The sequence below is a fragment of the Sphingomonas sp. genome (genome assembly GCF_030145815.1).
Taxonomy (GTDB): Bacteria; Pseudomonadota; Alphaproteobacteria; order Sphingomonadales; family Sphingomonadaceae; genus Sphingomonas.
Map to the genome: position 1 here is coordinate 111,507 of NZ_JAIXHL010000003.1, position 112,894 is coordinate 224,400.

Sequence of the window (112,894 nt, forward strand, 5' to 3'; positions counted from 1 at the left end):
GATCGATCCGCCGAGCAGTCGCGTCAGCTCCCGCGAGATCGACAGTCCCAGGCCGGTTCCGCCGAACCTGCGGTTGATCGCCCCGTCCGCCTGGCGGAACGCATCGAAGATCGCCTGATGCTGTTCGGGCGAAATGCCGATGCCGGTGTCGGTGACGGTCAGCGCCAGCCGATCCTCCCCCACCGGCGCGATCGCGAGCGATACGCCGCCCGCCTCGGTAAATTTGAACGCGTTGGAGAGCAGGTTCTTGAGAACCTGTTCCAGCCGCTGGCGGTCGGTACCGATCGCGCTCGGTGCATCGCTCGCGACGTCGATGTCGAACGACAGCCCGCGGTCACGCGCGATCGGATCGAAGGTCTGGCGCAGATCGGCGGTCAGGCGCGCCAGCGTCACCGCCTGCGCATCGATCTCGACATGCCCCGCCTCGATTTTCGACAGGTCCAGAATATCGTTGATCAGGTTGAGAAGGTCGTTGCCCGATGCCTGGATCGTCCGGGCATATTGGGTCTGCTCGTCGGTTAGGTTCCCATTCGGATTGTCGCCGAGCAGCTTCGACAGGATCAGCAAGGAGTTGAGCGGCGTGCGCAGCTCATGGCTCATATTGGCGAGGAAATCGGACTTGTACTGACTTGCCTGTTCCAGCTCGCGCGCTTTGAGCTCGACCGCAGCACTGGTCCGCGCAAGGTCGTCGCGCTGTGCTTCGAGCAGCTGCGCCTGTTCCTCCAGTTGCGTGTTGGCTTGTTCGAGTTCGACCTGCTGCTGCTCCAGCCGCACTGCCGATTCCCTGAGCGCGCGCCCCTGCTCCTCAAGCTCCTCGTTCGAAACCCTGAGCTCCTCGCTTTGAACCTGCAGCTCTTCCGACTGGCGCTGCGTCTCGTCGAGCAGTGCTTGCAACTCGCTGCGATACTTGGCGGACCGCAGCGCGACACCGGCGGGCTGGGCGATACGCTCCAGAAACTCGAGCACGCCGGGAGCGACAGGATGCAGAAAGCCAAGCTCGATCACGGCGTTTACAGCGCCATCGGCGTTGAGCGGCGCAATGACGAGGTGTCGTGGCGTATCGCGCCCCAGCGCGGAGCCAAGCGTCAGATACCCCTCGGGCACATCGTCGAGCACCACGGAGGCGCCGTCAGCCGCGGCCCGACCGAGCATCCCTTCACGCAAGCGAAAGCGATCGGTCACAATGGCATCGCCAGGCACCCCCAGCGTCGCCACCCGCTCGAACGCGCCGTGTTCACCCTTGAACAACACGCTCGCCTGCGCGCCGAGATAGGGGGTAAGGAAGTCGAGGATACTGTCGCTGAGCTGGTGCACCGTTTTGTCGCCCAGCATCGCCTGGCCAAGTCCGACCTCACCCGCCTGCAGCCAGTCTTGGCGCTGGCGTGCAACGGTGCTGCGGTGGACCAGGAAGCCGACCGCGAGCGTCAGGCCGATTCCCAGAATCGCAGCGAGGATGCCGCTGAGCATCGCGGTCGAATACGCGCTGTCCATCTGCTGCAGTCGGCCCATCCGCAGGCGACGCTCCTCGGCCCGCATTGCATCGATCTGCGCGCGCAACGCGTCCATCTGGACCTTGCCACGATCGGTGGTGACGACATCCAGTGCGGCCGAAACGCCCCGCGTGCGGCGCAGTTCGATTGTCTCGCGCAGTTCAGCGAAGCGCGCAGCCAGCTGGGGCTTGAGTCGGCGCAGAGCCAGTTGTTGTACCGGATTGTCGCTGGTCAGCGACTGGATCGCGACAACGCTCGCGTCAGCCCGCGCAATCGCGTCCTGATAGGGCTCGAGATAGCGTTTATCACCTGTGAGCAGGAAGCCGCGCTGGCCGGTTTCGGCATCCTGCGTCGCCGAAAGCAGGTTGCCAAGTTCGGTGATCACGTCGTGCGTGTGAACAACCTTGGCGGTATCGGCGCGTAGCGCCAGCATATTCGAATAGGTGACGGCCCCGGTAATCAGGAAAAACAGAAGCGCGCCGGCGACCCCCAAAGCGGTACCCAACCCGATCCGGGTACGCGAATATGGCGCTGCGTGAGTCGAGGCCTTGGTCATCTAGCTGAAATTCCTGGAACGAGATCATCCTTCCGCTTCCACGGCAAGCCCGCCAGTGCAAGTCGGAACTGCGCGTGAGGTGACTCGCGTCAAACGCACAGCGGTTCGAGCGAGGAGTAAAGCCAAGTATTGATTTTCGGTCGCCCATCGAGCCCTGTGGCTCAGCCCCCTTGGTCAACGTCGATGAACGCGAATGGGTTCAAGCCGTTCGCACGCCGGCTGCTGTAACTCGGCGGGCGCGGTTTCGTTCCGAAGTCCCGCTGCATGGCTACAAGTACCCGGCTTGCATGGTTGGGTCGTTCTGGACGGGCGACCCCAAGCTTATTCAGGGGCACCCCCCACCGCCTGAAACAGCCCAACCATTGCCGTCAGTTTGTCCGCACGCGCCTGGACGAGGGATAACTCTACCCCGAGTAGTGCGCGCTGTGCATCGATCTGTTCGAGATACGGTGTGTAGCCGGCGCGGTACCGGTTCTGCGCGTGGCGCAGTGCGTCCGCGACCGCTTTTTGCTGCGCCACCAGCGCCACTTCCTGCTCGCGCAGATTTGCCAGCACCGCCATCCGGTCCTCAACTTCGCGAAAGGCGTTGAGCACGACCGAACGATAATTCCACGCGGCCTGGTCGCGCTGTGCGGTCACCCCGTCGAGCTGTGCCTGGAGCCTTCCGCCCTGAAAGATCGGGGCAAGCACGCTTCCGCCGAGCGACCAGACGCTGATCGGGTTGGCGAGCAGGTCGGAGAGGACGACGCCTGCGCTCGCCCCCAGATTAATCGACGGCATGAACTCGGCGCGCGCCACGCGCATGCGGGCGTCAGCGGCGGCAATCGCATATTCCGCAGCCGCGATGTCGGGGCGTCGTCGCAGCAGCTGTGACGGCAGCGTCGCCGGCGGCGCGGGCTGGCGCAGTTGTTCCAGCGTCCCGCCGCGCGTGATCGCGCCCGGCAACGCGCCGGTCAGCACGGACAGTGCATTTTCCTGTCGCGCAATCTGGGCCTTGAGCTGCGGGAGCAGTTGCACCGTCGCCTGATACTCAGCCTCCGCCTGCCGCAGTTCGAGCTGGGACGTGTAACCGACCTCCGCCCGGTCGCGCGCGAATTTGAGCGCCTTCGCCCGCGCGTCACGCGTCGCCTCCAGCACCTCGAGCCGCTTGTCGAGCGCGAGCAGCGTGATGTAGCCCGTCGCCGTGGCCGCGCTCACCGAAAGCTTGGCGGCTTCCGCGCTCGCTGCACTCGCTGCAACCCCGGCCTTGGCCGCCCCGACCCGCGCCGCATTCTTGCCGAACAGGTCCAGCTCGTACGATGCGCGAAAGGTCGGCTGTGCAGCGACCGATTCCTGCGCGCGCCCGAACGGTGAAACCTCCCGCCGCACGCCGCCTTCGACCCCGGCCCCTACCGACGGTAGCAGATAGCCGCGCGATCCACGCTCAGTGGCGCGCGCCTCCTCGACCCGTGCGGCGGCGACCTGCACATCGGCATTGTTCGCCCGCGCCTGCTCGACCAGCCGGGCAAGCTGGGGATCGCCAAAGCCGTTCCACCAATCCGCCTCAACTGGCGCGGTCACGCCCAGCGGGGTGCGCCATTCGGTCGGCGCCGTGATCGCGCTGCCCAGCGGAACCTGCTGCAACGCGGGGGCGCAGGCGGACAGGGTGAGGGCGGACACCGCCGCCAGGATCAGGGACTTGCGCATGATCTTCATCCCTTGGTGTGAACGGTGGCCACCACCGACATGCCCGGACCAAGTCGGCGCGCCGCCGCCTGCCCCTTGTCGAGGACGATGCGCACCGCGATCCGCTGCGGCACCTTTACGAAATTGCCCGCGCCGGTGTCGGGCTTGACCAGGCTGAACTCGCTGCTCGCGGCCGGCGCGATGCTCTGGACGCGTCCGGTCAGGCGGACACCGCCCAGCGCGTCGATTTCGAGCGTTGCGCGCTGCCCGACCGCCATCTTTGCGGTCTGGGTTTCCTTGAAATTGGCAACCACCCACAGATCGTCGGGCACGATGTACATGAGCTGCGTTCCCGGCGTGACCAATTGTCCGACGCGTGCGGTGACTTCGCTCAGCCGGCCCGCGCGCGCGGCGCGGATTTCGGTGCGCGACAGCTCGAAATCCGCCAGGCCCTTGGTCGCTTCGGCCCCGGCCACCTGCGCTTCCAATGCGCCGCGTCCGACCGTGACCGATCGCACATTCTGCGCCGCGATCGCGCGCTGTGCCTGCGCCTGCCGCACCCCGGCCTGCGCCTGTTGCAGCGCCGCGCGCGCCTGATCGCGCTCGCGCAGCGAAACCGATCCCTCATCCACCAGCTCGGCGATCCGGTTCATGTCCGCCTGCGCCTTTTGCAGGCCCGCACGCGCCGCCGCGACCGCGGCATCCTGCAGGTCGAGCTGAGCCTGAGCCGAACGCAGGCTCTGCGCGCTGTTGGCGAGTGTCGCGCGCTGCGCGGCGGTATTGGCCTCGCCCTGCTGCACCTTTTCGCGGAACGGCTTGTCGTCGATCCGGGCGAGCAGATCGCCCTTCTCCACGCGCTGAAAATCCGCCACCGGCACGTCGACCAGATAGCCGCCGACCTGCGGGCTGACGATCGTCGTGCGCCCCCGGACATAGGCGTTGTTCGTCGTTTGGTTCGCGCCGTCGAACGGCGGCAGACCCCAGGCATAGAGCGCCACCAGCGCCCCGATCACGATCGCAACGACCGCTATTACGATGTTGCGGCGCGATCGTGCCGGCGCCCAGCCGGTCGGTTGCTCCACTGCCGGCGCTTCGTCTTCGCGGGCCACTGCTTCGGGTCCGGGTTCAGCTTCTTTGGTCATTGCGTCGTTCCTGTGCGCATGGCCTCCATGAAGGCCAGTTCCTTGGCGAGCGGATTGCGCCCGCGAATCTTGTTGATGAGCCACGGCACCAGCAGCGCGACAAAGGTCAGCGCGGACAGTGTGCCGATCACGAAAAACACGTCGTTGAACGCGAGCACGGCGGCCTCCCGGCCGACCTCGGCCGAGATGCTCGCCGATGCCGCCTGCTGGCGCAGTGCCGGGTCGAGCTGCACGGGTGCCACCCGCTGCGCCGCGTTGCTCAACGCCTGTGCCAGCGGTGCATTGCCCAGCGTCAGCGTGTTGCCAGCATCGATCAAATGCGTCTTGAGCCGGACTGTATGATAGGCGGACAGCAGTGAAATCCCTGCAAGGCCGCCCAGCGACTGCGAGAGCGAGAAGATCGCGATGAAGCTGACCACGTAATTCTGTCCCGCCGCCAGCGCGCGCAGCATCCCTTCCATCAGCAGCGGGCCCATCGCGAACACCGCGGCGAAGGCGATGGCGGCTTGGGTCAGGTAGAGGTCCTGCGGCCGGCTCATCACGCCGGTGCGGGTATCGGCGAAGGCGGCGATGCAGATCAGCGCCACCGCCACCAGCACCGGCCGGGTCAGGTCGCGCGGATCGAGCCGCGCAACCGATACCATCATCCCGCCAAAGGTGGCACCGGTCAGCACCCAGAAATAACCGACCAGCTGATCATTGCCGAACCCCAGCGCGGCGAACATACCGCTCGCGCCAAAGCCCTGCTCCGCCACCAGAATGCGGACCGTCGCGCCGATCAGCGCCAGGCCCAGGATCGCCCGGCTCGACAACCAGCTGAGGTCCAGCATCGGGCTCTTGCGATTGGCTTCGATCAACAGGCAGCCGCCGATGCCCAGGATCGCCAGCGCGAGGGCATAGCCAAGCCACGGCGTATCCCACCACTCGATCCGCCCCTGGATCAGGAACGCGCACAACGCCGAAACCCCGATCACGAACAGCGCGATGCTGGGGATGTCGAGCAGCTCGAACGTCTTCTTGCGGATGCCCGGCGGCAGCCGCAGCAGCGTGACCAGTCCCAGCCCAAGCAGCGACAATGCGAACTGGAACTGGAATACCCGGCCCATATCGCCATCGACCAGCAAGGCGGGGGATAGCGCACGGGTCAGCGGGAACGCGACCTGCGTCAGTCCGAGCGAGATGACCAGCCCGCCGACCCGTACCGCGGCGGGCAGCCCCTGCATCAGATAGTAGATGGCGAGCGCCGACAGGCCGCTGGCGGTAATCCCGGCAACCGCGCGCGCGGCAAGCTCGGGATAATAGCCCGGCTGGATCATCTGCACGAAATTGGCGGCGACCAACCCGACCATTGCCCAGCGCACGAACATCTGGATGCCAAATTCCTGCCGGACGCGGAACAGCATCATGCTCATGGTAGCATAGGTCGAGTAGAAGGCCACGGTCAGCCATCCGGCCTCGACCGGGGTCAGCGCCAGCTGCGCCTGGAGCGCACCCGCATTGGCCAGCAGAAACCCGTTCTGCGCGCCGCCGAGCAGACCCATGAAAATGCCGATGCCCAGATAGGCGATACGCCGCCGGCGCGGGTGATCCGGGTTGGCGGGCGATCCGGGCAGGATCGGCAGCTCGTGCGGCTTGAACCGGTATCCCGCCGCATGGTCGATCAGGACGGGCCGCTCACTCACAACGCAGCGCCCCCTCCACGAGAGTTGCGTCCAGCGCCGCCGCGAACGCAGCATCGTCGGTAATTTCGTCGACCAGCCGCGTCAGCCGCTCGCGCCGCGCCACCGCGCTTGCTGCGGCGTAGATGAAGTTCGCCACCCGAAACTGCAGATGATCTGGCGCTGGTCTGTCGCAATCGCTGGCCGCCGCGACGGCAAGTTCATAGAAATGGGAATGCAGCGGCGAGGACAGTTCATCCAGCAGCCACCGGGACCGCTCACTGTCGATCGCGATATCGCGCAGCAACAGGCGCGGCACTTCGGGCCGCTCGAGCAGATAGGCGATGAAGCTCCGCATGGCGTGCCGCAACCGTTCGACCGGGGCACGGTCCGCCTCGGCCGCCTGCAGCGCCGCGTGCAGATCGCGCGCCGCTTGCGACACGATCGCCTTCCACAGCCCTTCCTTGCCGCCGAAGCGATAGGCGACCAGCGCGACATCGACCCCAGCATCGCCCGCAATTTCGCGCAGGCTCGTCCCGTCATAGCCCTGCGCGGCAAAGCGCAGCAGCGCCGACCGCGCGATCAACGCGCTGGTATCCGTCTCGGTCTCTTTGGGCCGCCCACGGCCGCGTCTCTCGCTCATGAACTGCTCCTTGCGCGACCAGATCGGTATCCTGCGGCATTAATTCAATACCTGTTGAATAACTTCGCTAGCGCGCGCCCAAGGCGGCGGCAAGGCGCAAGCGCGCCTCGCACGCGCGCTGTTCGCGCACGCTCCCGAACCATCCAGAAAAAACGTTCCGGACGCGAAACTCATTTCGCGCAGACGGGTTCCCACGCTCTGACACGCTCGCGCACTCGTGCCCGGCCCCAACCCGTAAAGGACCCCCACTCATGAAGATCCTGATGATCCTGACCAGCCATGACCAGCTTGGCGACACCGGCAAGAAAACCGGTTTCTGGCTCGAAGAACTCGCCGCCCCCTATTATGTGCTCAAGGACGCGGGACACGACATCACGCTCGCCAGCCCTGCCGGCGGCCAGCCGCCGCTCGATCCAAAATCCGACGAACCGGATGCACAGACCGCGGCGACGGAACGGTTCAAGCAGGACCCCGAGGCTCAGGCACAGCTGGCCTCAACCCTGAAGCTCGCCGATATGGACGTCGCCAGCTTCGATGGCGTCTTCTATCCCGGTGGTCACGGCCCGCTCTGGGACCTCGCGGAAAGCGCGACATCCAAGGCGCTGATCGAAACCGCACTCGTATCAGGCAAGCCGGTCGCGCTGGTTTGCCATGCGCCCGCCGTCCTCAAGTCGGTCACCACGCCAGATGGAGCGCCGATCGTGAAGGGGCGCAAGGTTACCGGCTTTACCAACGCGGAAGAAGAAGCGGTCGGCCTGACCGACATCGTGCCCTTCCTCCTCGAGGACAAGTTGCGCGCACAGGGCGCCGAATTCTCCAGCGGCAGTCCGTTTCAACCCCATATCGTGTCCGATGGGTTGCTGATTACCGGTCAGAACCCGGCATCGAGTGAGGGCGCCGCGCACGCCCTGCTTGCCGCGCTGACGGGCTGATCGGCGAACGATGGCTGGAACGCGGCATCCCCCCATTCCTCGCTAACGGACGGGCAGGGGTCGGCTGGGGGCTCAATCAGGTCTCGCCTAGCTCGAGCGGGTCGCGTCGGTAACCGGATCGAGTTCGCGCGCATCGGGCGTGCGCGTTGCGGGGAGCGATCCGGTCTGGCGTTCGATCCGGCGATGCACCATCGGTGCCGCACCGTCGATCTGGAGTGCGCGCAACGCGTTGCTGTTGAGGTCGTCGGCGCGGGTGCGCCGCTGATTGTGCCGAACATAATCGACCCAAGTCGCGACGTGATAGCGCTCGATCCACAGCTCGGGCTCTTCGAGATCACGCAGCAAGGTCCAGTGGTGTGCGCCGTCGCGTCGCCGGATCCTTCGGCGTTCGCTCATTACCGTGAGAAAGCGGGCGATGTCGTGCTCTGCGATCCGATGCTCGATCGTGATCACGATTGGCCCGCTGCGCGGTTCGACCGGGATACTTGTCTGTGGCTCACGCCAGCTGTCGCGCGGATCGAGGTCGAGCTGTTCGATGGTTGGTACCGCGAATCGAAGACCTGCAACGAGGCTCAGCAACTGCACGCCAGCTGCAATGAGGAGTGCGGTGGCAAGGCCATGGTCGCCGGCAATTGCGCCGAAAACCCAGCTTCCCGCAGCCATGCCGCCAAACGCTGCCATCTGATAGATGGCGAGCGCGCGGGCGACGACCCAGCGCGGGGAGGCCATCTGGACGCTCACATTGAAGGTGGAAAGCGCGCTAACCCAGCCTGCGCCGGCCAGTATCAGCGCGGCAAGGGTGGCAGCCAAGCCAAGTTTCAACGCGACGAGTGCCGCACCTGCCGCCAAAGCGAGCGCGGCGAGCCGGATCAGGAACTCGGTGGGCAGCATCTGGCGCAGTCGCCGCGAGGCAAAGGCACCGAGCACGGCGCCCGCGCCAAACCCGCCGAGCAGCAGGCCATAGGTGAGCGGTCCCCCCATAACGAGGTCGCGCGCGATCAGCGGCATCAAGGCTGGCAGTGCGCTTGCGGGGAACCCGAACAGCGCCGCACGGGCGAGGACGACCCGAATGCTCGGTGAAAGCCGAACGTAACGGACTCCGGCTGCCATCGCGACGCCGAGACGTTCGCGCGGCAGCCGCCGCTCAGGCAGGTCGGGCGTCCAGCGCAGCAGCACCACAATCAGGCCGACATAACTTACCGCATTGGCTAGGAACGCGGCTGCAGCGCCCGCGAATGCCACCAGTGCACCGCCGAGCGCCGGACCGGTGCTGCGTGCAATGTTGAACCCCATGCTGTTGTACGCGACCGCATCCGGCAACATCGTGCGCGGCACCATGTCGCCCACCGATGCCTGCCACGCTGGCCCGTTGAGTGCGGTGCCGCACCCGATCAGAAAGGTGAAGATCAGCAGCGACCATGGCGTGATCCAGCCGAGCCAGCTGCCCAGCGCTAGCGTAGCTGACACGAGGAGCACGAAGCATTGCGCGATCAGCATCACGCGGCGCCGGTCGAGATTGTCGGCAACCGCGCCGGCCCATAACGAGAGCAGCATGATCGGCAGGCTGGTCGAAGCCTGCACCAGCGCGATCATCTGCGGCGAGGCGCCGAGGTCGGTCATCATCCACGAAGCGCCCACCGACTGGATCAAGCCGCCGAAGTTGGAGAACAGGCTCGCCACCCATACGGCGCGGAACAGCGGAACCTTGAAGGGGCTGGCGGGTGCTTGTGTCATGTTGCGCGTCAATGCCGCAGATCGCGATCCGATCCAATTGGTCGCGCCGTCATGTCCCATCCGGAGCAGCAGCACGCTGGTGGTTCCGGCGTGGTCGGCGGTCCCGATCGGAAGACCTCGCGCAAGAAGCAAAAGCGGCGCCTTGCCGCCGCACTGGCACCTCGGTGGATTGGGCACCCGGAAACCCGGGGGAAATCTCACATGTGGTGCATCGCTGCGCGTGGTCGTTGACCTTGCCTCGCGTTTGGCTGGAGGGTGTTGGCCTGTGATCGGGCGGGGCAGACGGCCAGAGCCCGTCGCGATCGAAGGTCCAGCAGGCGCAGGAGTTGGAAGATGAAGCCCATGACGCGGGTCGATCGGCGCAGCTTCATATCATTGGCTTGCGCGACATTTGCGATGTCGGGCGTGTCCAGTCGGGCGGCAGCGGTCGATGCCGCGGTTCGCGACGATCTTGAGATTGTACGCCGGGCGTTGGAGTTGCACCCGGGTCTGAATCGCTACGTTGGTCGCACGGCCATTGCGGATGGGCTGGCGAGGCTCGCGGCTATCTGGGAAGCAAGCCCCTTGCTTGCAGATCGGTATCTGTCCCTGTCACGGTTCCTTGCCTCGATCCGCTGTGGTCACACCTATTGCAACTTCTTCAATCAGTCCGGTGCTGTCGCGGCCGATCTGTTCGATCGGCCAACGCGCCTGCCGTTCCATTTCATCTGGATCGGGGATGCGATGGTCGTCACCACTGGCTTTGACACCGGGCTGCCGCGCGGTTCGGTCATTACGAGCCTCAATGGCGAACCGCCGATCCGCCTTCGCGACCGGCTGCTCGAATATGTCCGTGCCGATGGTCATAACGATGCCAAGCGCATGTCACTGCTCGAGGTACGCGGTGACGACCGCATTGAGACGTTCGATGTCTTTCAAGGCCTGCTCCACCCGCCACGTGATGGGGTGCATCGTCTCGCGGCGCGTCTCCCCGATGGCGGCTCACGGACACTCGACGTTCCTGCAATTGCTTTGGCGGACCGTCGCGCGCAGATGCCGGTCGCGCGCATCGCGCCCGACGCGCCAAGCTGGCAATGGCGGATGGATCCGAACGGTGTCGCTGTGCTTACGATGCCGGGATGGGCGATGTGGGATGCGAAATGGGACTGGAAGGCATGGCTCGCCGATCGCCTCGACTCGCTGGATGGCGCGCGCGGGCTCATCGTTGATCTGCGCGACAACGAGGGTGGAGAGGATTGCGGCGACGTCATCCTGTCGCGTCTGATCACCAGAGATTTCATGCCGCCGCGGCTGCAGCAGCGGCTTAGGTTCCGCCGCACGCCGACGGACCTCGACCCCTATCTCGATACCTGGGACGACAGCTTCCGCAAACTTGGCGAGGGTGCCAGCCCACTTCCGGGCGGCTTTTTGCTGCGGCCTTCAAGCGATGATGCCCTGCGGATCGTTCCCGCAGCCAAGCGCGTCCATTGTCCGGTGCGCGTTCTCACATCGCCCGTTAACAGCTCGGCGACCTTTCAATTCGCCAGCAACATGCGACGGATCGGTGGGGGCAAGCTGGTTGGGCGCGAGACCGGCGGGAACCGACGCGGGATCAACGGCGGCTGCTTCTTCTTCGTTCGCCTTCCGCATTCGAAGATCGAATTCGATCTGCCGCTTGTCGGCTACTTTCCGGTCGACACACAGCCCGATGCCGGATTGGCCCCCGATATCCCGGTTTCCGACACTGCGGCCAGCATCGCTCGGCAACGAGACGTTGTGCTCAGCACGGCGATGGCGTCATTGTGACCGCGCGGCCGTCCAGCGCGGCGAGCGTCCGACCCACGCCAAGGCTGATGCAGCGCGAGTCTGCACGCCCGGTCCGACGAGCCGGGCGGCGGTCCTTATGTGGAAGGGGTGCGCACGCCTCAAAGATGCTCAACCAGATACTCGACAAAGGCTCGTACCCGCGCGGGTGTATTGGTGCCGCCGACGAACACCGCGTGCAGCGGCTCGACATCGCCTGGATTGTAATCCTCGAGGATCGCGACGAGCCGCCCATCGGCGAGTTCGTCGGTCACGCTGAAACGGCCTACGCGCGCGATCCCGACGCCGAGCGCTGCAAGCTGCCCGAGCGTCTCTCCGTTGTTTGCCTCGATCGCCCCGCTGGTCGTCAGGCTGAAGGCCGTGCCGTCGCGCACGAATGGCCAGACCGGTTCGGCGCGGCGGAAATTGAAGTTGAGACAATTGTGCACGAGAAGGTCCTCGGGCGTAGCGGGTGTACCATGGTGCGCGAGATAGGCGGGTGAGGCGACGATGACGCGGCGATTCTCGCCGATCTTGCGTGCCGTCAGGCGGCTGTCGGCGAGCGGGCCGAACCGGATCGCGACATCGGCCTGTCCGGCGGCGATATCGACGACCGTGTCGGTGAGCGCGATGTCGACCAGGATCTGCGGATAGCGCTTCACGAACCCCGCGAGCAGGGGAACGATGCACAGGCGTCCATGCGCCAGCGCCGCGCTGACTCGAAGCCGCCCGCGCGGCGCCCCCTGATCGGCGATCTGCTGTTCGGCGTCGTTGAGATCGGCGAGGATGCGGCGTGCTGCCTGAAGATAGGCCTGGCCCTCGGCGGTCAGCGTCAGCACCCGGGTCGAACGCAACAACAGGCGCACGCCAAGTCGGGCCTCGATCCGGTCGATTGTGCGGCTGACCGCCGAAGGGGTCAGGCCGAGGCGTCGGCCGGCTGCCGAGAAACTGCCCAGTTCGATCGTGGCGGCGAAGATTTCGAGGGATCGCGCGCGATCGGCGCCATTGTCCATCTTTGCGTTCAAATCAAAAATCATTTGCGCTTTTGGCCTCTAATCCGGGGGCGGACCGTCAGCCATCTATGCGCGCATAGCAAATAGAGAAAGTTCTTGCGATGAAGCTCAATCCCGGACTGCTGGCGCTCGCGGTCGGTGCCTTTGGCATCGGTGTTACCGAATTCGCGCCGATGGGCCTTCTGCCGGTAATCGCCGACGATCTGGGGGTCTCGATCCCGGTCGCAGGGCTGTTGATCAGTGCCTATGCGATCGGTGTGATGCTGGGTGCGCCGCTGATGACGCTGACCACGGGGCGCGTACCGCGCCGCACGCTGCTGATTGCGCTCGCCGCCATCTTCACGCTCGGCAACGTCGTCGCCGCGCTGTCCGACAGCTATGGGATGCTACTCGCCGCGCGGATCGTCACCTCGCTCAACCATGGCGCGTTTTTCGGGGTCGGGTCGATCGTCGCGGCGAGCCTGGTTCCACCCCGCCAGCAGGCTGGCGCAGTTGCGGCAATGTTCATGGGCCTGACGATCGCCAATGTGGTCGGCGTTCCCCTCGCGACGTGGGCGGGCGACGTTCTGGGCTGGCGTGCGGTATTCTGGGGAATTGCGGCGCTAGGGGGTGCCACCATGGCTGCGCTGCGCCTGACCCTGCCGACGTTGCCCGCGCCGGCCCGCGGCAATGCCATGGCCGAGCTGCGCGTCCTTGGACGCGCCCCGGTGCTCGGCGCGCTCGCGCTTACCGTTGTGGGGTCGAGCGCGATGTTCACCGTCTTCACCTATATCTCGCCGATCCTGCGCGAGGTTACGCAGGCATCGCTGGGCTTCGTCACCGCGATGCTGGTGACCTATGGGGTCGGATTGACGCTCGGTAACTGGCTTGGCGGCAGATTTGCCGACCGTTCGGTCGACCGCACGCTGATCGTGACGCTCGCTGTGCTGACGCTCGTGCTGATCGCCTATGCGACGCTCATGCCATCGGCGATCGCCAGCGCTGTCCTGATCTTCCTGTGGGGCGTTGCGAGCTTCGCACTGGTCCCGCCGCTGCAGGTTCGGGTGATGAGCGCGGCCGCCGATGCACCCAGTCTCGCTTCGGCAATGAACATCGGCGCCTTCAATCTCGGCAACGCGCTCGGTGCAGCGCTGGGGGGCGGAGTGATCGCGCTCGGCCTTGGCTATCCGGCGGTCGCGCTGGCGGGAGCCGGCACCTCCGCGATTGGCCTCGCCGCGCTGCTGCTGTTGCGCGCGTCGGCGCGCGCGCAGACGTGCGCGGCGTGATGCCGGGCGGGGGGGGGGTAGAGCTACCGCCTGAAAAGCAGGAGCTGAGCCAAATGGTCTCGAGGCATTGGCGAGCGGCGCTCGAGCAAGCCCTGTGACGTCAGAACGCGAAAAGCAGATCGCCTGTCAAACCGTCGACTTGTGAGAATAAAGGATGGTGGACGCACTAGGGCTCGAACCTAGGACCCGCTGATTAAGAGTCAGCTGCTCTACCAACTGAGCTATGCGTCCATTCCGGGCGGAGGGAAGGGCTGAACAGCCGCTTGCCGCGTTCGGGAGTGGCGCGGATAGCGGGGGCATCTGCGGAATGCAACAGGCTTTTTGCGAAAAATGCAGTTACCAGCGCGCGGCCCTTGCGCTGTTGCGACTTTGGCGGTCGATGGCGAAGAGGATGCCGATCGCGAACATCACCGTCATCATCGACGACCCCCCATGGCTGACCAAGGGCAACGGGATTCCGGTCACTGGCGCCATGCCCATGACCATGAGCAGATTGATCGCGACGTAGAAGAAGATGGTGGCAGAGATCGCGGCAGCGGTCAGCCGTTCGAACTTGCTGCTGGCGCGCGTGGCGACGCCGATCGCCCACAGGCACAGCGCGACGAACGCAGCGATCAACGCGACGCCACCGACCAGCCCCAGTTCCTCAGCGATCAGCGCGAACACGAAATCGGTATGCCCTTCGGGCAGGTAGTTGAGGTGCACCTGAGTTCCATTGAGGAACCCCTTGCCGAACAGGCCACCCGATCCGATCGCGATCTTTGACTGGGTGATGTGATAGCCGGCGCCCAGCGGATCCTGTTCGGGGTTGAGGAAGATCAGCACGCGTTTCTGCTGATATTCCTGCATCCCATAGTTGATCATCAGCGGGATCGCGACGGCCGCGGCCATGCCCCCTGCGATGAACAGCCGCAGCGGCACGCCGGCGAGGAACATCATCGCGCCGCCGCCAGCAATGATCATCATCGCGGTGCCCAGGTCGGGCTGGATCAGCACCAGCGCGGCCGGAACCATGGTGATGACCACAGCCGGCCAGATCGCGCCAAACTTGCGCGTTTCGCCAGCGGGCAGCATTTCGTAGAAGCGCGCCAACGCCAGCACCAACGCCAACTTGGTCAGCTCCGATGGTTGAAGCCGCATGAAGCCGAGGTCGAGCCAGCTCTGCGCGCCTCCCGCGACATGGCCGATCAATTCGGTCAGGATGATCAGGACAATGCAGATGCCGTAGATCGGAAAGGCAAGCTGGCGGTACCAGTCGACCGGCACGCGCGACATGGCCAGCGCGATCGCAAGGAAGACGGAAAAGCGCATGCCGTGGCTCAGCGCCCATGGGGTCAGGCTGCCGCCAGCCGCCGAATAGAGCATCGCCGTGCCGAACAGGCCGATCGCGGTGACCAGCAGCAGCGCGCCCCAGGGAAGGCGCAGCACGGGGGCTGGAACGAAGCCGGGGCCGATCGTGGTCATTGCGGGGTCTCGGCTGCTGGGGTCGCGCTCGCGGCCGGAGCGGGGGGCGGCGTGGCGGAGGGGGCAGGGGCCGGAGCGCCGGTCGCGGCGGGTGCCGCCGGAGTTGGGGACGCGACCGGATTGGGCACCGGCACGGGCGCGCGTTCGGCCCGCGGGGGCAGTCCCTGCGCGGTGCGGAACGCCGCTTCCTTCGCGGCCATGCGGGTGCGGATGTCGCCACCCCATCCGGCTTCGAGCACTGCGAGCGTGTCCATCGCCTTTTGCCGGTCGAACAGCCAGGTCAGCACGTCTTTGGCCACCGGAGCGGCGGCGCGCGCTCCGCCCATGCCATGCTCGATGACGACTGATGCGGCGTAACGCGGATTGTCGACCGGCGCGAAGCAGATGAACAGGCCGTGGTCGCGATATTTCCACTCGCCGCCCTGGCCGCGATTGCTGTCCATGATCCGGCGGACCTGCGCCGTTCCGGTCTTGCCGCCCATGCGGATTCCGTCGAGCTGCAACCGCGATGCACCCGCCGTGCCCGCGCCGTTCACCACTTCGTCCATCCCAGCGCGGACAATGGCGAGATGCTCTTCGGGAAACTCCAGCCGCAGCGGTGGCTTGGGCTTGTCGATAATGAGCGAGGGGAGCAGCGCCCGGCTCGACGCGATCCGCGCGGTGGCGACCGCGAGCTGGAACGGGCTGACCAGCACATAGCCCTGGCCGATCGACGCGTTGAGCGTGTCGGCCTGGGTCCATTCCTGCTTGAACCGGCGCATCTTCCACGCCGTGTCGGGGACGGTGCCATAACGCTGTGAAGGCAGGGGCAGGTCGAACTCGGCGCCGAAGCCGAGCTTGCGCGCGGCGGCGGCGATCGGATCGATCCCGATCTCACGCCCGAGCGTGTAGAAATAGGTGTTGCAGCTGCGGGCGATCGCCGTGTGCATCGTCATCGGGCCATGGCGGCCGAGGCAGCCGAAGCGGCGATTGCCGAGCGTGTAGCCGCCATTGCAGTACACGACGCGCTTGGGATCGATACCGGCGCCCAGGATCGCCAGCGCGGTCGCGGGCTTGAACGTCGATCCCGGTGGATACAGGCCCTGAAGCGTCTTGTTCATCAGCGGGAGATGATCGTCATCCGAGAGCATCTTCCATTCGGTGCGGCTGATCCCGTCCGAAAAGGCGTTGGGATCGTAGCATGGCATCGATACCATCGCGAGGATGTCGCCATTGGTGAGGTCGAACACCGTGACCGACCCGGATTCATTGCCCAGCCGGCGCGCGGTATACTCTTGCAGCCCGGCGTCGATCGTCAGCCGCGCAGTCTTGCCCGGCGTGTCCGGCCGGGTTTCGAGCTCACGGACCAGCTTGCCGCGCGCGGTCACCTCCGACCGCTTGGCGCCGGGGGTGCCGCGCAAGCTGCCCTCCAGCATCTTTTCCAGCCCGTCCTTGCCGAGCTTGAACCCGGGGGTCAGCAGCAAGGGGTCCTTGGTCTCCTTGAACTGTTCGGCCGAGGCCGTGCCGACATAGCCGATCAGATGGCCGACCGCGGCACCAGCGGGATAGTTACGCGCAAAGCCGCGCGTGGGCGCGACGCCCGGCAGTTCGGGCAGGCGCACGCTGACCGCAGCATAGCGCTCCCAGTCGAGATTCTCGGCGACCTGAACCGGCTGGAACCCCGCCGCGCCCTTCAGGTCATCCTCGATCCGCGCTATGTCTTCGGCCGTGAGGCGCAGGATTTGCTTGAGCGCGGTCAGCACCTGGCCCTTGTTCTCGAGCCGGTCGGGGATGATGTCGACGCGAAAATCGGTGCGGTTGTTGGCGATCGGCACCCCGCGCCGGTCGACGATCCACCCGCGCCGCGGCGGCGTCAGCGTCAGGTTGACGCGGTTGCTCTCCGATAACAGCTTGTATTTGTCGTTTTCATAGACCGAGAGCCAGGTCATCCGCCCGGCCAGCACCAGCCCAAGGCTGGCCTGTATACCGCCGAGCAGCATCGCGCGGCGCGAAAAGCTGTAATTCTGCTGCCCTTCGCTGATCATACGCACTGGGCCGTTCATTGCCACTTCCTGCGCTGATCGAGGCGGGAGACGAGGCGCGACAGCACCGGAAACAGCGCAATCGAGATTAGGATCTGAATCAGCAGCACAGTATCGACATGGGCATTCAGCGGGGTCGCGACCAGGCGTCCGCCGATCAGGCAGAACCCGATCGCACCGGCCGCGAGCAACCAGTCCTGCAAAAAGTCGCGCCACACAATCCGCGTGTCGAGCACATCGATCGCGATGAACGCGACGGTCCAGAAAAACATCGCATTGCCGAGCGGCTGGCCGCTGACCATGTCATCGACGAAGCCGAGCAGCAGCGGTGCCCACGGCTTGAGCAGATCGGGCCGGTGCAATCGCCACGCCAGCAGCATCATCAGACCAAAGGGCGGCAGCAGCGGCACCGATGCCTTGAACGGGATCAACGTGATCAGCGACGCCAGTATGATCGACAGCGGGGCAAGCCAGCGCGCGCGCTGTGACACATTGGGCTGGCCCAGGCCCGCAAAGCGCGTGCCGGTCACCGCGGTGCCTTGTCCGGAGCTGAAACTTCCGCGGCTTCAGGAAAGAACGCCCGCTGAACCAGCGCATAGTCGAGCATGTCTGGGCTTGCGGTTGGTCGCGCCTTGGCGGTGTCGCGGGCGCGCTCCTGCGTCACTGCGACGGCGATGTTAGGCGGGAACAACCCGCCCGTGCCGGACGTGACGAACGTATCGCCCGGCTCGAACAGGATCTGCGCGACACTGGCCGAGCGGATTTCAAGCAGGCCATCGCCGCGCCCGGCCGCGATGGCGGGGAGGCCGTCGCGGACGCGGCGCACCGGGACAACGCTTTCGGGATCGAGCACGAGCAGAATGCGCGCCGTGTTGGGGCTGACTTCCACGACCCGACCGATCAGGCCGTCCGGACCGCGCACCGGCTGGCCGGTGCGCACGCCCTGCCAACTGCCGGCATTGAGCGTGGCGAAGCGCCGCGTGCTCGATCCGCTGGCATAGACGATACGGGCCGCAACCACCGGGTCGGCCACGCGGTCGCGCAGTTTGAGCAGCGCGCGCAACCGGCGATTGTCGCGCGTGACCACGCGGGCATGCTCGACCAGCGTCTTGTTCGCTTCCAGCTCTGCCTTCAGCCGGGCATTTTCCTCGCGCACGCCCCAGAAACTGCCGATCCAGGCCGGCGCGCCGGAAACCCCGCGCCGCGTCCAGTCCGCGCCGGATGCAATCGGGGTGACCAGCTCGGCAAACGCTCCGCGCACCACGGCATAGGCGGGCGGGTTCAGGGTCGAGAGCAACAGCAGAGCAACCGCGATCAGCGCACCGCCGACCGCGACAACATAACCCAAGAACAGTCCATACTGCGCCCGTCGCGAAAAGCCGGAGCGCCGGTTATGTGGCGGCGCCATAGCCCCCGCTTCCTCAGACCTGAATCAGAACACCACGAAACACCGGATCTTCTAGCGCACGTCCAGTGCCCAGCGCCACACAGGTTAGCGGATCTTCAGCGACAGTAACGGGCAAACCCGTCTCATCGCGAAGCACTTCGTCGATCCCTTCGAGCAGCGCGCCGCCGCCGGTGAGGACGATGCCCTGATCGACGATATCGGCGGCCAGTTCGGGCGCGGTGTTTTCAAGCGCGATGCGCACGCCCTCGACGATCGTGCCGACCGGTTCGCTCAGCGCTTCGGCGATCTGGCCCTGGTTGATCTGGATTTCCTTGGGAACGCCGTTGACCAGGTCGCGACCCTTGATGTGGATCGTCAGGCCAATGCCGTCGGCAGGCGGCTTGGCGACGCCGACTTCCTGCTTGATCCGCTCGGCCGTGGCCTCGCCGATCAGCAGATTGTGGTTGCGGCGGACATAGGAGACGATCGCTTCGTCCATCTTGTCGCCGCCGACGCGCACGCTGTTCGAATACGCAAGGCCGCGCAGCGACAGGACCGCGACCTCGGTGGTGCCGCCGCCGATATCGACGACCATCGATCCGATCGGCTCGGTCACCGGCATGTCGGCACCGATTGCGGCGGCCATCGGCTCCTCGATCAGCCACACCTGCGACGCACCGGCATTCTGCGCGGCGTCGCGGATCGCGCGGCGCTCGACGCTGGTGGAGCCAGAGGGGACGCAGATCACGATCTGGGGCCAGCGCATGAACTTGCGCTGCCCGGTGACCTTGCGAATGAAGTGGCTGATCATCTGCTCGGCCACGTCGATGTCGGCGATCACGCCGTCGCGGAGCGGGCGAATCGCCTCGATCGAACCGGGCGTCTTGCCCATCATCAGCTTGGCGTCGTCGCCAACTGCCTTCACCCGCTTGATGCCGTTCAGCGTTTCAACCGCCACCACCGAAGGTTCGTTCAGGACGACTCCGCGCCCGCGCAGATACACAACCGTATTCGCGGTCCCGAGATCGATCGCGAGATCATGGGACATAAACTTGAAAAGGCGGGAGAAAATCATTCTGATCGCACCGTTCTGTCACGGCCGCCCGGGGCCGCAGGTTCGCACTGAAAAACCATACCTTGACCCGTTTCGGTCGGATCGACTCCGGGCGGGAGAAAATCTGGGGCCGAAGGAAATCTGGCGGATACGGGTCGCGGGATGGCGCCGCTTGGGCTACACCGGCTTGCATGTCAATACGACGCTTGCCGGAGCATCTTGTCAACCGGATAGCCGCGGGTGAGGTGGTGGAACGCCCCGCCAGCGCGCTCAAGGAACTCGTGGAAAACGCTGTCGATTCGGGGGCGACCCGGATCACCGTCCGGCTGGGCGGCGGCGGGATCGACCTGATCGAGGTCACCGACGACGGATGCGGCATGACTCCCGCCGAAATGGCGCTCGCGCTGGAGCGGCATGCGACGTCGAAATTGCCCGATGACGCGATTGATGCCGTCACGACACTGGGTTTTCGGGGCGAGGCGTTGCCGTCGATTGCCAGCGTGTCGCGCTTTACGGTCGAGAGCCGCCCGCGCGGGGCCGATGGCTGGTCGCGGACAGTGGACAATGGCTCCCTGGCGGCGGAGGGACCGGCGGCGTTGCCTCCGGGAACGCGGGTGCGGGTCGAAGGGCTGTTCGAGAAGGTGCCGGCGCGGCGCAAATTCCTGCGCTCGACCCGGTCGGAATATGCTGCGTGCCTCGACGTGGTGAAGCGCCTCGCCATGGCGCGGCCCGAGATCGGCTTTTCGGTCGAGCATGACGGGCGGCGCGTGCTGAGCGTGCAGGAGGGGATGGACCGGATCGCGCGCGTCGCTGCGCTGACCGACCGCGACCTTGCCGCCAACAGCGTCGGCATCGATTTCGAGCGCGAGGGAATATTGCTGGGCGGCGTTGCCGGATTGCCGACCTTCAACCGGGGCGTGGCGGATCACCAATATCTGTTCGTCAACGGGCGCCCGGTCAAGGATCGCCTGCTGACCGGCGCGGTGCGCGGCGCCTATGCCGAAATGCTGGCGCGCGACCGGCATCCGGTGGTGGCGCTGTTCCTCGACGTGCCACCCGATCAGGTCGATGTGAACGTCCATCCGGCGAAGACCGAGGTGCGCTTCCGCGATCCGCAACTGGCGCGCGGGCTGATCGTCAGCGGGCTGCGGCGGGCGCTGGACGGGGCAGGGCATCGCAGCGTGCAGCGGCCCGATGCGGCGGTGATGGGGTTGTGGACGTCGGAGCCGACATCGTCCGATCAGAGCCCTTCACGTCAACCCAGCGAAAGCTGGGGTCTCCCCTGGGGAAGCGATGCCAGCAGTCTTGGGAAGACCCCAGCTTTCGCTGGGGTGACGGCTTTGAATGACCGGCGCCCGACCTTCATCGCCCCACCACCCCAAGCCCGGGCCGAACCCGCCGCCGAGCCGGTCCCTGCCGCGATCAGCTACCCGCTGGGCGTCGCGCGGGGCCAGGTGGCGCGCACCTATATCGTCGCTGAGGCGGAGGATGGGCTGGTGCTGGTCGACCAGCATGCTGCGCACGAGCGTCTCGTCCTCGAACGCATGCGCCGCGCGGTAAGCAGTGGCGGGGTGGCAAGCCAGGCCTTGCTGCTGCCCGAAGTGGTCGAGCTGGACGAACCGGCGTGCGACCGGCTGGAAGCCCGCGCGGGCGAGCTGGCCGAGTTCGGGCTGGAGCTGGAACGCTTCGGCCCGCGTGCGATGCTCGTCCGCGCCACCCCGGCGCTGCTGGGCAAAGGGGATGTGATTGCGCTCGTCACCGACATCGCGGACGAACTGGCCGCATTCGACCAGGCGCTGAGCCTCAAGGAAAAGCTCGACCATGTCGCCGCGACGATGGCGTGCCACGGATCGGTCCGCGCGGGCCGCGTCCTCTCGGTCGCCGAGATGAACGCGCTGCTCCGCGAGATGGAGGTCACGCCGCACTCGGGCCAGTGCAACCACGGCCGCCCGACTTGGGTGAAATTGGCGCACGGCGACATCGAGAAGCTGTTCGGGCGGAAGTGATGCGCGACCTGTATCTGAAAGTCCGGAACCTTGTTGACGGCGATATTAAGGCCAATAGCCGACCCGCGTCGCCGTTCTTGGGCCTTCTGGTCGTCACGCCGCCTTTGGTCGGCGGGCTGCCATTTTCAGGATTTTTCGCGATCTCCCTCTGGATAGCTTTGATCGCCATTGCAGTGGTTTGGACGGGTTTTGCTTGGTGGCGCGGGGTGAGAATCCTGCGAGCGTCGGTGCTTCGTGGAGATCGGGACTATGACCGGCGCATCAAGTACGGACTTCCGCCGGAATATGTTGCAACCGAAAGCGCTACAGCCAGTCAGCGTCGCCGGACGCGCGCGCGTCGAAAATGACAACGCGGTCAGGTTCCAACCCATGCAACCTTCCCCGTCACTACGCATTGTTAACCCTGAACGACGCTTCAGGTAGAACACACATGGGTAAGTTGATGTCGGTGGCCTTGGCCGCCATTCCGCTGGTTGCGGTGCTGGGTGCGATGGTGGTCGCGCCGTAACCCACAGGTTTCGCTCCCAAGCGAAAAAAAGAGGCCGCCCGGACTTCGTGTCCGGGCGGCCTTCTCTTTGTTTGGGCCGGAAGCGGCGAGGGGGTTAGCCCTCGGCCTGCTCCTCGGTCGCCTCGACGGCAATCTCGCCGGGTTCGGCGTTGGGGTCGTAGTCCTCGGTGAAGCCGGCTTCGTCCTTTTCGAACATCGCCTCCATCACGTTGACGCCCTGTGCCTGCATCTCGGCCTCTTCCGGCGAGCGGGCGACGTTGACCTTGACGGTCACGACAACCTCGGCGTGCAGCGCGACGCGCACTTCGTACAGGCCGATCGCCTTGATCGGCTTGTCGAGCACGACCTGCGCCTTGGTGACCTTGTGGCCATCGGCGTTGAGCGATTCGACGATGTCGCGCACCGCAACCGAGCCATAGAGCTGGCCAGTGTTCGACGCCTGACGGATCAGGGTGACCGAAACGCCCTCAAGGCCCTTCGATTCCTTCTCGGCTTCGGTGCGCTTGGCGGCGTTCTCGGCGACGATGCGCTCGCGGTTCGCCTCGAACACCTTGCGGTTGGCTTCGTTGGCGCGCAGCGCCTTCTTGTTCGGGAGCAGGTAGTTACGGGCAAAGCCGTCCTTTACCTTCACCACGTCGCCGATATGGCCGAGCTTCTCGACGCGCTCGAGCAGAATGATTTCCATGAGCTGCGCTCCTTACTTCACGATGAAGGGCAGAAGGCCCAGGTGGCGCGCACGCTTGATGGCGATCGCCAGCTCACGCTGCTTCTTCGCGCTCACCGAGGTGATGCGCGAGGGGACGATCTTGCCACGCTCCGAAACGAAGCCCTGCAGCAGGCGGACGTCCTTATAGTCGATCCGGGGCGCGTCCTTCGCGGAGAAGGGGCAGCTCTTGCGGCGGCGGAAAAAGGGTCGTGCCATGTCTTATTCTCCCCGGCCTTCGTCACCATCGCGGTCGCGACGGCCGCGGCGCTCGCGGTCACCCTTACGCATCATCACGGTCGGACCTTCTTCAAGCGCGTCCACGCGGACGGTCATGTAGCGGATCACGTCTTCGTTGATCTGCGTCTGGCGCTCGAGCTCGGCGACGACACCGGCGGGGGCGTCGATTTCGAGCATCACGTAATGCGCCTTGCGGTTCTTCGCGATCTTGTAGGCGAGGCTGCGAAGACCCCAGGTCTCGGTCTTGACGACCTTGCCCTGATTATCCTCGACGATCTTGGTGGCGGTTTCCGCCAGTGCGTCCACCTGCGCCTGTGCCAGATCCTGGCGCGCAAGGAACACATGCTCGTACAGAGCCATGCGTCTGTTCTCACTTGTTGGCCGATCGCTGACGCCGCCCCATGCGGTCGCCCCTCCGGCTGTCGTTCCAAAATACGAAAAGCGGCAAGCCGAAGCTGCCGCTCAACGATGCGCCCTTACGCGCGCTATTGGGAAAAGGCAAGCGGCGAGGTGATGCACACCTCGCCGCCCGGAGGAAGCCTTTTTAGCGGATCATATTGCCAAAGATGGCGCCGATGATGCCGCTCGCGATGCTGACCATCACGATGTCATTGCCCGACTGGACGTAGCGATAGCCGCGCGGCGGTGCCTTCAGGCCGCGATAGTGACGATAATCGACCTGGCGATAGTTGCGTGCCTGACGATAGTCGAACCGTTCGCCGCGCTTCCAGTTGGTGCGGTAACGCTGCGGCGCCTTCTTCACCGTCTTCTTGACCACGACCTTGCCGTTCGGCTTGTGCTTGACGACCGTGCGGGTCTGCTGCGCCGGGGCGGCAGCGGCGGGCGCTGCGGCGAGGATCGGGCTGACCGCGACCGATGCGGCGACGGCGGCGAGAACAAACTTCTTCATTTCCAGTCTCCTTGCGTTCAAGCCCGGTATCGGGCGACGAGATCAATCTGGGGGTCGCCTGTCGCAGGGGTTTCGCGGGAGTCCCGCAAAATGGTCGCCGTGTGTCGCAACCCGTTCAGCTTCGTTCATCTTGCGGGATCGGGCCGACGCGCATAGGGCGCGGGGCCTGATTTCTAGGAGCCAGAACAATGCGAGCCTTCATCTTTCCGGGGCAGGGAAGCCAATCCGTCGGCATGGGGCTGGCGCTGAGCCAGGCCAGCGCCGCGGCGCGCGAGGTGTTTCAGGAAGTGGACGATGCGCTCGGCCAGAAGCTGTTCAAGCTGATGACCGAGGGGCCTGAGGGCGACCTGTTGCTCACCGAGAATGCCCAGCCGGCGATCATGGCGCACGCCATCGCGGTGCTGCGCGTGCTGGAGAAGGAAGGCGGCGTGCGGCTGGCGGACAAGGCCGATTTCGTCGCGGGCCATTCACTCGGCGAATATACCGCGCTGTGTGCGGCGGGCGCGCTGGACCTGTCGACGACCGCAAAGCTGCTCAAGCTGCGCGGACGGGCGATGCAGGCGGCGGTGCCGGTGGGCGAGGGCGCGATGGCGGCGCTGCTGGGTGCCGATCTGGTCAAGGCGCAGGCGATTGCCGATGCGGCGGCCGAGGGTGAGGTTTGCACCGTCGCCAATGATAACGACCCGTCACAGGTGGTGATCTCGGGCGCCAAGGGCGCGATCGACCGTGCCGTGGCCATCGCCAAGGATCATGGCGCGAAGCGCGCGGTGCTGTTGCCCGTCTCGGCGCCGTTCCACTGCCCGATGATGCAGCCCGCTGCGGATGCGATGGCAAAGGCCCTGGCCGATGTCGCGATCCGCGCGCCGCTGGTGCCGGTCTACGCCAATGTCACCGCTGCGCCAGTAAGCGACCCCGACACGATCCGGGGGCTGCTGGTCGATCAGGTGACCGGCATGGTGCGGTGGCGCGAGTCGGTGTCGGCGATGTTCGACGCCGGCGTGCATGATTATGTCGAGCTGGGCGGCAAGGTGCTGGGCCCAATGGTCAAGCGGATCGCGCCGGATGCGACGGTGACCTGCGTGGTGACGATGGATGATATCGAGGCACTGGAGAAGGTGCTTTGATCGGGTAGAAGATGGTTTGTTCGCGCAGAGGCGCGGAGAACGCAGAGGGCGCAGTGAAAGATATCGACACGGTTTCCGGTGATGTTCTGGATGTTGCGTTGCGCGTGCATCGAGAACTTGGACCCGGGTTACTGGAGTCGGTGTATGAAGGGGTACTCGCCGGTAAACTTTCAGCTCTGGGTTATCCGGTAGCTCGACAGTTGCCAGTATCAGTGGAGTTTGAAGGCGAGCACTATGATTGCGCGTTTCGCGTCGATCTTCTTGTCGACCACCGGCTGGTGGTTGAAATCAAGTCCATCGAGCGACTGGCGCCCGTCCACGCAAAGCAATTGCTGACGTATCTGAGATTATTGAAGCAGCCCGTGGGGCTGCTGGTAAATTTTGGTGGCGAAACACTTAAGGGCCATGTCCGACGGCTGGTGAACAATCATACGTCCACCGCGACCTCTGCGTCCTCCGCGCCTCTGCGCGAATATAAAACAGGAGAATGAAATTGTTCGACCTTACAGGCATGACCGCGCTGGTGACTGGCGCATCAGGTGGGATCGGTTCGGCGATCGCCAAGGCGCTGGCGGCGCAGGGGGCGCGGTTGGCGGTTTCGGGGTCCAATGCCGAGAAGCTGGAGGCATTTCGTGCCGAGCTGGGTGGGGACCATGTCGCGCTGGCGTGCAATCTGAGCGACGCCGCAGCGGTGGACGCGCTGGTGCCGTCGGCGGTCGAGGCGCTGGGGAAGCTCGACATCCTCGTCAACAATGCCGGCGTCACGCGCGACAACCTCGCCATGCGGATGAAGGACGAGGAATGGGATCAGGTGATCCGCGTCAACCTGGAGGCCGCGTTCCGCCTGATGCGCGCTGCGGCCAAGCCGATGATGAAGGCGCGATTCGGCCGGATGATCTCGATCACCTCGGTCGTCGGCGCGACCGGCAATCCGGGGCAGGCCAATTATGCCGCGTCCAAGGCCGGGCTGGTCGGCATGTCCAAGGCGCTGGCGCAGGAACTGGCGAGCCGCAACATCACCGTGAACTGCGTCGCGCCGGGCTTCATCCGCTCGGCAATGACAGACGTGCTGCCCGAAGCGCAGAAGACCGCGTTGCTCACCAAGATCCCCGCAGGCGATCTGGGCAGCGGCGAAGACATCGGTGCGGCAGTCGTCTATCTGGCGTCGAAGGAAGCGGGCTATGTCACTGGCCAGACGCTGCACGTGAATGGCGGGATGGCGATGCTGTAAGCACCGGAATAACCGGGGAAGGGGAATAATCATGTCGCTTTTGTTGATCAGCGCAGCCCTGTTTGCGGGCAGCGTGCAGGAAGAGGAAGCACGTCGACCGCGCGACCAGACGCCGATCGCGTGCCCGTATCGCACGCTGCCGCGCACGATTGATCGCGATGCGCTGGCGAGCCTTGCCCGGTCGGGGTTCGAGCCGAAGACTGCCGCAGAGAAGCGCGCGTCGCAAATGGTGGGGGAGCGACTCGCCGCGTGTCAGGTCAGCAATGGCTGGGGCGAGCGCAGCCGTCAGGCGGCCTATCGCTATCTCACCGGACGGGTGCTGCTGTCGAATGCGCGCTACCAGTTGCGAAGCCATGAAGTGACCACCGCGCAGATCGAGGCTGCACATGCCGCGCTGACGCCCGAGGCGCAGCAGGCTGTTGCGCGTGGATCGATTGCGGGTGCGGACATGACCGTCGCGTGGAACGCACTGGTCGCGGGCGGGGCCAAGCTCGACGCGGTGCCCGCCGACCAGCGCGGCGCAATCGCCGGGCTGATCCTGCAGGGATTGGCCGGCGTGTCGATTATGGCCGAAGCCGAAGCGGCGTATCGCACACGCTGAACCGCGTTCACTCCGCCCGGCCCCCCTTGCGCGGGCGCGGGCGGCGTTCTACGTGCGTTCAGGATTCGATTTTCAACGACCTCATCAAGAAGGAACAGGGTACATGAGCGAGACCGCCGATCGCGTGAAAAAGATCGTCGTCGAGCATCTCGGCGTCGAAGCCGAGAAGGTCACCGAAGACGCGAGCTTCATCGACGACCTGGGCGCGGACAGCCTCGACATCGTCGAGCTCGTCATGGCGTTCGAAGAAGAATTCGGCGTCGAGATCCCCGATGATGCCGCCGAGAAGATCACGACCGTCAAGGACGCGATCACCTATATCGACGAGAATCAGGGCTAATTCGGGTTTCCCGGATGGCCGCCCACTTGGGCAGGATTTGACGAACGGCTCCCGGTCCCGGAAAGGGGTGGGGAGCCGTTTTGTTTTGTAGCGATCAACACCGGAGAGTAACTATGCGCCGCGTCGTCGTCACCGGCCTCGGCCTTGTCACCCCGCTGGGCGGGGATGTCGAAACCAGCTGGAAAAACATCCTCGCCGCCAAGTCCGGCGCGGGGACGATCACGCGGTTCGACGCGACCGACTTCCAGAGCAACTATGCCTGTGAGGTAAAGCCGGCCGACCATGAATATGGGTTCGACCCGGCCAAGCGCGTCGATCACAAGATCCAGCGCCAGGTCGATCCGTTCATCGTTTACGGCATCGATGCCGCCGGTCAGGCGATCGAGGATGCCGGCCTGCTCGATATGAGCGAGGAAGAGCGGTTCCGCGCGGGCTGTTCGATCGGGTCGGGCATCGGCGGCCTGCCGGGTATCGAGAGCGAATCGCTGGTGCTGGCGGAGAAGGGGCCGAAGCGGGTTTCGCCGCACTTCGTGCATGGCCGCCTGATCAACCTGATCTCGGGCCAGGTGTCGATCAAATACGGCCTGATGGGGCCGAACCATGCGGTGGTCACGGCGTGCTCGACTGGCGCGCATTCGATTGGCGACGCCGCACGGATGATCGCGATGGATGATGCCGATGTCATGCTGGCGGGCGGTGCGGAGAGCACGATCTGTCCGATCGGCATCGCCGGTTTTGGTCAGGCGCGCGCGCTGTCGACGGGCTTTCGCGACGAACCGTGGCGGGCGAGCCGCCCGTGGGATCAGGGCCGCGACGGCTTTGTCATGGGCGAGGGTGCGGGCGTCGTGGTGCTCGAGGAATATGAGCGGGCCAAGGCGCGCGGCGCGAAAATCTATGCCGAAGTGATCGGCTATGGCCTGTCGGGCGACGCCTATCATGTCACCGCGCCGCACCCCGAAGGGTCGGGCGCGTTCCGCTCGATGCAGATGGCGATGAAGAAGTCGGGCCTGGCGCTGTCGGATATCGACTATATCAACGCGCACGGCACCTCGACCCCACTGGGCGACGAGCTCGAGCTTGGCGGCGTGCGGCGGCTGTTCGGCGACGCGATCGGCGACCTGTCGATGAGCTCGACCAAGTCGGCGATCGGCCATCTGCTGGGCGGCGCGGGTGCGGTGGAGAGCATCTTCTGCATCCTCGCGATGCGCGACGGCATCGTGCCGCCGACGCTGAACCTGGATAACCCCAGCGAGAATTGCGCGGGCGTCGATCTGGTCCCGCACCAGGCCAAGGAGCGCAAGGTGCGCGCGGTGCTGAACAACTCGTTCGGCTTTGGCGGTACCAATGCGTCGCTGGTGATGAAGGCGGTCTGATCCACGGGTTCGGGAGGCGTTGGTGCGCAAGTTCGGCTGTTTCGGCGTCCTCCTGATCCTCGCGCTGGTCGCTGCTGCCTTCTGGGCGGCGCAGCTGTGGGGCGGGGCCGGACCGGGGACGCGCAACACGACGCTGACCGTGGCGCAGGGATCGACCCTGACCACCGCCGCGCGCGAGCTGGAGAAGCAGGGCGCGATCCGCGATGCGGACCTGTTCCTGTGGATGGCGCGGGTGTTCGGCGACGACACGCCGATTCAGGCGGGCGAATATCGCGTGCCGGCCAAGATCAGCCAGTCCGACCTGCTCAAGATGCTGCAGGGCGGGCGCACGCTCCAGCGCTTCGTGATGATCCCGGAGGGGATGCCGTCGATCATGGTCCATGAGCGGCTGATGGCGGCCGAGCAGTTGCAGGGCGAGGTCGAAGTGCCGGCGGAGGGGAGCATCCTGCCCGACAGCTATGCCTATAATCGCGGCGATACGCGGCAGCAGGTGCTGGATCGCATGCAGAGCGCGATGGACAAATATCTCGCCGAGGCATGGGCGCGCCGCAAGCCGAACATCGCGGTCAGCACGCCGCAGGAGGCGCTGACCCTCGCCGCGATCGTCGAGAAGGAAACGAGCAAGCCCGAAGAGCGGCGGATGGTCGCGGGCGTCTATTCCAACCGGCTCAAGCGCGGAATGCCGCTGCAGGCCGATCCGACGATCATCTACCCGGTGACCAAGGGCAAGCCGCTCGGTCGGCGCATCCTGCGCTCGGAGCGTGACGCGAAGAATGACTATAACACCTATACGATGCGGGGCCTGCCGATTGGACCGATCGCCAATCCGGGCCGCGCGAGCATCGACGCGGTGCTGAACCCGGAGACGACCAACGCGCTGTACTTCGTCGCGGATGGCACCGGCGGGCACATCTTCGCCGACACGCTGGAGCAGCACAACGCGAACGTGCAGAAATGGTATGCCCTGCGGCGAGCTCGGGGGGAGATGTGAAGCTCGGTCACATCTTGCCTCCAGCCATAGTGGTCGCAGGAATCTTGACCGCGTCTTGGACCCACTACGCACCGCAACCGCCTCGTTCATTGCGATTTATTGAGACGCCCGGTCAATTGCCGGGTTGGACATTCCGCCGACTGGAATCAGAGCAGCGACTGACACTAAGTTACAAGTCTCCGGGCGGCGACGTCGAATTTATCGGAATGTGTCACGGAAATCCGATATTTCTATTTCTGAAGTATCCAGACCATTCAGGCGCACTTTCCAGCACTATCGACGGTGCCCGATTTGGCCTTTTGCGCCTTGAGGAAGGAGGTCTGTTATACGAAGACCTTCGCATCGAGGAAAAATTGGTCGAGGCACGGGATAGTATTAGCCTCACGATCGGGGATTGGCAGCGCAGCTTCTCGGCAACACCGGATATAGGCATATTCGTTACCGAATGCCGCAAGATCGGCGCGGCGGGCACGTTGTAAGCCGCGGTTATCGCGTCGATGCCGACGTCATTGCAAAGTGCGACGCTTATGTTGGCCGGGCGCGTTTTCGCCGCCCGGCCGTGATCAGCCCCGCATCCCCGCAGCTTCGCGCGCGAGTGCCTCAACCTCAGCCATGCTCGCGCCCTTGGGCGTGACCCAGCTGCCGCCGACGCACAGGACGGGGTCGAAGCCGAGCCAGTCGGGGGCGGTGGCGGGGGTGATGCCGCCGGTGGGGCAGAACTTCGCTTCGTAGAAGGGGGCGGCGAGGGCCTTGAGCGCCTTCAGTCCGCCGCTGGTCTCGGCCGGGAAGAATTTGAAGTGGCGCAGGCCCAGGTCGTAGCCGCGCATGATGTCGCCGGCATTGGCGATACCGGGGAGGAAGGGGACGCCGCTTTCCACGATCGCCTGGCCCAGCCGGTCGGTCAGACCGGGCGAGACGATGAACTCGCCACCCGCATCCATCACCTGTGCGAACTGATCGGTGTTGACCACGGTGCCCGCGCCGACGATCGCGCCCGGGACCTTCTTCATCTCACGGATCGCGTCGAGCGCGGCGGGGGTGCGCAGCGTGACTTCGAGCACCTTCAGGCCACCTGCGACCAGCGCCTCGGCAAGGGGCTTGGCGGTTGCCGCGTCGTCGATGACGAGGACGGGGATGACCGCGCTGGTCCGCATGATGGTTTCGATGCTCATTGCGTATGCTCCTGCGCATAGGCCGCCGCCGCGCCGTAGAGGCCGGGCTGGGGGTGGGTGATCAGCTTGACGGGGATCGAGGACATCAATCCCTGGAAGCGCCCCTTTGCGACGAAACGCTGTGCGAATCCAGAGCCGAGCAGGTGATCTTTGAGCCGGAAGCCAAGGCCGCCCGCGATCACCACGCCGCTCGGGCCGTGTGCGAGGGCGAGGTCGCCCGCGACCGCACCGAGGCTGAGGCAGAAACGGTCGAGTGCGGCGACGGCGAGGCTGTCCTTGCCCTCCAGCGCCAGCGTCCAGATTTCCTTGTCGGACAGACTGTGCACCGCCTTGCCCTCAATCTGCGCCAGCGTTTCGTAGATCGGGACGATGCCGGGGCCGGACACGATTCGCTCCGCCGAGACGCGGGTGTAGGTCGAGCGCAGGCGACGCACGAACGCGTCCTCGATCCCGTCGAGCGGGGCGAAATCCATATGCCCGCCCTCGGTCGCGATGACGTGATAGCCGCCATTGGGGGGACGGAAGACCTGTGCGACGCCAAGGCCGGTGCCGGGGCCGCACACGGTGATCGATCCCTTTTCCGGCAACGCTGTCATCGGGCCGCACAGATGCACGAAATCGCTGTCGGGCAGCTGGGCGACGGCATGGCCGATCGCGCCGAAATCGTTGATGAGGCTGTAGCTGTCGACCTCAAGCCGTTCGCGGATCAGCGGCGGGCGGATGATCCAGGGGTTGTTGGTGAGCTTGATCAGCTCGTCATTGATCGGCGAGGCGATGGCGATCGCCGCAGCGCGCGGCATCGGACGGCCGAATTCGCGCGCCGATGCCTGCCAGGCGAGCTGGAAGCTGGCGTGATCGGCGGTCTTTTGCGTGACCGGATCGCCCAGCGAAACGACGCGGCCATTTTCGACCTCGGCAATGGCGAAGCGGGCATGGGTCCCGCCGATATCGACCGCTACGACTTCCACTCAGTTTCCCCTCAATATCGATCGTCATTCCCGCGAAGGCGGGAATCCATTTGCCTTTACGCTGAGGTGCTTTCGCAACGGCAGCCAGAATGGATCCCCGCCTTCGCGGGGATGACGGTGGTAGTATTTATGACGAACGCGCGGGTCACAACCCAGCCGCAGCCAGCATTGCCGATCCGCCGGCCTCGGCCTCGCTGGCGCCGTGGCGCATCATTGCGAACAGCTCGCGGCCCGTGCCCAGATCGGGCGGCGGGGCGGCGGCGAGCTCGCGGGCGTCCCACTCCGCTGCATCGACCAGCGCGGTGAGGTCGCCGGTTTCGGCACAGAGGCGGACGATGTCGCCGTCGCGCAGCTTGCCGATCGGGCCGCCACCAAGTGCTTCGGGCGAGAGGTGGATCGCCGCCGGGACCTTGCCGCTCGCACCCGACATGCGCCCGTCGGTGACGAGTGCGACGCGGAAACCGCGGTTCTGCAGGACGCCGAGCGGCGGGGTGAGCTTGTGCAGTTCGGGCATGCCGTTGGCGCGCGGCCCCTGGAAGCGCACAACGACGACGACGTCGCGGTCGAGTTCGCCGGCCTTGAACGCGTCCTGCACCGCCTGCTGCGTTTCGAATACGCGGCACGGCGCTTCGATCGTCCAGCGGTCGCGCTCCACCGCGCTCACCTTGATGCAGGCGCGGCCGAGATTGCCGGCGAGGATGCGGAAGCCGCCTTCCTCGGAGAAGGGCGCGTCGATGGTGCGCACGATGCTGTCATCGCCGCTGGCCTCGCCATGATCGGCCCAGGCGAGCGCGTCATTCTCCAGCACCGGCTTCTTGCCATAGGCGTCGAGGCCGTCGCCGAAGGTGGTCAGCGTGTCGCCATGGAGGATGCCGCCCTTGAGCAGCTCACGGATCACGAAGGTCGGGCCGCCCGCATCCTCGAACCCGTTCACGTCCGCCGAGCCGTTGGGATAAACGCGGGCGAGCAGCGGCACGCTGCGCGACAGGCGGTCGAAATCCTCCCAGTCGATCAGGATGCCCGCCGCACGCGCAATAGCGGGCAGGTGGATGAGGTGGTTGGTCGATCCGCCGGTGGCGAGCAGCACGATCGCCGCGTTGACGATGGCGCGTTCGTCGACAACCTCACCGATCGGGCGGTAATCGTCGCCGTCCCAGCCGATCTGGGGCAGCCGCTGAACCGCCGCCTTGGTCAGTTCCTGACGCAGCTTCGTGCCGGGATTGATGAAGGATGCGCCGGGCACGTGGAGGCCCATCGCCTCCATCATCATCTGGTTGGAATTGGCGGTGCCGTAGAAGGTGCAGGTGCCCTTGCCATGATAGGCGGCGATTTCGGATTCGAGCAGCTCCTCGCGGCTCGCCTTGCCCTCGGCATAGAGTTCGCGGACGCGCGCCTTTTCCTTGTTGGCGATGCCGGTGCGCATGGGGCCGGCCGGGATCATGATCATTGGCAGATGGCCGAAGCGCAGCGCGCCCATCAGCAGGCCGGGAACGATCTTGTCGCAAATGCCGAGCAGGGCGGCACCCTCGAACGTGTTGTGGCTGAGCGCCACCGCCGTGGAGAGCGCGATGGTGTCGCGGCTGAACAGCGACAACTCCATGCCCGAATAGCCCTGCGTCACGCCGTCGCACATGGCGGGGACGCCGCCTGCGACCTGTGCAGTCGCGCCCGCTTCCAGCGCCCAGACCTTCATCTGTTCGGGGTAACGGTAATAGGGCGCGTGCGCCGACAGCATGTCGTTATAGGCGGTCACGATCCCGATATTCATCCGGTTCGCGGGCTTCATCGCGTCGCGCTGCTCGTCGGTGCCGGCATAGGCGTGGGCGAGGTTGGCGCAGCCGAGGCCACGGCGGCTGACACCGCCTTCGCGCTGCTGCGTCATCAGATCGCGATAGGCGGTGCGGCGTTCTTTCGAGCGCTCGATGACGCGGTCGGTGACGGCGGCGATTTCGGGGTGGAGCGTCGGCACGGTGATTACTCCAGCCAGTGGACGTCGACGGGCAGTTCTGTCTCGGCGAGCACGCGGCCGATCGGGTAGCTGCTCGATGCGCCCTGTTTGATCGCTGCCTCCAGCACCTTGCGCTTTTCGGCGCCGGTGATCGCGATCATCAGCGACTTGGCGTTGGCGATGGCGGCGGACGACAGGGTTACGCGGGCGACCGGGGCTTCGGGCGGCAGCGGGTCGGGCATGACGCCGAGCGCGCGACGTTCCTTGGGGCCGTTCAACGCTTCGTCGAAATCGGGGCCGGGGAAGATCGAGGCGGTGTGGCCATCCGCGCCCATGCCGAGCAGGACGAGGTCGAGCGGGAAGTGATGGTCGGCGAGGCGTGCGTCTGCCGCGCGACCCGCGGCCTTATAATCGTCGGCCTTTTCGCTCACCAGCGGGACGACGCGTGCGCCCTTGGGGATGAACACCTTGCCAAGGCCAGTGACGTTGGACAGCGGGTCGCCGAGCGGCACCATCCGATCGTCGGTCGGGATGATCGTTACGCGCTTCCAGTCGAGCTTCGCCGCGGCGAGCTTTTCATAGACCGGGGCAGGGGTCTTGCCGCCCGCCAGCGCGATCACCGCGCCGCCGCGCGCATCGATCGCGCTTTCGATGATGAAGGCGATGTCGCCGGCGAGGGCGTCGGTCCACTCACCCGCTTCCTCATATTCCCACCATTCGATTTCTTCGGCCATTTCAACAACTCCAGTGGGATCATTCAGTTCGGTTCGAGGGTCATTCGTTCCAGGTCACGCCGTCGCGTTCGGTGAGCGCGATGGCGGCGGACGGACCCCAGGTGCCGGAGGCATAGGGCTTTGGCTTGACATCCGCCATGTCCCATCCGGCGCGGATCGCGTCGATCCAGGTCCATTGCGCCTCAACCTCGTCGCGGCGCACGAACAAGGTGGGGTCGCCCTCGATCAGGTCAAGCAACAGCCGTTCATAGGCGATGCGGCGGCGGGTGCCGGCAAATTCGGTGTCGAGGCTAAGGTTCAGCGGCACTTCGCGCAGGCGGATGCCCTCGCGGTCGAGGCCGGGTTCCTTGGCCATGACCAGCAGGCGGACATATTCCTCCGGCTGGATGCGGATGATCAGCGTGTTCGACTGGAGCACGCCGCCGCGCTCGGCGAAGATCGAATGCGGGACCGGCTTGAACTGGACAACGATCTCGCTGCGCCGTTCGGTCATCCGCTTGCCGGTGCGCAGGTAGAAGGGGACGCCCTGCCAGCGCCAATTGTCGACATGCGCCTTGATTGCGACGAAAGTCTCGATTTTCGAGGGCTTTTCCAGCTCCTCGGCATAGCCCGCGACGATCTTTCCGGTCGATGCGCCGCCGGTATACTGGCCGGTGACGGTGAGGTTCGCTGCATCCTGTCCGGCGATCGGGCGGAGCGAGCGCAGTACCTTGACCTTCTCGTCGCGGATCGCGGTGCCGTCGAAGCGGGCAGGGGGCTCCATCGCGATCAGCGCGAGCAGCTGGAGGATATGGTTCTGGACCATGTCGCGCAGCGCGCCGACATCGTCATAATAGCCTGCGCGTCCCTCCAGCCCGACGGTCTCGCTGACGGTGATCTGGACATGGTCGATGCCGGCGGCGTTCCACACCGGTTCGAACAGCGAGTTGCCGAAGCGCAGCGCGAGGATGTTCTGGACGGTTTCCTTGCCCAGATAATGGTCGATGCGGAAGGTGCGGTCCTCCGGGAAGACCGATGCGACCGCGTCGTTGATCTCGCGGCTCGACGGCAGGTCGGTGCCGAGCGGCTTTTCGAGGCCGATGCGGACATTGTCGCCGGCGAGCCCGGCGGAGGCGAGCCCCTTGATGGTCGGTTCGAAAAATTTGGGGGCCGTCGAAAGGAAGATGGCGAGACCACCGGAGATGTCGCCGAGCTTCTTCGCGAGATCGTCATAGCCTTCGATCGTCGAGGCATCGAGTGGCTGATACTGAATGCGGGCAAGAAACGCCGCGATCGCTGCGGCATCCTTGCGGTCTTCGGGCAGGTATGTTTGCAGCGCCTTGGCGCAAAAGTCGCGATACTCGGCATCTGACAGCGTTGACCGCGCGGTCCCCGTGATCGTCAGCCCGTCGGGCAGCAGATGATCCGCATGGAGGCCGTAAAGCGAGGGAATCAGCATGCGCTGGGCCAGGTCGCCCGTGGCTCCGAACAGCAGCAGCTTGCCGAATGGCTGTCGCATCGATCCTCCCAACTCAATTTCGCGGCTGCCCTAGCAGCCGATGCGCGGATTGCGAACCCGCGCATACCTATTCGGTGCTAAAGTTGGGCCGGTTGCGACGCCGGCCCACTTGCAATCAGAGTACCAGTCCTGCGGTCGGGTCGAACCCGGCCATGATGTTGAGGTTCTGCACCGCCGCACCGCCTGCACCCTTGCCCAGATTGTCGAGCGTCGCGATCAGGCGAGCCTGGCCGCGATCGGCATTGGCGAAGACGCGGATGGTCAGGCGGTCGGTCCCGGCGTCATCCTCAAGCCGCACCAGCGTCGTCTCAGAATCGTCGATCACGCGGACGATCGGCGAGTCGCGATAGGCGTCGGCGAGCGTGTGCAGGATCTGCGTCGGCGAAGGCTTGCGGGGCAGTGCGGCGAGTGCCAGCGGCACTTCGACCAGCATTCCACGATAGGCATGGGCGACCGCCGGCATGAAGATCGGGGCGTGCTCCATCCGGGCATGCTTCTGCATTTCGGGCAGATGCTTGTGGTCCAGGTTGAGGCCATAGGCGCGGAAGCCCGTGGGTTCGGAGCCGTCTTCGAACTCGGCGATCATCGCCTTGCCCCCACCGGAATAGCCCGATGCGCCGCCCGTGCTGAGCTGCCAGTCGGCGGGGATCAGTCCGGCGCGAACCAGCGGGCGCACCAGCGCGAGATAGCCGGTCGGCCAACAGCCGGGGTTGGAAACGCGCGGCGCATCGGCGATCGCTTGGGCCTGGGACGGCTCCAGCTCGGCAAAGCCATAAGTCCAGCCATCGGCGACGCGGTGCGCGGTCGATGCGTCGATCACGCGGGTGCGGGGATTGTCGATCAGCGCCACCGCTTCCCGCGCGGCATCGTCGGGCAGGCACAGGATCACGACGTCTGCGTCGTTCAGCGCGGCAGCGCGCTTACTTGCGTCCTTGCGGTCGGCATCGGCGAGCGCGATCACGTCGATCTCGGTGCGGTTCGACAGCCGTTCGCGGATTTCAAGCCCGGTGGTCCCGGCTGCACCATCGATAAAGACGGTGACAGTCATGCCGGCAATCCCAGATCGGCGGCGGCGACATAGCCCACCAACTGCTGCGCCGGGGCGCTGCCCCAGGCGAGGCCGCCGGACAGTTCCAGCACCTCGAATACTTCGCCGGGATTCAGCACCGCCAGCTGTTCGGAGTCGACATCGCGCGCGAAGCGCAACGCGGTGGGCCTTGTGGTGACCCGCTGTAGCGGCGCGGCATAATGCGGCGCGAACACACGGTCGGCGAGGCGCACATCGGCAAGATCGCGGCGCGCGGCTTCGCGCCGGGGATCAATCGCAATCGAGCGGCCGCTGAGCGCGAATCGGTTACGCCGGGGCGGATTGTCTACTGGTGCTGCTGACGCCGTCGCCGGTGACGAATTGTCCGAATTCTGCAAGAAACTCCGCCCCTTCAGGTGTCCGCGCGACGAAGATGTTTCGCTTGTCGGTTTCATCGCGCTGGCGGCGCAGATAGCTTAGAGCGCCCAGCCTGTTCAAGGCGCGTGTGACTACAGGCTTCGACACGTTGAGCGCGCGCGCCAGCCCGCGCACCGTATGCGGGCCCGGATCGAGATAGACCAACAGCATCAGCGCCATCTGGCGGTTGGTCAGATCGGGCTCGCCCGACCGGACATAATCGATCAGGGTCGACTTCCACTGATCCAGCGACTGGTCGGTCATGGCATTCATCGCACTACTCGTCATTATCGTTACAGGCCCGCAAAGAAACCGGTCATTCCGGGTAATTAACGCTCCGATGGCCAACGGGTTTCAGCACGATGACGAAATGTTCCGTTTCGGTGACAATCCCGGCGCGACCCCGGATGGCGATCGACGGTTGATCCGCGCCCGCGGGTTGCCTATGTGGCCGCTTTCCCGAGAAAGACCGCCATGCTGTTCACCTTCCTCCTCGTCGTTCATGCCGTCATTGCGTTTCTGCTGGTGACGGTAATCCTGATGCAGAAATCGGAAGGCGGCGGCCTGACCACGGGCGGCAGCCCATCGGGCTTGATGTCGGCGCGCGGCGCGGCCAATTTCCTCACCCGCGCGACGGCGATACTGGCAGGCGCGTTCGTGGTGATGAGCATCACGCTGGCGGTGCTGGCGGCGACCCGCGGCGACACCGCGATCGACACCAGCCGCGCGACGGCTCCAACCACGCAGACCGCGCCGGCCACCCAGCCGGTTCCCGCTGCGCCGGCGGACAACAGCGCGGTTCCGCTCGCCAACTAAGCGGCATTCGCAAACTTTATTTGGCGGCGCCCGGAGTCGGGCGCTTGCCCCAACTCGTGCTTGAAGGATAAGCGGTGACTCCCATGACGCGGTATATTTTCATCACCGGCGGCGTGGTCTCCTCGCTTGGCAAGGGCCTCATGGCCGCCAGCCTCGCCGCGCTGCTTCAGGCGCGCGGCTATAAGGTCCGCATCCGCAAGTTCGACCCCTATCTGAACGTTGATCCCGGTACCATGTCGCCGTACCAGCATGGCGAAGTCTATGTGACCGACGACGGGGCCGAGACGGACCTCGATCTTGGCCATTATGAGCGGTTTACGGGGGTCGCGAGCCGGCAGTCGGACAACATCACCTCGGGTCGGATCTACAAGACGATCATCGAGCGCGAACGCCGCGGCGACTATCTTGGCGCGACCGTTCAGGTGATCCCGCACGTCACCGACGCGATCAAGGATTTCGCCCAGGCGGAAACCGAGGATCTGGACTTCGTGCTGTGCGAGATTGGCGGCACCGTTGGCGACATCGAATCGTTGCCGTTCATCGAAGCGATCCGTCAGCTCAAGAACGAGCTGGGCCGGGGCCAGTCGATCAGCATTCACGTGACGCTGGTGCCCTATATCGCGGCGGCGGGCGAGCTGAAGACCAAGCCAACCCAGCATAGCGTGCGCGAGCTGGCGTCGCTGGGGGTGCAGCCCGACGTGCTGGTGTGCCGCGCCGAAAAGCCGCTGCCGGCCAGCGACCGCGCCAAGATCGCGCAATTCTGCAACGTGCCGGCCAGCGCGGTCATTCCCGCGCTCGACGCGCCGAGCATCTATGCTGTGCCGCTGCAATATCATGCCGAGGGGCTGGATAGCGAAGTGCTGCGCGCATTCGGGATCGAGCCGGGTGCGGCGCCGGACCTGTCGCGCTGGACCGAGATTACCGACCGGCTGTTCAACCCGGAAGGTGAAGTGACGGTCGGCGTGGTCGGTAAATATGTCGGCCTGCCGGACGCATACAAGTCGCTCAACGAAGCGCTGGTCCATGGCGGCATCGCCAACAAGGTGAAGGTCAATATCCGCTGGATCGACGCGGAGCTGTTCGAGAAGGGCGACGATGCCGAGGTCGCGGCCAATCTGGAGCCGTGCCACGCCATTCTGGTGCCGGGCGCGTTCGGGTCGCGCGGCGCGGAGGGCAAGATCGCCAGCGTCCGCTTCGCGCGCGAGCGCAAGGTGCCCTATTTCGGCATCTGCTTCGGCATGCAGATGGCGTGCGTCGAAGGCGCGCGGAACATGGCCGGGATCGCCAATGCGTCGTCGACCGAGTTCGGCCCAACCGACGAGCCAGTGGTCGGCATCATCACCGAATGGATGAGCAAGGACGGGATCGAGAAGCGCGAGGAGGGCGGCGACCTGGGCGGCACCATGCGGCTTGGCGCCTATCCGGCGAAGCTCGACGGCAATTCGGTGGTCGCGTCGATCTATGGTGACGAGGCGATCAGCGAGCGTCACCGCCACCGCTATGAGGTGAACACCGGCTATCGCGAGCAGCTTGAAGCGGGCGGGCTGGTCTTCTCCGGCATGTCGCCGGACGGGATGTTGCCCGAAATCGTCGAGCGCCCCGACCATCCGTGGTTCGTCGGCGTGCAGTTCCACCCGGAGCTCAAGTCCAAGCCGTTCGACCCGCACCCGCTGTTCGCCAGCTTTATCGAGGCAGCGGTGCGGCAGTCGCGATTGGTGTGATTGAGACCGCCTGAAACGGGCAAGAAAAAGGGCGTCCGAACCGTGGTTCGGACGCCCTCTTTTGTGGCACTGCGCAAGGGGTCAGCGCAGCGCTCGGGGGTGTCACATCAGGCGACGTCGCGATGTTCGATCGCGGTCTTTTCGGTACCGCCGCCAATCGCGATCTTCTTGGGCTTCATCGCCTCGGGCACCTCACGCACCACCTCGATCACGAGCAGGCCGTCGGTGAGGTCCGCGCTCTCGACGCGGACGAAGTCGGCCAGCTCGAAGCGGCGCTCGAACCCGCGATTGGCGATGCCGAGGTGCAGCATCTGCGCAGGGTTGTTGTCCTGGGTTTCGCCCTTCTTGCCGGTCACCTGCAGCAGGTTTTGCTGCGCAACGATCTCGATCTCATCCGCCTTGAAGCCGGCGACGGCGATCGTGATGCGGTAGCGGTCGTCAGACACACGTTCGAGGTTGAAGGGCGGATAATTCTCGCTGCTGGACTGGCGCGCGGTCGCTTCGAGCATGTCGAAGAGCCGGTCGAAGCCGATCGTCGAGCGGCGGAAGGGGGTCAAATCAATCTGACGCATAGCGTAATCCTCCAATGAGCAATTTCAACGTCTTGCGGCATCCGGATCATCCGCGATGCCAAGTCTGCTCGGCCCCGAAAGCACCGAACGAATGAGATTTGGGAACTGTGATCCGGCTTTCAAGAGCGACGAAGCGAGAGAATATCGCGGCATAAAGCCCATCAATGCGATAGGAATAGAAATCCTGCCTGGTTAAACCCTAGTGGATCAGTGGAGTTTAAGTCGCGCGATCCACAAGGGGAGTTTCCAATGAGCCTGACCACGCTATCGCTGTTGCTGCTGTCATCCGCCGCGCCTTTCGTTGGACAGGAAGCGGCCGACGTGACGGTTCAGGATACTGCGCCACCAACCGTTCCGGGCGAGCAGCGGCGCAACGAAGAGGATGTCCAGCGCAGCACCGCCGCATCGGAAATCGTCGTCACCGCGCGCCGCAGGAGCGAGCAGGCGCAGGACGTTCCGATTCCGATCTCCGTTGTCGGGGTGAAGGAACTGGACAATACCGGCAGCTTCAACGTCGCGCGGCTCGCCCAGCTTCAGCCGACGCTGCAATTCTACTCGACCAATCCGCGCAACTCCTCGGTCAATATCCGTGGGCTTGGTGCGCCGCTGGGGCTGACCAATGACGGGATCGATCAGGGCGTCGGCGTCTATATCGACCAGGTCTATTTCAGCCGGGTGGCGGTCGCGACGCTCGATTTCCTCGATGTGCAGCAAGTTGAAACGCTGCGCGGGCCGCAGGGCACGCTGTATGGCAAGAACACTGTGGCCGGTGCGATCAGCATCACGTCCAAGGCGCCGAGCTTCAATTTCGAGGGCCGGGCCGAGGTGAGCCTGGGCAGCCTGGGCTTCAGGCAAGCAAAGGCGTCGATCTCAGGGCCGCTCGGCGAAACCGTTGCGGCGCGATTTGGTGTCGCGGCGACCGGACGACGCGGCACGGTGTATAACGTCGCCACCGGCAATTATGTGAATGAGCAGGATAATATCGGCCTGCGCGGCGCGATCCTGTGGCGGGCGAGCGACGCGCTCGATCTGACGCTGAGCGCGGACTATAACCGGCAGGATCCCGAATGCTGCGCGCAAATCTATGTGCGCTATGGCCCGACCCAGCGCGCGGCAGCGCGGCAATATCCGGCGCTGACGGCTGCGTTCGGCTATGCCGTGCCGAGCACCAATCCGTTCGATCGGCTGACCGACGTCGATGCCGATTTGAATGCGACCAACACATTGGGTGGCGTGTCGCTGCGTGGGGAGCTTGATCTGGGCAGCGGCACATTGACGTCGGTCACCGCGTGGCGCTTCTGGGACTGGCTCCCCGCGAACGACCGCGACTTTACCGGTCTGCCAATCACCACCCTATCGCAGAATCCGACGCGGCAGGACCAGTTCACGCAGGAATTCCGCTATGCAGGCGATGGCAACGGGTTTGACTATGTATTGGGTGCCTTCGCCTTCTATCAGGACATCCACACCACTGGCACCCAGCGTCAGGGGCCGGCGGCGAGCCGGTGGCTGATCAACCCGAGCAACGCGCTGTCGAACGATCCGACGGTGCTCGACGGGTTGACCGCATCGAACGATATCCGCCTCAAGAATTTTAGCGGCGCTCTGTTCGGCAAGCTCAACTGGCAGCTGACGGACCAGCTGACCCTCTCGCCGGGCGTGCGGTTGAACTATGACGACAAGGTCGGCAGCTATGTGTCGATCGTTCGGGACGGGCAGGGCAATCTGGTGCCCGCGACCGGTGGCACGGCGCGTCAGGTCGAACAGCGCGCGGCGCTGACCCCACAGGCGTTTCGCGATGAAGCCTATCGCGCATGGAACGTGTCCTATGACCTGACCGCATCATATGCGCCGAGCAGGGACGTGCTGGTCTATGCGACCTATGCTCACACGTTCAAATCGGGTGGGCTCAACCTGAACGGCGTGCCGGTGTTCAATGGCGTTGCGCAGACCCAGTTCGCGCAGGTCAAGCCGGAGCAGGTCGATCATTTCGAACTGGGCGCGAAGACCCAGTTCTGGGATCGCAAGGTGACGCTCAACGCCACCGGTTTCTGGACGGTGATCAAGGACTATCAGGCGCTGGTCAATGACGGCGCCAACGCGACCCTGCGCGGCTATCTCGCCAATGCTGGCGAAGTGCGGGTGCGCGGGGTCGAGGTCGATTTCTCGATCCGGCCGAGCGAGCGGGTCAGCCTGTACGCCAATGGCGCCTACACCGATCACGAATATGTCGAGTTTACCAACGCGCCATGCCCGCCCGAACTGGCGGGCGGAGGCAGCGGCGCGGTGATCGGTGCGCCCGGGACGCCGGGGACCAACAGCCCGATTGCGTGCGACATTTCAGGCCAGTGGCTGCCGGGCATTTCCAACTGGGCCTTCTCGTTCGGCGGGGAGGCAAATCAGCCAGCGTCGATCCTGGGCAAGGCGGGGGACGTCTATCTCGGCGTCGACGCCAGTACGCGGTCCAAATTTTCGTCCAACGCCTCGCGCTCGATCTACACCGATATCGAGGGTTATGCGCTGACCAATCTGCGGCTCGGGTTCCGCAGCGATGACGGGATCAACGTCTTCGCTTGGGTCCGCAATGCGTTCGATGTCGAATATTTCGATGTGCTGGCGACCACGCCCGGCAACACCGGGCTGATCGCGGGCAATGTCGGCGATCCGCGCACCTGGGGCGGGACGGTGAGCTTCAGCTTCTGACGAGATGCCGGTGACGCTGGTCCTGAACGCGGGACCGAACGTCAACGGACAGGGGAGGGAGTCGGGATGGCTCCTAGGGCTTCCTCCCCGACTCGCTTGTCGGGCTTTCCCGGGGCGAGTGCAGTTATGAGAAATGCCAAAGGCCCGGGCCGTTTCCGACCCGGGCCCCTGCGTGACGATGCCTCGTCAGCCCCCTTAAGTGGCCACTTCTGCCCGCGCGCCCTTTTCAAGGCGGGGCTGAAGAGCCTCCCCGAACCACGGCCGTTGCCATTGCTTCGTGGGAGTGTGCTAGGATGGCGACAGGCCGTTGTCACGGGGCGTTGACGTCACGACGGCGGATTGCCGCGGCCCTGTGTTTATTTGGCAACAGCGCGATTGCGCGCGCCCGCGCCACCCCCTAACACCGCGCCATGTTCCTTTCCCGATATGAACGCATGATCGCGCGCCGGTACCTGCTACCGGGCCGGGGCGAGGCCTTTATAGCGCTGGTCGCGTCGATCAGCCTGGTCGCGGTGATGCTGGGCGTCGCCGCGCTGGTCATTGTGATGAGCGTGATGAACGGCTTTCGCGCCGAGCTGTTCGACAAGATCACCGGGCTCAACGGCCATGCGGTGGTGCAGGGTTATGGCGGGCAGCTGCGCGACTGGCGCGCGGTGGTGGCCGAGGCGCGCAAGACGCCGGGCGTGACGACCGCGACCCCGCTGATCGAGCAGCCGTTGATGGCGAGCTTTCAGGGCCGGGTCGAAGGCGTGCTGATTCGCGGGATGACTGTCGCTGACCTGCGCGCCAATCCGACGCTCAATCGCAATGTCGTGGCGGGGCGGATGGCGGAGCTGACCCCGGACTGCGAATGCGTAGCGGTCGGATCGCGCCTCGCCATGACGCTCGGCGCTTCGGTGGGCAGCAGCGTGCAGCTGATCAGCCCGCAGGGGCCGTCGACGCCGTTCGGCACGGTGCCGCGCATCGTGTCGTACCGAGTCGCCGCGATCTTTGAAGTCGGCGTCTACGACTATGACAAGGCGTTCGTGGTGATGCCGATGGAGACCGCCCAGACGCTGCTGCTGATGGGCGATTCGGTCAGCATGATCGAGATCGATACCGTCGATCCCGACCGGGTCGGCGAAATTCTCGCCCCGCTGGCGCAGAAGGTCGTGCAGACCGCGCAGCTCAGCGACTGGCGCACGCTCAACGCGACGCTGTTCGAGGCGCTGGCGGTGGATCGGCTGGTGACGTTCACGGTGCTGTCGATCCTGATCCTGGTCGCGGTGTTCAACATCCTGTCGTCTCTGATCATGCTGGTGCGCGCGAAGACGCGCGACATTGCAATCCTGCGCACGATGGGGGCGACGCGGAGTGGCCTGATCAAGATTTTCGTGACGGTGGGCACCGCGATCGGCGGGCTGGGGATTGTCGCAGGACTGATCCTTGGCTTTGTGTTGCTCTATTTCCGGCAGGGGGTGCTGAGCTTCCTTGGCTTCATCACCGGACAGGAAATCTGGGATCCTTCGATGCGGTATCTGACCGAACTGCCCGCCAAGACCGATCCGGTGGAGGTCGCCAGCATCGCGCTGATGGCGCTGGGCTTCAGCTTCCTTGCGACGCTCTACCCGGCGTTCAAGGCGGCGAGCACCGATCCGGTACAGGTGTTGCGTTATGAGTGAAGCCGTGCTCCAGACCGCTGGCCTGCGCCGTGCCTTTACCCAGGGCGATGCGACGATCGAGGTGCTGCGCGGCATCGACCTGTCGGTCGCGCCGGGCGAGATCGTCGCGCTGCTCGGTCCGTCCGGTTCGGGGAAGTCGACGCTGTTGCAGGCGGTCGGCCTGCTCGAGGGCGGGTTCGAGGGGTCGATCCGCATCGCGGGCATTGAGGTGGCGAAGCTGGAGAGCCATGCGCGCACGCTGACGCGGCGCGACAAGCTCGGCTTCGTCTATCAGTTCCACCATCTGCTTCCCGATTTCGACGCGACCGAGAATGTCGTTCTGCCGCAGCTGATCCAGAACGCGACCCATGCCGATGCGCGCGCGCGGGCAGAGGCGCTGCTGACCGCGCTGGGCCTTGGCCACCGGCTGACGCACCGACCGAGCCAGCTGTCCGGCGGCGAGCAGCAGCGTGTCGCTGTCGCCCGTGCGCTCGCCAACCGGCCGGCACTGGTGCTGGCGGACGAGCCGACCGGCAATCTGGACGAGAAGACCGCCGATGTGGTGCTCGCCGAATTCCTGCGGCTGGTGCGTGGCGAGGGCGCGGCGGCGCTGATCGCGACGCATAACGAACGGCTGGCGGCGAAGATGGACCGCGTGGTGCGGTTGCATGAGGGATTGCTGGAGTGAAGCTCGGCACAGGGTTGCTGCTGGCGTTCGGGGCCGGGATGCTCGGCCTGGCGGGCTACGGTGCGGTGACGCTGATCCAGCATGGCGGACTGCCGTTCCAAAGGTTGCGCGTCGCGTCGGAAAGCATGGCACCGACGCTGCGACCCAAAATGACGATCATGGCGCGCAAGACACCGGCCGAGGCGCTTCGCCGGGGTGACATTGCGGTGTTCGCGGTCGAGGACAATAAATGGGTGATGCGCGTGGTTGGCCTTCCGGGCGATCGCATTGCCATGCGTGATGGGCGGCTGGTCCTGAACGGAAAGGTCGTGCCGCAAGTGAATGCGGGCGCAATGACGATCGAAGGCGTCCAAGCGCGGATCCTGAACGAGCAGCTTTCGGGGTCGCGCGCCGCCTATCGCGTGCTGGATTTCGGCATGACACGGGGTGACGAGATGGCCGAGATCACGGTGCCGCCCGGACGCTTTTTCGTGCTGGGCGACAACCGCGACAATGCTGCCGACAGCAGGTTCCCGGCCGGGCCGACGGGCGGTAGCGGGATGGTTGCGTTTGCCGATATCTATGGGATCGTCCGCCCGGAAGATTTGAATAGCGATTAGGAGGCGAATGTGACTGCGATCACCGAAATCCCTGTTACCACCGCGAGCGGCGAGCTGGCTGACCTGTCCGAGTTCGCCGGCAAGGTGCTGCTGATCGTTAATGTCGCGTCGAAATGCGGGTTCACCCCGCAATATACTGGCCTTGAGGAGCTTCATCGCCGCTATGGAGAGCGCGGGTTCGAGGTGCTGGGGTTCCCGTGCAACCAGTTCGGCGCGCAGGAGCCGGGCGACGCGGCGGAGATCGCGAATTTCTGTTCGCTGACCTATGACGTGACCTTCCCCGTGTTCGGGAAGATCGACGTCAATGGCGCAGATGCGGCGCCGCTCTACCGCTGGCTCAAGAAACAGGCGCCGGGGCTGTTCGGGACCGAGGGGATCAAGTGGAACTTCACCAAGTTCTTGATCGACCGTGACGGGAATGTGGTCGAGCGTTACGCCCCGCAGACCAAGCCCGAGGATATCGCGGCAGATATCGAGAAGCTGCTTTAGGCGCACTTTACCGTCATCCCCGCGAACGCGGGGGCTCATCTCCCGGACCATCCGCGATCGCACCCGTGCGGCGTTCCGTAGGCGCACGAGATGGGCCCCCGCTTTCGCGGGGTTACAATTGGGTTTCGCCGCGATTAGCTGTGGAAAACGCGACCGGTCGCTTTGCCCTGTCGCGTTCGGAGCCATATAACCGCCCCATGCCCCATTCCGGTTTCGTGCCCCTTCGCGTCTTTTCCGCCTACACGATGCTGGAGGGCGCGATCGAGCCGAAGGCGATTGCTTCGCGGGCGCGGGAGTTGGGGTTTCCTGCCGCCGGGCTGTGCGATCGTAACGGGCTGTATGCCGCCATGTCGTACTCGGATGCGGCGAAGAAGGCGGGGGTGCAGCCGATCGTCGGATCGCTGTTGTGCGTCGAGCGGCCGGATGTGCCGGATGGCGTGACGCCGCCGCTCGACTGGCTGGCGCTGTTTGCCCAGGACGCGACGGGGTATGAAAATCTCTGCCACCTGGTGTCGATGGCGCATCTCGACCGGCCGATCGAGAAGGACGCGCATGTCCCGTTCGCCGCGCTGGAAGGGCGGACCGACGGGCTGATCGCGCTGACCGCCGGGCGTGAGGGCGCGCTGGCGCGGTTGTTTGCCGAGGAGCAGGAGGATGCGGCGCTGGCCTATGCCGACCGGCTGCAAGGGCTGTTCGGCGATCGTCTGTACATCGAGATCATCCGGCGGCTGGACGAGGTTGAGGCACGCGCGGAACCCAAGCTGCTCGACCTGGCCTATGACCGTGGCCTGCCGATCGTCGCGACCAATCCGGCTTGTTACGCGGTACCCGATTTCCATCAGGCACATGACGCCATGCTGTGCATTGCCGGGTCCGCCTATGTCGCAAGCGATGATCGCCAGCGCTCCTCGCCCGATGCGTGGATGAAGCCTGCGACCGAGATGAAGCGGCTGTTTGACGACCTGCCCGAGGCGATCGACAACACGCTGGTGGTGGCGCAGCGCTGTGCCTTTGCTGCACCCAAGCGCAAGCCGATCCTGCCCAGCCTAGCCGGCGATATCGAGGGCGAAGCCGCGCAGCTGCGCGCGGACGCGCGGGCGGGGCTGGAGGCGCGGCTGGAGACGGCGGGCGTCACCGATCCGGCCAAGCGGCAGGAATATTTCGACCGGCTGGCGTTCGAGACCGACATCATCGTGCAGATGGGGTTCCCGGGTTACTTCCTGATCGTCGCGGACTTCATCAAATGGGCGAAGGCGAACGGGATTCCGGTGGGGCCGGGGCGCGGTTCGGGCGCGGGCAGCGTGGTCGCATGGGCGCTGACGATTACCGACCTCGACCCGCTCGCGCTGGGGTTGCTGTTCGAGCGATTCCTGAACCCGGAACGCGTGTCGATGCCCGACTTCGACATCGACTTCTGCGAAACCCGGCGTGGCGAGGTGATCCGCTACGTTCAGCAGAAATATGGGCGCAACCAAGTCGCGCAGATTATCACCTTCGGAACGATGAAGGCGCGCGCGGTGCTCAAGGATACCGGGCGCGTGCTGCAGATGAGCTATGGTCAGGTCGACCGGCTTGCCAAGCTTGTGCCGAACCACCCGACCGATCCGTGGACGTTGTCGCGATCGCTCAACGGGGTGAGCGAGTTTAAGGCCGAGTATGACGGCGCGAGCGATGTCCGCCATCTGATCGACCTTGCCATGCGGCTGGAGGGGCTGCCGCGCCACTCGTCCACCCACGCGGCGGGCGTGGTCATCGGCGACCGCCCGCTGGCCGAGCTGGTCCCGCTCTACCGCGACCCGCGTTCGGACATGCCGGTGACGCAGTTCGACATGAAATATGTCGAGGGTGCGGGGCTGGTGAAGTTCGACTTCCTTGGTCTCAAGACGCTGTCGGTGCTGCAAAAGGCGGTCGACCTGCTCGCCGCGCGCAACATCAGCATCGATCTGGCGGCGCTCGGCTGGGACGATCCGGCGGTGTACGAACTGCTCCAGCGCGGTGAGACGGTGGGCGTGTTCCAGCTCGAATCCGAAGGCATGCGGCGCACGCTGACGGCGGTGCGGCCGACCAATTTCGGCGACATTATCGCGCTCGTCTCGCTCTATCGCCCGGGACCGATGGACAATATTCCGATGTTCGGGCGGCGTAAGCAGGGCCTGGAGCCGATCGAGTATCCGCACCCGTTGCTGGAGGAGATCCTCAAGGAAACCTACGGCATCTTCGTCTATCAGGAACAGGTGATGCAGGCCGCGCAGATCCTGGCCGGCTATTCGCTCGGCGGCGCCGACCTGCTGCGCCGCGCGATGGGCAAGAAGATCAAGGCGGAGATGGACGCGCAGCGCGCGTTGTTCGTCGAGGGCTGTGCCAAGGTCAACAACATCTCTGAAGCCAAGGCCAATGAGCTGTTCGACTTGATCGACAAGTTCGCAGGCTATGGCTTCAACAAGTCGCACGCGGCGGCCTATGCGCTGCTCGCCTATCACACGGCGTGGCTGAAGGCGCATTATCCGCACGAATTCTACGCCGCGTCGATGTGCTTCGAACTCGGCCAGACCGAGAAATTGGCGGTGTTCGTCGAGGATATGAAGCGGCTCGGCACGCCGTGCCTGCCGCCCGACATCAATGCGAGCGAGGCGGAGTTCTCCGTTGCCGAACATGGCGACGGGTTCGCCGTCCGCTACGCGCTTGCCGGGCTGAAGGGCGTCGGCGAGCGGGCGATGGAGCTGCTGGTCGAGGAGCGGCAGGCGAAGGGCCGGTTCCAAAGCCTGGACGATTTTGCGCGGCGGGTGGACCCGCGCCTGCTCAACAAGCGCCAGGTCGAGGCGCTGGCCGGGGCGGGGGCGTTCGACAGCGTCGCGCCGGATCGCGCCAAGGTCCATGCCGCCGCCGAGACGATCATGGCGGTGGCGCAGCGCACGCATGAGAACCGCACCAGCGGGCAGGGCGGCCTGTTCGGCGAGGCGGAGCCAGTGGGATCGGCGATCCAGCTGCCCAAGAGCGCGCACTGGACGCTGGGCCAGCGGATCGAGGCGGAGAAGGAGGCATTCGGCTTCTTCTTCTCGGCGCATCCGCTCGACCGCTACCAGCATCTCGCCAAGCTGCATTCGGCGCGGAGCATTGCTAGCCTCAACGAGATCGAGATCGCCGAGGGCGGACGTGCCGGGGCGACGATCGCCGCGCTGATCGAGGATGCGCGCTGGCGCACCTCGGCGCGCGGCAAGCGTTACATGATGGCGACGCTCTCCGATGCGAGCGGGTCGGTGCCGTGCACCTGTTTCGAGGAGTTCACCGCCAAGGAGATGGAGGATGCGGCGCGCATCGGCGGATGCGGCATCCTGACCGTCGAGCTCGACCGGCGGCCGGGCGAGGACAGCGCACGCGTAACGGTGCGCAAGGTGCAGCCGTTCGAGGGGATGGCGAAGGACGTTCGCCTGACTTTGCGCATGGCGGTGCGTGAGGCTGGTGCGCTGGCGGCGGTGGCCAAATTGCTGGAGGACGCGCGCGGCGGGCGGTGCGAGGTGGTGATCGACGCGCCGCTGCCCGATGGCGGGGAGGCGGAACTGGTGCTGGGGCGCAACTTCCGGCTCGACGGCGAGCTGGCGACGCGGATCGAGGGATTGCCGGGGATCGAGCGCGCCGAACTCAAGCCGACCGAGCAGCCGAGGCTTGCGCTGGCGAGCTAATCAGCCGCCACGGACGGGCGGGGGGACGTTTCCGCACTGGTTTTTCGCAATGGGATCCCAGACGAAAATCCGGAAATCGCGCATGCCGAATTTTTCAGCGCGCGACGTGATACCGGCGAAATTCGGGAGCGATTGCCGCGGCTTCAGGTGAAAGATCGCGCCGCTGCCCCAACTTGAATCCAGGCCGAACGCGGTGAAGCTGACCATGATGCACTTGGGCTGGCGATTGGTGTTCTGAGCCCAGACGGAGATGTTGTCAGTCTGCCAGCGCCGTTCATATTTGCTGATGAAATCGCCCTGATAGCGATTGACCATGACGCCATCGACCAGCTGCGTGCTCGCGGTCTGGCCCTGATTGTAGCGTAGGTTCAAATGGGGATAGAAGCCAAGCTTCGCATTTGCCGGGGTCGCCAAGAGGCTCATGGCGATCATCAGCGTTGCTGCGGTCCTGTTCATTCCGTGCCCCCAAACATCAATCATACCCTTGGCGTGCCTAGCTTCCGGCGGGCATGCATTACAACTGGCAAGTCCGAACAGCCAAGGCTGGCGCTGGCGAGCTGATACCGACCCCTTGCATCGCTGCGCTCGAACGGACAGGATGGCCTTACGAATACGGAAAGCCGTACGAACAAGGAGAGAATGATGCTGGGCGCGATGCAGGATTTCGAGCTTCGGGTACCTCGGGTGATCGAGCATGCCGAGCGCGAATATGGATCGCGTGAGATCATCAGCCGCTGGGCCGATGGCAGCGAGACCGTGACCAACTGGGCGGGCATCGCGCGGGATAGCCGCAAGCTGGGCCAAGCGCTGGAACGGCGCGGCATCCGCAAGGGCGATCGGGTCGCGACGCTGGCGATGAACCATAGCCGCCACCTAGTCGCGTGGCACGGCACGATCGGCATGGGTGGCATCATCCACACGATCAATCCGCGTCTGTTCGAGGATCAGCTCGCCTATATCGGCAACCATGCCGAGGATCGGGTGCTGATCTATGATCGCATGTTCCAGCCGATCGTCGACAAGCTGAAGCCGCAGTGGAAAACGATCGAGCATTACATCGTCTTTGATGGCGACGGCCCGGACAGCTTTGAGGCGGTGATCGGTGCCGAAGATGGCAATTACGTGTGGGTAGAGGGCAGTGAGCGCGAGCCGTGCATGCTCTGTTATACCAGCGGCACGACCGGTAATCCCAAAGGCGTGCTCTATACCCACCGTTCGTCGATGATCCATGCGATGGCGGAACTGCAGCCGGCGGTGTTCGACCTGTCGACGCAGGCGGTGGTGCTCCCGGTGGTGCCGATGTTCCATGCGGTCGGCTGGGGTCTGCCGTTTGCCGCGCCGATGGCGGGGGTGAAGCTGGTCATGTCGGCGGTCAATGACGGCAAGACGCTGTGCGACTTGATGAACCGCGAGCGGGTGACGCACACCGCTGGCGTGCCGACCGTCTGGTTCGCGATGTTCCAGCACATCGACGCGACCGGTGAGGCGCCGCGGCATCTTAAGGTCGTGACGATCGGCGGTTCGGCGGCGCCGCGCGCGATGATCGAGCGGATCATGAAGATGGGCGCGCGGGTCAACCACGCCTGGGGCATGACCGAAACCTCGCCGATCGGGACGATGGGCGCGCCGACGCATGACTGGGACGAACTGAGCTTTGAGGAAAAGGTCGAAAAGACCGTGTTTCAGGGGCGCGCGCCGTTCGGCGTCGAGCTGCGCATCGTGGATGAAGACGGCAATCTTCTGCCGCGCGACGGGGTCAGCTCGGGTCGGCTGCAGATCAAGGGGCCGTGGATCATCAAGCAATATTTCCAGGACACGAACGGGCCGTGCCTGACCGTGGATGGCTGGTTCGACACCGGCGACGTCGCGGTGCTGCATCCCGACGGGATCATGCAGATTACCGACCGCGCCAAGGATGTGATCAAGTCCGGCGGCGAGTGGATCAGCTCGGTCGAACTGGAAAATGCCGCGGTCGGCTGCCCGGGCGTGGCCGAAGCGGCGGCGATCGGCATTTATCATCCCAAATGGGACGAGCGCCCGCTGCTGCTGGTGGTGCGCAAGCCGGGGAGCGATGTGACGGCGATGCAGGTGCAACATCATCTGGCGACGCAGGTCGCGAAATGGTGGCTGCCCGACGAGATCCATTTCGTCGCCGAACTGCCGCACACTGCGACCGGCAAGCTGCTCAAGACGGCGCTGCGCGAACAATATCGCGACTTCCGCTTCGCGGCGGCGGGGTGACCCGCCGCCGGTAGCGCTCAGGCCCGGCGTTTCTGAAATGGGCGGGGCAGGGTTCCGAGCGTGGCGGCCGCGACCAGTGCGACGAGCAAACCGATCGGTAGAATTTCGGTCAGGGTGATCAGCACGCGAAACAGCGGGTTGGCGTAGAGTTCCTGCATCTGCGCCATCTGCGCCTGTATTGAAGCCAGTTCGCTGGCCGTGGCGCCCGCTGCGCGCCGTTCTTCGAGCATGCGCGCGCTCATGTCCGCGATGAAATCTCCGCCATTGATCGCCAGCACTGCCTCCCACGCGACGACGTAGAACAGGCTGGCGATCAGCGCGATTGCCGCGCCCATGCCAAGGGCAGGGAGAAAGCGGATCACCCCGCCGCACTGATCGTCGCGATAACGCTTCACCGCGACGAAGATGGCAGTGAAGGCGATCAGCATGATGAGATAGCCGATCGCCATGCCGACCGCGCCGCTCGGCGGATTGTCGGCCATCAGCGTGCCCATCAGGAACAGCGGAATGGCGACAGCGAAACCGGCGATGACGCCATAGGTCAGAATGATACGCTGCATGGTGCTCCCTCCTTTTGCTTCAGGTCGAACTGGGCATTGGCGACCAAGCCGGGCAATCGCCCAAAGGGGTGATTTGCCCCCGATCACCCGAATTTCGCTCAGGGCAGCAAACCGATCTCACGCGCCCGCGCAATCGCGTCGGTGCGTCGCCGCGCGCCGAGCTTCTCGAACAACCGCGCGACATGCGTCTTCACCGTATTCGGTGATACGTCGAGCCGGCGGGCAATCTCCTTGTTCGAATAGCCAGCTGCCAGTTCGACCAGCACCGCCATCTCGCGCTCGCTGACCCCCAGCGATTTGCGCGCATCCGGGTTGCCGGGCTCGCGCACCGGCGCCGGGCGGCCAAGCACCCGCGCGCCGACATAGAGACCCAGCGCAAGAAAGCCGATCGCGACGAGCAGGAGATAGAATTCGAACGACAGCGTCCGTGCGATCCATCGATAATCCAGCCACTGCAGCAGCGCCGCTGCCAGCGCCAGCAGCACGCCGTAAAGCGCGGCGTGTCGCCACCAATGCAGATTGGGCCAGCGTGACTTAGCCATGCTGCGAACATTGCCCGGCACCCGGCGCAATGCAACTGCTTCACTTGGGGCGTCGATCCCGCGTCTTGCAAGCTGCGATCATTCAAGCTAATGGCCTGCCCGCACACGGGGCGTCCGTGTGTCTGATTGGAGACGATCATTGCTGGATCAATACCGAATAATGGGCTTTGTCCCGGGTATCACCAGCACCCTTCCGTAACGCCTGCCCAGGCGCCGCGGGGGTGATGGATCCCCTGCGCAAATCCCGAAATCGAGGACTTTGAACCGGGTCCATGGCGCGTGCCGTGCGCCCGGCTGGGATGGGCTATGTTGCATGAACATGATGTGGTCCGCGCCATGCTGGTGCGGGCCGGGCGGGACGTTCCCGCCACGTCGCCGCTCGCAAAGGCGGTGCTGGGCTGGGCGAAGGCGCATGTGCGCTGGCTGTTCGGTGCGCCGGTGCCGAAGCTGGGCTGGCGCGACTTGAAGCGGATGACGGTGGAGGCTGGTACTCCGGCGACGGAATGCGCGCGTCCGGTCGAGATGGCTGCCCGGCTCGGCATCGCTCTGGGATTGAGCGATGCCGATATCCGCGCGCTGCTCGCCATCGTGGCGATCGAACGCTGTAGCCATGCGCGGACGCTGTCGCGGCTGCTGCTCGATCAGGAAATGGACCTGGGAGAAATTGTTGCCGGCATCGCTGGCGTCGATCCGCTGGCGGTGCGGCGGCTTGCGCCGGTGCGGCTGGGACTGGTCAGCCTGCATGACCGGCGCGGCGGCGGGGTCGATGTCGAGTGCTGCTGGACGCTGGAGCGCGTGTTGGAGCGTGGCCCCGGCACCGACGACGAATTGCTCGAAGCGGTGATCGGGCCGCGTCAGCATGCGCGGCTGGCGTTGGGGGACTTTGCGCGGGTCGCGGGCGAGGTCGATTTCCTCGTTCGGCTACTCGCCGGGGCGATCGCGGCGCGTGCGCCGGGGATCAATGTGCTGATCCACGGGCCGCCCGGCACGGGCAAGACCGAACTCGCCCGCACGCTGGCGGCGTCGGCGGGGGCGAGCCTGTTCAGCGTCGGGGAGAGCGACGAATATGGCGAGGAACCGACGCGCAGCGAGCGGGTGTCGGCGTTGCGGCTGGCGCAGCGCATGCTCGCGGCGCGCGGCGGGTCGGCACTGCTGTTCGACGAGATGGAAGATCTGATCGGCGACGCCGATCCGGGCGATGGCGACTGGATGCGCGGTCGGCGCGGGTCGAAGCTGTGGGTAAACCGTCAGATCGAGACCAACGCCGTGCCGGTGATCTGGACCACCAATGCGGTGGGCAATATCGATCCGGCGATCCTGCGGCGGATGAGCTTCGTGCTGCGGCTCGACCCGCCGGTCGGCAAGGGTGCGACCGCGATGATCGAGCGGATCGCGCAGGACGAGCAGCTGGCACTTCCGCCGGGATTCGGCGCACTTGCCGACGCTGCGCCGGAGACGGCGAGCATCACCCGGGTCGCGGCGCGAGCGGGCCAGCTGGCGGGCAAGGCCGATGATGCCGTGCGCGCGGCACGGTCGCTGGTCGGGGCGCTGCGCAACGGGCGGATGGTGCATGCGGCGGAGGGAGCGATCGACCTCGACCTGTACGAGGGGGATCGCGACATCGCGGAACTTGTCGGTGCGATTGCCGCGCAGGATGCTCCGGCGGATGTGTCGCTGCTGCTCACCGGGCCGCCAGGCACAGGAAAGACCGAGCTTGCCGCGCATCTGGCGCGCGCGATGGAGCGGCCGCTGATCGTCAAGCGCGCATCGGACCTTTTGTCCAAATGGGTCGGCGGGACCGAGGCGAACATTGCCGAGGCGTTTGAGGAGGCAGAGCGGCGCGAGGGGCTGTTGCTGTTCGACGAGGCGGATTCGATCCTGTTCGACCGGACCACTGCCAAGGCAAGCTGGGAGGTGACGCAGGTCAACGAACTGCTGACTTGGCTGGACCGTCATCCGCTGCCGGTGGTCGCGGCGACCAACCATGTCGGCCGGCTTGATCCGGCGGCGCTGCGCCGGTTCGTGTTCAAGCTCGACCTGGCGCCGCTGGGGCGTGCGAAGGCGGCGCGGGCGTTCGAGCGGTTCTTCGGGCTTGCTGCGCCGGTGGCGTTGGCGGAGGTTGCGGGGCTGACGCCGGGCGACTTTGCGGTGGTGCGGCGGCAGCTGCGCTTCGGCAAGGCCGATCCGGAGCGGCTGATCGACCTGTTGCAGGCGGAGGTTGCGGCGAAGCCGGGCGGGCAGGGACGGATGGGGTTCTAAAACAGCTCCCCCTGATCCCCGGCGGGCGGGCGGAACAGGTCGCGGCGGAGCGGGGGGAAGGGCTGGTCGAGCCCGAAGCGCTTCGCTGCGATCCGGAAGCGGGTGCGCAGCAGTTCGGCCCATGGGCCCTGGCCGCGCATGCGGGTGTGGAAATTGGGGTCGTTGTCGCGGCCGCCGCGCAGGGACTGGATGGTCGCCATTACCTTGGCCGCGCGGTCGGGGAAATGTGCGTCGAGCCAGGCGCGAAACAGCGGAGCGACTTCGTGCGGCAGCCGCACGGGCAGGTAGAAGCAACCGAGCGCACCGGCCTCTGCTGCGCGCTCCATGATGTGTTCGATCTCATGATCGGTGATCGCCGGGATAACCGGGGAGAGCGAGACGAAGGTCGGGATGCCTGCAGCGCGCAGCTTTGCCACGGCGGCGAGGCGGCGTTCGGGGTGCGGGGCGCGGGGTTCGACGGTGCGCGCGACCTTGGGGTCGAGCGAGGTGATCGACAGCATGACCGCCGCCAGTCCCCTTGCCGCCATCGGCGCGAGCAGGTCGATGTCGCGCGTCACCCGATCGGACTTGGTGGTGATGGTGATCGGGTGGTTGCACTCGGCCAGCACCTCGATACAGCCCCGCGTGATCCGCCAAGTCGCCTCGATCGGCTGATAGGGGTCGGTATTGGTGCCGAACGCGATCGGCTCACACACATAGCCGCGCTTCGCCAACGCGGCGCGGAGCAGGGTTGGCGCGTCGGGCTTGGCGAACAACTTCGTCTCGAAGTCGAGCCCCGGTGACAGGTCGTGCCAGGCATGGGTGGGGCGCGCGAAGCAGTAGATGCAGCCATGCTCGCAGCCGCGATACGGGTTTACCGACCGATCGAACGGAATGTCCGGCGACTGGTTGCGCGACAGGATGGTGCGCGGATGCTCGACCGTGACGGTGGTGCGCAGCGGCGGTGCCGCGCCGTCGATATCGGTGCGCGCGTCCAGCCAGTCGCCATCGGCCTCACGTGACGGCAGGGCGAAGCGCGTGCTTTCGCGATTATGCGTCGCGCCGCGAACGGGGCGGGGGCTGGCCATGGCGCTTCTTACCCCTCACGATGAAACAAAACAAGAACGACGTGACGCAAAGCATTTCTTTGACGCGATCAATCCCACTGGCCGAACCGTCAGCCGCGGCCTAGTTGGACCCCCAGGACGCCGTGGAGGGCCGGATGAAGCGTACAGGCTGGGTGATCTTCAGCGCGGCGGCGATCGTGACGATCGCCATGGGCGTGCGGCAGGCGTTCGGGCTGTTCCTGCCCGACATGAGCACGGATCTGAGCATCGGGCGTTCGAGCTTTGGCCTGTCGCTGGCGTTGCAGAATTTGCTGTTCGGGCTCGCCCAGCCCTTTGTCGGCGCGCTGGCGGATCGGCATGGCGCGGGGCGCGTCGTCGCTGGCGGGACGTTGCTATACGCCGCTGGGCTGATCGCCGCGTCGCTGGCGGGGAGTGCCATCGGACTGCATCTGTCGTTCGGGCTGATGGTCGGCATGGCGTTGTCGGCGACCACCTTTGTCGTGGTGCTGGGTGCGGTCGGTCGCGTGGTGACGCCGGAGCGCCGGAGCATGGCGTTCGGCATCGTGACCGCCGGAGGATCGCTCGGGCAATTTCTGGTGGTGCCGGCGGGGCAGCTGCTGATCGGCGAGCTCGGCTGGCGCATGGCGCTGGTCGCGCTGGCGGGGCTGATCGCGGTGATGCTCGCGCTCGCGGTCGGTGTTTCGGGCAAGCCGCAGGCGGCGGGACCGCAGGCTGGTGGCGCGGGGCAGACGTTGCGTCAGGCGCTGGGCGAGGCGGCGGGGCATCGCGGCTTCTGGTTGCTCAACGCGGGCTTCTTTGTCTGTGGATTCCATGTCGCGTTTATCGCGACGCACTTCCCCGCCTATCTGACCGACAAGGGGCTGGGGCTGGCGATCGGCGCCAATGCACTGGCGCTGGTCGGGCTGTTCAACATCTTCGGGTCCTATCTCTTCGGTGTCTGGGGTGGCCGATGGAGCAAGAAGGGGCTGCTTGCGGCACTCTATGCCGCGCGGGGCGTGGTGATGATTGCGTTTCTTGTGACGCCGTTGACCCCGGCAAGTGCGCTGCTGTTTGCGGCTGCGATGGGGTTCCTGTGGCTCGGCACGGTGCCGCTGACCAGCGGGTTGGTCGGGCAGATTTTTGGGATGCGCTATCTGTCGACACTCTACGGCATCGTGTTCCTGGGGCATCAACTGGGCAGCTTTTGCGGTGCGTGGATTGCGGGGCTGATGTTCGACTGGACCGGAAGCTATGACAGTATCTGGGTCGCGTCGGTCGCGCTCGGCTTCATCGCTGCGCTGCTACACCTGCCGATCCCCGACCGGCCGGTCGCGCGAGTGCAGGAGGCCGCTGCATGAAGGCATTGGCGCTGATCGGGGTTGCGGCGTTGATCGCGGGCGGGTGGTGGTTGTGGCAGCGGGTCGGTGTCGATGTGGCGCTCGGCGCCGTCATCGCCTGGTGTGGCTGAGGGCTACTCCTCGCGCAGGCGGGGCATCAGCTCGACGAAATTGCAGGGGCGGTGGCGGATGTCGAGCTGGGTGGCAAGGATGTCGTCCCAGCCATCCTTGACCGCGCCGGTCGATCCGGGGAGCGCGAAGATATAGGTGCCGCGCGCGACGCAGGCGGTGGCGCGCGACTGGATCGTCGATGTGCCGATCTTGGCGTAGCTGAGGAAGCGGAACAGCTCGCCAAAGCCGGGGATCATCTTATCGGCGACGCGCTCGAGCGCTTCGGGCGTGACGTCGCGGCCGGTGACGCCGGTGCCGCCGGTGGTGATGATGCAATCGACCTGCTCGTCATCGATCCATGCATGGAGCTTACCGACGATCAGGTCCGGGTCGTCGCGCACGATTGCGCGGTCAGCGAGTTCGTGGCCCGCGCCGGTCAGCCGATCGACCAGCGTATCGCCCGAGCGGTCGTCTTCATGGGTACGCGTATCGGAAACGGTGAGGACCGCGATCCGCACCGGGCGAAACGTGATGCCGCCGTCAATTGGCACCGGTCACGCGGTCGTCCTGAGGGACCGACGCGGTCATCCGCACCGCGGCCGCCCCGTTGCTGCCCGGCACCTTTGGCCACAGCCCTTGGCTCATCGCGGCGCGGCTGCTACTCTCGCGCCCGGCATTCTTCTCGTACATCCAATAGTTGCGCAGCACGGTCATCACATAGCCGCGCGTCTCCCAATAGGGGATGCTCTCGATGTAGAGCAGCGGATCGCCCTTGTCGCGGATCTGGACGTTCCAGTTGGTCACCGGGGTTGGCCCGGCATTGTACGCGGCGATCACCTTGGGCAGCAGGCCGCCGGTAAAGGGCTGATCGCGCAGTTGTTCGATATAGGACTGGCCGACCTCCATATTGGTCGACGGGCGGGAAAGATCGGCACGACCGATGGTGACGCCGCGCTTGCGGCCGATATCGGTCGCCGCGGCGGGCATGATCTGCATCAGGCCGTAGGCACCGGCCGGACTTTGCACCTTGGCGTCGAAGCGCGATTCCTGGAGCGTGTGGGCAAAGACCAGCGCCTTATCGACGCGCCAGCCGCCGTCGGGGGTCCAGTCGGGGGAGGGGTAACGTGCCTCTTCGACTGGGCGTGCGCCGACCGGGCAGTTGTGGGTCAGCCACAGCTGGGTCGCGGGCAGGCCGAGGCGGCCGGCGAGGCGGGTAAGCGACGCATGTTCGCGCGCATCGCCGATCTTCGACTGATGCTTGATCACCTCGCTCGCCAGCGAATCCTCGCCGATTTCGGCGAGCGCGGCGGCGACGCGGACATTGGGGCGGCGGTCGAGCGCCTTCCAGTCGGCGGCGACGAACTTCTCGGCGCGGACCGGCGCTTCCTTCATGCCCAGCGCCTGACGCGCGAGCATGCCGTAAAAGGTCTCGTCATGCTGCGCCGCGCTCTTGAGGCGCGCGCTGACGAGATCGGGGCGACCGCACGCCATGTCCGCGCGCGAGGCCCAATAAAGCCCGGCGGTGCGCTTTTCGGTGTCGGCAGCGCGCTGAGCGACGGCGGTGAACGCGACCTGCGCGCCGGCGCAGTCATTCTGGCGCCAAGCGGAGAGGCCCTGAACCCAATCGGCCAGCGGGGCGAATTCGCCACTGCCGGTCTGGGCGAGCGCGGCGACGCGGCGGGCATCGGCGTCGCGGCCGATGGTGTAGTACATCCACGCAATCCGCTGCCGCCATTCGGTCAGCACTTCGGGATCGAGATCGGCGGCGCGGGTGTCGAGCAGCGCTTCGGCCCCGGGTGCATCGTCGAGTTTGATGAGCGGGGTCATTGCGCTGGCGACCTGCGCCGCTGCAGCATCCGATTTGGCGGAGCGGTAGCGTTTGCGGATCGGCGCGCCGGCGTGCCAGATCATCCGCTGAGCGACGGGAAGCGACGGGAGCATGGTCGCGCCGCGCAGCTTGGCAAGGCGGGCGAGCTGCTCGGCCTGCGGCAGCTCCGGGCCCTCGCCGAGCACCGCCATCAGTTGCGGCAGCTCGACCTTGGGCGAGCCTTTGGCGAGATAGAGTTCGGCGCGCGCGGTCGCGTGGAGCAGGCCGGGGCGCATCGCATCGAGCTTGATCTGCGCATCGGCCCAGCGGGCTTCGCGGATCGCGGCGAAGATGGCGCGGTAGGCGTCGCGCTCCTCACGCGATAACTGGGTGGGGACGCCGTCGCTCGCCTCACGCCGTTCGACGCTCGACGGGATTCGTTCGTCCGAGGCGTGCGCCACGATGGGCGCAATCATGGCGCAAGCGGCTAGCAGGATACGCGCAGTCACAGGCTCTGCCCCCCGATCAGCAATTGCAGGTCTTTCCAGGCGTCGGCCTTGGCCGCCGGCTTGTTCAACAGAAAGCGCGGATGGCGGATGGCGACGACGTCACATGTACCGCCGGAATAGTTAAATGGCGTTAAACCCTCATGATTTCGGGCGGCATCAGTCCCGAGAACGGCACGGCTCGTCGCCTGGCCGAGCAGCAGCAGCCGCGCAGGGCCGGCCAGCGCGATGTGATGCCGCAGGATTTCGCCAAGCTTGTCCTCCAGATCGCGCGGTACCTGCCCGGTGATCGGACGCGCGGCGCAGAGCGGGACCAGATAGATCGCCTCGCGCGACTGACCGATCGCGGCGAGGATGCGGTCGAACAGCTTGCCTGCCGGGCCGTCGAGCAGTGCGGGGGTGCTGCCGTCGAATTCGGGCAGATCGGTTGCGATCATCAGCGGGGCGTCGGCATTGCCCTCCGCGGCGACGATCGGCTCACCCATCGCTGCTTCGGGAGAAGCTGCGCCATAGCGCCAGTCGAGAAACGCCTCGATCGTTGCAGGCAGCGGCGCTTCGGGTTCGGGGCCGGCGGGCGCGACGCGAACCGGGGCATCGGGCTGTGCCGTAACGGCAGGGCGCGCGGTCCAGTCGCGCGGCTCATCCTCGACCAGCACGTCGACGCCCGCGTCGCGCCACCAGTTCAGTGCGCTTGCGGCTTCGGCGCGCCAGTCGGTTGCCCCCTCAATACCCATCGGTTCACAGAGTCATGCCTTGACGCCAGCGTCAATCTGCCTTCATCGGGGGAGGGACGGAACGCGCCGGACACACGACGAGATGTTACGCCGGTGTTCCGAGAGGAGACAGGAAGTGAGCGAACGCGAGTCGATGCCCTATGACGTGGTGATCGTGGGCGCGGGGCCGGCGGGCCTTGCGGCGGCGATCCGGTTGAAACAGCTGGCCAATGAAGCCGGCAGCGAGATTGCGGTCTGCGTACTCGAAAAAGGATCCGAGGTCGGCGCGCATATCCTGTCGGGCGCGGTGATCGATCCCAAGGCGCTGGACGAACTGTTGCCCGACTGGCGCGACTCCGGCTGCCCGCTGGCGGAGGTGCCGGTGACCGATAACCAGCACTGGCTGTTGTCGAAAAAGGGCAAGTGGGCGATCCCGCACTTCATCACGCCCAAGTTCATGCACAATGAGGGCACGTACACCGGGAGCCTGGGCAATCTGTGCCGCTGGCTGGCCGAGCAGGCCGAGGGGCTGGGCGTCGAGATTTTCCCGGGGTTCGCCGCTGCCGAGATCCTTTACAATGACGATGGGTCGGTGAAGGGCGTAGCGACCGGCGACATGGGCGTGGCGCGCGACGGCACGCACAAGCATGACTATCAGCCGGGCCTTGAGCTCCACGCCCGCTACACCTTCTTCGGCGAAGGCGTGCGCGGGCATCTGTCGAAGCAGATCCAGCGCCAGTTCAACCTCTGCGAGGGTGTCGAGCCGCAAATCTATGGCCTGGGTATCAAGGAATTGTGGGACATCGACCCCGCGCTGCACGAGCCGGGCCGGGTGATCCATACGCAAGGCTGGCCGCTCAACGAGACCGCGGGATCGAATGGTGGCGGGTTCCTGTATCATCAGGCGAACGGGCAGGTGGCGCTGGGGTTCGTGACCTGGCTCAACTATTCCAACCCCTATCTCTCGCCGTTCCAGGAAATGCAGCGCTGGAAGACCCATCCCGCGATTGCGGAGATCCTGAAGGGCGGCAAGCGCGTCAGCTATGGTGCGCGCGCGATCAGCGATGGCGGGCTGCAGTCGATCCCGAAGCTGGTCTTCCCCGGCGGCGCGCTGATCGGCGACAGCGCGGGCTTCCTCAACGTGCCGCGGATCAAGGGCACGCATGGCGCGATGAAGAGCGGTATGATGGCGGCCGAAGCGGCGTTCGCGGCGGTCGCCGCCGACCGTTCGGGCGACGAGCTGACCGCCTATCCCGAAGCGTTCGCGGCGAGCTGGCTCTACAAGGAACTGAGCGTCGTTCGTAACGTGGTGCCGCTGGTCAAGAAGTTCGGCGATCTCGTCGGATCGGGCCTCGCCAATGTCACCATGTTCCTGGAGAGCTGGGGCATCAAGATGCCCTTCACGCTCGGCCACACCCCCGATCATGAAAGCCTGTGGCGCAAGGATCTGGTGCAGCCGATCGACTATCCCAAGCCCGATGGCGTTCTGACCTTCGACCGGCTGTCTTCGGTGTTCATGTCGAACACCAACCATGAGGAGGATCAGCCGGTTCACCTGACGCTGAAGGATCCGGACATCCCGGTCACCTATGACCTGCCGATGTATGACGAGCCGGCGCAGCGTTATTGCCCGGCAGGCGTCTACGAGATCGTCGGCGAGGAAACTGGCGACCCGAAGTTCGTGATCAACGCGCAGAATTGCGTCCACTGCAAGACCTGTGACATCAAGGACCCGACGCAGAATATCAATTGGGTCGTCCCGGAGGGCGGCGGAGGTCCGAACTATCCCAATATGTAAGCATCTCGCTCTGCCGCTCGTGGCTTTGGCGGCTCTGGTGCCGGGAGCGGCGCAGGCCGATCTTGGTGCTTATGTGAAGGCGCGCGCGGCGGCGGCCGATGGTGCGGTCGATGCGGCGGCGGCGGGCTATGCCGCGGCACTGACGGCGGCACCGGGCGATGAGGTGGTAGCGATCCGCGCCTATCGCAACGCGCTGGCGGCCGGCGATCTGGCGCTGGCGCGGCGCGCGGCGGCGGTGTTGGTGCGGTCGGACGTTGCGCCGCCGGACACTGCGCTCCTCGCCTTTGCCGATGCGGTGCGGACGAAGAACAAGGTGGCCGCCGACGATGCGCTGGGACGCATTGGGGCAGGGCCGCTCGACTTCCTGACGCCTGTGTTGCGCGCATGGGTGGCGTTCGATCGCGGCGGCGATCCGTTTCCGATCCTCGATGCCGCCACCGAAAGCGGGTTGAGCCGCCGCTACATCGCCGAGCATCGTGCGCTGCTGTTGCTCGCGTCGAACCGTCGGGATGAAGGGGTTGCCGCCCTGCGTGCAGCGTTGGGCGCCGATCCGGGCAGCATCGATCTGCGCTGGAACGCGGCAAGCCTGCTGGCGGGGATCGGCGACCGGCGTGCGGCGCGTGACATCCTTGCCGGGGAGGACGCCACGATGACCGGGCTGCGTGACGGGCTGGTCGCGGCGCGACCCGGCGCGGCGTTCGGGACCAGCCGGCTGCTGACGCGCCTTGCCGCCGATCTGCAGGGGCAGGAGACGCAGACACTCGCCATCCTGCTAACGCGATCGGCGCTGTCGCTCGATCCCGGCGACGACCGCGCGCGGCTGTTGCTCGCCGCAGCGCTGGGCGAAGAGGGCGCTCTAGACCGGGCGCAGCTGGTGCTGGGCACAATCCGTCCGGACAGCCCGTTTTACAGTGCAGCGGTGGCCGAGCGGATCGAGCTGCGCCGCAAACAGGGTGACCCGGCACAGGCGCTGGCGCTGGCGCAGGCGCTCGCCACGGCCAAAGGGGCGAGCGTGCGGGACATCCGCCGCTATGCCGACCTGCTGTCCGATCAGGGGCGCGATGGCGAGGCCGCGCGACTCTATGCCGAGGCGCTGGCGCGGGCGGGCGCCGAGGCCAACTGGATCCACCACCTTCAGCTTGGCGGCGCGCTGGAGCGATCGGGGGACTGGGCGGGTGCGCTGCCCCATCTGCGCAAAGCGGTGGAGTTGGCACCGGACGAGCCGGTGGCGCTCAACTATCTGGGCTATGCGCAGGTCGAGCGTGGCGAGAATCTGACGGCGGCGGTCGCGCTGCTTGAACGGGCGAACCGGCTGCGTCCGGACGATCCCGCCATCACCGATTCGCTTGGCTGGGGCTATTATCGCATCGGTGATATCGCGCGTGCGCTCCCGTTGCTGGAGCAGGCGGCGCAGGGTCAGCCGGGCAGCGCGACGATCAATGAGCATCTGGGCGACGCCTATTGGCGCGCGGGGCGCCGGTTCGAGGCGCGCTATGCTTGGCGCGCGGCGTCGATCAATGCCGATGCGGCGCAGAAGAAGCGGCTGGCGGAGAAGCTGGCCGATGGCGTCGTGCAGAGGATGGCGGCAAACTGATCCTGATCGAGCCCGCTCCGGCCAAGCTCAACCTGGCGCTGCATGTGCGGCGGCGGCGGGATGATGGCTATCACGAACTGGAGACGCTGTTCGCGTTCGTGCGCGATGGCGATGTCGTGCGGCTTGATCCCGATGGTCAGGGCTTTGCGGTCGAAGGGCCGTTCGGGGCGGTGCTGGCGGGCGAGGGCGACAATCTGGTGACGCGCGCGCGGGATGCGTTCGGTGCGGCGTTCGGCGTAGCGACGCCGGGGCAGATCACACTCGACAAGCGGTTGCCGGTTGCATCCGGGCTGGGCGGCGGATCGGCAGACGCGGCGGCGACGTTGCGGCTGCTGGCCCGACGGGCGGGCGTGGCAATCGAGGACCAGCGGATGTTCGCGGTCGCCGATGCGCTGGGGTCGGATGTTCCCGCGTGCCTCTATGGCCGGACCGCCGTCGGGACCGGGCGGGGTGAGCAATTGGAGTGGATCGACGGGGCGCCCGGCGTTCCGGTGCTGTTGGTCAACCCAGGGGTCGCGGTGTCGACTGGGCCGGTGTTCGCGGCATGGGACCGGGTCGATCGCGGACCGATTCCGGCGGAGGGCGACCTGATTATGCGGGCCAAAGCGGGGCGCAACGATCTCTACCCGCCGGCACTGACCGTCGCGCCGGAGATTGCCGAGGCGGTGGCTTGGCTGGAATGCCAGCCGGGTGCCGATCTGTGCCGGATGTCGGGATCAGGCGCGACCTGCTTTGCGACCTTTGCGGATGGCGCAAGCGGCGCGGCAGCGGCCGAACGTTTGCACCACGAACACCCGGATTGGTGGTGTCTCGAAACGGTGCTGTCGTGACAGGTTGCTGCCCCATATCGGGACGCGGTGGTGCCGCGCGGGCGCTGACTGGGAGAGCGCTGGCGGTTGGCCCCGTTCTTGCTGATAGTCCGTTGCGGGTCATGCGCCGGGAGCGAGACGCCCGTGGGTGGCCCCCGCTTTCGGGCGGGCGCCATCCTCGCCCTCTGGGCCGCCGATGATCCGGCTTCACTTCGATCAAACCATCGCGCTGCTGACGCTCGACCGGGGCGGAGCGCGCAATGCTTTGCCGATCGCCGCATGGAACGCGATTGCCGATGCAGCGGCGTCGGTCGTGGCAAGCGACGCGCATGTTTTGGTCGTCGAGTCCGCGATGCTGGGGGTCTTCTCGGCGGGAGCGGACCTGTCCGAATTCCCGGCATTGATCGCTGACCCGGCGCTGCGCACCCGCTTCCGCACCGCGATGGCGGCGGGGATCGAGGCATTGGCGGCACTGCCGATCCCGGTGATCGCTGCAGTGGACGGCGGATGCTTCGGCGCAGCTGTTGCCCTGACGCTGGCATGCGATATCGTCGTCGCGGGGGACGCGGCGCTGTTTGCGACGACCCCGGCAAAGCTCGGCATCGGCTATCCCGCCAGCGATGTCGCGCGACTGCACGCGCGGGTCGGGGCGGGGCAGGCGGCGCGGATGCTCTTCACTGGCGACCGCATCGACACCGACGAGGCCTTGCGGATTGGACTCGCCCATTGCCGCGCAAGCGATGCTGCCGGGCCGGCACGGGCCATGGCGGCGACCATTTGCGCAAATGATCCCGATGCCGTGCGCCTGCTCAAGTTGATCATGCGCGACCCGGCCAATCTGGCGCATGATCAGGCGTTCGAGAACGCGTTCGGCTCGCCTGGCTTTGCCCAGCGGCTCGACGCATTTCTGGGAGGCAAGCGATGAGCGTGGTCGAGCGGATCGCGGGCGACGCCGACGTGCTGATCCTGTGCGACCACGCCAGCAACCATGTGCCGGGCGATATCGATCTCGGCATTGATCCGGCTTTGCTCGACAAGCATATCGCGATCGATATCGGTGCGGCGGCGGTGAGCCGGGGGCTGTCCGAGCGTCTCGGCGCGCCCGCATTGCTCGCCACCGTGTCGCGGCTGGTGATCGACCTCAACCGCGAGGTCGATGCGCCCGGCCTCATCCCGCATGTCAGCGACGGGCACGCGATCCCGGGAAATGAGCGTGTAGATCGCGCCGAACGGATCGCGCGCTTCCACACGGCCTATCATCGCGCGATCGCGGCGCAGGTGCGTGCGCAGCGCCCGGCGCTGATCGTCTCGGTCCACAGCTTCACGCCTGCGCTCGAAAGCGGCATCGCCGTACCGCGGCCATGGGAGGCGGGAATCCTCTACAATCGCGATGCGCGCGCGGCGCGCCTGGCGGTGGACTGGCTAGCGGGGCAGGGCATCGTGACGGGCGATAACGAGCCCTACTCGGGGCGCCTGCTCAACGCGACGATGAACCGGCACGCCGAAGAGACCGGAACGCCGTATCTCGGCATCGAAATCCGCAACGATTGCATTTCCGACCCGACCGGGGTGGCGCGTTGGTGCGAAATTCTCGCGAATCTGGTAACATTCGTGCGCGATCATCTTGCGCAGGAGCGGGCAGCAGCGACATAGGCGCTGCCATGACCAACCGTTTCGACAAATCCCGCCTGCCTTCGCGCCACGTCTCCGTCGGGCCCGAGCGCGCTCCCCACCGCAGCTATTATTACGCCATGGGGCTGAGCGAAGAAGAGATTGCGCGCCCGTTCGTCGCGCTTGCCAGCGCCGGCAATGACAGCGCGCCGTGCAACACCACACTGGATGCCCAAGCCGATGCCGCGCGCAAGGGTGTCGAGAGCAATGGCGGCATGCCGCGGCGCTTCAACACAATCACCGTGACCGACGGCATCGCGATGGGCCATCAGGGGATGAAATCCTCGCTGGTCAGCCGCGAGGTCATCGCCGACTCGGTCGAGCTCAGTGTCCGCGGCCATTGCTATGACGCGCTGGTCGGCTTTGCCGGGTGCGACAAGTCGCTGCCGGGGATGATGATGGCGATGCTGCGCCTCAATATCCCGTCGATCTTCGTCTATGGCGGATCGATCCTGCCGGGCCGCTACCAAGACCGCGACGTCACCGTGGTCGATGTGTTCGAGGTCGTCGGCAAGTTCGCCGCCGGCACTTGCCCGATCAGCGAGGTCCATGCCCTCGAAAAGGTCGCATGCCCAGGTCATGGCGCGTGCGGCGGCCAGTATACGGCCAACACCATGGCGTGCGTGGGTGAGGCGATCGGCCTGTCGCTTCCCAACAGCAACATGGTGCCCGCGCCCTATACCAGCCGCGAGCAAATTGCGGTCGCTGCCGGGTATCAGGTGATGGAGTTGCTGGAGCGCAATATTCGCCCGCGCGACATTTGCACGCGCGAGGCGTTCGTGAATGCGGCGCGCATCGTTGCGGCGACTGGGGGGTCGACCAATGGCGCGCTGCATCTGCCCGCCATGGCGCATGAGGCGGGGATCGAGTTCGACCTGTTCGACGTCGCCGAGGTCTTTAAAACAACGCCTTACGCCGCTGACCTCAAACCCGGTGGCAAGTACGTCGCCAAGGACATGTATGAGGCGGGTGGCGTCTACATGCTGATGAAGTCGATGCTGGCGAATAACCTGCTGCATGGCGAGTGCATGACCGTGACCGGCAAGACGCTGGGCGAGAATATCGATCAGGTCACCTGGAACCCCGACCAGAAGGTCATCTATGACGTCAAGACGCCGATCAGCCCGACCGGCGGTGTCGTCGGCCTGCGCGGCAGCCTCGCCCCCAACGGCGCGATCGTGAAGGTCGCCGGGATGGCGCGGCTGCAGTTCGAGGGGCCGGCGCGCTGCTTCGATTGTGAGGAAGACGCCTTTGCCGCGGTCGAAGCGCGGTCGATCGCCGAGGGTGAGGTCGTAGTGATCCGCTACGAGGGGCCGAAGGGCGGACCGGGGATGCGCGAGATGCTGTCGACCACCGCCGCGCTCTATGGCCTGGGTATGGGGGAGAAGGTTGCGCTGATCACCGACGGGCGCTTCTCGGGCGCCACCCGAGGCTTCTGCATCGGCCATGTCGGCCCGGAAGCGGCCGAGGGCGGGCCGATCGCGCTGGTCGAGGATGGTGACACGATCCGCATCGATGCGGAGGCGGGGACGATCGACCTGCTCGTCGCGGAAGACGTGCTGGCCGAGCGCCGGGCCGCATGGCAACCGCGCACCAACGACTATCAGTCGGGCGCACTGTGGCGCTATGCGCAGAATGTCGGACCTGCCTATAAGGGCGCGGTAACGCATCCAGGGGCGAAGTCCGAAACGCATGTCTTTGCGGATATCTAGAATAATTGGGGCGGTGGCGCTGATCGCGCTCGCCGCCTGCGATCCCGGTCCGGTCAAGACCAAGGCGGATCATGCTGAAGACGCGCGCGCGCAGGCGGCGCGGGACGAGGCCGAGGGGCGGATCCCCTGCGCCCTGGGCGGGGGCGATGATTTTTCCACGCGCTGCACGATTGACCGCGCGCAGACGCAGGACGGACTCATGCTGACGGTCCGTCACCCCGATGGCGGGTTTCACCGGCTGCGGGTCACGCGCGACGGGCGCGGCGTGGTCGCTGCCGATGGCGCGCAGGCGGCGACCGTGACGATCATCGACAAGGATGCGATCGAGGTGGCGATCGACGACGCCCGCTATCGCCTACCCGCGACGGTCAAGGGCGCGGACAGAAGGTGAGCGTCGCGCGGCGATGGGGCTGGGCGTGGTTCTGGCTGATCGTCGCCGTTGCCGCCGCTTGGTTCCTGACCGACTCGTTTGCCTTCATCGCGTCACGCGAGGTACCGATGGGGGAGACGCTATGGGGGCGTCGCGTCTGGTATGTTGCGCATGTAGCACTGGCGATCCCCGTGCTGCTGATTGCGCCGATTCAGTTTGCAGCATCGGTGCGCGCGCGCTGGCCATGGCTGCACCGCGCGCTGGGCCGTGCCTATCTCGGCGCGTCCATGCTGGCTGGCCTGTTCGCGCTGCATCTGGGCAGCACGATTGCGGCGCAGGAGACGCAGGTGCCGCTGACGTTGTTCGCAGCGGTGTGGCTCGGCTTTGTCCTGCTCGCGTGGCAGGCGGCGCGCCGGCGGCGGTTCGATGTGCACCGCGCGTTCGTGATCCGCGCGACCGCGATCGCGCTGTCGTTTGTCTGGGTGCGGATGATGGCGGCTGGGGGCGGCGTGCTGCTGGGCTTTATCGAGAATGCCGAACTGCGCGCGGCGACGCGCGGGTGGCTGAGCTTCGTCCTGCCGCTGCTGGTCGTGGAGGCGTGGCTGTCGTGGTGGCCCTCCGCAAAACCGCTATTTGCACCGCGTCGCGATTAAGCCTATCGCCGCCTACGCCAGAGGGCCGGGCGGCCGCGTTGCATGAAAGTGCACCGAGGAAAGTCCGGGCTCCACGGAAACACGGTGCCGGGTAACGCCCGGCGGTCCCGGTTCGCCGGGGTCAGGGAAAGTGCCACAGAGAGCAGACCGTCCACTGCCCTTCGGGGTAAGGACAAGGGTGAAAGGGTGCGGCAAGAGCGCACCGCGCGACCGGCAACGGAAGCGGCACGGCAAACCCCACCGGGAGCAAGATCGAATAGGGACCGCGCATGGGGAGTTCCGCCCCGCGGTCCGGGTTGATTGCTTGAGCCCCCATGCAAATGCGGGCCTAGAGGAATGGTCGCCTATCGCGCGCACCTCTCCGCAAGGGGAAAGGGCCGCGTGGACAGAACCCGGCTTACAGGCCCTCTGGCACTTTCCCCTAGGAGTGGCTTACGCCGCTTTGCGCCGCTCGCTCATTTCCTCGTTCAGCATTTCGGCGAGCAGGAAGGCGAGTTCCAGGCTCTGGCCCGCGTTGAGGCGCGGGTCGCAATGGGTGTGGTAGCGATCGGCGAGGTCGTGTTCGCTGACGTCGATCATGCCGCCGGTGCATTCAGTGACATTCTGCCCGGTCATTTCGGCATGGATGCCGCCGGCATAGGTGCCCTCCGCACGGTGGACGGCGAAGAAGCCGCGCACTTCGGCGAGGATGCGATCGAACGGGCGGGTCTTGTAGCCGTTCGCGGCCTTGATCACGTTGCCGTGCATCGGGTCGCAGCTCCACACCACCGGATGTCCTTCGCGCTTCACCGCGCGGATCAGCTTGGGCAGGCCCTCCTCGATCTTGTCATGGCCATAGCGGGTGATCAGCGTCATTCGGCCCGGGGTGCGGGTCGGGTTCAGCGTGTCGAGCATGCGCAGCAGCGCGTCGGGCTCAAGGCTCGGGCCGCACTTCATCCCGATCGGGTTGCCGATGCCGCGCAGGAATTCGACATGCGCCGACCCGTCGAAGCGGGTGCGGTCGCCGATCCACAGGAAGTGCGCGCTGGTATCGTACCAGTCGCCGGTGAGGCTGTCCTGCCGGGTCAGTGCCTGCTCATAGGGCAGGAGCAGCGCCTCATGGCTGGTATAGAAATCGGTGCGCTTGAGCTGCGGCACGGTTTCGGGGTTGATCCCGCACGCTTCCATGAAGTCGAGCGCCTCGCCGATCCGGTCGGCGACATCGGCGAACTTGTCGGCCCACGGGCTGCGGCCCATGAAATCGAGCGTCCACTTATGCACCTGATGCAGATTGGCATAGCCACCGCTGGCAAAGGCGCGCAGCAGGTTCAGCGTGGCCGCCGACTGGGTATAGCCGCGGATCATCCGCTGCGGATCGGGGATGCGCGCTTCGGGGGTGAAGGCGATGTCGTTGACATTGTCGCCGCGATAGCTGGGTAGCTCGACGCCATTGATTGTCTCGGTATCCGCAGAACGCGGCTTGGCGAATTGGCCCGCCATCCGGCCGACTTTCACGGTCGGCAGTTTCGACGCGAAGGTTAGCACGACCGCCATCTGCAGGATCACACGGAAGGTGTCGCGGATGTTGTTCGGGTGGAACTCCGCAAAGCTCTCGGCGCAATCCCCGCCCTGCAGCAGGAACGCCTCACCGCGCGACACACGGGCCAGCTCCTGCGTCAGCGCGCGCGCCTCGCCCGCGAACACGAGCGGGGGGAAATTCGACAGCGTATCGGTCGCGGCAGTCAGCGCGGCGCTGTCGGGGTAAATCGGAAGCTGCCGTGCCTCGGCCCGGGTCCAGCTGTCAGGGGTCCAGTCCATCGCCTGCTCCAAATTGCGGACATGGACATACCAGTCCTGATGATGTGCGATCCCGTTCGCCGCGATCTGGTTGAGAACGGCGGGAGAGGCCCGCTTGCCGTCCTCTTCCCAGCCTTGAACGGTCGACCCAGGCGTGTCGAACCACGCGCCAAAGGCAGCGCGGGACATGGAGCGTTCCTCGCGGAAACGGCGGATTTTGGAACCGGCTAACGTCGTCATGGGGTGGCCTTACCCGCGCTGGGTAATTCAATGCAAGCTGTAAATTCACCCGTTTGGGGTAAATGCGGCTTCGCGTGGACATAGCGGTTCAGCCCAGCTTAATCGGGCGATGTGCGATAGCACGATTATCGTCTTAGGAGGCCAGTATGATCCGTCTCGTCCTCATCGCGTCGCTGGCCAGCTCCCCCGTGATGGCGCAGGAACAGGGCGGCGCCGATAGCAGTGCGCCGCCTCAACGCGTGCGCAGCGTGCTGCTTTACGGCGAGGAATCCTGCCCCAAGCCGGAGAGCGCGGACGAAGTGGTGATCTGTGCCCGCCCCGGCGACTCCCCGTTCCGCATTCCAAAAGCGCTGCGCAAGACCGAGCCGGGGCCCGAGGGCACGAGCTGGGTGCGCCGCGCCGAACTGGTCGATGAGGTCAATCGCGTTACCCTGCCGGGCAGCTGCAGCCCGATCGGCAGTTATGGCCAGAGCGGCTGCACGATCCGGATGCTGCAGCAGTGGAAGGCGGAGATGAAGGCGAAGAAGGACGAGGAAGCGGCAATGCCGCGCGGTGCCGAACTCGACGACTAGTTATTGGCCAAAACCGGGCTCCGCCGCTCGGCTCACGGCTTCGCGCGCGGCGGCGAACAGCGCGCCCGCCTTCGCCTCGCATTCGCGCTGCTCATAGGCAGGGTCGCTGTCGGCAACGATGCCGGCGCCAGCGGTGACGTGCATCGTGCCGTCTTTCACGATCGCGGTGCGCAGGACGATGCAGCTGTCCATCGACCCGTCGGGGGAGAAATAGCCGACGCCGCCGGCATAGGGACCGCGCTGGTCGCGTTCGAGTTCGGCGATGATCTCGCACGCGCGCACCTTTGGCGCGCCGCTGACGGTGCCGGCGGGGAAGCCGGCAAACAGCGCGTCGAGCGCATCGGCATCGGGGCGCAATCTGCCCACCACGTTCGACACGATGTGCATGACATGGCTGTAGAATTCGACGGTGTAGCTGTCGGTAACCTTTACCGACCCCGCCTCTGCCACCCGGCCAACATCGTTGCGGCCAAGGTCGAGCAGCATGAGATGCTCGGCGCGCTCCTTCGCATCGGCGAGCAGGCTGTCGCGGTTCGCCACATCTTCCGCGGCATCCTTGCCACGCGGGCGGGTACCGGCGATTGGGCGGATCGTCACTTCGTCGTCGCGGACGCGGACGAGGATTTCGGGGCTCGATCCGGTCAGCGCAAAGCCGGGCAGGTCGAGGAAATAGAGGAAGGGCGAGGGGTTCACCCGGCGCAGCGCGCGATACAGCTCGATCGGCGGCAGCGTGAAGGGCGCGGTGAAGCGCTGGGCGAGAACGACCTGGAAGATGTCGCCGGCGGTGATGTAGTCCCGCGCCCGGTCGACCATGGCGGCATAGTCGCTGGCCGGCACGACCGGTTGCGGCACCACGTCCGCCGGATCCGCCGTGAAGCGAGGCGGGAGCGGGGCGGCGGCGAGGCGGGCGGCGGTTGCCTCGATCCGATCGGCAGCGGTGTCGATCTGCTGCTGGGGATCGCGCGCTGCGTCGGGCCAGATCGGTGATACGAGGAACAGCGAGTCCGCCAGCCGGTCAAAGATCAGAATGACGGTCGGACGCACGAAGATCATGTCGGGCAATTCGAGCGCGTCGTTGGCGGCGCGGGGCAGGGTTTCGACGAGACCGATCGTCTCATAGCCGAAATAGCCGACCAGGCAGGCCAGCGCCCGGGGCAATTCGGCCGGAACGTCGATGCGGCACGACTGGACAAGCGCCCGGAACGCGTCGAGCGTCGGTGCATCCGCCGGGACGAACGCGTCGCGGTCGGTCAGCCAGTTCGAATTGACCTCCGCCGCTTGTCCCTGGGCACGGAAGACGAGATCGGGGGCGAGGCCGATCATGCTGTGGCGGCCGCGCACCGTGCCGCCCTCCACCGATTCCAGCAGAAAGTCGCCGCGGCCCGGCTCGATCAGCTTGAGCGCGGCGGCGACCGGGGTGTCGGTGTCGGCCAGCTGGCGCCGCCAGATCAGCGCCGGACGCCCGGCGGCGAGCTCCGCGCGGGCGGTGTCGAGCCCCTCAATCCCCCCGCGCATCGCGATCAATTGCCGCCCGTCGCCTGACCGCTCAACTGCGCCTTCAGCGCGGCGATGGCGGCTTCGTTGCGCTTGACCTTTACCGCCTTGCGCGCGGCGGCGGCGAACTGTTCGACATATTCGTTGCCGATCAGCTGGCCCAGCTGGCCGCGGGTCTGGCCGATCAGCGCGGCGTTACCCTTGGCATTGCCCTCTTCGATGTCGTCGAGCTGGACGATCCAGTAGCCGCCGCGCTCCGGCGCGGGGATCGCCTTGGCCTTCTTCTCGGCCATGCTGAACATCAGGCGCACCGGCGGGGGCAACTGGTCGCCCATCTGGGCAAGCTGACCGCGCGAGGCATCAAGCGGCTGAATCGCGGGCAGGGTGAGGCCGCTTTCCTTCATCGCCTGGGCGATTGGCATGCCCTTGCTCAGTTTGGCGACGATCGCATTGGCGGCCTTGCGCGCGCCGTCGAGTTGACGGCTGCGGACGAGGTCGTCGGCGACCGTCGGGCGGATTTCGGCGAGGGGGCGCGGGGCGGCGGCGACGACGCGGTCGGTCTTGACCAGCGCAAAGGCGCCTTCGCTGCCCAGTGCGACCAGCTGCGGATCGTCGGTCGGCTCCATCGAAAAACCGGCTTGGGCGATCTGGGCGAGCGTGGGGTCCGGCGCCGTTTCACCGCCGGTCGTGGCGCGACCATCGGGGAAGAGCGGGGCGCTGGTTTCGGCCTTCAGCTTCGATCCGGCGACCAGTTCGTCGAAGGTTGCGTTGCCGGCGATCTCGCTGTCGATCTTGGCGCGCACATCGGCCAGCGCCGTGGCGAGCTTGGTCTTGGCGATGGTTTCGGCGAGTTCGCCGCGGACCTGATCGAGCGACTTGCCGGCGACCTGTTCGATCCCCTCGACCTTGACGATGTGCCAGCCGAGTTGCGAGCGCAGCGGGCCGACTACCGTGCCCTGTGCTCCGGCAAAGGCAGCGTTGGCGATTGCGGGGCTGCTCGCGCGGGCAAAGGCTTCCTTCTCGGCGTTGGGCACGGTCGAGGCCTGCAGACCGGCGGCCTTTGCAGCATCGGCCATCGACGTGCCGGCCTTGACCTTCGCCGCAATCGCCTTCGCCGCGTTTTCATCGGCGACGATGATCTGCGCCAGATTGCGGCGGGTGGTGGCGGCATATTGCGCCGCGTTCTTCTTATACTCGGCGGCGATCTCCGCCTCGGTCGCCTTGGCGCCGGCCTCGAACTGGGTGGGCGTCACCACGGCGTAACGGACCACGCGGCGCTCGGGCAGCGTGTAACGACCGACATTCTTCTTGTAATAGGCCTGAAGCTCCGCCTCGGTCGGCGGGTTGCCGGGAGCAATTGCGCCGATCGGCACATAGCCGACCGAGCCCTTGCGCCGTTCCAGCATCAGCGAAGCATAAGGCAGCGCGAGTTCCGCCGGGACCGGGCCCGGGTTGGCGATCGGCGCCATCAACCACTGGACCAAGGTTTCGCGGCGGATGTCGCTGCGCACCTGCTCCGCGGTGATCCGCTGTTCGGACAGGAACTGGTCGAAGCGCTGCTGGCTGAACTTGCCGTCGAAGCCCTGGAACGCCGGGATCGACGCGATCTGTCCGTCGATCGCGGCGGGGGAGACGACCATGCCGTGCTCGGCGGCATATTCCTCCAGCGCCATGCCGTCGATCACCTGGTTCAGCACCTGATCGAACCCGCCGGTGCGGACAAACTGTGCCATGTCGAGCATCGGCTGTTGCTGACGGACGCGCTCCAGCGCGTTGTTCAACCGGTCCTGCATTTCCTGCTGGGTCAGCTTCTTGTCGCCGACCTGGACCAGCGCGCCGTTCGCCGAGGGACCGCCGACGCCCAGATTCTGCACGTCCATCATCGCAAAGCCGACGCCCAGTGCCACCAGCAGCAGCAGGGCAACGATCTTGCCGGGGGTCGAGAAGATGATGCGGCGGAAATTGGTGAGCATGGATACCCGCTGAAATGGGAAGAATTGGGCCCGCTTTAGGGGGCGGGGGCACGGGCATCAAGCGACAACGGTAACGCGGGCGGGCAAGGCGCTTGTGCGGTTTGGTCGCGCGGCCTATCGGCTTGTCCAATAGTGGACAAAGGGGAAGCGGGATGCGGCGCAAGCTGGTGGCGGGCAATTGGAAGATGAACGGCGTCACCGATTCGCTGGGCGAGGTGGCGGCGATCGCCAAGGCGGCGGCGGACCATCCCGGCGTCGATGTCGCGCTGTGCCCCCCGGCGACGCTGATCGCTCCGGCGGTGGCGGTCGCGGGCGGGATGCCGATCGGCGGGCAGGATTGCCATGAGAATGACAGCGGCGCGCATACCGGGTGCATCTCGGCCCCGATGCTGAAGGACGCGGGCGCCACGCTGACCATCGTCGGGCATAGCGAACGCCGGGCCGACCAGAATGAGACCAGCCACGACGCCTGGGCCAAGGCGGCGGCGGCGCATCGCCATGGCCTGAACGTCATCCTGTGCGTCGGCGAGACCGAGGCGGAGCGCAATGCCGGCCGCGCCGAGCGGGTGGTGCAGGCGCAGATCGAGAAGTCGGTGCCCGAGGATGCGGACGGCAGCTGGTTCACGTTGGCCTATGAGCCGCGCTGGGCGATCGGCACCGGGCGCACCCCGACGCTGGAGGAAATCGAGCTGATCCACGCCATCGCCCGCGCCAAGCTGGGCATGATGGTCGGGGCGGAGAAGGCCGAGGGGATTCGGATCCTGTATGGCGGGTCGGTCACGGGCGCGAATGCCGCGACCATCCTGGCGGTCGACAATGTCGACGGCGCGCTGGTCGGCGGGGCGAGCCTGACCGCCGAGAAGTTCGTGCCGATCATCGAAGCCGCCGCGAAGCTGTAGGCGATGGACGAGGCGCGCCCCGATGTGCCGGAGACGCGGGCGCGGCGGATCGGGCGGTGGGCGCTGGCGATCTTTTATGCAGCGGCCGGCCTGGCGCATTTCCTGTACACCGACGCGATGGTGCGGATCGTGCCTTCATGGGTGCCGTGGGACGCGCGCGAGGTGGTGCTGACCACCGGCGCGGCCGAGCTGATCTGTGTTGCGGCACTGATGACCCGCAAATGGCGGCTGACCGCGGGCTGGGCGCTGGCGCTCTATGCGCTGTGCGTGTGGCCGGCCAATGTGAAGCACGCGATGATCGACCTGGCGTGGCTGGGCGGGAGCGGCGGCGGGCTGTCGGCGTGGTATCATGTGCCGCGCTTGCTGGCGCAGCCGTTGTTGATCGCATGGGCGCTGTGGGCGGTTGGCGCGGTGCGGGTCGAGCGCGGAAGTTTACACTAGCTTTACACTGTCGCGGTGGTTTCGAGCTGGCGGTGGGTGCGCGGTTCATCGCCATGCTGGACATGCGGTCGTGGCCCATCATCAACGCCGCATCCCATGCCCGGGCGAAGTCCGCTGCCTCGGGCCGCTCGCACAATTTGTAGGCGGTCTGGCGGCTCATCCCCACGGCTTTGCAGGCGCGGGTGACAGTGCCCATGACGGCGAGGGCGTGGATGAAGTCCGTTTGTCGGCGCGCAGCCCAGCCATCGGCGCGGCCACAGGTGGGGGCGGGCGTGAAGGTGAGGATGGCTTCATCCTCGTCGGACAAGCCGGTGGAGGATGGGGCGGGCGGGGTGGGTGAGTCGTTCATCCACCAGCTTATGTGCTGGGATGGGGCTTGTAGGAAAGGGGTTGTTTTTGGTTTGTTCTAACGCGGAGCCTTGTCGTCGAGCCTCAAAGTTCGAATCCATTCAAAGTTGGGCGTAGCTGACAGATTGCTACGTTGGCTTTGGTGGGAACTTGGCTTGAACGGTATCCGGTAACTCGCTTGAGTTTGAAGCTGGTGAAGTTTCGCCGGTCAGGCGCTTCAAGGCCGCTTTTCGCTCTAGATCGCGTACGCTCCGTTCTTCCAACAGAGCATTAGGAAGATAGACCCTTCCGAAATCATCCTGACGCAAGCTGGAAGATAGCCCGAGGTCAGACGCCATCTCCCGTAACAATTTGCGTAAGCGCTCGTCGATAATATGGTCAACGTAAGGGGATGCATTTAACCCTAGAAGTAACTCTGCCCACGCCTCTCGCACGGGTATGCTGTTTGCGAAAGCAACATCGATCAAATTAAATGCTTTCACGGCGTCTTCGTGCCAAATCTCCCTGCGATTCTGCATGATGGATACAAACACCGATCGCCGCAAGCTTCTTGATTCATGTTCATCTTGATTTTGCCTGCGAAGTTCTTCCGCCATTCTCGCGGCTGCGATTGGTCCACGCCAAGTAGCAACTGCGGCAGCGACCGCTGCGATTGCGCTCAAGAAGGCGGCGACGACTGCGGGTTCGAACCAACCAGTAGGCATCAGTTCAAATTCCTCAGTTTCTGCAGACGCACGTTAACCGCTCCTAGCGGTGTTTCGACTGGGAAAAACGCCGCCTCCAAATCAGCCTTCGCCAGCGTTATTGGAGTGGCGTAGGTCATCTCGGAACTGCCAGTAGAGACACCTTGAATCACCGTGCCGTTTGCGGGAACGGTGACGGTGATGCTGCCTGAGATGGTGCCCTCGCCATCTTCGTCGTAACGCCCATCAAACAAAACTCCCATCGGGTCCGAACCTACAATTCGACCACCGATAAAAGTGAATAGAGCAAATCCTTGGCCTTCCGAGCCAGTCATATATGCGGCGTATATCCCATCCCATTCGCTCGACATTTGATCGTCCCGCTTGAAAGGCCAGAAATTACTCGTGTTCTGAGAACTGTAAAAAACTCGAATCCTATGAAATTCTCATAGGTAACCTGGCGCTTTTTTCCTTCGATCTGAGCAAAAGCGCAATAGGCTTCTCTTTGGAAGCTCCTCGCTTGAACCGCCCCAATTTCCATCATATCCTCCCATCATAGCGCCAGAGGTCATCCGATGGAATCCACCCGTCGCCTTGATATCGAACTGCCCGAAGATCTGGCCGATGCCGTTGAGGCGCGGGTCAGAGCGGGGGAGTATGCGAGTGTGAGTGAGGTCGTGGAGGAGGGCCTTCGCGCGCTGGCGACGCGGGACGACGATCCGGTGCGGGTGGCGTGGGAACAGGACGAACTGACCGCCGCTTATGATGCGTGGAAGGCTGATCCCGCTGCGGTGATGACGGTCGATGAGGTGCGGCGGAAGCTTGCGGACGCGCGGCGCGCGCACGGATGAAGCCATACCGCATTGTGTTCGCGCCGCGTGTTTGGCGGCAGTTGGATGCGTTGCGGACCTATGTGACGCAGGAGGCTTCGGCGGAGGTCGCCGATGACCTCACAAGCGATCTGATCGAGCGGTGCCTGACGCTGGCGGAGTTCGCACATCGCGGGACGCCGCGTGACGATCTTCGGCTCGGATTGCGGACCATTCCGTTTCGGCGGCGCGCGACGATTGGTTATGTGGTGTCGGGTGATGATGTGGTGATCCTGACCATCGCCTATGCCGGGCAGGATTTGGCGGGAATGTTGCGGGGGGATTAGGCGGTTGGCTCTGCCGAGTGTCCTCCACCCCAACCCCTCTTCTGAAGAGGAGGGGCTTTTCTAGGCGTCGTTGCTGACGAAGCTATCCATCACCCGCTTCCGCCCGGCGGTCTCGAATTCGATTTCCAGCTTGTTGCCTTCGATCTCGACGATTTCGCCGTAACCGAACTTCTGGTGGAAGACGCGCATGCCGAGCGAAAGGTCGTCGCGGCCCTTGTTGCCCAGACTCACCGCGCTGCCGCGGTTCTCCGCCACGCGCTTGGGGGCGGTGGTGAAGGTTGAGCTGGGGGCGGCGGCGCGTTGCCAGCCGGGGCCGCGGCCGGTGCCGCGGCCGACATGGGCGAAGGGGTCGGTGTGTTCGCTCCAGTTGGCACGCCAGAGTGAGGCGCCGCCGGAGAGGGTGCTTTCCTCGTCGATATGTTCCTTGGGCAGTTCGCCGACGAAGCGGCTGGGGATGCTGCTGGTCCATTGGCCGTAGATGCGGCGGTTGGCGGCGTGGAGGATCGTCGCCTGGCGGCGCGCGCGGGTGATCGCGACATAGGCGAGGCGGCGTTCCTCCTCGAGGCTGGCGAGGCCGCCTTCGTCGAGCGAGCGCTGGCTGGGGAACAGGCCTTCTTCCCACCCGGCGAGGAAGACGGTGTCGAATTCCAGCCCCTTGGCCGCGTGGATGGTCATGATCGTGACCTTGGGCTCGTCGGCGTTATTCTCGTTATCCATGACGAGCGAGACGTGTTCGAGGAACGCGCCGAGCGTTTCATACTCCTCCATCGCGCGGACGAGTTCGGAGAGGTTTTCGAGGCGGCCGGCGGCTTCGGCGGTGCGGTCCGCCTGCCACATCGCGGTGTAGCCGCTTTCGTCGAGGATGATCTGGGCGAGTTCGGTGTGGGGGAGGGACCCGATCCGCCCGGACTCGAACGTGGTTGCTTGCCGCGCGCCCCCTCCACCATCGCTTTGCGATGGTCCCCCTCCCCGTTCCGGGGAGGATAGCATCTGGCTCCACCGGGCGACGTCGCCGACGAAGCTGCCGAGCGCGCGGCGGGCTTGCGGCGTCAGCTCGTCGGTGTCGAGAATGCGCGCGGCGGCGGTGAGCAGGGGGATGCCCTCGCTGCGTGCGAGCATGTGGATCTTGGCGATCGCCTTGTCGCCCAGGCCGCGCTTGGGGACGTTGACGATGCGTTCGAAGGCGAGGTCGTCGGCGGGCTGTTGCACCAGGCGGAGATAGGCGAGCGCGTCGCGGATTTCGGCGCGTTCGTAGAAGCGGAAGCCGCCGACGATGCGGTACGGCAGGCCGATGGCGATGAAGCGGTCTTCGAACTCGCGCGTCTGGTGCTGGGCGCGGACCAGGATGGCGAAATCGTCGAGCGATTTTCCGGTGCGGATGCGCGCGCTCTCGATGTCTTCGCCGACGCGGCGGGCTTCCTCCGGGCCGTCCCACACGCCGATGACGCGGACCTTTTCGCCCACGTCGATCTCGGTCCACAATTCCTTGCCGAGGCGGCCGCTGTTGTTGGCGATGACGGCGCCGGCGGCGGCGAGGATGTGCGGGGTGGAGCGGTAATTCTGTTCGAGGCGGATGACCTTCGCGCCGGGAAAGTCCTTTTCGAACTTCAGGATGTTTTCGACCTGCGCACCGCGCCAGCTGTAGATCGACTGATCGTCGTCGCCGACGCAGCAGATGTTCTTGCGCTCCTGCGCCAGCAGGCGGAGCCAGAGATACTGGACGCTGTTGGTGTCCTGATACTCATCCACCATGATGTAGCGGAAGCGCTGCTGATACTGCGCCAGCACGTCGCGGTGGGTGCGCAGGATGGTGAGCATGTGCAGCAGCAGGTCGCCGAAGTCGCACGCGTTGAGCGCGCGCAGCCGGTCCTGATATTGCTGGTAGAGCGCCTGGCCGCGACCGTTGGCGAAATGCTCGGCCTCGCCGGCATCGAGCATGTCGGGGGTCAGGCCTTTGTTCTTCCACCCGTCGATCAACCCGCCGAGCTGGCGCGCGGGCCAGCGTTTTTCGTCGAGGTCGTTGGCGACAATCAGCTGCTTGAGCAGGCGCAGCTGGTCGTCGGTGTCGAGGATGGTGAAGTTACTCTGAAGCCCGACCAGCTCGGCATGGCGGCGCAGCATCTTGGCGCCGATCGCGTGGAAGGTGCCGAGCCACGGCATCCCCTCAATCGCGTCGCCGACCAGGCCGCGGACGCGCTCCCGCATCTCGCGCGCGGCCTTGTTGGTGAAGGTGACGCTGAGGATCTCCGACGGATAGGCGCGGCAGGTCCACAGCAGATGCGCGAGGCGGGCGGTGAGCGCGGCGGTCTTGCCGGTGCCGGCGCCAGCGAGGACGAGGACGGGGCCGTCGAGCGTGAGCACGGCTTCGCGCTGTGGCGCATTGAGGCCGCGCAGATAGGGGGGATCGTCGGGCGAAGGCTGAGGTACGGACATTGCGAACAGGTAGGGAACGCGGCGAGTCGGGGCAAGCGCGATTGCTGTCTTGCTATCGTCATCAAGCTGCGGGACAGTTTATCCAGTAGCTTCAAGGAGATCGGCAATGAACATCGCACGACGGCCGCTGATGTTCGGGGCGGCAGCGGCGATGCTGGGCGGCGCGGCGCGGGCCCAGACAGCCACGCCGGTCACGGTGCCGATCCGGCTGACCGACGACCGCGTTCTGGTCGAAGCCATGTTCGGCGGCGGGCGCGCCTTTCTGCTGGCGCTCGATACTGGCGGGCAGATGGGGCTGATCAACAACGGCATTGCCGAGACGCTGAACCTTAATCGGATCGGCAGTCGGCGGCTCAATCTTGCCTGGGGGCGGACCGACTATCCCATTTTTCAGGCGAAGAATGTGATGCTGGGCGGGCGGCTGCGGCTGGAGACGCTGGAGCTGGGCGGGGTGGACCGCGACCTGGGCGATGGGGCGATCGGGTCGCTGCCGGCATGGGTGCTGACGCTGGCCGATGGCGAGGTGGATTTCGACGCGGGCGTGTGGCGCGCGCATGGCGCCGGGCTGCCCGCGCTCCCCGGTGCGACGCGGTTCGAAAAGGGGATCGCGCAAAAGGGGGCGACGGCGGACCGGAAGTTCCTGTTCGCCGATGCGGCGTTGAACGGGCGGAGCTTTCGCTTTGGGCTGGATACCGGGATGCCGAGCGTGATGCGCATCTATCGCAAAACCGCCGAGGCGGCGGGGCTGTGGAATGCGCCGCGCTGGAGCCCGGCTGCGCCGCAGGGCAAGACGCGGATGGTACGGGTCGACCGGCTGGAGCTGGCGGGCGCGACGGTCGAGGGCGCGGTGATCCAGATGCGTGACGATCCCGACTGGGACATTTTCGACGCCGGAATCATCGGGCTGCCGATCCTGCGCCTGTTCAACATCGCGACGAGCAATCGCGACGGCGCGCTGTTCCTGAAGCGCAATCGGCAGGTGCAGCAGCCGGCGCGGTATAATCGGGCCGGGCTGTGGGTCGATCGCGCAGGCAGCGGTATGGTCGCGGGCGTGGTCGGCGCGGGCAGCCCCGCGGAGAAGGCGGGGATCAAGGCGGGCGACCGGTTGTCGGGGATGCGCTTTGAAGAACTGATCAGGCAGACTTCCGGGCCGGTGGGAACGGTGCTGCCGCTGACTGTCGGGCAGGGCGGGGCGGCGCGGCAGGTGTCGTTGGTGCTGGAGGATTATCTCTAAGCCGGAGCGTCCCGCACGTCACGCGTTGCACAGCGCCTTTCCTTGAGGCAGGGAGGGCGCATGCTGGATAAATTGAAGCGCAGGTTCGACAAACGCAGGCTGGTGCTGATCGCGGCGCTGGCGCTGGTGGCGCTGTATGTCGGGTGGCGGACGGGCGGATTCCAGGACCAGCAGCCCGAACAGAAGCCGTGCGTCGAGGGGCGCAACGAGATCAAGGACAAGGACGGCAAGGTGGTGCAGGTGACGCGCACGACCTGTTATGAAACGAAGAAATAACGGCGCCGGGGGGCGTCGGTAGCGGGGAGCACACGGATGGACGCTGAGCGGACGCGGCGGCGGCGCGCCTTGTGGGCGAGCTTTGTCGGGACGGGGATCGAGTTCTACGATTTCTATATCTACGCGACCGCTGCGGCCCTGGTGTTCGGGCAGATTTTCTTTCCCACGAGTGACGCCGGGGTTCAGCAGATGCTGAGCTTTGCCACACTGGGCGTGGCCTTTTTCGCGCGACCGCTGGGGGCTGCGGTGTTCGGCCATTATGGCGACCGGATCGGGCGCAAGGCGACATTGGTCGCGTCGCTGCTGACCATGGGCCTGTCGACGACCTTGGTGGCGTTCCTGCCGACCTATGAAATGGCGGGGTGGATCGCGCCATTTGCGCTGTGCGTGCTGCGGTTCGGGCAGGGTTTTGGGCTGGGTGGCGAATGGGGCGGGGCGGCATTGCTGGCGGTCGAGAATGCGCCGCCGGGATGGCGGGCGCGGTTCGGCAGCGCGCCGCAGATGGGTGCGCCGGCCGGGTTCATCGCGGCGAATGGGCTGTTCCTGCTGCTGCTGAGCTGGATGACGCCAGAGGAATTCGCGGCATGGGGCTGGCGCATTCCGTTCGCGCTGTCGGCGGCACTGGTGCTGGTCGGGCTGTGGGTGCGGCTGAAGCTGGGCGAGACGCCGGAGTTCAAGGCGTGCCTGGCCGAAGCTCCGCCGCCCAAGGTGCCGCTGGGTGAGGTCATGTCGCGGCACGGCGGGGTGCTGGTCGACGGGACGCTGGGCGCGGTATGCTGTTTCGCGACCTATTATATCGCCACGGCGTTTCTGCTCGGCTGGGGGACGAAGGCGCTGGGCTATGACAAGCCTGCGTTTCTGAGCGTTCAGCTGGTCGCGATCCTGTTCATGGCGGCGGGGATTTATCTGGCGGCATGGGCGGCGGATGCGCGCTGGGACCCGCGCCGGGTGTTGGCGGCCGGGTGCGTGATGGTGGCGGGGAGCGGGTTTGTGATCGCGCCGCTGATGGGTGCAGGGCTGAGCGGGGTGTTCGCGTTCCTGGCGCTGCTGCTGTTCGCGATGGGCTTTGTCTATGGGCCGCTGAGCGCGTGGCTGACCGACCTGTTTCCGGCGCGGGTGCGCTATACCGGTGTGTCGATGGCGTTCAACATTGCGGGCGTGATCGGCGGCGGGCTGACCCCGGTGATCGCGCAAAAGCTGGCGATGGACGGGGGGCTGGCACCGGTCGGCTGGTATCTGAGCGCGGCGGCGGTGCTGAGCCTGGTGGCGCTACTGGCGCTGCGCCCGCGCGCGGGTCAGGGGTAGCGTTGGCGGGCATGTAACAGGCGCAGTATTTCGACCGCCGTGTCGGTCGTTCGGTACACGACGATGTCGTTGGGATGGACGATTAACTCGCGCGTTCCCTCGACCTTCCCCGGGCGGCCTGATTGAGGAAATAGGCAGACCCGTTCAACGCCGTCGTCGATTCGGAGTGCGAGCGCTTCTGCCGCCCGTTCGTTTCGATCCCGAACGAACTGAATCAGGACCTCATACTGGAGAAGCGCGTCAGCTTCCCAGCGAAGACTCAACACGCCGTTTCCCGTCAAGAATTTCCCGGATCCGTGCCTTTACTTCCTCGTGCGGGATGCGCGGTTTGTTCGACGCGAGCGCGGCTTCCACCTGTGCGCGGAACCAGGTGTCGTAGGCTTGCGCCTCTTCCTCGGTTTCGAATTCCGAGTAGATCGGGTCGAGCTTTCCCATATCGCGAGTATGCGCCGTCAGGGCGCTTGCCGCAAGATCGTCAGCATCGCCTTGCCGTGAACCCGCTCCGTATCGGTGACGAAGCCGTCGACCTCGACCTTTTCGCCCTTGGCGGTTTCGATGCTGATCCAGGTCGCGGGGCTGGTCCAGCCGAGCCGGGCAAGCTTGTCGAGCGCAACCGCGCCCGCGCCGGTGCCGTAAGGCGGGTCCATCATGATCAGGTCGAGCGGCTTGGTCGCCACCCCGAGCGACAGGACCGATCCTGCGCGGATGTCGGGGCGGATGCCGAGCTTGTCGGCGTTTGCACGCAGGGCGTCGAGCGCGGCGCGGTCCTGTTCGACGAACAGGCATGAGGCGGCGCCGCGCGACAGCGCTTCCAGGCCGAGCGCACCGGAGCCGGCGAACAGGTCGGCGACCGCCAGCCCCTCGAAACTGCCGACGCGGCTGGTAAGCATTGAGAACAAAGCTTCACGCGTGCGGTCGGCGGTGGGGCGGGTGGCGTCGCCCTTGGGCGCGATCAGCGGGCGGCCGCGCCAGGTTCCTGCGATGATCCTCATTTGCGCGGCCCTCGCTTGCTGGGCGCGGGCGTGCCGCGCGGAGGCTTGGTCGGGCCGCCCCTGCCCGCTGGCGGGCGCTTGCCGGACGGGGCGCCGGGGCGGCGGTCGTCGGGACGGAAGGCGCGCTTGGGCCGGTCGAGCAGCGGGCTGCCGTCATCGTCATGCTGGGCGTGGCGCGTGGCGGAGGGTTTGGTGAAGGGCTTGCCCTTTCGTTGCGGGGTCCGTGGTGGTCGAACGGCGCCATCAGCGGTATCGGGCCGCGGCCGACGTTGCCGCTCCGTCTGGCCCTCGCCGAACGCGGCGGGGTTGGCTTGGCGTTGCGTCTTGGCCTGGTGGCGACGACGTTGGGCGACGCCGAACTTCTCGGGGCCTTTCTTTTCGGCCTTGGGACGCGCGGGCTTATAGGCTTCCGGCTCGCTGATCTGTGCGCCAGCCTTGCGGCGTTCGGCGCGCGCGGCGGTGGCGTCGGCGGGGGCCTCTTCCGGCGGCGCATCGACCGCCTTGGACTTGCCCGACAATTGCAGGTTCGACGCCGCCTTGCCGCCGCCCGGGCCGGTCAGCGCCTTGCGGAAGACGACCAGGTCATGCTGGCGGATTTCATCGACCGCGCCGACGGGCATGTCGCCGAGTTCGAACGGGCCGTAGCGGGTGCGGATCAAACGGCTGACCTTGAGGCCGAGATGTTCGAGGACGCGGCGGACTTCGCGGTTCTTGCCCTCGGTCAGGGTCAGTTCGATCCACACATTCGCGCCAGTACGGCGTTCGAGATTGGCGTTGATCGAGCCGTAGCGGACGCCTTCGATCTCGACGCCGAGCATGAGGTCCTCCAGCTGCTCCTGCGTGACCTGGCCATAAGCGCGGGCGCGGTAGCTGCGCTCGACCCCGGTGGCGGGGAGTTCGAGCTGGCGCTTGAGCTCGCCATCGGTGGTCATCAGCAACAGCCCCTCGGTCGAGAGGTCGAGGCGGCCGACCGGCATCAGGCGCGGCAGACCCTTGGGTAGCCGGTCATAAATGGTCGGGCGACCGGCGGGATCGCGTTCGGTGGTGAGCAGCCCGGCGGGCTTGTGAAAGCGGAACAGACGTGCCGGCGCGGGCGCGGCGACCGGGTTGCCGTCGACGGTGACGCCGTGGAGCGAGGTCAGCACGGTCGCGGGCGTGGTCAGGACCTGACCGTCGATCGCGACGCGACCCTCGGCGATCATGCGTTCGATTTCGCGCCGCGACGCGATTCCGGCACGGGCGAGCAACTTTGCGATGCGTTCGCCGGCCTTGGCAGGTTGCCGTTCAGGTTGATTGGTGGATGAAGGGGACATTGGCGCGCGATACAGCGGGTTTGGGTTTCGCGCAAAAATCTTGTGCGGCGACGAACCTACAGGCGCTTAACGCGTTGTCAGGGCGTAACGTTCGGGTGGGTCATGGTATTCGGCAGGAAGAAACGGCAAATCGTTCGGGTGCTGATCGTCGAGGACGAGCCGCTGGTTGCGTTCGACACCGAACATTTCCTGTCCGAAGAAGGGTTTACCGTCGTCGCCACGACCGATTCTGTGGGCGAGGCGATCGGGCATATCATCGCGGTTGAGAAGCCCGATATCGTGCTGGTCGATCTGGGGCTGCGCGATGGCAACGGTGCCGACGTGGCGCACGCGGCATGCGCGGAAAACATCCCCGTACTGATCGTCACTGGTCGCGATCCGGCGGAGTTCGAGCCGATCGGCCTGGGATGCCTGACCAAGCCATATAAACAGCGCGATCTGGTTGCGGCGATCGACATTTGCGAGGCGCTGGCCGAAGGACGCGCGCCCAAACGCATTCCGTCGGGCTTGCGCCTGTTCCAGTCCGTCGCGCAATAATCCGTCCCCGGGCTTTGCAGCCGCGTTTTTCCCGCTAGGGTTCGCGGCCAGAGTTTGGGGGATTGCATGAATGACGCGGTGACGCCGGCCAGTGGATCGTTGATCGACGGCATCCGGCCCTATTTCGAAAAGGCACCGCTCGCCGCGCTGGCGCTCGGCATCTCGTCCGGCTTCCCCTTTGCGATGATCGGCGCGACGTTGACCACGCGGCTGGCGCAGGACGGGATCACCAAGTCGGCGGTGACCGCGTTCGCGCTGACCTTCCTTGCCTACAACCTCAAATGGGCGTGGGCGCCGGTGGTGGACAAGTTCCGGATCCCAGTGCTGGGCGCAATCGGGATGCGGCGCAGCTGGCTGATCGTCACCGGGGCGCTGGTCGCGGCCGCAGTGGTGTTTCTGGGCAGCCTCGATCCGACCGCATCGCTCGGCTGGGTCGTGGCGGCGGCGATCATGGTTGGTCTTGCCGGAGCGACGTTCGACATCGTGATCGACGCCTATCGCATCGAACTGCTCGAACCGCGCCAGTTGGGTATCGGGTCGGGCATGTCGCAATATGGCTGGCGGATCGGGTCGGCCGGAGCGGGCGGGCTGGCGCTGTATGTCGCGGACGGGGCGGGATGGGGTGTCGCCTATGCCGCCTGCGCGATCTTTGCGCTGCCCGCGATCCTCGCCGGACTGATCGTGGGTGAGCCGGAGCGCAAGGTGAGCCGCGAATGGCCCGAGCGGATGGCGCAGCGCGCCTATCTCGCCTTCATCCTCGCCTTTGTCCCGCTCTACCTCGTCGCGCGGTGGGTAGATCAGGCGCTGGGGGTCAACATCCTCTCCAACATGGTGTTGGTCGGCTATCTTTTCCCGTTGTTCGACCTGACCGCCCGGCGGGCACGTGATGCCGGCAAGCCCAGCGCCTTGTCCTGGATCGGGCTGATCCCGGTGCTAGGCGTCGCTGCGGGACTGTGGCGGGGGTGGAGCGACCCGCTGGCTGTCGTATTGTGTGTCGTAGGCGTAGCGGTTTTGCTGGGCATCGCCGCGCTTAAACCCAAAGCATCTGCGCTCACCGGCGAAGACAAGATGGGGCCGCTGGTCGAATTCTTCCGCCGCGAAGGCGGGCTGGTCATTCTGTTGTTCGTCCTGGTGCACAAGCTTGGCGATACGCTCGCCAATTTGACGCTGCGGCTGCTGTTCAACGATCTCGGTTACACCAATACTGAGATCGCGTTTTACGACGTGCTCATCGGGTTCGTCGCGCTGCTGGCTGGTATTTTCGTTGGCGGGGTGCTGTTTGCGAAACTAGGTATGAAGAGGTCGGTACTGCTCAGCCTGTTCCTGATGATGATTTCCAACGCCAGCTTTGCATGGCTGGCGGCGAGCGGGAAGAGCAACATCGGAATGGCGCTAGCGATGGGGTTCGAGAATTTCGCGAGCGGCGTGGGTGGGGTGTGCGTCGTCGCCTACCTCTCGGCACTGTGCAATCTCAGCTTCACTGCGACGCAGTTCGCACTGCTCTCGGCGGCTGCCAGTATTATCGGGCGGCTGCTGTCGGGTACCGGTGCCGGGCAGATGATCGAGGGCATGGGATATGTGAACTATTATCTGTTCACGACCGTGCTGGCGCTGCCCGGGGTGCTGTTGTTCTGGTGGATGATGGCATCCGGGTTGGTTGACCGGTCGATCGGCAATGCCGGGACCGAGGGCGAGGGCGATGCACGGGCGGAGAAGGTCCGGGCATGATCGCCTATCTCGCCGTGATCGGCATTCAGGTCGCGCTGGTCGTGCATCTCGTCAAGACGGGCCGCAATACCTTGTGGCTCGCGGCGCTGATCTTCCTGCCGGTGGTGGGCAGCATCGCTTATATCATCGTCGAGATTCTGCCGGGACTGGTGAGCAACCGGCATGTGCGCACCGCGCGGGCGAAGGCGGTGGCGGCGCTCGACCCGGAGCGCGAGTTGCGCGCGGCGCGCGATGCGCTCGACCTGGCCGACACGGTGGCGAACAAGGTCCGGCTGGGCGATGCCTGTGCCGAGCTCGGGCGGTGGAGCGAGGCGGAGGCCGCCTATCGCGATGCGCGCAGCGGGGTTCCGGGTGATGCCGCGATCGAGCGCAAGATCGCGCGGGCGGTGTTTGAGCAGGGACATGCCGCCGAGGCGCTGGCGCTGATCGACGCGCTCGATCCCCCGTCTGGCCAGTCCGAGCGGGACCGGTTGTCGCTGCTGCGCGCGCGCATGCTGGAGCATCTTGGCCGCGCGCAGGAGGCGCTGGACCTATATGCTGACATCGTGACCCGCCTGCCCGGCGAAGAGGCGCGGTGCCGCTATGCCGCGCTGCTGCTGGCGCAGGGATGGGAGAACAAGGCGCGCACGCAGCTGGAAGAGGTCGAGGCGCGGGCGCGGCGGCTCGACCGGCAGCAGCGCGCGGCGGAGGCGGAGATGTATCGCTGGGCCGCTGATACGCTTGCGCAACTGCGCGCGCGGGACAGCTAAGCCTCCACCGGCATCCCGGCGTCGGCGAAGGCGTTGGCGAGCGCGTGTGCCGTTGCCAGCACGCCATCGACGCGGCGGATGCCGAGCAGGTCAGACAGGAGCAGGCGGGCGCGTTCGCTGTCGCGTTCGACGCTGGCGATGACTTCGAGCAGCGCGGCTTCGGATGCGGTCATGCGGGCGCAGCACCACGGGGCGATCTGGATCGGGCCGGCGCTGGCCGTCGACATTTCGGCCATCAATGTGCGGAGCAGCAGGAGCGGGCGGCGGAAGCCCTTGCCGAAGGCGGTGACGAAGGCGTGGGCGGCGGCCGCGTCGCACAGGCCGTGCGCGCCAAGCTGACGGATGCCGAACAGCAGCAGGCGGGCGGCGGGATCCTCGGGCTGGAGCCGGGGCAGGAGGGCGCCGAGGGTTTCGGCGCGGGCGGGGGATTGGCGCAACGGGCGACTCCTTGTGCTGGAGTGCCAGTGTGCCAATCTTCTATTGATAGTCAATCGCAATAAGGATCAGTCGGGGAGTTCGTCGTTTGCACGGAGCACTTCACCGGCGAGGTAGAGCGAGCCGAGGATGAGGACGAGCGGGGCGTCCGCATGAATGCCAGCAAGCGCGGTCGGGACGTCCGGGGCGGTGGCGGTAATGGGGATGCCGAGCGCGCGGGCGGTGGCGGCGAGGTCGGCCGGGTCGTGGTGAGCGTGGCCGGGGACCGGGACTGCGGTGAAGCTGGCGGCGAGTGGGGCGAAGGGGGCGAGCAGGCCGGTCGCGTCCTTGTTCGACAACATGCCGAGGATCAGGTGCGCAGATCGGCCGTCTGCGACCTGTGCCAGCGTGGCGCTGACCGACTGAGCGGCGGCTTCGTTATGGCCGCCGTCCAGCCAGATTTCGGCTCCGGCTGGCAGGCGCGCGTGGAGTGGGCCGGGGGTCAGACGCTGCATCCGCGCGGGCCAGCGGGCGGCGGTGGCGGCGGCGGCGAAGGCGCTGTGGGGAATCTCCAGCACGCGTTGGTGGCGCAACGTGGCGATGGCGAGCGCGAGGTTGGCGGGCTGATGCGGGCCGGCGAGGGTCGGGAGCGGGGTCGCGACCTCGCCCCGCGCGTCGCGGTAGATCAGGCGATCGGGGGTGACGGTGAAGTCCCAGGCGGTGCCGCGCGCGTGGACCGGGGCGTTCGCGGCGGCCGCGACCTCCGCGATGCGCGCGGTTACGCTGTTGCCATAGGCCATGGTGACGAGCGGGACGCCGGGCTTGGCGATGCCGGCCTTTTCCCCCGCAATGGCTTCGGGGGTGTCGCCGAGGAACGCCTGATGGTCGATGCCGAGCTGGGCGATGGCGCAGGCGGCCGGGGCGGGGATGACGTTGGTGGCGTCGAGGCGGCCGCCCAGACCCACCTCGATAATGCAGGCGTCCGCCGGGGTGCGGGCGAAGGCGAGGAAAGCGGCGGCGGTGGTGACCTCAAAGAAGCTCGCGCCGATGTCGCCGCCGGCATCGAGCACCTGTTCGAGCAGGGTGGCGAGGGTGGCATCGTCGATCAGCTGGCCGGCGAGACGGATGCGTTCGTTGAAGCGAACCAGATGCGGGCTGGAATAGACATGCGCGGTGAGCCCCGCAGCCTCGACCGCGGCGCGGAGGAAGGCGCAGGTCGACCCCTTGCCGTTGGTCCCCGCGACATGAAGCACGGGCGGGAGGTTGCGGTGCGGGTTGCCGATCCGGTCGAGCAGCGCAGTGATGCGGCTGAGGCCGAGGACATCGGCACCGGGGCCGAGCGCCCAGAGGCGGTCGAGCTGGCGTTGGACGGCGGGGGAGGAAGAGGTCGCGTGATCGGGCATTGCGCGGGTGTATAGCGGGTGTGGGGGCGGTGGGGAGGGGTTGTGTGCGCGGAGGTTTGGCGCGTCATTTATGGCTGCGCAGTTTACGAGCCGCCGCCGTGTACACGATTAAGGTTCGGTGACAGTCGCCTAGCGCGCGGTGTGCGTTTTCGAGCGACAACCCGCCGTCTCGAGCCAGTTCTGCAAGCTTGTAGCTGCGCCGCCCCGGCCATGCACGACGCGCCATTTTCAGTGCGCAGCAAACTTCATTCGCGAAGCTCTCAGTCTCGACGCGTCGGCAAGCTGACTTCAAGAATCCATCATCAAAATCGGCATTGTAGGCGATGAGGGGTAGTTCGCCGACAAAGGCTCGAAACTCCCTTAGCGCCTGATCGAGCGGCAGCCCGTCGCGCTTGACCATTTCGCGATTAATGCCGGTGATGTCCGTGATGCGCGCCGATATCCGCCCCTGCGGGATGACGAAGGTTTGAAACGTCTCATGCATATCCGAGTCTCGGTTGGCTCGGATTGCCCCAATCTCAATAATCTCGTGGCTGTCGGGATTCAGTCCAGTCGTTTCGAAATCGAAGATAACGAAGCGCTCTGGCAGCATTGAAAGATCGATGGCTGTAGCGCTTTCGCACTCCTGATTAGGTGCAACCTTTTTCAAGTTCGCGCCAAGCAGCCAAAGCGCCAGAATGGCAACGATCAGGATGACGGCTGCGGTTTCCATCTGGGTCCTCCAAATCGTAGCTACAGCCCAGCTTGGCCACTGAGTGAAGGTGGAGCAAGGCTTCGACGACGATGAGCGGGGCGGCGGGCACTGGGGGGAGGATTCGGCTGGAATAGCGACGCTCGATAGCCCCTCCCCTTCAGGGGAGGGGTTGGGGTGGGGCAGTCTTGGCGTCGTCGGGCGACCTGTCGGGAAGTGCTTTCAGCTTCTACAGGATCGTCTGAAGCACGCCTTCGATATTGTCCCGCACCTCGGCATTTGTGAAGCGGAGCGTGGTGACGCCGGAGCGGAGGATGAAGATGTCGCGCGCTTCGTCGCGGTCGGCGCGGTGAGTGTTTCCGTTGAGTTCGACGACCAGGCCTTTGGCCGGGCAGAAGCAGTCGGCAATATAGGGGGCGAACTTGTGCTGGCGGCGGAATTTGTGGTCGTCGAGCTGGCGGTTCGAGAGGTGGCGTGGTCCATGGTTCCCCTCCCGCTTTCGGGAGGGGAGATTATGGCGCGCCCTTCCCCAACAGGTTACGCCGCCGCCTTTTCCTCCACCAGCAACCCGATCAGCGCGCCGAGCTTTTCGCGCAGGTCCTTGCGGTGGACGACCATGTCGATCAGGCCGTGGTCGAGATAATATTCGCTGGTCTGGAAATCGTCGGGCAGCTTTTCGCGGATCGTGCTTTCGATCACGCGGCGGCCGGTGAAAGCAAGCGTCGCCTTGGGCTCGGCAATCTGGACGTCGCCGAGCATCGCGTAGGCCGCCATCACGCCGCCCGAGGTGGGGTCGGTCAGCACGACGATATAGGGCAGGCCGGCGTCGTGGAGCATCGAGATGGCGACGGTGGTGCGCGGCATCTGCATGAGGCTGAGGATCCCCTCCTGCATGCGCGCGCCGCCGCTGGCGGTGAAGACGATGTAGGGCGCGCGGGCGCCGATCGCGGCCTCGACCCCTGCGATGAAGGCTTCGCCGACCGCCTGGCCCATGGATCCGCCCATGAAGGCGAAATCCTGCACGCCGATCACCGCGCGCTGGCCGAGGATCGTGCCGCTGGCGTTGAGGAACGCGTCCTGCTCGCCGGTGCTGGCGCGGGCGGCCTTGATGCGGGCGGGATAGGGCTTCTGGTCGCGGAATTTGAGCGGGTCTTCGGCGACCTTGGGGTTCGGGAGCACGGTGTAGCTGCCCGCGTCGAACAATTGCTCAAACCGCGCGCGGCCGCCGATGCGCTCATGATGGTCGCAGATCGGGCAGACCGACTGGTTTTCCTGCAGCTCCTTGACGAACACCATCTGCCCGCACCCCTTGCACTTGTGCCACAGGTTGTCGGGCGTCTCCGCCTTGTTCGGGATGACGAGCGAGATCGCGTTGCGGACGCGGGTGAGCCAGCTCATGCGGCGGTTTCCTTGCGTGCTGCGGCCAGCGCGGCCGACAGGGATTGGATATAGGTGCGGACGGCGGCGGGGGCATGGGCGCCCTCTGCCGCGATGATGTCGATGATCGCCGAGCCGACGACGACGCCATCGGCGACGCGGCCGATCGCGGCGGCCTGTTCCGGCGTGCGGACACCGAAGCCGACCGCGACGGGGAGGTCGGTGGCGGCTTTCAGGCGGGCGACGGCGGCTTCGATGCTGTCCTGCGCCGCCTGCTGCTTGCCGGTGATGCCGGCGACCGAGACGTAATAGAGAAAGCCGCTCGCGCCATCGAGCACGGCGGGCAGGCGCGCGGCGTCGGTGGTGGGGGTGGCGAGGCGAATGGTGGCGATGCCATGCGGGGCGAAGGCGGCGATCTCGTCGGCTTCCTCCGCCGGGATATCGACGATGATCGCGCCGTCGACCCCTGCGTCCGCTGCCTTTTGCGCGAAGGCTTCGGGCGTCGGGCGGGTCATGGTGTTGGCATAGCCCATCAGCACCAGCGGGGTTTCCGGGTGGCGCTGACGGAAGGCGGCGGCGATGGCGAGCACGTCGGCGGTGCGGGTGCCGGCGGCGAGGCTGCGCAGGTTCGCGGCCTGAATCGCCGGGCCATCGGCCATCGGATCGGTGAACGGCATGCCGAGCTCGATCACATCGGCCCCGCCTGTGACGAGCGCGTCGAGGATCGCGGCGGTGTCGCCGTCACCCGCTGTGACGAAGGTGACGAGCGCGGCGCGGTGATCGCACGCGGCGGCGGCGAAAGTGGTGGCGAGGCGGGTCACGTGCGCCTCCGGTAAGCGGTTGAATGGAGGCCCATTGCTAGCGCAATGAGAAGCGACACCAAGAGCGCCTTCACAAGATCACGTTCCATATTCGGAAAAATTGCCCATAGCCCAAGGCGCAGCGCGAGAAAGATGACAAAATAAAGGGACGCGAGTTTCACAGCGTCCCAAGGTCGAAGTCTTACCTCGCCTTTTAGCAGGCGGACAAAGCTGGACGTCATCCAGAGGACCCCGCCGACAAAAACCGCGATGGCTCCACCTATCGCGATAGTGTCTGTCGAGCCTTCGTCAATCACATATCGAAGGGCGAACGACGCCAATACGACGACCATTCCGATGCCGCACAGGCCGAGGCCAATGCGTTTTAGCTGCTTCATATCTCCACCCCCAGCGCCTCGGCGACGGTGAAGATGTCCTTGTCGCCGCGGCCGCAGAGGTTGGCGAGGATCACCTGATCTGCCCGCATTTCCCGTGCCTTTTTCGCGACGGCTGCGATCGCGTGCGAAGGCTCCAGCGCGGGGATGATGCCTTCGGTGCGGCAGAGCAGCTGGAAGGCGTCGAGCGCTTCGGTGTCGGTCACGCTGGTGTAGGTGACGCGGCCGATGTCCTTGAGCCAGGCATGTTCGGGGCCGATGCCGGGATAGTCGAGGCCGGCGCTGATCGAATGCGCTTCGGTGATCTGGCCGTCCTCGTCCTGCAGCAGATAGGTCTTGTTGCCGTGGAGGATACCGGGTTCGCCGCCAGCGAGGCTGGCAGCGTGTTTCTTGTTCAGGCCTTCGCCAGCGGCTTCGACGCCGAGCATCGCGACATCGGCATCGTCGAGGAACGGGTGGAACAGGCCGATCGCGTTGCTGCCCCCGCCGATCGCGGCGACGAGCAGGTCGGGGAGGCGACCGGTGCGGGCGAGCATCTGCGCGCGCGCTTCCTTGCCGATCACGCTCTGAAAATCGCGGACCAGTTCAGGATAGGGGTGCGGGCCGGCGGCGGTGCCGATGATGTAAAACGTGTCATGGACGTTGGCGACCCAGTCGCGCAGCGCCTCGTTCATCGCATCCTTAAGCGTACCTGCGCCGCTGGTGACCGGGCGGACTTCGGCGCCGAGCAGCTTCATGCGGAAGACGTTCGGCTGCTGGCGCGACACGTCCTTGCCGCCCATGAAGATGGTGCAGGGCAGGCCGAAGCGCGCGCAGACGGTAGCGGTGGCGACGCCGTGCTGGCCCGCGCCGGTCTCCGCGATGATCCGCGTCTTGCCCATGCGGATCGCGAGCAGGATCTGGCCGATGCAATTGTTGATCTTGTGCGCGCCGGTATGGTTGAGCTCGTCGCGCTTGAACCAGATTTCGGCGCCCATGCCGTCGGGTGCGTTTTCGCGAAGCGCTTCGGTGAGCCGTTCGGCGTAATAGAGCGGGCTGGGGCGGCCGACATAATGTTCGAGCAGGTCGTCGAACTGCGCGGCAAAGGCGGGGTCTGCCTTGGCGGCCTTATACTCGCGCTCGAGGTCGAGGACGAGCGGCATCAGCGTTTCGGCGACATAGCGCCCGCCGAACTGGCCGAAATGGCCGCGATCATCGGGCTGGGCGCGGAAGGAGTTGGGTGCGTTCATGATGAGGGGCGTTTAGGCGGGGATTGCCGCGACGCCAAGCATTGTTGGCGGAAGGAATTCTTGGGTGGGGTTCGGGGAGAGTGGGCAGGCCCTCCCCCGACCCCTCCCGCAAGCGGGGGGGGAGATTATGGCGTGCGGCGCCTCGCCGCCAGCCCCTCAGCTAAGCGCGGCCTTTACCAGGCCGCTGGCCTTGCTCATGTCGAGGCTGCTGGCGTGACGGGCTTTGAGTTCGGCCATCACGCGGCCCATGTCCTTCATGCCGGTGGCGCCGAGGTCGGTCTTGATCGCTTCGATCGCGGCCTTCGTTTCCTCCTCGCTCATCTGGGCGGGGAGGAAGCCTTCGATCACTGCGACCTCGGCCTTTTCCTTGTCGGCCAGTTCCTGGCGGCCGCCCTTTTCGAACATCTCGATCGATTCGCGGCGCTGTTTCACCATTTTCTGCAGCACTTCGACGACCAGCGCGTCGTCGTCGGCGACGGGGCTTTGCGTGCGCGCTTCGATGTCGCGGTTCTTGATCGCGCTCTGGATCAGGCGGATGGCGGCGGTGCCGTCCTTGTCGCCGCCCTTCATGGCGGTGACGAGGGCGGCCTTGATGTCGTCGCGGATCATTTGGTTTATCTCTCAACTGAATCGGAATTTGCCCCAGATAGTCGCGACAGGCGGTTGACGCGAGGGGGGTAGCGGTCTAGCGGGCAGCGCTTAGCGACATCGCCGGAAAAACTGACAGGAGCGACCTTCTCTGATGGCCGAAGCCACGCCTATTATCGTGCCTGAAGGAGCTACAGGCGTTCTGGTTCTCGCGAGCGGCGAGGTCATCTGGGGCCGTGGATTCGGGGCCGAGGGCGCGGCGGCGGGGGAAGTCTGCTTCCACACCGCGATGACCGGATATCAGGAGATCATGACCGACCCGTCGTTCGCGGGCCAGATGATCTGCTTTACCTTCCCGCATATCGGCAATGTCGGCGCGAACCCCGATGACGTGGAGGCGGACAATCCGCACGCGCTGGGCATGATCGTGCGCGAGGATGTAACCGAGCCGAGCAATTTCCGCAGCGTCGAGCATCTCGACACGTGGATGAAGAAGCACAACCGCATCGGCCTGTCGGGGATCGACACCCGCGCGCTGACGCGGCGCATTCGCGGCAAGGGCGCGCCCAATGGGGTGATCGCGCATTCGGCTTCGGGTGAGTTCGATATTCCGGCGCTGGTTGAACAGGCGAAGGCCTGGCCGGGGCTGGAGGGCATGGATCTGGCCATCACCGTCACCACCGAAACGCATTTCGGGTGGGAAGGCGGCGTTTGGCGGCTGGGCTTTGGGTATGAGGTCGATGGCGATGGCGCGCGGCCGCATGTCGTGGCGATCGATTATGGATCGAAGCACAATATCTTCCGCAATCTGGTGAAGGCCGGGGCGAAGGTGACGGTGCTGCCCGCAACCGCGACGGCGGAGCAGGTTCTGTCGTTCAACCCCGACGGCATCTTTCTGTCCAACGGACCGGGCGATCCCGCCGCGACGGGCGAATATGCCGTGCCGGTGATCCGCGAATTGCTGGCGACGAAGAAGCCGCTGTTCGGTATCTGCCTGGGCCATCAGCTGCTGGCGCTGGCGGTGGGCGCGCAGACGACCAAGATGTTCCAGGGGCATCGCGGCGCGAACCACCCGGTCAAGCGGCTGAGCGACGGCGCGGTCGAGATCACGTCGATGAACCACGGCTTTGCGGTCGAAAGCGCGACGCTGCCCGCAGGCGTGGTCGAGACGCATGTGTCGCTGTTCGACGGCAGCAATTGCGGGATCGAGATCGACGGCGGACGGGCGTTTTCGGTGCAGTACCACCCCGAGGCGTCGCCGGGGCCGCAGGATAGTTTCTATCTATTTGAGCGGTTTGTGGGGATGTTGCGGTGAAGTCGGGGCTTCAGCAGGGGCACGCAGATGGCCTTTGCGGCATCTATGCAATCCTGAACTTCCTATGCGATTGCGCCGAATGGAAGAGTGAGAAGCCAGACGACGCCCTGCGGTATGTGCTGGACGCCGTTCACAGCTTTGGCTGGCTCACCCCTTATACTCTGACTGCTGGTTTTGAAGCTTACCAGCTGCGGGCAATCCTGGATCGGCTTTTCGACAACTATCGGATGGGCTTTCGGGCGGTGCCTTTGCAGGATGTTGTTCGTGGGCATCCGAAGCTGGCAGCTTATGAGTTGCTCAAGGCTCTACTCGACAAAGACTGCGCAGTGATTTGTGGACATGATTCCGCGCACTGGCTTCTGCTCAAAACGACAAAGGCGGGTCATGCGGTCTGGGACTCATCAAATCCCGAAAAGCCTTCAAAAAAATTTGATGGGCGTCTGGCGGCATTCTCTCTGGAGAGTGGCGTCGTGATGGTTCCCACGTCAGCTCCTGTTGCAGAGATTACACTCTAATGCCTAAACGCACCGACATCTCCTCCATCCTCGTCATCGGCGCTGGTCCCATTGTGATCGGTCAGGCGTGCGAGTTCGACTATTCGGGCACGCAGGCGATCAAGGCGCTCAAGGAAGAGGGCTATCGCATCGTCCTGGTCAATTCGAACCCGGCGACGATCATGACCGATCCCGAGCTGGCCGACGCGACCTATGTCGAGCCGATCACGCCGGCGGTGGTCGCCAAGATCATCGAGAAGGAGCGGCCCGATGCGGTCCTGCCGACGATGGGCGGGCAGACGGCGCTGAATACCGCGCTGGCGCTGGCGCAGGACGGCACGCTGGAAAAGTTCGGCGTGACCATGATCGGCGCGAATGCCGAGGCGATCGACAAGGCCGAGGATCGGCTGAAGTTCCGCGACGCGATGGACAAGATCGGGCTCGACAGCGCGCGATCGGCGATTGCGCATACCGAGGCCGAGGCGCTGGAGGGGCTGGAGAAGGTCGGGCTGCCGGCGATTATCCGTCCGTCCTTCACGCTGGGCGGCACCGGCGGCGGCATCGCGTATAACAAGGAAGAGTTCATCGAGATCGTCCGCAAGGGCCTGGACGCATCGCCGACGACCGAGGTGCTGATCGAGGAATCGCTGCTCGGTTGGAAGGAATATGAGATGGAGGTCGTGCGCGACAAGCACGACAACTGCATCATCATCTGTTCGATCGAGAATGTCGACGCGATGGGCACCCACACGGGCGATTCGATCACGGTCGCGCCAGCGCTGACGCTGACCGACAAGGAATATCAGATCATGCGCAACGCCAGCATCGCGGTGCTGCGCGAGATCGGCGTCGAGACCGGGGGCTCGAACGTGCAGTTCGCGGTGAACCCGAAGGACGGGCGCCTGATCGTGATCGAGATGAACCCGCGCGTGTCGCGTTCGTCCGCGCTGGCGTCGAAGGCGACGGGCTTCCCGATCGCCAAGGTCGCGGCGAAGCTGGCGGTCGGATACACGCTGGACGAGATCACCAACGACATTACCGGCGCGACCCCGGCGTCGTTCGAGCCGACGATCGACTATGTCGTGACCAAGATCCCGCGCTTTGCGTTCGAGAAATTCAAGGGTGCCGAAGCGACGCTGGGCACCGCGATGAAGTCGGTCGGCGAAGTGATGGCGATCGGCCGCAACATCCATGAATCGATGCAGAAGGCACTGCGCGGGCTGGAGACCGGTCTGTCCGGCTTCAACAATGTGGAGCATCTGCAGGGCGCGCCGCGCGACGTGATCGAGGCGGCGCTGGCGCAGCGCACGCCGGACCGGCTGCTGATTGCGGCGCAGGCGCTGCGTGAGGGCTTCACGGTGGCCGAGGTGCATGCGCTGGCGGCGTACGACCCGTGGTTCCTGGAGCGGATCGCCGAGATCATCGCTGCGGAAGAGGGCGTGTGCCGCAATGGCCTGCCGCAGGATGCGGCGGGGATGCGGCGGCTGAAGGCGATGGGGTTCAGCGACAAGCGACTGGCGTGGCTGGCGCTGCGTTCGGCGAACCTGCGCGAGGGCACGGATGCGATGGCGCGCTCGTCCGGCCTGATCGGTGAGGTCGTCAAGGCGATGACCGGCGGGGTGACCGAGGCGGACGTGCGCAAGCTGCGCCACAAGCTGGGCGTGCGCCCGGTGTTCAAGCGCATCGACACCTGCGCCGCCGAGTTCGATGCGAAGACGCCGTATATGTATTCGACCTATGAGGCCCCGTCCTTTGGCGAGCCCGAGTGCGAGTCGATGCCGACCGAGCGCAAGAAGGTCGTGATCCTGGGCGGCGGGCCGAACCGGATCGGGCAGGGGATCGAGTTCGATTATTGCTGCTGCCATGCCTGCTTCGCGCTGGCGGATGCGGGCTATGAGACGATCATGGTCAACTGCAACCCGGAAACGGTGAGCACCGATTATGATACGTCGGACCGGCTGTATTTCGAGCCGCTGACGGCAGAGGATGTGCTGGAAATCCTGCATGTCGAGATGTCGAACGGCACGCTCGCCGGGGTGATCGTCCAGTTTGGCGGGCAGACGCCGCTCAACCTGGCGCGCGCGCTGGAGCAGGCGGGGATCCCGATCCTGGGCACGAGCCCGGACGCAATCGACCTGGCCGAGGATCGCGAGCTGTTCGCGGACCTGGTGTCGAAGCTGAACCTGAAGCAGCCCAAGAACGGCATCGCGCGCAGCCGCGAAGAGGCGATCGCGGTGGCGGAGCGGATCGGCTATCCGGTGCTGACGCGGCCGAGCTTTGTGCTGGGCGGGCGCGCGATGGAGATCGTCGATACGCCCGAGCAGCTGGATCACTATATCCAGACCGCGGTGCAGGTGTCGGGCGATGCCCCGGTGCTGATCGACCAGTATCTGCGCGACGCGATCGAGGTCGATGTCGATGCGATCAGCGATGGCGACGATGTGGTCGTGGCGGGCGTGCTGCAGCATATTGAGGAGGCGGGGGTCCATTCGGGCGACAGCGCCTGCTCGTTGCCGCCCTATAGCCTGCCCGACGCGATCATTGCGGAGATCGAGCGGCAAGCGGACGCGCTGGCGCGTGCGCTGAAGGTCAAGGGGCTGATGAACATCCAGTTCGCGGTCAAGGACGGCGAGGTGTACCTGATCGAGGTGAACCCGCGCGCGTCGCGCACCGTGCCGTTCGTCGCCAAGGCGATCGGCATCCCGATCGCCAAGATCGCGAGCCGCGTGATGGCGGGCGAGAAGCTGAAGGACCTGCCGAAGATCGACCGGAACATCGATTATATCGCGGTCAAGGAAGCGGTGTTCCCGTTCAACCGCTTCCCCGGCGTCGATCCGGTGCTGTCACCGGAAATGAAGTCGACCGGCGAAGTGATGGGGATCGATCGCGATTTCCCCACGGCCTTTGCCAAGGCGCAGCTGGGCGCGGGGACGGTGTTGCCCAAGGGCGGCAATGTGTTCGTCAGCGTCAAGGACAGCGACAAGCCGGTGGTGCTGCCGGGCGTAAAGCTGCTGGTCGAACAGGGCTTTGCCATCGTCGCAACCGGCGGGACCGCCGATTACCTGACGGCGCAGGGCGTGCCGGTGGAGCGGGTTAACAAGGTGGCGCAGGGCCGCCCGCATATCGTCGACCGCATCCGCGACGGCGATATCGCGTTGATCTTCAACACCACCGAAGGGTGGCAGTCGCTGAAGGACAGCGAGTCGATCCGCGCTTCGGCGTTGTCGCTGAAGATCCCGTATTTCACCACGGCGCCCGCCAGCGTCGCCGCATCACAGGCGATTACCGCCCTGAGTGGCCAGTCCCTTGAAGTCCGTCCCTTGCAGGCCTACTATTCGCAATCGCACAATTGATCCCCCACAACGAAGGTTAGGGTGCGAGCGGGCCGATTGCGGCGCGCCGGGGGAAGGGGCTTTGACGAAGGACAAGTGCTGAAATGGCGACGGTCGAGAAGATGCCGATGCTGGCGGAAGGCTATGAGAAGCTCAACGAGCAGCTCAAGGCGCTGAAAGCCGAGCGTCCGCTGATCGTGGACGCCATCGAGGAAGCGCGCGCGCACGGCGACCTGTCGGAAAACGCCGAATATCATGCGGCGAAAGAGCGGCAGGGTCAGGTCGAGGCGACGATCGCCGATATCGAGGACAAGCTGTCGCGTGCACAGATCATCGATCCGCGTGACCTGTCGGGCGACCGCATCGTGTTCGGCGCGACGGTGACTTTGCTCGACGAGGACGACAAGACGGTGAAATACCAGATCGTCGGCCAGGCCGAAGCGGACGCGAAGACCGGGCGGATCAGCTACAACTCGCCGCTGGGCCGTGCGCTGATCGGCAAGAGCCTGGGCGATGAGGTCGAGGTGACCGTGCCAGCGGGGGACCGCTGGTATGAGGTCAGCAAGATCGAGTTTATCTGACTGAATTCCCCTCCCGCTTGCGGGAGGGGCTAGGGGAGGGCATGTCGCTCTCCCATTGCCGGGGTGCCCGCTTGGACAGGCCCTCCCCCGACCCCTCCCGCGAGCGGGAGGGGAGATTCTGGTTCAGCCCTCTGCTTCGGGCTCCATCAGCCGGTGGAGGTGGACCACCACATATTTCATCTCGGCATCGTCGACCGTGCGCTGCGCGGCGCCGCGCCATGCCTTTTCGGCGCTGGCATAGTCGGGGAAGATGCCGACGACGTCGAGCTTGGTCGGATCCTGGAAATCGAGCGTCATCGGGTCCTTCACGCGACCGCCGAAGACGAGGTGCAGCTTGCTCATAAATGCTCCCGGGGAATGAGATACCGGGACGCCTTAGCGCTGATGTTGCGCTGCACTCAATACCGTGCCGCACCGTAACGGCGCGGCACGGCGAGATATCATGCGTCGGTCTTGCTTGCAGCAGCTTCCTTGGCGGCGGTGAAGGCCGATCCGATGATCTTCCCGATCTGTTCCTTGGCGGCGTCGCGCTGGGGCAGGATCGCATCGATCTCGGCCTTGCCGGCTTCGCGCGCGGCGGCGGCGGCGGCCGTGGCGCCCTCCGCGAGGCGCTTGCCGACGGGGGCCAGCAGGTCCTTTTCCTGTTGCGGACGCGGGATCAGCGCGCCGATCACAGCACCCAGCGCGACCCCGCCGGCGACGAGCGCGATCGGGTTTTTCGTGAGTGCTTCGACAGTGCTGGGCTTTTGCGCCTGGCGGGGAGTGGTCATGTCGATGATCCTTTCTTCGGACGGGTCTTGGTCTGCGATTTGGAGGCGGTGCTGCGCTTGTTCAAACTCGCCTTGGCCGCAGCGGTTGCACCGCCGACCAGCAAGCGTGTGAGCGGGCGGCGCGCGAGGAAGAGCAGGGCAACTCCGGCGACGGTGGCCACCGTGCGCGGATTGGCGCGAACCGTGGCGACGGTGTCGCGCGCGACGCCGATCGCGACATTCTCGACCGCATCCTGCGCCAGCGCCATCGGATTGAGCTTGTCCTGCATCCGCCCGAGCGTGCCAAACAGGCGGGCGCGCGCATTGCGGCTGCGGGCTTCGGCTTCGGTGAGATCGGTGGGGAGCGCTTCGCTCATGGCACGTTCCGGGGGCGGACGGCACGACGATAGCGGGCGAGTGCGGCGCGACCCGCCAAGGCTGCGGCACCGAGCGCGGTGACCACCACGATCAGCGTGGCCAAGGCAGGGCCGACATGCGGGGACAGGATCAGTACCAACCCGACGATCAGTGCAATTGCCGCCGAGTTCGCGAGCAGGAATACCAGCGCGCCCAGGACGAGCGCAGCACGTGCGTCGCTCAGCCGAGCGAGCGCCAGCGCCTTCCAATAGGCAATCTCGGCATCGGCAAAGGCGCGCGCATCGGCGACTGCCTGAGCCGCCAATGCGCCGATGCTGTCATCTTCCCGTTCGTCCACTATGCCCCCCAGGCCATGTTACGCCTTGGTGCTGTCGTTGAGGTCACCCTTGTCGGCCAGGTCGCCAGCCGCATCGAGCCCCGACTTGAGCAGGCGCGCGAGGACGAAGCCGACACCGGCCGCGATGCCGACAGCGACCGCCGGGCTTTTTTTCACGAACTCGCGCGCGTCGTCGAGCAGGTCATCGACCTGTTTGCCCCGCAGCGATTCGGCAAGGCCGGAAATCTGGTCCGCGGCGGAGCGGGCGTATTGGCCATATTGCTCGCCAAGCTTTTCATCCACGGTTCCGGCGGCGTCGCGCATCATGTTCGAAAATTCGTCGAGAGCGCCGGTGGCCTTTTCCTTGCCCGTGTCGGCGAAGGAGCGGGCCTTGTCGCCGGCCTGACCGGCGAGCTTACCCGCCTCATCCCGGACGAACGCGCCAGCGCCGCGCTTGCCTTCTTCACCCGCAGTGCCGGTATTCTTGCTGGGCGGTGTCGCGACCAGTGCGTCGGTCGCGGGGTCCATGCTCTGGTCCTTGGGGAATGTTTCGTCAGCCATCGCTCGAATCCCTTCTAATGGTTCGTCCAGACAACCATGGCGCGGCGCGAGGGTTCCGCGCCATCCGTGATTTGCCCAGCGGCGACGAACGGGATAGAGGCCCGCGCGACACCGGCGCCGCCGGACTCTGGACCCAAGGTAGGGAGGCCATTTCGTGACCGCAATCATCGACATCCATGCACGCCAGATTCTCGACAGCCGGGGCAACCCCACGGTCGAGGTCGATGTGCTGCTCGAAGACGGCAGCTTCGGCCGTGCGGCGGTGCCGTCGGGCGCCTCGACCGGCGCGCATGAGGCGGTCGAAAAGCGCGACGGCGACAAGTCGGTCTATCTCGGCAAGGGTGTGCTCGAGGCGATCGAGGGCGTGAATGGCGAGATCGCCGAGGAGATCACCGGTCTCGACGCCGAGGACCAGGCCGAGATCGACTATGCGATGATCGAGCTGGACGGCACCGAGAACAAGGGGCGGCTGGGCGCAAACGCGATCTTGGGCGTGAGCCTGGCGGTCGCCAAGGCGGCGGCGGATGCGCGCGGCCTGCCGCTGTACCGCTATGTCGGCGGTGTGTCGGCGCATGTTCTTCCCGTTCCGATGATGAACATCATCAATGGTGGCGAGCATGCCGACAATGCGATCGATTTTCAGGAGTTCATGATCGTGCCGGTCGGCGCGGACTCGCTGGCCGAGGCGGTGCGCTGCGGCGCGGAGATTTTCCACACGCTGAAGAAAGGCCTGCACGACAAGGGCCTGTCGACCGCAGTGGGTGACGAGGGCGGGTTCGCGCCGAACATCGCATCGACGCGCGAGGCGCTCGACTTCATCATGGCGAGCATCGAGAAGGCCGGATACAAGCCGGGCGACGACGTGATGCTCGCGCTCGATTGCGCCGCGACCGAATATTATCGCGATGGCGCCTACAAGATGGTGGGTGAGGGCAAGACGCTGACTTCGGCGCAGAATGCCGACTTCCTCGCCGATCTGTGCGCGAACTACCCGATCTTCTCGATCGAAGACGGCATGGCCGAGGACGATTGGGACGGGTGGAAGGCGCTGACCGAGAAGCTGGGCGGCAAGGTCCAGCTGGTCGGTGACGACCTGTTCGTGACCAACCCCAAGCGGCTGAAGCGCGGCATTGATGGTGGCTTTGCCAACTCGCTGCTGGTCAAGGTCAACCAGATCGGCACGCTGACCGAAACGCTGGAGGCGGTGAGCCTCGCGCAGCGTTCGTCCTACACCGCGGTCATGTCGCACCGTTCGGGCGAGACCGAAGATTCGACCATCGCGGATCTCGCGGTTGCGACCAATTGCGGGCAGATCAAGACGGGCTCGCTCGCGCGCTCCGACCGGCTTGCCAAGTACAACCAGCTGATCCGCATTGAGGAAGAGCTTGGCGACGCGTCGGTTTATGCCGGTCGCGGAATTTTACGGGGTTGATCGCCGAATCGGTTTAGGCGAGATTAACCAGATGAGCCGGTCCACTCCGTTCAATACGATCCTGCGTCGCGCCGGCCTGCCGGCTGTGGCGATCATTCTGATGGGCTTTTTTGCCTATTCGGCAGTGCTGGGTCCGAACGGAGTGCTGGTTTACGGCGACTATAAGCGCCAGCTGGAGGTCAAAAAGGCCGAGCTGGCCAAGCTGGAGGCGCAGCGGGCACAGCTGCGTAACCGGGTGGCGCTGCTCAAGCAGAGCGGCGCCGATCCCGACATGGTCGATGAGCTGACCCGCAAGAAACTCAACGTCGTTCACCCCGACGAGGTCATCGTCACCCTCGACTGATCCCGCGATTTGGCGTGATTTGATCCCCCGGGGCGGCTATCGCGGTGCCCGGGGGGCTTTATGAGAGCAGCGGTTCAACCGGGCGATCGGCTCGACTGGCTCGACTATGCGCGCTTCGCGTCCGCGCTGGTCGTGATGCTCTATCACTATCTGGTCGTGGGAACTGACCCGCGGATCGCGCCTGATGTTTCTGGGTTTGGGCTGGCTGCGGAAATCGCCAGCTATGGCCCGATCGCCGTATTCGCGTTCATGCTGATCAGCGGCATGGTGATCACCCAGGTGGCGCAGCAACAGGATGCAGCAACCTTTGCGGTGCATCGAATCGTGCGCGTCTATCCGCTTTATCTGTTCGCAATGATCCTGACTGCAAGCATCGGTTTGTTCGGACCGGAGCGGTTCCATACGACGTGGCGCGAGTTGCTGGCCAACCTGTTCATCAACGCGCCCCTGTTCGGGGAGCGCTATGTCATTGGCATCACCTGGACGCTGGTGCTGGAGGTGGCATTCTACATCGCGGTGTTCGGCGCGATTGTTTCGGGAATGATGCACCGGGTGCAGTATCTCGTCGCGGGATGGGTGATGCTGCTGTTCGCCGGACTCTTCCTGCCGTGGCGGTTGCCGCTGCTGAGTTGGGAATACGCCTTCATCGCTTCGGGCGCGGTGCTGGCACTGTGGTATCAGCGGCGGAACGCGCGGTTAAATCTGGCGCTGCTCGCCCTCTCGCTGGTTCCGGGGCTGGGATATGTTGTCCATACGGCGCGGGCGAGCGGATTTGACCCCTATATCGGAGTGGCGATCACACTGGGGATCGTCGGACTTTTTCTAGGGATGCGAGGCCGCAATCCGCGACTGCCCCATGCGCGGCGGATCGGGCTGATGACCTATTCGCTTTACCTGCTCCATTTTCGCATCGGGCTGACCTTTTTCTTCTGGTGGATGACCGAGGTGAACAAATGGTGGGTGGTGATCGGCACCTGCATCTTCATGGTCGCGCTGAGCTTTCTGGTGGATGATGTGATCGAGTTCCGCCTGCGCGGCCTGTGGAAGCAATGGGTGACGCGCATTGTCGTGGAGCCGATTGCCGCGCTCTACCGGCGCTTGCGGCCAGTGCCAGCCGAACCGTAGCGTTAGATGCGTTCGATACTGCCGGCGCTTGCCATTGCGCCCGGTGCAATATCCGGCCTATAGGGCCGCTTCCATCTTTCCCCAGGATGAGGATCATCGTGGCAAAATCCCCGGCCAAAGGCCGCATTATCGAACCAGCTCCGACCAACCGCGAGCGCCCAAACGAACCAAAACGGTACGAGGCCTCGAAGGAGGAGCTGCTCGAATTCTACCGCCAGATGCTGCTCATCCGCCGTTTCGAGGAAAAGGCGGGCCAGCTCTACGGCCTCGGCTTCATCGGCGGCTTCTGTCACCTGTATATCGGGCAGGAAGCGGTCGCAGTCGGCCTGCAGTCGGCACTGGATGGCGAGAAGGATTCGGTGATTACCGGCTATCGCGACCATGGCCACATGCTCGCATACGGCATCGATCCCAAGGAGATCATGGCTGAGCTGACCGGTCGCGCCGCGGGCATCAGCCGCGGCAAGGGCGGGTCGATGCACATGTTCTCGACCGAGAAGAAGTTCTACGGCGGCCACGGCATCGTCGGCGCGCAGGTCTCGCTCGGCGCCGGCCTTGCCTTTGCGCACAAGTATCGCGGTGACGGTGGCGTCGCCATGGCCTATTTCGGCGACGGTGCCGCGAACCAGGGTCAGGTCTATGAGACCTTCAACATGGCCGAGCTGTGGAAGCTTCCGATCATCTTCGTGATCGAGAACAATCAGTACGCCATGGGCACCAGCGTCAATCGCGCTTCGTCCGAGGACCAGCTGTACAAGCGTGGCGAGAGCTTCCGCATTCCGGGCATCCAGGTCGACGGCATGGACGTGCTGGCGTGCCGTGGTGCAGCCGAGGAAGCGCTGGCGTGGGTCCGTGCGGGCAAGGGGCCGATCATCCTGGAGATGAAGACCTATCGCTATCGCGGCCATTCGATGTCCGACCCGGCCAAATATCGCTCGCGCGACGAGGTTCAGTCGGTGCGCGAGAAGAGCGACCCGATCGAAGGCGTGAAGAAGGAACTCGAAGCGATCGGCGTCAAGGAAGACGAGCTGAAGGCGATCGAGGCCGAGATCCGCAAGGCGGTGAACGAGTCGGCCGACTTTGCCGAGCAGGCACCCGAGCCGGATCCCGCCGAGCTGTATACCGACGTACTGGTGGAGACGTACTGACATGGCGATCGAGCTGAAAATGCCCGCGCTCTCGCCCACGATGGAAGAGGGAACCCTCGCCAAGTGGCTGGTGAAGGAAGGCGATACGATCAAGTCGGGCGACATCATCGCCGAGATCGAAACCGACAAGGCGACGATGGAATTCGAAGCCGTCGATGAAGGCACGCTGGCGCAGATCCTGGTGGCCGAAGGCACCGACGGCGTGAAGGTCGGCACCGTGATCGCGACGATCGCGGCCGAGGGCGAGGATGCTTCGGCTCCTGCGCCTGCCGCTGCTCCGGCACCTGCGCCGGAAGCGCCCAAGGCTTCGGAAGAGCCGAAAAAGGCTGATAGCGGCACCAAACAGCTTGCCAGCGACAAGGCGGCAAGCGTGGCCGATCCGGAGGTCCCGGCGGGCACCGAGATGGTCAAGACGACCGTCCGCGAAGCGCTGCGCGATGCGATGGCCGAGGAAATGCGCTCGGACGATCGCGTGTTCGTGATGGGCGAGGAAGTCGCGGAATATCAGGGCGCCTACAAGGTGACCCAGGGTCTGCTCGACGAGTTCGGCCCGCGCCGCGTGATTGACACGCCGATTACCGAGTACGGCTTTGCCGGCATCGGGTCGGGCGCGGCGATGGGCGGCCTCAAGCCGATCGTCGAGTTCATGACGTTCAACTTCGCGATGCAGGCGATCGACCACATCATCAACTCGGCTGCGAAGACCAACTACATGTCCGGTGGCCAGATGCGCTGCCCGATCGTGTTCCGTGGGCCGAACGGCGCGGCGAGCCGCGTCGGCGCGCAGCACAGCCAGAACTACGGCCCGTGGTATGCCAGCGTTCCGGGCCTGATCGTGATCGCCCCGTACGATGCGGCGGACGCCAAGGGCCTGCTCAAGGCGGCGATCCGGTCGGAAGACCCGGTCGTGTTCCTCGAGAATGAGCTGATGTACGGGCGCAGCTTCGACGTTCCCAAGCTGGACGATTGGGTGCTGCCGATCGGCAAGGCGCGCATCGTCCGCGAGGGCAAGGACGTCACGCTGGTCAGCTATTCGATCGGCGTCGGCGTTGCGCTCGAAGCCGCGGAGAAGCTGGCGGGCGAGGGCATCGAGGCGGAGGTGATCGACCTGCGCACGCTGCGCCCGCTCGACACCGACACGGTGCTCAAGAGCCTGAAGAAGACCAACCGCATGGTGGTGGTCGAGGAAGGCTGGCCGGTCTGTTCGATCGCCTCGGAAATCATCGCGGTGTGCATGGAGCAGGGCTTCGACGATCTCGACGCCCCGGTGATCCGCGTGACCAACGAGGATGTGCCGCTGCCTTATGCCGCGAACCTTGAAAAGCTCGCGCTGATTACCGCCGACAAGGTGGTCGCCGGGGTGAAGAAGGTTACCTATCGCTGAGACTTGGAGCCCCTCTCCTGACGGAGAGGGGCTTAATCCCATTCAGCAGGTCGACGCGGTTTCGCCGCTGACCTGGTGCACGCCATTGGTGCCGCCCACGGTATCGCGGCGATCGCGCACCATCATCGATGCTTCCTCACGGAAGCTCGTGTTGGGGGCAAGGGCCGCGCGGAACAGCGGCTGATATTCGTAATAGACTTCGACATACATGGTGACGCCATCGCTCGGTGCGGTCGCGAGGCGCCCGGTCTTGCCCATGCCATTGAGGTTTGCGGTGCCCGCCGCGCCATAAGCAGACGCCTGCGATGTCTTGTTGCCGCGGCAGCGTTGCCAGCGGATGCGGTTCTTGCCGCTGTTGGCGGGATCTGGCTCAAGGCTCGAGATGATCACCCGACCGTTGCGGAACAGGTCCAGTTCCCCCGACTGGAGGCCGGCGCCGGTCAGCAGGTCGTTGATATCGGCTTCGCTGATCGTCTTTGCCTGAAGCTGGCTGCCCGACCCGATCCGCGCGGCGTTGTCGGCAAGGTGCAGCGCGATCTGGCTGATCCGCATCCGGCTGGTGATGTAGCTGGTCAGCTCGGCCCCGACGAGGCTGAGCGTCAGCAGCAGCGGTAGCGACAGCGCGAATTCGAGCAGAGCAAGGCCGCCCTGGTCCCGCCCGAGCGTTCGCAGGTTGCGGCGCTGCCAGGAGAGGCGGGCGCTCACAGCAGACACAGCCCTAGCAATCCGAGGCCACAGCTTGCCGTAGGGGTCGGGCTCGGCGTGGGGCTGGCCGAGCTGCTGGAGGTTGGCGTCGGAGACGGGGAACCGGTGTTCACCGGCGTCGGCGATGCCTCGATCGCAGCGGGGCAGTTGCGGACCTGGCTGCTGCCGTAGCTACCCTGATCGCCATAAGGCTGGTTGCGCAACACGGTCGACGCGGTGACTGTGGTCGTGCGCGACCCGCCGATCAGATTGTAGAGCGGGAAGACGCGTGGATAGCTGGCGGTGACGGTGTAGAGCGTCGCGTCCTTCGCGCCACCTTGCCCCGCATTGCCGCCGTCACGGTCCCAGGCGTTATTGCGGTTGGCGTCCTGATAGGGTTCGCTGCCGTCGCAGACGCCATTGCCGTTGGTGTCGGTCCAGGTTTCGGCACGGGCGGCCGAAGCCTCAGAGAAAGTGCGGTAATAGCGGCGGTTGATGGTGATCGTGGCGTTGTTCGCCAGCGCCTTGACCTGCGCTTTCACCTTCTCGTCCAGAGCATTCTGCGCCGACACTTCGCTAGCGCTTTCCAGCGTGGAGTCGCGCGCGGTTTTCTGCACCACGCCCTGCAGCGCTGCGCGGGTGTAGAGCGTATGGGCGACGTCGAACGCGCCCAGCAGCACGAGCCCAAGGACGGGTGCCACCATCGCAAACTCGACGATGGTGGCACCCGACTCGTCGCGCCGGAGCGCGCCGGGGGCAAAGCGGCGGAGGGAGAATCGCCGCTTCACCGGGTAAGCCTCAACTGAGAGATCTGGTCCGCGATCGAGCGGAAGGTGTTTTGCAGGTCGGTCGCGTTACGCGCGGCGAAATAGCGGCCGGGCGTGGCGCAGCTTTGCATCATCCCCTCGATGGTCGTGCTCGACGCGCCGAACCAGATTACCCAAAGGGTAATGTTCTTGTTCTTGACCGCCGTGCAGATCGCCTGGGTGCGGGCATTGACCTGCTGCGTGATCGTGCCGGTGGTCAGACAGCCCCCGGTGGGCGCGCTCGATGGGTCGGTCGTGCGGCGGTCGAGCCACGGGAAGCCATAGGCCGCATAGTCGGTGTCGCCCGTGCAGGCCTCACCGTCGGTCATGAAGATCAGGTGGCGTTCGATCTCGCCGCCCTGCGAGGTGTATTCATTCTCCGAGCGAAAGATCCCGGTCGGCGAAATGAAGCGCGCGCCCCACAACAGGCCGATGTCGTGATAGGTGTTGCCGTTAGGGGTAAGGCCATCGACATAGGATTCGAAGGTCGAGGCGGTCGGCCACGACTGGAGCTTTTTCGCCTCTTCCGGGCAATAATAGGGGACATTGTTGTAATAGTCGGCCGTCGTAAGCGCTTCGTTCCGGTCGAGTTCCGACCAGTAATATTGCACGTCGCGCGCAAAGATCGCGCCGGGAAGGGCCGGTCCCCACAATGTGCTCGGGTCGCCCGAATTCGGGACGAGATCGATGTCCAGATCCTTGGCCCCCGATGGGATCGGGCTGTAGCTGGATTGCGAGACCGTCTGGCGCTCTTCGATACAGCCGTCCCAGGTCAGGCTGCGCGCGGCACCCTGATAGCCGATCGGCAGGCTGACCGAATTGTTCCAGCTGGTGCCGTTCTTCAGGCCGCTGATATTGTGCGTGATCTGGGCATAGCGCCAGCGGTTGAAGGTCTGGGTGGTCGTCTCGGTCCCGGTATCGGTGCGCGTCCAGTAACGCGTGACCACCACGTCACGGCTGCGCCGC

110 protein-coding genes, 1 tRNA gene, 1 other RNA gene and 1 pseudogene (2 of these 113 only partly in view) are annotated in these 112,894 nt (G+C 65.5%); 53 read left to right on the forward strand and 60 right to left on the reverse strand.

All coding sequences use genetic code 11. The annotated features are described in order from the left end of the window. The 5 genes from KYX69_RS03590 to KYX69_RS03610 all read right to left on the reverse strand — a co-directional run. On the reverse strand, positions 1-2,046 hold the 5' portion of the coding sequence (locus KYX69_RS03590; protein ID WP_300493796.1) for a response regulator. 1,380 nt of this gene lie to the left of the window's left edge; only the first 2,046 of its 3,426 coding nucleotides appear in the window; the start codon lies at positions 2,044-2,046; the stop codon falls past the left edge of the window. A gap of 321 nt (positions 2,047-2,367) precedes the next feature. Then, positions 2,368-3,732 carry an efflux transporter outer membrane subunit gene (locus KYX69_RS03595; protein WP_300493798.1) on the reverse strand — a complete coding sequence of 455 codons (1,365 nt, stop codon included), beginning with the start codon at positions 3,730-3,732 and terminating at the stop codon, positions 2,368-2,370. Between the two features lie 5 nt (positions 3,733-3,737). Next, entirely contained in the window at positions 3,738-4,853 is a 1,116-nt protein-coding gene (locus KYX69_RS03600; RefSeq protein WP_300493801.1) for an HlyD family secretion protein, read from the reverse strand. Beyond that, positions 4,850-6,535 (reverse strand): MFS transporter, encoded by a 1,686-nt coding sequence (locus tag KYX69_RS03605; protein ID WP_300493804.1) that lies wholly within the window; start codon positions 6,533-6,535, stop codon positions 4,850-4,852. Before KYX69_RS03605 ends, KYX69_RS03600 begins: the two co-directional genes overlap by 4 nt. Further along, on the reverse strand, positions 6,528-7,154 hold the full coding sequence (locus KYX69_RS03610; RefSeq protein WP_300493807.1) for a TetR/AcrR family transcriptional regulator: 627 nt from the start codon (positions 7,152-7,154) through the stop codon (positions 6,528-6,530). Before KYX69_RS03610 ends, KYX69_RS03605 begins: the two co-directional genes overlap by 8 nt. A gap of 251 nt (positions 7,155-7,405) precedes the next feature. Here KYX69_RS03610 and KYX69_RS03615 point away from each other — a divergent pair, with 251 nt between their 5' ends. Further along, positions 7,406-8,086, forward strand: coding sequence for a type 1 glutamine amidotransferase domain-containing protein (locus tag KYX69_RS03615; protein ID WP_300493809.1), 681 nt, complete (start codon positions 7,406-7,408; stop codon positions 8,084-8,086). Between the two features lie 87 nt (positions 8,087-8,173). Here KYX69_RS03615 and KYX69_RS03620 read toward each other — a convergent pair whose 3' ends face one another. Then, the gene (locus KYX69_RS03620) at positions 8,174-9,820 is read right to left on the reverse strand and encodes an MFS transporter (protein ID WP_300493811.1); all 1,647 of its coding nucleotides are present in this window, start codon (positions 9,818-9,820) and stop codon (positions 8,174-8,176) included. 333 nt (positions 9,821-10,153) lie between these two features. Between KYX69_RS03620 and KYX69_RS03625 the strand changes: the two genes are divergently transcribed. Further along, the gene (locus KYX69_RS03625; protein ID WP_300493813.1) at positions 10,154-11,605 is read left to right on the forward strand and encodes a S41 family peptidase; all 1,452 of its coding nucleotides are present in this window, start codon (positions 10,154-10,156) and stop codon (positions 11,603-11,605) included. Positions 11,606-11,724: 119 nt separating this feature from the next. Here the strand turns inward: KYX69_RS03625 and KYX69_RS03630 are convergent, their stop codons facing one another. Beyond that, positions 11,725-12,627, reverse strand: a complete 903-nt coding sequence (locus KYX69_RS03630) for a LysR family transcriptional regulator (RefSeq protein ID WP_300493816.1) — start codon at positions 12,625-12,627, stop codon at positions 11,725-11,727. 89 nt (positions 12,628-12,716) lie between these two features. Here KYX69_RS03630 and KYX69_RS03635 point away from each other — a divergent pair, with 89 nt between their 5' ends. Further along, a complete protein-coding gene (locus KYX69_RS03635) occupies positions 12,717-13,880 on the forward strand; it encodes an MFS transporter (protein WP_300493818.1) in 1,164 nt (387 codons plus the stop codon). A gap of 155 nt (positions 13,881-14,035) precedes the next feature. Here the strand turns inward: KYX69_RS03635 and KYX69_RS03640 are convergent. The 6 genes from KYX69_RS03640 to KYX69_RS03665 form a co-directional block, all read right to left on the reverse strand. Then, a tRNA-Lys gene (locus KYX69_RS03640) sits at positions 14,036-14,111 on the reverse strand. A 105-nt stretch (positions 14,112-14,216) separates the two neighbouring features. Continuing rightward, entirely contained in the window at positions 14,217-15,344 is a 1,128-nt protein-coding gene (gene rodA / locus KYX69_RS03645; protein ID WP_300493821.1) for a rod shape-determining protein RodA, read from the reverse strand. Next, a complete protein-coding gene (gene mrdA, locus KYX69_RS03650; protein ID WP_300494188.1) occupies positions 15,341-17,368 on the reverse strand; it encodes a penicillin-binding protein 2 in 2,028 nt (675 codons plus the stop codon). The genes rodA and mrdA overlap by 4 nt, the downstream gene beginning before the upstream one ends. A gap of 14 nt (positions 17,369-17,382) precedes the next feature. Further along, positions 17,383-17,895: a rod shape-determining protein MreD gene (gene mreD / locus KYX69_RS03655; protein ID WP_300493823.1), complete on the reverse strand. Its 513-nt coding sequence runs from the start codon at positions 17,893-17,895 to the stop codon at positions 17,383-17,385. Further along, complete coding sequence (gene mreC, locus KYX69_RS03660) at positions 17,892-18,713, reverse strand: rod shape-determining protein MreC (RefSeq protein WP_367280174.1); 822 nt, start codon at positions 18,711-18,713, stop codon at positions 17,892-17,894. Before mreC ends, mreD begins: the two co-directional genes overlap by 4 nt. A gap of 73 nt (positions 18,714-18,786) precedes the next feature. Continuing rightward, a complete protein-coding gene (locus KYX69_RS03665; RefSeq protein ID WP_300493827.1) occupies positions 18,787-19,827 on the reverse strand; it encodes a rod shape-determining protein in 1,041 nt (346 codons plus the stop codon). 170 nt (positions 19,828-19,997) lie between these two features. Between KYX69_RS03665 and mutL the strand changes: the two genes are divergently transcribed. Together mutL and KYX69_RS03675 are read left to right on the forward strand one after the other, a co-directional pair. Continuing rightward, complete coding sequence (gene mutL / locus KYX69_RS03670; protein WP_300493829.1) at positions 19,998-21,812, forward strand: DNA mismatch repair endonuclease MutL; 1,815 nt, start codon at positions 19,998-20,000, stop codon at positions 21,810-21,812. Beyond that, on the forward strand, positions 21,812-22,159 hold the full coding sequence (locus KYX69_RS03675) for a hypothetical protein (protein WP_300493832.1): 348 nt from the start codon (positions 21,812-21,814) through the stop codon (positions 22,157-22,159). The genes mutL and KYX69_RS03675 overlap by 1 nt, the downstream gene beginning before the upstream one ends. A gap of 255 nt (positions 22,160-22,414) precedes the next feature. Here the strand turns inward: KYX69_RS03675 and rplI are convergent, their stop codons facing one another. From rplI to KYX69_RS03695, 4 genes are all read right to left on the reverse strand, one after another. Next, the gene (rplI, locus tag KYX69_RS03680; RefSeq protein ID WP_300493834.1) at positions 22,415-23,005 is read right to left on the reverse strand and encodes a 50S ribosomal protein L9; all 591 of its coding nucleotides are present in this window, start codon (positions 23,003-23,005) and stop codon (positions 22,415-22,417) included. 12 nt (positions 23,006-23,017) lie between these two features. After that, positions 23,018-23,242 (reverse strand): 30S ribosomal protein S18, encoded by a 225-nt coding sequence (rpsR, locus tag KYX69_RS03685; RefSeq protein WP_066575653.1) that lies wholly within the window; start codon positions 23,240-23,242, stop codon positions 23,018-23,020. A gap of 3 nt (positions 23,243-23,245) precedes the next feature. After that, entirely contained in the window at positions 23,246-23,623 is a 378-nt protein-coding gene (gene rpsF, locus KYX69_RS03690) for a 30S ribosomal protein S6 (RefSeq protein WP_300493865.1), read from the reverse strand. Between the two features lie 184 nt (positions 23,624-23,807). After that, positions 23,808-24,173 (reverse strand): RcnB family protein, encoded by a 366-nt coding sequence (locus tag KYX69_RS03695; protein WP_300493868.1) that lies wholly within the window; start codon positions 24,171-24,173, stop codon positions 23,808-23,810. Positions 24,174-24,361: 188 nt separating this feature from the next. Between KYX69_RS03695 and fabD the strand changes: the two genes are divergently transcribed. The 8 genes from fabD to KYX69_RS03735 all read left to right on the forward strand — a co-directional run bounded on the left by fabD (position 24,362) and on the right by KYX69_RS03735 (position 30,312). Beyond that, on the forward strand, positions 24,362-25,297 hold the full coding sequence (fabD, locus tag KYX69_RS03700) for an ACP S-malonyltransferase (protein ID WP_300493871.1): 936 nt from the start codon (positions 24,362-24,364) through the stop codon (positions 25,295-25,297). Between the two features lie 53 nt (positions 25,298-25,350). Next, positions 25,351-25,788 (forward strand): GxxExxY protein, encoded by a 438-nt coding sequence (locus KYX69_RS03705; protein WP_300493873.1) that lies wholly within the window; start codon positions 25,351-25,353, stop codon positions 25,786-25,788. 2 nt (positions 25,789-25,790) lie between these two features. Next, positions 25,791-26,528 carry a 3-oxoacyl-[acyl-carrier-protein] reductase gene (gene fabG / locus KYX69_RS03710; RefSeq protein WP_066662637.1) on the forward strand — a complete coding sequence of 246 codons (738 nt, stop codon included), beginning with the start codon at positions 25,791-25,793 and terminating at the stop codon, positions 26,526-26,528. Positions 26,529-26,559: 31 nt separating this feature from the next. After that, positions 26,560-27,129, forward strand: a complete 570-nt coding sequence (locus KYX69_RS03715; RefSeq protein WP_300493876.1) for a hypothetical protein — start codon at positions 26,560-26,562, stop codon at positions 27,127-27,129. A 103-nt stretch (positions 27,130-27,232) separates the two neighbouring features. After that, positions 27,233-27,469, forward strand: a complete 237-nt coding sequence (locus tag KYX69_RS03720) for an acyl carrier protein (RefSeq protein WP_066575645.1) — start codon at positions 27,233-27,235, stop codon at positions 27,467-27,469. 113 nt (positions 27,470-27,582) lie between these two features. After that, positions 27,583-28,842, forward strand: coding sequence for a beta-ketoacyl-ACP synthase II (fabF, locus tag KYX69_RS03725; RefSeq protein ID WP_300493879.1), 1,260 nt, complete (start codon positions 27,583-27,585; stop codon positions 28,840-28,842). Between the two features lie 22 nt (positions 28,843-28,864). Further along, a complete protein-coding gene (gene mltG / locus KYX69_RS03730) occupies positions 28,865-29,833 on the forward strand; it encodes an endolytic transglycosylase MltG (RefSeq protein ID WP_300493882.1) in 969 nt (322 codons plus the stop codon). Next, positions 29,830-30,312, forward strand: a complete 483-nt coding sequence (locus KYX69_RS03735) for a hypothetical protein (RefSeq protein ID WP_300493885.1) — start codon at positions 29,830-29,832, stop codon at positions 30,310-30,312. The genes mltG and KYX69_RS03735 overlap by 4 nt, the downstream gene beginning before the upstream one ends. 84 nt (positions 30,313-30,396) lie before the next feature. Here KYX69_RS03735 and eda read toward each other — a convergent pair whose 3' ends face one another. The 8 genes from eda to KYX69_RS03775 all read right to left on the reverse strand — a co-directional run bounded on the left by eda (position 30,397) and on the right by KYX69_RS03775 (position 37,870). Beyond that, positions 30,397-31,005: a bifunctional 4-hydroxy-2-oxoglutarate aldolase/2-dehydro-3-deoxy-phosphogluconate aldolase gene (eda, locus tag KYX69_RS03740; protein ID WP_300493887.1), complete on the reverse strand. Its 609-nt coding sequence runs from the start codon at positions 31,003-31,005 to the stop codon at positions 30,397-30,399. Continuing rightward, the gene (gene glk / locus KYX69_RS03745) at positions 31,002-31,973 is read right to left on the reverse strand and encodes a glucokinase (protein ID WP_300493889.1); all 972 of its coding nucleotides are present in this window, start codon (positions 31,971-31,973) and stop codon (positions 31,002-31,004) included. Before glk ends, eda begins: the two co-directional genes overlap by 4 nt. A gap of 145 nt (positions 31,974-32,118) precedes the next feature. Next, positions 32,119-33,942 (reverse strand): phosphogluconate dehydratase, encoded by a 1,824-nt coding sequence (gene edd / locus KYX69_RS03750; RefSeq protein ID WP_300493892.1) that lies wholly within the window; start codon positions 33,940-33,942, stop codon positions 32,119-32,121. A 5-nt stretch (positions 33,943-33,947) separates the two neighbouring features. Beyond that, positions 33,948-34,655 (reverse strand): 6-phosphogluconolactonase, encoded by a 708-nt coding sequence (gene pgl, locus KYX69_RS03755; protein ID WP_300493894.1) that lies wholly within the window; start codon positions 34,653-34,655, stop codon positions 33,948-33,950. 40 nt (positions 34,656-34,695) lie between these two features. After that, the gene (zwf, locus tag KYX69_RS03760; RefSeq protein ID WP_300493897.1) at positions 34,696-36,153 is read right to left on the reverse strand and encodes a glucose-6-phosphate dehydrogenase; all 1,458 of its coding nucleotides are present in this window, start codon (positions 36,151-36,153) and stop codon (positions 34,696-34,698) included. A 115-nt stretch (positions 36,154-36,268) separates the two neighbouring features. Continuing rightward, positions 36,269-37,201, reverse strand: a complete 933-nt coding sequence (gene argC / locus KYX69_RS03765; RefSeq protein WP_300493900.1) for an N-acetyl-gamma-glutamyl-phosphate reductase — start codon at positions 37,199-37,201, stop codon at positions 36,269-36,271. Next, the gene (locus KYX69_RS03770) at positions 37,198-37,434 is read right to left on the reverse strand and encodes an SH3 domain-containing protein (protein ID WP_300493903.1); all 237 of its coding nucleotides are present in this window, start codon (positions 37,432-37,434) and stop codon (positions 37,198-37,200) included. Before KYX69_RS03770 ends, argC begins: the two co-directional genes overlap by 4 nt. Positions 37,435-37,507: 73 nt before the next feature. Continuing rightward, positions 37,508-37,870: a MarR family transcriptional regulator gene (locus KYX69_RS03775; protein WP_300493906.1), complete on the reverse strand. Its 363-nt coding sequence runs from the start codon at positions 37,868-37,870 to the stop codon at positions 37,508-37,510. Positions 37,871-38,074: 204 nt separating this feature from the next. Here KYX69_RS03775 and secG point away from each other — a divergent pair, with 204 nt between their 5' ends. Further along, the gene (gene secG, locus KYX69_RS03780; RefSeq protein WP_300494190.1) at positions 38,075-38,413 is read left to right on the forward strand and encodes a preprotein translocase subunit SecG; all 339 of its coding nucleotides are present in this window, start codon (positions 38,075-38,077) and stop codon (positions 38,411-38,413) included. An 83-nt stretch (positions 38,414-38,496) separates the two neighbouring features. Continuing rightward, complete coding sequence (locus tag KYX69_RS03785; protein WP_300493909.1) at positions 38,497-40,134, forward strand: CTP synthase; 1,638 nt, start codon at positions 38,497-38,499, stop codon at positions 40,132-40,134. Positions 40,135-40,241: 107 nt separating this feature from the next. Here the strand turns inward: KYX69_RS03785 and KYX69_RS03790 are convergent, their stop codons facing one another. Further along, positions 40,242-40,706 carry an Hsp20 family protein gene (locus KYX69_RS03790; protein WP_300493911.1) on the reverse strand — a complete coding sequence of 155 codons (465 nt, stop codon included), beginning with the start codon at positions 40,704-40,706 and terminating at the stop codon, positions 40,242-40,244. Between the two features lie 249 nt (positions 40,707-40,955). On the opposite strand from KYX69_RS03790, the gene KYX69_RS03795 reads away from it, so the two are divergent. From KYX69_RS03795 to dnaE, 6 genes are all read left to right on the forward strand, one after another. Continuing rightward, positions 40,956-43,409 carry a TonB-dependent receptor gene (locus KYX69_RS03795; protein WP_300493913.1) on the forward strand — a complete coding sequence of 818 codons (2,454 nt, stop codon included), beginning with the start codon at positions 40,956-40,958 and terminating at the stop codon, positions 43,407-43,409. Between the two features lie 410 nt (positions 43,410-43,819). After that, a complete protein-coding gene (locus tag KYX69_RS03800; RefSeq protein ID WP_300493915.1) occupies positions 43,820-45,070 on the forward strand; it encodes a lipoprotein-releasing ABC transporter permease subunit in 1,251 nt (416 codons plus the stop codon). Continuing rightward, positions 45,063-45,737 (forward strand): ABC transporter ATP-binding protein, encoded by a 675-nt coding sequence (locus KYX69_RS03805; protein ID WP_300493917.1) that lies wholly within the window; start codon positions 45,063-45,065, stop codon positions 45,735-45,737. Before KYX69_RS03800 ends, KYX69_RS03805 begins: the two co-directional genes overlap by 8 nt. Then, positions 45,734-46,336 (forward strand): signal peptidase I, encoded by a 603-nt coding sequence (lepB, locus tag KYX69_RS03810; RefSeq protein ID WP_300493919.1) that lies wholly within the window; start codon positions 45,734-45,736, stop codon positions 46,334-46,336. Before KYX69_RS03805 ends, lepB begins: the two co-directional genes overlap by 4 nt. Before the next feature lie 9 nt (positions 46,337-46,345). Next, entirely contained in the window at positions 46,346-46,825 is a 480-nt protein-coding gene (locus KYX69_RS03815) for a glutathione peroxidase (RefSeq protein ID WP_300493921.1), read from the forward strand. Positions 46,826-47,022: 197 nt separating this feature from the next. After that, positions 47,023-50,505 (forward strand): DNA polymerase III subunit alpha, encoded by a 3,483-nt coding sequence (dnaE, locus tag KYX69_RS03820; RefSeq protein WP_300493923.1) that lies wholly within the window; start codon positions 47,023-47,025, stop codon positions 50,503-50,505. On the opposite strand, the gene KYX69_RS03825 is transcribed toward dnaE, so the two are convergent. Continuing rightward, positions 50,506-50,985: a hypothetical protein gene (locus KYX69_RS03825; protein WP_300493924.1), complete on the reverse strand. Its 480-nt coding sequence runs from the start codon at positions 50,983-50,985 to the stop codon at positions 50,506-50,508. A 162-nt stretch (positions 50,986-51,147) separates the two neighbouring features. On the opposite strand from KYX69_RS03825, the gene KYX69_RS03830 reads away from it, so the two are divergent. Continuing rightward, entirely contained in the window at positions 51,148-52,746 is a 1,599-nt protein-coding gene (locus KYX69_RS03830) for a long-chain fatty acid--CoA ligase (protein WP_300493925.1), read from the forward strand. Positions 52,747-52,763: 17 nt separating this feature from the next. Here the strand turns inward: KYX69_RS03830 and KYX69_RS03835 are convergent, their stop codons facing one another. Together KYX69_RS03835 and KYX69_RS03840 are read right to left on the reverse strand one after the other, a co-directional pair. Next, positions 52,764-53,306, reverse strand: a complete 543-nt coding sequence (locus KYX69_RS03835; protein WP_300493928.1) for a DUF4199 domain-containing protein — start codon at positions 53,304-53,306, stop codon at positions 52,764-52,766. A gap of 98 nt (positions 53,307-53,404) precedes the next feature. Continuing rightward, positions 53,405-53,848 carry a response regulator transcription factor gene (locus KYX69_RS03840; RefSeq protein ID WP_300493930.1) on the reverse strand — a complete coding sequence of 148 codons (444 nt, stop codon included), beginning with the start codon at positions 53,846-53,848 and terminating at the stop codon, positions 53,405-53,407. Positions 53,849-54,154: 306 nt separating this feature from the next. Here KYX69_RS03840 and KYX69_RS03845 point away from each other — a divergent pair, with 306 nt between their 5' ends. Then, the gene (locus KYX69_RS03845; protein ID WP_300493933.1) at positions 54,155-56,107 is read left to right on the forward strand and encodes an AAA family ATPase; all 1,953 of its coding nucleotides are present in this window, start codon (positions 54,155-54,157) and stop codon (positions 56,105-56,107) included. Here the strand turns inward: KYX69_RS03845 and KYX69_RS03850 are convergent. Beyond that, positions 56,104-57,174: a PA0069 family radical SAM protein gene (locus tag KYX69_RS03850; protein ID WP_300493935.1), complete on the reverse strand. Its 1,071-nt coding sequence runs from the start codon at positions 57,172-57,174 to the stop codon at positions 56,104-56,106. The two genes, KYX69_RS03845 and KYX69_RS03850, sit on opposite strands and share 4 nt — an antisense overlap. A gap of 134 nt (positions 57,175-57,308) precedes the next feature. Between KYX69_RS03850 and KYX69_RS03855 the strand changes: the two genes are divergently transcribed. After that, positions 57,309-58,511 (forward strand): MFS transporter, encoded by a 1,203-nt coding sequence (locus KYX69_RS03855; RefSeq protein ID WP_300493937.1) that lies wholly within the window; start codon positions 57,309-57,311, stop codon positions 58,509-58,511. A 113-nt stretch (positions 58,512-58,624) separates the two neighbouring features. Here the strand turns inward: KYX69_RS03855 and moaB are convergent, their stop codons facing one another. The 3 genes from moaB to KYX69_RS03870 are packed head-to-tail and all read right to left on the reverse strand — an operon-like array spanning position 58,625 to position 61,648. Then, positions 58,625-59,152, reverse strand: a complete 528-nt coding sequence (gene moaB / locus KYX69_RS03860; protein ID WP_300493940.1) for a molybdenum cofactor biosynthesis protein B — start codon at positions 59,150-59,152, stop codon at positions 58,625-58,627. Continuing rightward, positions 59,142-60,869 carry a lytic transglycosylase domain-containing protein gene (locus KYX69_RS03865; protein ID WP_367280175.1) on the reverse strand — a complete coding sequence of 576 codons (1,728 nt, stop codon included), beginning with the start codon at positions 60,867-60,869 and terminating at the stop codon, positions 59,142-59,144. Before KYX69_RS03865 ends, moaB begins: the two co-directional genes overlap by 11 nt. Before the next feature lie 44 nt (positions 60,870-60,913). Next, positions 60,914-61,648, reverse strand: coding sequence for a uracil-DNA glycosylase family protein (locus KYX69_RS03870; protein WP_300493942.1), 735 nt, complete (start codon positions 61,646-61,648; stop codon positions 60,914-60,916). Between the two features lie 115 nt (positions 61,649-61,763). On the opposite strand from KYX69_RS03870, the gene KYX69_RS03875 reads away from it, so the two are divergent. From KYX69_RS03875 to rnpB, 9 genes are all read left to right on the forward strand, one after another. After that, positions 61,764-63,425, forward strand: coding sequence for an electron transfer flavoprotein-ubiquinone oxidoreductase (locus KYX69_RS03875; RefSeq protein ID WP_300493944.1), 1,662 nt, complete (start codon positions 61,764-61,766; stop codon positions 63,423-63,425). A gap of 19 nt (positions 63,426-63,444) precedes the next feature. Further along, complete coding sequence (locus KYX69_RS03880; protein ID WP_300493946.1) at positions 63,445-65,019, forward strand: tetratricopeptide repeat protein; 1,575 nt, start codon at positions 63,445-63,447, stop codon at positions 65,017-65,019. Next, complete coding sequence (locus KYX69_RS03885) at positions 65,019-65,849, forward strand: 4-(cytidine 5'-diphospho)-2-C-methyl-D-erythritol kinase (protein ID WP_300494194.1); 831 nt, start codon at positions 65,019-65,021, stop codon at positions 65,847-65,849. Before KYX69_RS03880 ends, KYX69_RS03885 begins: the two co-directional genes overlap by 1 nt. Before the next feature lie 175 nt (positions 65,850-66,024). Further along, the gene (locus KYX69_RS03890) at positions 66,025-66,753 is read left to right on the forward strand and encodes an enoyl-CoA hydratase/isomerase family protein (RefSeq protein ID WP_300493948.1); all 729 of its coding nucleotides are present in this window, start codon (positions 66,025-66,027) and stop codon (positions 66,751-66,753) included. Further along, positions 66,750-67,481: an N-formylglutamate amidohydrolase gene (locus KYX69_RS03895; protein ID WP_300493967.1), complete on the forward strand. Its 732-nt coding sequence runs from the start codon at positions 66,750-66,752 to the stop codon at positions 67,479-67,481. The genes KYX69_RS03890 and KYX69_RS03895 overlap by 4 nt, the downstream gene beginning before the upstream one ends. An 8-nt stretch (positions 67,482-67,489) precedes the next feature. Beyond that, the gene (gene ilvD, locus KYX69_RS03900; RefSeq protein WP_300493969.1) at positions 67,490-69,211 is read left to right on the forward strand and encodes a dihydroxy-acid dehydratase; all 1,722 of its coding nucleotides are present in this window, start codon (positions 67,490-67,492) and stop codon (positions 69,209-69,211) included. Between the two features lie 13 nt (positions 69,212-69,224). Then, a complete protein-coding gene (locus KYX69_RS03905) occupies positions 69,225-69,602 on the forward strand; it encodes a hypothetical protein (RefSeq protein WP_367280176.1) in 378 nt (125 codons plus the stop codon). Further along, the gene (locus tag KYX69_RS03910; protein ID WP_300493972.1) at positions 69,599-70,234 is read left to right on the forward strand and encodes a DUF2306 domain-containing protein; all 636 of its coding nucleotides are present in this window, start codon (positions 69,599-69,601) and stop codon (positions 70,232-70,234) included. Before KYX69_RS03905 ends, KYX69_RS03910 begins: the two co-directional genes overlap by 4 nt. A gap of 17 nt (positions 70,235-70,251) precedes the next feature. Further along, an RNA gene (rnpB, locus tag KYX69_RS03915) (RNase P RNA component class A) lies at positions 70,252-70,650 on the forward strand. Between the two features lie 16 nt (positions 70,651-70,666). Here the strand turns inward: rnpB and KYX69_RS03920 are convergent. Then, complete coding sequence (locus KYX69_RS03920; protein WP_300494199.1) at positions 70,667-72,031, reverse strand: class II 3-deoxy-7-phosphoheptulonate synthase; 1,365 nt, start codon at positions 72,029-72,031, stop codon at positions 70,667-70,669. A gap of 365 nt (positions 72,032-72,396) precedes the next feature. On the opposite strand from KYX69_RS03920, the gene KYX69_RS03925 reads away from it, so the two are divergent. Then, positions 72,397-72,822: a hypothetical protein gene (locus KYX69_RS03925; RefSeq protein ID WP_300493973.1), complete on the forward strand. Its 426-nt coding sequence runs from the start codon at positions 72,397-72,399 to the stop codon at positions 72,820-72,822. Here KYX69_RS03925 and trpE read toward each other — a convergent pair whose 3' ends face one another. Both trpE and KYX69_RS03935 read right to left on the reverse strand, forming a co-directional pair. After that, positions 72,823-74,337, reverse strand: coding sequence for an anthranilate synthase component I (gene trpE, locus KYX69_RS03930; protein WP_300493975.1), 1,515 nt, complete (start codon positions 74,335-74,337; stop codon positions 72,823-72,825). It lies immediately after the preceding gene. Positions 74,338-74,342: 5 nt separating this feature from the next. Beyond that, positions 74,343-76,289 carry a peptidylprolyl isomerase gene (locus KYX69_RS03935; protein ID WP_300493976.1) on the reverse strand — a complete coding sequence of 649 codons (1,947 nt, stop codon included), beginning with the start codon at positions 76,287-76,289 and terminating at the stop codon, positions 74,343-74,345. Positions 76,290-76,441: 152 nt separating this feature from the next. Here KYX69_RS03935 and tpiA point away from each other — a divergent pair, with 152 nt between their 5' ends. Then, positions 76,442-77,188 (forward strand): triose-phosphate isomerase, encoded by a 747-nt coding sequence (tpiA, locus tag KYX69_RS03940; protein ID WP_300493979.1) that lies wholly within the window; start codon positions 76,442-76,444, stop codon positions 77,186-77,188. 3 nt (positions 77,189-77,191) lie between these two features. Next, positions 77,192-77,629 carry a hypothetical protein gene (locus KYX69_RS03945; RefSeq protein ID WP_300493982.1) on the forward strand — a complete coding sequence of 146 codons (438 nt, stop codon included), beginning with the start codon at positions 77,192-77,194 and terminating at the stop codon, positions 77,627-77,629. Positions 77,630-78,105: 476 nt separating this feature from the next. Here KYX69_RS03945 and KYX69_RS03950 read toward each other — a convergent pair whose 3' ends face one another. Further along, positions 78,106-78,681 (reverse strand): DUF6680 family protein, encoded by a 576-nt coding sequence (locus KYX69_RS03950; protein WP_367280177.1) that lies wholly within the window; start codon positions 78,679-78,681, stop codon positions 78,106-78,108. Next, entirely contained in the window at positions 78,681-78,995 is a 315-nt protein-coding gene (locus KYX69_RS03955; RefSeq protein WP_300493985.1) for a hypothetical protein, read from the reverse strand. Before KYX69_RS03955 ends, KYX69_RS03950 begins: the two co-directional genes overlap by 1 nt. A gap of 240 nt (positions 78,996-79,235) precedes the next feature. Here KYX69_RS03955 and KYX69_RS03960 point away from each other — a divergent pair, with 240 nt between their 5' ends. After that, positions 79,236-79,511 carry a ribbon-helix-helix protein, CopG family gene (locus tag KYX69_RS03960; RefSeq protein WP_300493988.1) on the forward strand — a complete coding sequence of 92 codons (276 nt, stop codon included), beginning with the start codon at positions 79,236-79,238 and terminating at the stop codon, positions 79,509-79,511. After that, the gene (locus KYX69_RS03965) at positions 79,508-79,816 is read left to right on the forward strand and encodes a type II toxin-antitoxin system RelE/ParE family toxin (protein WP_300493990.1); all 309 of its coding nucleotides are present in this window, start codon (positions 79,508-79,510) and stop codon (positions 79,814-79,816) included. The genes KYX69_RS03960 and KYX69_RS03965 overlap by 4 nt, the downstream gene beginning before the upstream one ends. A gap of 60 nt (positions 79,817-79,876) precedes the next feature. Here KYX69_RS03965 and KYX69_RS03970 read toward each other — a convergent pair whose 3' ends face one another. Beyond that, complete coding sequence (locus tag KYX69_RS03970; protein ID WP_300493993.1) at positions 79,877-82,249, reverse strand: ATP-dependent helicase; 2,373 nt, start codon at positions 82,247-82,249, stop codon at positions 79,877-79,879. A gap of 106 nt (positions 82,250-82,355) precedes the next feature. Between KYX69_RS03970 and KYX69_RS03975 the strand changes: the two genes are divergently transcribed. From KYX69_RS03975 to KYX69_RS03985, 3 genes are read left to right on the forward strand one after another with little or no spacing between them, the layout of a single operon-like run. Then, complete coding sequence (locus tag KYX69_RS03975; protein ID WP_300493996.1) at positions 82,356-83,483, forward strand: hypothetical protein; 1,128 nt, start codon at positions 82,356-82,358, stop codon at positions 83,481-83,483. Positions 83,484-83,543: 60 nt separating this feature from the next. After that, positions 83,544-83,759 carry a hypothetical protein gene (locus KYX69_RS03980; RefSeq protein ID WP_300493999.1) on the forward strand — a complete coding sequence of 72 codons (216 nt, stop codon included), beginning with the start codon at positions 83,544-83,546 and terminating at the stop codon, positions 83,757-83,759. Between the two features lie 36 nt (positions 83,760-83,795). Next, on the forward strand, positions 83,796-85,064 hold the full coding sequence (locus KYX69_RS03985; RefSeq protein WP_300494002.1) for an MFS transporter: 1,269 nt from the start codon (positions 83,796-83,798) through the stop codon (positions 85,062-85,064). Here the strand turns inward: KYX69_RS03985 and KYX69_RS23165 are convergent. From KYX69_RS23165 to KYX69_RS23170, 4 genes and pseudogenes are all read right to left on the reverse strand, one after another. After that, the gene (locus KYX69_RS23165; protein ID WP_367280178.1) at positions 85,055-85,330 is read right to left on the reverse strand and encodes a type II toxin-antitoxin system RelE/ParE family toxin; all 276 of its coding nucleotides are present in this window, start codon (positions 85,328-85,330) and stop codon (positions 85,055-85,057) included. The genes KYX69_RS03985 and KYX69_RS23165 overlap by 10 nt on opposite strands. Continuing rightward, the gene (locus KYX69_RS03990) at positions 85,305-85,499 is read right to left on the reverse strand and encodes a stability determinant (RefSeq protein ID WP_300494004.1); all 195 of its coding nucleotides are present in this window, start codon (positions 85,497-85,499) and stop codon (positions 85,305-85,307) included. The genes KYX69_RS23165 and KYX69_RS03990 overlap by 26 nt, the downstream gene beginning before the upstream one ends. Before the next feature lie 17 nt (positions 85,500-85,516). Then, a complete protein-coding gene (gene rsmD, locus KYX69_RS03995; RefSeq protein ID WP_300494007.1) occupies positions 85,517-86,056 on the reverse strand; it encodes a 16S rRNA (guanine(966)-N(2))-methyltransferase RsmD in 540 nt (179 codons plus the stop codon). Between the two features lie 563 nt (positions 86,057-86,619). Then, positions 86,620-87,375 (reverse strand): annotated as a pseudogene (locus tag KYX69_RS23170) (pseudouridine synthase); the annotation flags it as partial. Between the two features lie 96 nt (positions 87,376-87,471). Here KYX69_RS23170 and KYX69_RS04005 point away from each other — a divergent pair. The 3 genes from KYX69_RS04005 (at position 87,472) to KYX69_RS04015 (ending at position 90,383) form a co-directional block, all read left to right on the forward strand. Beyond that, positions 87,472-87,906: a response regulator gene (locus KYX69_RS04005; RefSeq protein ID WP_300494010.1), complete on the forward strand. Its 435-nt coding sequence runs from the start codon at positions 87,472-87,474 to the stop codon at positions 87,904-87,906. Positions 87,907-87,972: 66 nt separating this feature from the next. Then, positions 87,973-89,634 (forward strand): MFS transporter, encoded by a 1,662-nt coding sequence (locus KYX69_RS04010; RefSeq protein WP_300494011.1) that lies wholly within the window; start codon positions 87,973-87,975, stop codon positions 89,632-89,634. Next, complete coding sequence (locus KYX69_RS04015) at positions 89,631-90,383, forward strand: hypothetical protein (protein WP_300494014.1); 753 nt, start codon at positions 89,631-89,633, stop codon at positions 90,381-90,383. The genes KYX69_RS04010 and KYX69_RS04015 overlap by 4 nt, the downstream gene beginning before the upstream one ends. On the opposite strand, the gene KYX69_RS04020 is transcribed toward KYX69_RS04015, so the two are convergent. The 9 genes from KYX69_RS04020 to KYX69_RS04055 all read right to left on the reverse strand — a co-directional run bounded on the left by KYX69_RS04020 (position 90,380) and on the right by KYX69_RS04055 (position 97,301). Next, positions 90,380-90,820 carry a DUF6628 family protein gene (locus tag KYX69_RS04020; RefSeq protein ID WP_300494017.1) on the reverse strand — a complete coding sequence of 147 codons (441 nt, stop codon included), beginning with the start codon at positions 90,818-90,820 and terminating at the stop codon, positions 90,380-90,382. The two genes, KYX69_RS04015 and KYX69_RS04020, sit on opposite strands and share 4 nt — an antisense overlap. A 66-nt stretch (positions 90,821-90,886) precedes the next feature. Continuing rightward, positions 90,887-92,200: a bifunctional folylpolyglutamate synthase/dihydrofolate synthase gene (locus KYX69_RS04025; RefSeq protein WP_300494020.1), complete on the reverse strand. Its 1,314-nt coding sequence runs from the start codon at positions 92,198-92,200 to the stop codon at positions 90,887-90,889. Positions 92,201-92,264: 64 nt separating this feature from the next. Further along, complete coding sequence (locus KYX69_RS04030; RefSeq protein ID WP_300494022.1) at positions 92,265-92,912, reverse strand: PolC-type DNA polymerase III; 648 nt, start codon at positions 92,910-92,912, stop codon at positions 92,265-92,267. A gap of 208 nt (positions 92,913-93,120) precedes the next feature. Then, complete coding sequence (locus KYX69_RS23175; protein ID WP_367280180.1) at positions 93,121-93,537, reverse strand: endonuclease domain-containing protein; 417 nt, start codon at positions 93,535-93,537, stop codon at positions 93,121-93,123. After that, complete coding sequence (accD, locus tag KYX69_RS04035; protein WP_257845588.1) at positions 93,429-94,289, reverse strand: acetyl-CoA carboxylase, carboxyltransferase subunit beta; 861 nt, start codon at positions 94,287-94,289, stop codon at positions 93,429-93,431. The genes KYX69_RS23175 and accD overlap by 109 nt, the downstream gene beginning before the upstream one ends. Next, positions 94,286-95,089, reverse strand: coding sequence for a tryptophan synthase subunit alpha (gene trpA, locus KYX69_RS04040; RefSeq protein ID WP_300494027.1), 804 nt, complete (start codon positions 95,087-95,089; stop codon positions 94,286-94,288). Before trpA ends, accD begins: the two co-directional genes overlap by 4 nt. Then, a complete protein-coding gene (locus KYX69_RS04045; protein WP_300494029.1) occupies positions 95,086-95,466 on the reverse strand; it encodes a hypothetical protein in 381 nt (126 codons plus the stop codon). The genes trpA and KYX69_RS04045 overlap by 4 nt, the downstream gene beginning before the upstream one ends. Then, entirely contained in the window at positions 95,463-96,692 is a 1,230-nt protein-coding gene (trpB, locus tag KYX69_RS04050; protein WP_300494031.1) for a tryptophan synthase subunit beta, read from the reverse strand. Before trpB ends, KYX69_RS04045 begins: the two co-directional genes overlap by 4 nt. 156 nt (positions 96,693-96,848) lie before the next feature. Then, positions 96,849-97,301, reverse strand: a complete 453-nt coding sequence (locus tag KYX69_RS04055) for a GatB/YqeY domain-containing protein (protein WP_300494033.1) — start codon at positions 97,299-97,301, stop codon at positions 96,849-96,851. Between the two features lie 133 nt (positions 97,302-97,434). Between KYX69_RS04055 and carA the strand changes: the two genes are divergently transcribed. The 4 genes from carA to greA all read left to right on the forward strand — a co-directional run bounded on the left by carA (position 97,435) and on the right by greA (position 103,002). Continuing rightward, positions 97,435-98,595 (forward strand): glutamine-hydrolyzing carbamoyl-phosphate synthase small subunit, encoded by a 1,161-nt coding sequence (gene carA / locus KYX69_RS04060; RefSeq protein WP_300494036.1) that lies wholly within the window; start codon positions 97,435-97,437, stop codon positions 98,593-98,595. Beyond that, entirely contained in the window at positions 98,592-99,110 is a 519-nt protein-coding gene (locus KYX69_RS04065) for a hypothetical protein (RefSeq protein ID WP_300494039.1), read from the forward strand. Before carA ends, KYX69_RS04065 begins: the two co-directional genes overlap by 4 nt. Then, complete coding sequence (gene carB, locus KYX69_RS04070; RefSeq protein ID WP_300494041.1) at positions 99,110-102,442, forward strand: carbamoyl-phosphate synthase large subunit; 3,333 nt, start codon at positions 99,110-99,112, stop codon at positions 102,440-102,442. The genes KYX69_RS04065 and carB overlap by 1 nt, the downstream gene beginning before the upstream one ends. Before the next feature lie 83 nt (positions 102,443-102,525). After that, on the forward strand, positions 102,526-103,002 hold the full coding sequence (gene greA, locus KYX69_RS04075; protein WP_300494042.1) for a transcription elongation factor GreA: 477 nt from the start codon (positions 102,526-102,528) through the stop codon (positions 103,000-103,002). 123 nt (positions 103,003-103,125) lie between these two features. Here the strand turns inward: greA and KYX69_RS04080 are convergent, their stop codons facing one another. The 5 genes from KYX69_RS04080 to KYX69_RS04100 form a co-directional block, all read right to left on the reverse strand. Beyond that, entirely contained in the window at positions 103,126-103,344 is a 219-nt protein-coding gene (locus KYX69_RS04080) for a DUF4170 domain-containing protein (protein WP_066682012.1), read from the reverse strand. Positions 103,345-103,442: 98 nt separating this feature from the next. Next, positions 103,443-103,772, reverse strand: a complete 330-nt coding sequence (locus tag KYX69_RS04085) for a hypothetical protein (RefSeq protein ID WP_300494045.1) — start codon at positions 103,770-103,772, stop codon at positions 103,443-103,445. Next, the gene (locus tag KYX69_RS04090) at positions 103,769-104,128 is read right to left on the reverse strand and encodes a hypothetical protein (RefSeq protein WP_300494047.1); all 360 of its coding nucleotides are present in this window, start codon (positions 104,126-104,128) and stop codon (positions 103,769-103,771) included. The genes KYX69_RS04085 and KYX69_RS04090 overlap by 4 nt, the downstream gene beginning before the upstream one ends. Continuing rightward, positions 104,125-104,466, reverse strand: a complete 342-nt coding sequence (locus KYX69_RS04095) for a phage holin family protein (RefSeq protein ID WP_300494050.1) — start codon at positions 104,464-104,466, stop codon at positions 104,125-104,127. The genes KYX69_RS04090 and KYX69_RS04095 overlap by 4 nt, the downstream gene beginning before the upstream one ends. Before the next feature lie 18 nt (positions 104,467-104,484). Next, positions 104,485-105,006: a DUF883 C-terminal domain-containing protein gene (locus KYX69_RS04100; protein WP_300494053.1), complete on the reverse strand. Its 522-nt coding sequence runs from the start codon at positions 105,004-105,006 to the stop codon at positions 104,485-104,487. 154 nt (positions 105,007-105,160) lie between these two features. Between KYX69_RS04100 and eno the strand changes: the two genes are divergently transcribed. From eno to KYX69_RS04125, 5 genes are all read left to right on the forward strand, one after another. Further along, positions 105,161-106,438 carry a phosphopyruvate hydratase gene (gene eno, locus KYX69_RS04105; protein ID WP_300494056.1) on the forward strand — a complete coding sequence of 426 codons (1,278 nt, stop codon included), beginning with the start codon at positions 105,161-105,163 and terminating at the stop codon, positions 106,436-106,438. A gap of 31 nt (positions 106,439-106,469) precedes the next feature. Then, the gene (locus KYX69_RS04110; protein ID WP_300494059.1) at positions 106,470-106,781 is read left to right on the forward strand and encodes a septum formation initiator family protein; all 312 of its coding nucleotides are present in this window, start codon (positions 106,470-106,472) and stop codon (positions 106,779-106,781) included. A gap of 60 nt (positions 106,782-106,841) precedes the next feature. Further along, positions 106,842-107,906, forward strand: a complete 1,065-nt coding sequence (locus KYX69_RS04115) for an acyltransferase (protein ID WP_300494061.1) — start codon at positions 106,842-106,844, stop codon at positions 107,904-107,906. Between the two features lie 86 nt (positions 107,907-107,992). Continuing rightward, positions 107,993-109,054: a pyruvate dehydrogenase (acetyl-transferring) E1 component subunit alpha gene (gene pdhA / locus KYX69_RS04120; protein WP_300494064.1), complete on the forward strand. Its 1,062-nt coding sequence runs from the start codon at positions 107,993-107,995 to the stop codon at positions 109,052-109,054. Position 109,055: 1 nt separating this feature from the next. Then, the gene (locus KYX69_RS04125; protein ID WP_300494067.1) at positions 109,056-110,438 is read left to right on the forward strand and encodes a pyruvate dehydrogenase complex E1 component subunit beta; all 1,383 of its coding nucleotides are present in this window, start codon (positions 109,056-109,058) and stop codon (positions 110,436-110,438) included. A 42-nt stretch (positions 110,439-110,480) separates the two neighbouring features. Here KYX69_RS04125 and KYX69_RS04130 read toward each other — a convergent pair whose 3' ends face one another. The 3 genes in view from KYX69_RS04130 to KYX69_RS04140 are tightly spaced (each overlapping or abutting the next) and all read right to left on the reverse strand, a layout consistent with a single transcriptional unit that may run on beyond the window. Next, on the reverse strand, positions 110,481-111,143 hold the full coding sequence (locus KYX69_RS04130; RefSeq protein ID WP_300494070.1) for a pilus assembly protein: 663 nt from the start codon (positions 111,141-111,143) through the stop codon (positions 110,481-110,483). Then, entirely contained in the window at positions 111,140-111,910 is a 771-nt protein-coding gene (locus KYX69_RS04135) for a TadE/TadG family type IV pilus assembly protein (protein WP_300494072.1), read from the reverse strand. Before KYX69_RS04135 ends, KYX69_RS04130 begins: the two co-directional genes overlap by 4 nt. After that, positions 111,907-112,894 carry the 3' portion of a TadE/TadG family type IV pilus assembly protein gene (locus KYX69_RS04140; protein WP_300494075.1) on the reverse strand. It continues 1,055 nt past the right edge of the window, so only the last 988 of its 2,043 coding nucleotides appear in the window; its start codon lies off the right edge, out of view; the stop codon is at positions 111,907-111,909. Before KYX69_RS04140 ends, KYX69_RS04135 begins: the two co-directional genes overlap by 4 nt.

Bases quoted from the DNA above. Each gene is read 5' to 3' on its own strand.
- fabF (WP_300493879.1), top strand. From the start codon at position 27,583: ATGCGCCGCGTCGTCGTCACCGGCCTCGGCCTTGTCACCCCGCTGGGC.
- rsmD (WP_300494007.1), bottom strand. From the start codon at position 86,056: ATGAGGATCATCGCAGGAACCTGGCGCGGCCGCCCGCTGATCGCGCCC.
- KYX69_RS03695 (WP_300493868.1), bottom strand. From the start codon at position 24,173: ATGAAGAAGTTTGTTCTCGCCGCCGTCGCCGCATCGGTCGCGGTCAGC.
- KYX69_RS03785 (WP_300493909.1), top strand. From the start codon at position 38,497: ATGACGCGGTATATTTTCATCACCGGCGGCGTGGTCTCCTCGCTTGGC.
- KYX69_RS04090 (WP_300494047.1), bottom strand. From the start codon at position 104,128: ATGAGCGAAGCGCTCCCCACCGATCTCACCGAAGCCGAAGCCCGCAGC.
- KYX69_RS04025 (WP_300494020.1), bottom strand. From the start codon at position 92,200: ATGCCCGATCACGCGACCTCTTCCTCCCCCGCCGTCCAACGCCAGCTC.
- greA (WP_300494042.1), top strand. From the start codon at position 102,526: ATGGCGACGGTCGAGAAGATGCCGATGCTGGCGGAAGGCTATGAGAAG.
- trpE (WP_300493975.1), bottom strand. From the start codon at position 74,337: ATGCGCGGGGGGATTGAGGGGCTCGACACCGCCCGCGCGGAGCTCGCC.
- KYX69_RS03855 (WP_300493937.1), top strand. From the start codon at position 57,309: ATGAAGCGTACAGGCTGGGTGATCTTCAGCGCGGCGGCGATCGTGACG.
- KYX69_RS03990 (WP_300494004.1), bottom strand. From the start codon at position 85,499: ATGGGAAAGCTCGACCCGATCTACTCGGAATTCGAAACCGAGGAAGAG.
- mrdA (WP_300494188.1), bottom strand. From the start codon at position 17,368: ATGATCAGCGAAGGGCAGCAGAATTACAGCTTTTCGCGCCGCGCGATG.
- pgl (WP_300493894.1), bottom strand. From the start codon at position 34,655: ATGGCCGAAGAAATCGAATGGTGGGAATATGAGGAAGCGGGTGAGTGG.
- KYX69_RS03800 (WP_300493915.1), top strand. From the start codon at position 43,820: ATGTTCCTTTCCCGATATGAACGCATGATCGCGCGCCGGTACCTGCTA.
- KYX69_RS03970 (WP_300493993.1), bottom strand. From the start codon at position 82,249: ATGTCCGTACCTCAGCCTTCGCCCGACGATCCCCCCTATCTGCGCGGC.
- accD (WP_257845588.1), bottom strand. From the start codon at position 94,289: ATGAGCTGGCTCACCCGCGTCCGCAACGCGATCTCGCTCGTCATCCCG.
- KYX69_RS03615 (WP_300493809.1), top strand. From the start codon at position 7,406: ATGAAGATCCTGATGATCCTGACCAGCCATGACCAGCTTGGCGACACC.
- eda (WP_300493887.1), bottom strand. From the start codon at position 31,005: ATGAGCATCGAAACCATCATGCGGACCAGCGCGGTCATCCCCGTCCTC.
- KYX69_RS03805 (WP_300493917.1), top strand. From the start codon at position 45,063: ATGAGTGAAGCCGTGCTCCAGACCGCTGGCCTGCGCCGTGCCTTTACC.
- KYX69_RS04085 (WP_300494045.1), bottom strand. From the start codon at position 103,772: ATGACCACTCCCCGCCAGGCGCAAAAGCCCAGCACTGTCGAAGCACTC.
- KYX69_RS03890 (WP_300493948.1), top strand. From the start codon at position 66,025: ATGATCCGGCTTCACTTCGATCAAACCATCGCGCTGCTGACGCTCGAC.
- KYX69_RS03980 (WP_300493999.1), top strand. From the start codon at position 83,544: ATGCTGGATAAATTGAAGCGCAGGTTCGACAAACGCAGGCTGGTGCTG.
- KYX69_RS03870 (WP_300493942.1), bottom strand. From the start codon at position 61,648: ATGGGTATTGAGGGGGCAACCGACTGGCGCGCCGAAGCCGCAAGCGCA.
- KYX69_RS03610 (WP_300493807.1), bottom strand. From the start codon at position 7,154: ATGAGCGAGAGACGCGGCCGTGGGCGGCCCAAAGAGACCGAGACGGAT.
- KYX69_RS03600 (WP_300493801.1), bottom strand. From the start codon at position 4,853: ATGACCAAAGAAGCTGAACCCGGACCCGAAGCAGTGGCCCGCGAAGAC.
- KYX69_RS03920 (WP_300494199.1), bottom strand. From the start codon at position 72,031: ATGGACTGGACCCCTGACAGCTGGACCCGGGCCGAGGCACGGCAGCTT.
- rplI (WP_300493834.1), bottom strand. From the start codon at position 23,005: ATGGAAATCATTCTGCTCGAGCGCGTCGAGAAGCTCGGCCATATCGGC.
- KYX69_RS03635 (WP_300493818.1), top strand. From the start codon at position 12,717: ATGAAGCTCAATCCCGGACTGCTGGCGCTCGCGGTCGGTGCCTTTGGC.
- tpiA (WP_300493979.1), top strand. From the start codon at position 76,442: ATGCGGCGCAAGCTGGTGGCGGGCAATTGGAAGATGAACGGCGTCACC.
- rpsR (WP_066575653.1), bottom strand. From the start codon at position 23,242: ATGGCACGACCCTTTTTCCGCCGCCGCAAGAGCTGCCCCTTCTCCGCG.
- KYX69_RS03775 (WP_300493906.1), bottom strand. From the start codon at position 37,870: ATGAATGCCATGACCGACCAGTCGCTGGATCAGTGGAAGTCGACCCTG.
- KYX69_RS03840 (WP_300493930.1), bottom strand. From the start codon at position 53,848: ATGGCTAAGTCACGCTGGCCCAATCTGCATTGGTGGCGACACGCCGCG.
- KYX69_RS03625 (WP_300493813.1), top strand. From the start codon at position 10,154: ATGAAGCCCATGACGCGGGTCGATCGGCGCAGCTTCATATCATTGGCT.
- rodA (WP_300493821.1), bottom strand. From the start codon at position 15,344: ATGACCACGATCGGCCCCGGCTTCGTTCCAGCCCCCGTGCTGCGCCTT.
- KYX69_RS04010 (WP_300494011.1), top strand. From the start codon at position 87,973: ATGAATGACGCGGTGACGCCGGCCAGTGGATCGTTGATCGACGGCATC.
- rpsF (WP_300493865.1), bottom strand. From the start codon at position 23,623: ATGGCTCTGTACGAGCATGTGTTCCTTGCGCGCCAGGATCTGGCACAG.
- KYX69_RS03720 (WP_066575645.1), top strand. From the start codon at position 27,233: ATGAGCGAGACCGCCGATCGCGTGAAAAAGATCGTCGTCGAGCATCTC.
- KYX69_RS03795 (WP_300493913.1), top strand. From the start codon at position 40,956: ATGAGCCTGACCACGCTATCGCTGTTGCTGCTGTCATCCGCCGCGCCT.
- KYX69_RS03675 (WP_300493832.1), top strand. From the start codon at position 21,812: ATGCGCGACCTGTATCTGAAAGTCCGGAACCTTGTTGACGGCGATATT.
- KYX69_RS04100 (WP_300494053.1), bottom strand. From the start codon at position 105,006: ATGGCTGACGAAACATTCCCCAAGGACCAGAGCATGGACCCCGCGACC.
- KYX69_RS04030 (WP_300494022.1), bottom strand. From the start codon at position 92,912: ATGGAAACCGCAGCCGTCATCCTGATCGTTGCCATTCTGGCGCTTTGG.
- carA (WP_300494036.1), top strand. From the start codon at position 97,435: ATGGCCGAAGCCACGCCTATTATCGTGCCTGAAGGAGCTACAGGCGTT.
- pdhA (WP_300494064.1), top strand. From the start codon at position 107,993: ATGAGGATCATCGTGGCAAAATCCCCGGCCAAAGGCCGCATTATCGAA.
- KYX69_RS03925 (WP_300493973.1), top strand. From the start codon at position 72,397: ATGATCCGTCTCGTCCTCATCGCGTCGCTGGCCAGCTCCCCCGTGATG.
- trpB (WP_300494031.1), bottom strand. From the start codon at position 96,692: ATGAACGCACCCAACTCCTTCCGCGCCCAGCCCGATGATCGCGGCCAT.
- argC (WP_300493900.1), bottom strand. From the start codon at position 37,201: ATGACTGTCACCGTCTTTATCGATGGTGCAGCCGGGACCACCGGGCTT.
- fabD (WP_300493871.1), top strand. From the start codon at position 24,362: ATGCGAGCCTTCATCTTTCCGGGGCAGGGAAGCCAATCCGTCGGCATG.
- KYX69_RS03825 (WP_300493924.1), bottom strand. From the start codon at position 50,985: ATGATTGATGTTTGGGGGCACGGAATGAACAGGACCGCAGCAACGCTG.
- KYX69_RS03620 (WP_300493811.1), bottom strand. From the start codon at position 9,820: ATGACACAAGCACCCGCCAGCCCCTTCAAGGTTCCGCTGTTCCGCGCC.
- KYX69_RS03960 (WP_300493988.1), top strand. From the start codon at position 79,236: ATGGAATCCACCCGTCGCCTTGATATCGAACTGCCCGAAGATCTGGCC.
- carB (WP_300494041.1), top strand. From the start codon at position 99,110: ATGCCTAAACGCACCGACATCTCCTCCATCCTCGTCATCGGCGCTGGT.
- KYX69_RS04005 (WP_300494010.1), top strand. From the start codon at position 87,472: ATGGTATTCGGCAGGAAGAAACGGCAAATCGTTCGGGTGCTGATCGTC.
- KYX69_RS04080 (WP_066682012.1), bottom strand. From the start codon at position 103,344: ATGAGCAAGCTGCACCTCGTCTTCGGCGGTCGCGTGAAGGACCCGATG.
- KYX69_RS03975 (WP_300493996.1), top strand. From the start codon at position 82,356: ATGAACATCGCACGACGGCCGCTGATGTTCGGGGCGGCAGCGGCGATG.
- KYX69_RS03830 (WP_300493925.1), top strand. From the start codon at position 51,148: ATGCTGGGCGCGATGCAGGATTTCGAGCTTCGGGTACCTCGGGTGATC.
- KYX69_RS04115 (WP_300494061.1), top strand. From the start codon at position 106,842: ATGAGAGCAGCGGTTCAACCGGGCGATCGGCTCGACTGGCTCGACTAT.
- KYX69_RS03985 (WP_300494002.1), top strand. From the start codon at position 83,796: ATGGACGCTGAGCGGACGCGGCGGCGGCGCGCCTTGTGGGCGAGCTTT.
- mutL (WP_300493829.1), top strand. From the start codon at position 19,998: ATGTCAATACGACGCTTGCCGGAGCATCTTGTCAACCGGATAGCCGCG.
- KYX69_RS04015 (WP_300494014.1), top strand. From the start codon at position 89,631: ATGATCGCCTATCTCGCCGTGATCGGCATTCAGGTCGCGCTGGTCGTG.
- dnaE (WP_300493923.1), top strand. From the start codon at position 47,023: ATGCCCCATTCCGGTTTCGTGCCCCTTCGCGTCTTTTCCGCCTACACG.
- KYX69_RS03895 (WP_300493967.1), top strand. From the start codon at position 66,750: ATGAGCGTGGTCGAGCGGATCGCGGGCGACGCCGACGTGCTGATCCTG.
- KYX69_RS03665 (WP_300493827.1), bottom strand. From the start codon at position 19,827: ATGATTTTCTCCCGCCTTTTCAAGTTTATGTCCCATGATCTCGCGATC.
- KYX69_RS03715 (WP_300493876.1), top strand. From the start codon at position 26,560: ATGTCGCTTTTGTTGATCAGCGCAGCCCTGTTTGCGGGCAGCGTGCAG.
- KYX69_RS03945 (WP_300493982.1), top strand. From the start codon at position 77,192: ATGGACGAGGCGCGCCCCGATGTGCCGGAGACGCGGGCGCGGCGGATC.
- KYX69_RS04055 (WP_300494033.1), bottom strand. From the start codon at position 97,301: ATGATCCGCGACGACATCAAGGCCGCCCTCGTCACCGCCATGAAGGGC.
- KYX69_RS04110 (WP_300494059.1), top strand. From the start codon at position 106,470: ATGAGCCGGTCCACTCCGTTCAATACGATCCTGCGTCGCGCCGGCCTG.
- zwf (WP_300493897.1), bottom strand. From the start codon at position 36,153: ATGCGACAGCCATTCGGCAAGCTGCTGCTGTTCGGAGCCACGGGCGAC.
- KYX69_RS04125 (WP_300494067.1), top strand. From the start codon at position 109,056: ATGGCGATCGAGCTGAAAATGCCCGCGCTCTCGCCCACGATGGAAGAG.
- KYX69_RS03950 (WP_367280177.1), bottom strand. From the start codon at position 78,681: ATGCCTACTGGTTGGTTCGAACCCGCAGTCGTCGCCGCCTTCTTGAGC.
- KYX69_RS03835 (WP_300493928.1), bottom strand. From the start codon at position 53,306: ATGCAGCGTATCATTCTGACCTATGGCGTCATCGCCGGTTTCGCTGTC.
- KYX69_RS03850 (WP_300493935.1), bottom strand. From the start codon at position 57,174: ATGGCCAGCCCCCGCCCCGTTCGCGGCGCGACGCATAATCGCGAAAGC.
- ilvD (WP_300493969.1), top strand. From the start codon at position 67,490: ATGACCAACCGTTTCGACAAATCCCGCCTGCCTTCGCGCCACGTCTCC.
- KYX69_RS03935 (WP_300493976.1), bottom strand. From the start codon at position 76,289: ATGCTCACCAATTTCCGCCGCATCATCTTCTCGACCCCCGGCAAGATC.
- KYX69_RS03790 (WP_300493911.1), bottom strand. From the start codon at position 40,706: ATGCGTCAGATTGATTTGACCCCCTTCCGCCGCTCGACGATCGGCTTC.
- KYX69_RS03595 (WP_300493798.1), bottom strand. From the start codon at position 3,732: ATGCGCAAGTCCCTGATCCTGGCGGCGGTGTCCGCCCTCACCCTGTCC.
- KYX69_RS03955 (WP_300493985.1), bottom strand. From the start codon at position 78,995: ATGACTGGCTCGGAAGGCCAAGGATTTGCTCTATTCACTTTTATCGGT.
- KYX69_RS03845 (WP_300493933.1), top strand. From the start codon at position 54,155: ATGTTGCATGAACATGATGTGGTCCGCGCCATGCTGGTGCGGGCCGGG.
- KYX69_RS04045 (WP_300494029.1), bottom strand. From the start codon at position 95,466: ATGAAGCAGCTAAAACGCATTGGCCTCGGCCTGTGCGGCATCGGAATG.
- KYX69_RS03965 (WP_300493990.1), top strand. From the start codon at position 79,508: ATGAAGCCATACCGCATTGTGTTCGCGCCGCGTGTTTGGCGGCAGTTG.